We start from the raw sequence: 115,343 nt of genomic DNA, 5'->3' as shown, positions 1-115,343 counted from the left end.
GCGCTCGTCGTCGGCGAGGTACGGACGTTGACGGTCTGCTTGGGCTTGACGTTGACGAGCGCCCTGCTGCAGTCCTTCGGAAGGGTCGCCGCGGCGGCGGTGCCGGCGGCGGCGACGGCGCCGGTGAGGGCGGTGCCGATGAGGGCCGCGGTGGCGAGCGCGGTTCCCAGTGCCTTCAACTTCAAAGCTGTGTCCTCCCGTTGCGTGCGATGGCGCCCGCTGCGTCACGGCGCGCCGGTCACGGAAGACTACTGGGGGCAGGGACCCGTCATGATCTTGGGGGTTCCGAGAGCCTGCACGAAGAGGGTGAAAGCCCCGCTCCGGAAGGTGAGCGTCGCCCTGGCCGGGGCCTTCGAGTCGCGTACGGCGACATGGGTGGACGAGTTCGCGATCTCCACGCAGTCGTTGCCGTCGCCGCCACCTGAGTAGGACGACTTCCGCCAGCTCTCGGGGGTGATCATCGCCAACCTCACAGCTCTTCGGTCAACCTGTGGATGAAGTCACGTGACCGTTCCGGGCCGAGTGACAGGGACTTCACCTTATGGAAGAGCATGCGAAAGGCTCCGAGTTGAGACTCGGAGTCGACGAAGACGGTGCCATGGGGAGCATCGCGCACCACCGTGTCCAGCTTGGGCACGGGGCCACTCACGTACGTCATCGTGCTCGCGGCCAGACCGAAGCCGTCGAGGTCGAAGGGGATCACGCGCACCGTGATGCGATCCGCTTCGGAGAGCTCCAGGATGCGGCCGAGCTGAGCGCGTGACGTCGCCCGGTCGCTGACTCTGATGCGCAGCGCCGCTTCGTGGATCACCGCCTCGTAGGGGAAGGCGGCGACCTGCTGGCGTCTCATCCGGTGACGGACGCGCAAGTCGATCTCGTCCTGGGTGAGTTCGGGGATTCTGTCGGAGAACACGGCACGGGCGTAGTCCTCCGTCTGCAGCAGGCCCGGCACGTACAGGGTGGCCACGTTGCGCAGGGCGCGAGCATGGTGATCCAGCTCGGACAGGTCCAGGAACGATGTGGGCAACAGGCCCCGGTACTCCTCCCACCAGCCGCGCGCCCGGTCGGTGGCCATCGTGGCCAGAGCCTCGGTGAACTCCTCGTCCGTGCAGGCGTAGTGCGATGCCAGGCGTCGCAGCCGTTTCTCGCTCACGCCCGCGATACCGGATTCGATCTGGCTGATGACCGGAGCGGTGACCCCGAGCAGGGCTGCCGCCTCCCGGGCGGTGAGGCCCGCCGCGTCGCGCAGCCTGCGCAGTTCGACCGCCAACCGCAACTGACGTGCCGTCGGCTCGCTCCTCAATGCCATCGGCGGATCCTTCCAACACACCTGTGGGTGCACCTCGTTCGGGCGTCACATTACGCGATCGGCTTGCGGTGTTTAAACAATTAGCCCTACCGTCGGTGACGCGATGCACACGCAGCGGAAGTGCACCGCGCCGTCCTGCCATGACGGCCGCGGCATTGCCACCGCTTGCGAAACCCCCAGTCACCGAACCGGAGCTGACGCATGCCCGAAACCTGGGACTACACCCTCTACATCCCCAACGACCTCAGGGCGGTCACCGTCTGTCGCCGCACCCTGCGCCTGATCCTGACCCTGCACGGCCTGATCGGACTCGTGGACACCGCCGAACTCCTCGCGACGGAGCTGGTCTCCAACGCCGTACGGCACACGAAGGGGCCGGCTGCCCTCAGGGTGCGCCGGACGGCGGCGGGGGTGGTGTGGATCGGGGCGTGGGACACGGACCCCGAGCCACCGGAGCCGCCGCGGCCGTTGGACCGGGCAGGTGAACTGGAGGAGGCGGGGCGGGGGCTGGGGCTGGTGGTGGCCTGCGCGGACTACTGGGGCTGGCAGCCGTCGGCTCGGTTCGGGAACCGGGGCAAGTATGTGTGGTGCGAACTGGGGGCGGCCTAGCTCGTTGATCACCGGGTCCTTTGGCGGATGCGGTGGACGAGGCCTCAGTCGGTCTCCGACGCCGCCAGTACGGTGACGTGGGTGCGGGTGGGGTCCAGGCAGGCGAAGGCCGTGTCCGAGAGGTCCCAGGAGAACCAGTCGTTGCCGGTGGACCGGGGCAGGGCGAAGCGGATCCAGCGGTGGTCGGCGGCGAGCCGTATCGCGTCCTGGTGCGGGGTCCCCGGGTCGAGGTCCATCACGGCGTACAGGCTCTGCCAGGTGTGCAGGCGGGCGTAGGCGCCGTACCGGCGCTCGCGCCGGAGGCCGCCCGCGAAGGCCGCGCAGAACAGATCGGCGGCCAGGTCGTCCGCGGTGGTGTGGGCCGTGGTGAGCAGGTCGGCGGTGGTCGACTCCAGGCACTCGGCGTCGAGTTCGGCGAGGAGGGCGCCGTTGAAGTCGGCCGGTTCCAGGGGTTCGGGGAGGGTGTAGAAGGCGGCCTCGTGGCGGCAGATCCGGGCGAAGCCCGTGGTGGCCGCGTCGGTGCGGGCCTCGTCGTGCACCCGGCGGGCGGCGCGGCCGGCGCGGGTGCCGCCCTCGGTGGACGGTGTCACCGGGTAGGCGGCTTGCAGCCGCTCCGGGTTCTCGCAGTTGAGCAGGCCGCCCTCGGTCCTGCCGTAGCGGTTCATCCGGGACTCGAACGAGAACGAGTTCAGCGGCAGCCAGGCGAGCGGGTGGCCGAGTTCGCGCAGGCGGGCGCCGTAGGCGAGGTAGACGTCATCGTCACGGGGGCGGGCGAAGCCGTGCAGGCGGGCCAGCTCGTGCAGGAGGCACGCCCGGAGCTCCGTCCCGGGATCGTCCAGCGAGACGGGCGTATGGGACTCGAACTGAGGCCTGAGGTCGGCGATGCTCGGTCGCTGCACGAGCTGCCAGGCGATCTGCCGCGCCAGCCACCGCCAGGACTCCGGTTCCCGTAGCGCGCCCAGGTTCTCCAAGAGCCGGACGGCCCAGTCGGTGGCGTCCCGAGTCTCCCAGTCGGCCAGGCGGCGGGAGATCTCGCCGATCCGGGAGATGTCGGGTGTTGCCAGAGCCAGGTCGTGGAGCCGCTCGGCGGCGCTCGCGGCACCGGCCGTGAGGGAGGCGTCGTCAGGGAGGTCGGTCATCCCGTGACTGTATGCAGACGCGGGGTGCAGGAGGCGTCGCATATTCTTTTTGTTTCTTTCTTTGATCTGCTGTGCCGGCCCAGCGCAGCGAAACCGGGTTGCCGAAACCATGATCCGGCCGGTGAGCGTCGGGTCGTCCTCAAGAAGGTATTCACCTCGTGTTCCCCACCGTCTGCGTCATCGGACTCGGCTACGTCGGCCTTCCCACCGCAGCCGCCCTCGCGGCCAACGGAATCGAAGTCGTCGGCGTCGACGTCAACTCCCTTACCGTCGACCTCATCAACGCCGGCCGTGTCCCGTTCGTCGAGCCCGACCTGGCCGCGGCGGTGAGCGAGGCCGTGGCAACGGGACGTTTGCGGGCGACTGCGGTGCCCGAGGCGGCCGATGCCTTCATCATCGCCGTGCCTACGCCGCTCCACGAGGACCGCACCGCGGACCTGTCGTACGTACGTTCCGCCGCAGCCTCGGTGGCGAGAGTGCTCAAGACGGGTGACCTCGTTGTTCTGGAGTCCACCTCGCCGCCCGGCACGACCGTGGAATTGTCCCGGTGGCTGGGGAAGAACCGGCCCGATCTGACGTTCCCGCACGACACGCCCGCCGCGCCGGACGTTCGGATCGCCTACTGTCCCGAGCGTGTTCTGCCGGGTCGTTCGATGATCGAGATCGTGACCAACGACCGGGTGGTGGCGGGTGTCAGCGAAGGCTGTGCCCAGCGGGCGCGAGAGCTCTACGAGGTGTTCACCAGGGGGGAATGCCTGCTCACCGACGCCACGACGGCAGAGATGGCCAAGCTGAGCGAGAACGCCTTCCGGGACGTCAACATCGCCTTCGCCAACGAGCTGTCCGTGGTCTGCGATCAGCTTGGCGTTGATGTGAGGGACGTCATCGACCTGGCCAACCGGCACCCCCGCGTCGACATTCTGCGGCCCGGGCCGGGCGTCGGCGGGCACTGCATAGCCGTGGACCCCTGGTTCATCGTCTCCGCCGCGCCCGAGCAGGCCCGGCTCATCCGCCTCGCCCGCGAGGTGAACGACGGCCGGCCCGACCACGTCCTCGGCGAGATCATGCACACGGCCGGACGGTTCAAGGATCCGGTGATCGCCTGCCTCGGGCTCGCCTTCAAGGCGAACATCGATGACCTGAGGGAGAGCCCCGCCCTGCACATCGTCACGCAGCTGGCCGATCGCCAAACCGGCCGGCTGCTGGTGGCGGAGCCCCACATCCAGGCGCTCCCCGAGTCACTGGCACGTACGGGCAGGGCCGAACTCGTAGACGTCACCACCGCCGTGCGAGACGCGGACGTGATCGTCCTGCTCGTGGACCACGACGCCTTCCGGGGGGTGAAGCGGACCGCGCTGCGCGGGAAGGCCGTGTTCGACACCCGCGGGTTCTGGCGCTGACGCGCCGCCGCCGGCGAACTCCGCGGGCCGCGCGCACAGCCCCAGCCAGTGGCCGATCGCCCGTACCGTACGGTCCGCAGCGAGCCCGTCGCCGTACGGGTTGACGGCCCTCGCCATCGTTGCGTACGCCGACCGGTCGTGCAGGAGCCGCCGCACCTCCTTCACTATCCGTTCGCGATCGGTCCCCACCAGCCGAGAGGTGCCGGCCCTCAGGGCCTCGGGGCGTTCCGTGGTGTCCCGCATGACCAGCACCGGCTTGCCCAGACCCGGGCCCTCCTCCTGGACGCCGCCGCTGTCGGTGAGTATGAGGTGCGCCCGGCCCATCAGATGGGCAAAGGCTCCGTAGCCGAGAGGTTCCGTCAGCCGCACGTTCTCCAGATGCCGCACCCAGGGCCGGATCGTCGTCCGCACCACCGGATTGGGGTGCAGCGGCACCACAATGAGCAGGTCGGGTTCGCTTCGTGCGAGATCGGCAAGAGCGCCACCGATGGACTCCATGCCGTTCCCCCACGCCTCGCGGCGATGGGCCGTCACCAACAGGACGCGGCGCGCCGTGTCGTCGAGGTCGGACAGCGCGGGGTCCCCGTAGCGCACCCTGCGTCCGACCGCCCAGCGCAGGGCGTCGATGACCGTGTTCCCGGTGACGACGACGGACGAAGGGGCGACACCGTCCCGCAGCAGGTTGTCCCGGGCGTGACGGGTGGGCGCCAGATGCAGGGACGCCAGTTGGGTGACGAGCCGGCGGTTGACCTCCTCGGGGAAGGGCGCGTACCGGTCGTGGGTGCGCAGACCGGCTTCCAGATGGACCACGGGGACACGACTGTAGAAAGCGGCGAGAGCCCCCGCGAACGCGGTTGTGGTGTCGCCCTGGACCAGTACGGCGTCCGGAGCCTCCCGCTGCAGCAGCGGACACAGTCCGTCGAGGACGCGCACGGTGATGTCGGCCAGGGACTGACGGTGGGTGAGGATATCCAGGTCGTGTTCGGCACGGATGCCGAACAACGTGTGCACCTGGTCGAGCAACTCGCGGTGCTGGGAGGTCACCGTCACGGTCGGGCGGAACATCGAGGACCGGCGGAGTGCCTCGATGACGGGCGCCATCTTTATGGCCTCCGGTCTGGTCCCGTACACGACCATCAGCCGCTTCAACCCAGTGTCCTCTCCGTTGAATGGAGCACCGCAGGAACAGACTCTGCTCGCCGAAGCTCCCTCGCTGACTGATCGTCGCAGCCGCAGGCTGACCGTAGGCTGCCTTCCATGAGCATCATCGGTGTCGGGATCGACGTGGCCGAGATCGACCGGTTCCGGGTGTCGCTGGACCGGACGCCCGGGCTGGCCGATCGGCTGTTCCTGGAGAGTGAGTTGCTGCTGCCCAGCGGGGAGCGGCGCGGCGTCGCCTCGCTCGCGGTGCGGTTCGCCGCGAAGGAGGCGGTGGCCAAGGCGCTGGGTGCCCCGTCCGGGCTGCACTGGACCGATGCCGAGGTGTACGTCGAGTCCAGTGGGCAGCCCCGGCTGCGGGTGACGGGGACCGTGGCCGCGCGGGCGGCGGAACTCGGCGTGCGGTCCTGGCACGTGTCGCTCAGCCACGACGCCGGAGTGGCGTCGGCCGTGGTGATCGCCGAGGGCTGAGCGGGCCGGGTGCGGGCACCGGCGTTTCCGGGGCAGACTCGGACCCATGCGTACTGCGTACAGCGTGGAGACGGTAAGGGCGGCCGAGCGGGAGTTGATGGCGCGGCTGCCGGACGGGGCGCTGATGCAGCGGGCCGCCGCCGGGCTGGCCGCTGCCTGCGCGGACCTGCTCGGGCGGGTGTACGGCAGCAGGGTGGTGCTGCTCGTGGGGAGCGGGGACAACGGCGGGGACGCGCTGTACGCGGGGGCGCGGCTGGCGCGCCGCGGTGCCGGGGTCACCGCCGTGCTCCTGTCGCCCGAGCGCACCCACCCGGGTGGTCTCGGCGCCCTGCGCCGCGCCGGGGGCTTTGTGGTGGCTCCGGATTCCGCCGGGCCGGTGATCGGGCGGGCCGATCTCGTCGTGGACGGCATCGTCGGGATCGGCGGGCAGGGCGGGCTGCGGCCGGACGCGCAGGCACTGGCCGGTGCAGTCGACCGGTCCCGGGCCGCCGTCGTCGCCGTCGACCTGCCGAGCGGGGTCGAGGCGGACACCGGGGAGGTGCGGGGGGCCGCGGTCCGGGCCGACCTCACCGTCACCTTCGGGACCCACAAGCCGGGGCTGCTGATCGATCCGGCGCGGGAGCACGCCGGGTCCGTGCGGCTGGTGGACATCGGGCTCGAACTGCCGCCCGAGGCCGAGCTGGAGGCGTTGCAGCACGCGGACGTGGCACGGCTGCTGCCGTTGCCCGCGGCGGAGAGCGACAAGTACCGGCGGGGGGTGGTGGGCATCGCCGCCGGGTCCGCACGGTATCCCGGGGCCGCCGTGCTCGCGGTGTCCGGGGCGCTGCGGGGCGGGGCCGGGGCCGTGCGGTACGTCGGGCCCGCGGGCGGCGCCGTCATCGCCCGCTTCCCGGAGACGCTGGTCTCCGGCGAAGGGCCCGCCAAGGCGGGGCGGGTGCAGGCCTGGGTGGTGGGTCCCGGTGCCGGGGACGAGGCGGCCACCGTGGCGGAGGTGCTGGACCTCGACGTGCCGGTGCTGCTGGACGCGGACGGGCTGCGGCTGGCCGACCGCGATGCCGTCCGGGGGCGTACGGCGCCGACGTTGATGACCCCGCACGCCGGGGAGGCGGCCGCGCTGCTCGGGGTGCGGCGCGAGGAGGTCGAGGGGGCCCGGCTGGCCGCGGTGCGGGAGCTGGCGGCGGTGTACCGGGCGACCGTGCTGCTGAAGGGGTCCACGACGTTGGTCGCGGACTTCGCGGGCGGGGCCGTACGGGTGAACGCCACGGGGACGGGATGGCTGGCCACGGCCGGGAGCGGGGACGTGCTGTCCGGGCTCGCCGGGTCGTTGCTGGCGGCGAGGCTGTCCGCGCTGGACGCGGGGAGCGTGGCGGCGTACCTGCACGGGCTGGCCGGCCGGTTCGCGGCGGACGGGGCGCCCGTGGGGGCGCACGATGTCGCCGCGCGGATCCCGGAGGCGTGGAGGGACGTGCGGGGTTGAGGTGGAGGTGCGGGGTCGGGGTGGGCGTGCGGGGTTGAGGTGGAGGCGTGGGGCCGGGGTGGGCGTGCGGGGTTGAGGTGGAGGCGTGGGGCCGGGGTGGGCGTGCGGGGTTGAGGTGGAGGTGCGGGGTCGGGGTGGGCGTGCGGGGTTGAGGTGGAGGTGCGGGGCCGGGGTGGGCGTGCGGGGTTGAGGTGGAGGCGTGGGGCCGGGGTGGGCTTACGGGGCTGAGGCGGTCACCCCTTCAGGTACGCCAGCACCGCCAGCACCCGTCGGTTGTCCTCCGGGGACTGCTCCATCCCCAGCTTCGTGAAGATCGACGCGATGTGCTTGGCCACCGCGCTCTCGCTGATGCGCAGGGCCCGGGCGACGGCCGTGTTGGAGCGGCCCTCGGCCACGAGGGCGAGGACCTCGTGCTCACGGGGGGTCAGGGAGCCGGTGCGGCCACGCTTCTAGCTGCGGGTCAGGAGTTTGACGACGACCTGGGCGTACCCAACTGCACCCCCCGGGTGACCCGTCAGCGCGGCACCCCGGTTCCGACAGGCTCACGCGTTTGGCTGATCGCATGATCAGCAGACGAATCGCGTACCGAGGCGTCGCGGTGCTGCTCGCCACCGTGACCGCTCTCCCGGCGGCCGGAACCGCCGTGGCCGCCCCCCTGCCCGCGGCCAAGCCGGCACCCCCGGCCGCCGCCCCGGACCCCGCCCCCGCGCCCGAACTGGTCCCCGGTGTCCCGCTCGGCCCGGCGCAGCCCTGGCAGATCGACACGCCCGACCAGGCGCTGCCGCCGAAGGTCTACACGCCCACCAGGAGCGAGGACGCCGTGGAGCCCAAGGACGCGGCTCCGGGCACGTACGACCTCATCGAGTACGTACCGCTCGACGACGCCGTCGCCAAGGTGACGTGCAGCAAGCAGGCCGGGCCCTACCAGCGGCAGGTGGAGCGCTGGCTGAAGCTGAAGGCGGACGGCAAGCAGTCCTCCGCCGACTGCAAGGCCGTCCGCGCCTTCCAGACCAAGCACAAGATCAAGCCGGCCATCGGGTTCGCCGGGCCGGTCACCTGGTCGACGATGATGCTGATCTCGGCCAGGAAGAACCCCAACGCGGCCAAGAAGTGCCCGGTGCGGTCGTACCGGGTCGCCTGTGTCGATCTGGACCGGCAGCTGACCTGGGTGCAGAAGGGCGGCAAGGTGGTGTTCGGGCCGGTCCCGATGCGCAGCGGGCGCCCGGCACACGTCACCCGCAAGGGCTGGCACACCATCTACTGGCGGCACAAGAACCATGTGTCGACCCTGTACGACCAGCCCATGCCCTACGCCCAGTTCTTCGACGGCGGCGAGGCCTTCCACGCCGTGTACGGCACCATCTACACGTCCGTCGGCTCCATGGGCTGCGTCAACCTGAAGGTCGGCGACGCGCGCAAGCTGTGGGACGTCCTGAAGAAGGGCGACCACGTCTACGTGTGGGGCCGGCGGCCCGGTAGCTAGGACTGCACCCGGGGCCGCCGCGGCCCTCTGAGAGACTGGGGGCGCCATGAGTGAGACTGCAACTGTGCCGACCGCGCCCCTGCGCGCCCGGGCCGAGATCGATCTGGCCGCCCTGCGCGCCAATGTGCGCACCCTGCGTGCCCGGGCGAAGGGCGCGGCCCTGATGGCCGTCGTCAAGTCCGACGGCTACGGCCACGGGGCGGTGCCGTGCGCCCGCGCGGCCGTCGAGGCCGGGGCCTCATGGCTGGGCACGGCCACGCCCGAGGAAGCCCTCGCGCTGCGCGCCGCCGGTCTGGACACGCCCGTCCTGTGCTGGCTGTGGGTGCCGGGCGGGCCCTGGCGGCAGGCGATCGAGGCGGACATCGACGTCTCGCTCAGCGGGATGTGGGCGCTGCGCGAGGTGACGGAGGCGGCCCGGCAGGCGGGCCGGCCCGCCCGGGTGCACCTGAAGGCCGACACCGGGCTCGGACGCAACGGCTGCCAGCCCGCCGACTGGCCCGAGCTGGTCGGCGAGGCCCTGCGTGCCGAGCGTGCCGGACTGGTCCGGGTCACCGGTCTGTGGTCCCACTTCGCCTGCGCCGACGAGCCCGGGCATCCCTCCATCGCCGCCCAGCTCGCCCGGTTCCGGGAGATGACGGCGTACGCCGAGGAGCAGGGCGTGCGCCCCGAGGTGCGGCATCTCGCCAACTCCCCGGCCACGCTGACCCTTCCGGAGACCCACTTCGACCTGGTCCGTACCGGTATCGCCGTGTACGGCATCTCGCCCAGCCCCGAGCTGGGCACCCCGGCCGACTTCGGCCTGCGCCCCGTGATGAGGCTCAGCGCCTCGCTCGCGCTGGTCAAGCACGTCCCGGGCGGGCACGGCGTCAGTTACGGCCACCACTACGTCACCCCCGGCGAGACCACCCTCGGCCTCGTTCCCGTGGGCTACGCGGACGGCATCCCCCGGCACGCCTCCGGCACCGGGCCGGTGCTGGTCGACGGCAAGTGGCGGACCGTCGCCGGCCGGGTCGCCATGGACCAGTTCGTGGTCGACCTGGGCGGGGACGAACCCGAAGTGGGCGCGCAGGCGGTGCTGTTCGGCCCCGGCGACCGGGGCGAGCCCACCGCCGAGGACTGGGCGCAGGCCTGTGGCACGATCGCGTACGAAATCGTCACGCGGATCGGAACGCGCATTCCTCGCGTCTATGTGAACGGGGAACAGGAGGGGTAACCCCTTCAGGACAGGGTGCTCGCGTACGACGGCACCTGTCAGCACTGGCACACCACGCACCACATCGGCACCACCTGTTTCATTCACCCAGCGAACTGCAGTACGGCGAAGAGGAGCGGTACGTGAGCGAGAGCAGTGCGGAGGCCGTGGCGGACGTCGTCGCCTCGGCGGCCGTCGCCTCCGCCGCGGGATCGGCAGGCTGGCGCAGGGCGACCGGCATCGCCGGTGCCGCGATAGGCGTCCTCGCCGCCGGTGCGGCCGCCGGTGTCGCCATCGAGCGGATGACCGTCGGCCGCGGAATGCGCCGCAGGGCCCGGCTGGCGCTGGACTCGGCGGGCCCCTACGGCACCCTGCGCGGCACGCCCGGCAAGGCGTACGCGGACGACGGCACGGAGCTGTACTACGAGGTCGACGACGTCGAGCCCGACCCGGGTCCGCAGGTCTCCCCGCGCCGCCGGCGGCTCTTCGGCCGCAAGGCGCCCGCCCCGGTCACCGTCGTCTTCTGCCACGGCTACTGCCTCAACCAGGACTCCTGGCACTTCCAGCGGGCGGCCCTGCGCGGGGTCGTACGGACCGTGCACTGGGACCAGCGCAGCCACGGGCGGTCCGGGCGGGGCGTGGCCCAGAGCCAGGACGGTGTGCCCGTCACCATCGAGGAACTCGGCCGCGACCTGAAGACGGTCCTCGACGCGGCCGTGCCGGAGGGGCCGATCGTGCTGGTCGGCCACTCCATGGGCGGTATGACGATCATGGCGCTGGCCGCCCAGTTCCCGGAGCTGATCCGGGACCGGGTCGTCGCCACCGCCCTCGTCGGCACGTCCTCGGGGCGGCTCGGCGAGGTCAGCTTCGGGCTGCCCGTCGCCGGCGTCAACGCGGTGCGCCGGGTGCTGCCCGGTGTGCTGAAGGCGCTCGGACAGCAGGCGGAACTCGTCGAGAAGGGGCGCCGGGCCACCGCCGACCTGTTCGCCGGGATCATCAAGCGGTACTCGTTCGCGTCCCGGGACGTCGACCCGGCGGTCGAGCGGTTCGCCGAGCGGATGATCGAGTCCACGCCGATCGACGTGGTCGCCGAGTTCTACCCGGCCTTCACGGACCACGACAAGACCGAGGCGCTCGCCTGCTTCCGGGACGTCCCGGTGCTGGTGCTGGCCGGGGTGCAGGATCTGATCACGCCCAGCGAGCACAGCGAGGTCATCGCCGACCTGCTGCCCGACGCCGAGCTGGTGCTCGTGGCGGACGCCGGGCACCTGGTGATGCTGGAGCACCCGGAAGTGGTCATAGACCGCCTCGCCGACATGCTCGCCCGCGCCGGGGCAGTGCCGCTAGCGGCTACCGTAAGTGGCTGTGACTCCGCCTCTTCCTGAGGGGCGGCCCCAGCCTTCCGGCTGCGGTTCAGCCCGAACCGATCCCTCACGGGACGTCACCGCTGTACTACCGCCGTAAGTGAGTGATCATGGAACTAACCGCCGTGCCGAACGACCCCGCTGAGACCCGGCTGACCATCACCTCTCCCGAGCAGATGCGGGAGCTGGGCCGGCGGCTGGCCAAGCTGCTGCGTGCGGGCGACCTGGTGATGCTCTCCGGGGAGCTGGGCGCGGGCAAGACGACGCTGACCCGCGGGCTCGGCGAGGGGCTCGGGGTGCGCGGTGCGGTCACCTCGCCCACCTTCGTGATCGCCCGTGTGCACCCCTCCCTCGGCGGCGGCCCGCCGCTCGTCCACGTGGACGCCTACCGGCTCTCCGGCGGCCTCGACGAGATGGAGGACCTCGACCTGGACGTCTCCCTGTCCGACTCGGTGATCGTCGTGGAGTGGGGCGAGGGCAAGGTCGAGGAGCTGACCGAGGAGCGGCTGCAGGTCGTCATCCACCGGGCCGTCGGGGACACCACCGACGAGGTCCGGCACGTGACGCTGACCGGCCTTGGGCAGCGCTGGTCGGACGCGGACCTGGAAACACTCACGGCCTGACGGAACCGGCCGAGCGGCCTGGGCAAGCCGGCCGAACAGCCTGGGCGAGCCGGTCGGGCGGCCTGGGCGAAACGGCCTGGGCGAGCCGGTCGGGCGGCCTGGGTGGAACGCGGCCTGGGTGAACCGGTCGAGCGGCCTGGGTGAGCCGACCGGACCGGTCCGGGCGAATCTGGCCGAGCGGCTCCGACGGGCCGGATCGGCTGTACGGCCGGGTGGCTCTCCGGCCGGCCCGGGCGGCCCTCCAGCGGGCCCGGGCGGCTTCATGGTGGGCCGAGCCGGCTTTCGCGTCGATCCGACCGGCTTTCCCGCCGATCCGAGCGGGTTTCCCGCCGGTCGCAGTGGCCTTCACGCCGACCTGAGCGGTTTTCCGCCCGGCGGGTCCGAGCGGCTTTCGGCGGCCGGGTCTGTTTCCAGCCGCCGGACCGAGCGGTGATGCGACGGTCCCGGGCGGCCCTCCGGCAGGCCCCGGCGGCGTTCCCTCCGGCCCGGGCGGCCTTCCCGCTGGCCCGGGCGGCTTTTCGACACGCCCCACCGGCTTTCCGACAAGCCGTCGGCAAGATATTGCGCAGGACGTCCCGGGCGTGGTCACATGGTATCCAGTCCGTGGTTAGGTCTGCCTAACCACGCCCGCCCCCGCACTTCAGGAGGCGTCCATGTCCGCTTCTCGGCCCACGGAGCCGGCCGCCGAGCCGCCCACGCCCACCGGGGTGTCCATGCGCGAGCTGCTGGCCTCTTGCGCGGCCGCGAACGCGGTCTCCAGGCCGCCGCGCGAGCCGGATGAGGCGCAGCCCCGGGCCCCGCGCCCCGAAGGGGCGCCGGGAACCGCGCGGCCGGCCGCGACGGCGCTGCCGTCGGCCGACGGCGTGTCGCGGCTCCGGCGGAGCGCCTAGCGGATCACCACCACCGGCACGCCGATCGTCGCGAACCTCCACGTCGCGTCGCCGTCCGCCCGCGTCTCGCGGATGCCGCCGGTCTTCACCCCTTCGGCGGCCCAGCCGGAGCCGCTGCCCACGGCCGCGCTGAAGCCGATCGTCACACCGTCGATGCTGGTGAAGCGCACCACGTGCTCGACCGGGATGCCGTCCGTCCCGGTGGCCGCGTTGGAGCGGGAGGTGACCCAGTACCTTCCCGGCGGCGGGTCGACGGTGCCCGGGTGCACCCCGAAGCTGCGCTCCACCCGGCCCCTCTCGTCGATCAGCCAGACGCGGTCGTCGTCCACCGAGTACACGACGCGTTCACCCGCTCCGGTACCGCTCGGCAGGGCGCCGGGGTTGCGCCGGTCGCGCGGCGCCTTGGTGGCCTTCGCCGCGGGTGACGCGCTCGCGCCCGGCCGGCCGGCCAGGCCCGCCGGAGCGGTCGCCTGCGCCTGGTAGGCGAGGAATCCCACGGTGCCGACGGCCACCGCGATGAGGCCGGCCACGATCCCCGAGCTGGTCCTTGCCACGTGCACCACCTCTGCCTCGCGTCATATGTCGTACTTCGTACAGACCGTAGCAGTCGGTCACGGTCTGCCCCGGACGGCCGTGCACGAGCCCCGGGGCCCGTGTCGGAAATACCCGCCCGCCCGCCCCGCGGGGCCCGGCACGCACGGCTCCGCCGCCGGACGAACGCGCGCCTGCGCCTCCGCACCGCCCCGGGGTGCCCACGTGTCCGTACCGCCCTGAGCCGCCCGCGCGTCTCCGTACCGCCCCGGGGCGCCCGCGCGTCTCCGTACCGCCCCGGGGCGCCCGCGCCTCCGTACTGCCCCCGGGGCGCCCCCCGCCTCCGGTACCGCCCCGAAGCTGCCCGCGCGTCCCCGTACCGCCCCCGCCGGCCCCGTATCCGTACCGCCCCGGGACGCCCCCGTATCCGTGCCGCCGGGGCGTGCCCGCGCTCCGCGCGGGCGACGGATTTCCGACACAGGCCCCGCGGCGCCGTAGGCTGTTCGCGTGCTCTTGCTCGCTCTGGATACCGCCACACCCGCCGTCACCGTCGCGCTGCACGACGGCACGGACGTCATCGCCTCGTCGAGTCAGGTGGACGCGCGCCGGCACGGAGAGCTGCTGCTGCCGGCCGTCGACCGCGTGCTCGCCGACTCCGGGCTCAAACTGGACGCGGTCACCGGGATCGTCGTCGGTACCGGCCCCGGCCCCTACACCGGCCTGCGCGTCGGTCTGATGACCGCCGACACCTTCGGCCTCGCGCTCGGCGTCCCCGTGTACGGCCTGTGCACGCTGGACGGCCTCGCGTACGCCGCCGACATCGAGAAGGGCCCCTTCGTCGTGGCGACCGACGCCCGGCGCAAGGAGGTCTACTGGGCGAAGTACGCCGACTCCCGCACCCGCCTGACCGGCCCGGCCGTCGACCGCCCTGCCGACATCGCCGAGCGTGTCGCAGGGCTCCCCGCGGTCGGCGCGGGTGCGCTGCTGTACCCGGACACGTTCCCGAGCGCCCATGAACCCGAGCACGTGTCGGCCGCCGCCCTCGCCTCCCTGGCCGCCGAGAAGCTGGCCTCGGGCGAGGAGCTGCCGGCGCCGCGCCCGCTCTACCTGCGCCGACCCGACGCGCAGGTCCCCAAGAACTACAAGGTGGTCACCCCCAAGTGACGCAACCGGCAACCCTGCGAATGCGCGAGATGCGCTGGTGGGACATCGACCCGGTGCTGGAGCTGGAGAAGGACCTGTTCCCCGAGGACGCCTGGTCCCGGGGCATGTTCTGGTCCGAGCTGGCCCACTCCCGGGGCTCCGAGGCCACCCGCCGCTACCTCGTGGCCGAGGACGACGGCCGTATCGTCGGCTACGCCGGGCTCGCCGCCTCCGGCGAGCTGGCCGACGTCCAGACGATCGCCGTCGCCCGCGAGCTCCAGGGCACCGGCCTCGGCGCCCGCCTGCTGACCGAGCTGCTGAAGGCCGCCACCTCCTTCGAGTGCTCCGAGGTCATGCTCGAATGCCGGGTCGACAACGTCCGTGCCCAGAAGCTCTACGAGCGCTTCGGCTTCGAGCCCATCGGCTTCAGGCGCGGCTACTACCAGCCGGGGAACGTGGACGCCCTGGTGATGCGCCTGACCACGGAATCCAAGAGCGACTCCGCCGCGGGTTCTTCCTCCGTACAAGGAACCGAGACCAATGACTGACGAACCTCTCGTCCTCGGCATCGAGACCTCCTGCGACGAGACCGGCGTCGGCATCGTCCGCGGCACCACCCTGCTGGCGGACGCCGTCGCCTCCAGCGTCGACGAGCACGCCCGCTTCGGCGGCGTCGTACCCGAGGTGGCGTCCCGCGCCCACCTGGAGGCGATGGTCCCGACCATCGACCGCGCGCTCAAGGACGCGGGTGTCTCCGCGAAGGACCTCGACGGCGTCGCGGTCACCGCGGGTCCCGGTCTCGCGGGCGCCCTGCTCGTCGGCGTCTCGGCGGCGAAGGCGTACGCCTACGCGCTCGGCAAGCCCCTGTACGGCGTCAACCACCTCGCCTCGCACATCTGCGTGGACCAGCTGGAGCACGGTCCGCTGCCGGAGCCGACGATGGCCCTGCTGGTGTCCGGCGGCCACTCCTCCCTGCTGCTGTCCGAGGACATCACCTCCGACGTCCGCCCGCTGGGCTCGACCATCGACGACGCGGCAGGCGAGGCCTTCGACAAGATCGCCCGGGTGCTGAACCTCGGCTTCCCCGGCGGCCCGGTCATCGACCGCTACGCGCGCGAGGGCGACCCGGAGGCGATCGCCTTCCCGCGCGGCCTGACCGGCCCGCGCGACGCGGCGTACGACTTCTCCTTCTCCGGCCTGAAGACGGCGGTGGCCCGCTGGATCGAGGCCAAGCGGGCGGCGGGCGAGGAGGTCCCGGTGCGGGACGTGGCCGCGTCCTTCCAGGAGGCGGTGGTGGACGTCCTCACCCGCAAGGCGGTCCGCGCCTGCAAGGACGAGGGCGTCGACCACCTGATGATCGGCGGCGGTGTCGCCGCCAACTCCCGGCTGCGCGCCCTCGCCCAGGAGCGCTGCGAGTCGGCCGGAATCCGGCTGCGCGTCCCGCGCCCCAAGCTGTGCACGGACAACGGCGCGATGGTCGCCGCGCTCGGCGCCGAGATGGTCGCCCGCAACCGGGCCGCCTCCGGCTGGGACCTGTCCGCCGACTCCTCGCTGCCGGTGACCGACCCGCACGTCCCGGCCCACGACCATGTGCACGAGGTCAGCAAGGAGAACCTGTACTCATGACCGTGGCCCTGATGTGGGAGGCCCGGGCCGCCGAAGGGCGGGGCGGGGAACTGCTGGCCTGGGCGCGGGGACAGGACCTCGTCCCCGAGCCGCTGCGCCGGGAGACCTTCCGGGCCCCGCAGGACCGGGTCCTGGTCATCACATGGTGGGACGCCCCGTACGACGCCTCGCTGCCCGAACTCCCCGATCCGGATGGGGAGTTGGCGACGCGGGCGGTGCACCGGTGGCGGTTCGAGCCGGTGGACGGGGACCGGCCGGAGCGCTGACTGGCGGGAACGCCCGTCCGGGCGCTATGATCATCACACGCGAACGGCCGGAAACCCGGTCCGGACGCAGTGCGTTGGTGGTCCAAGGAAAGACGCCCCGCTTCCTGCGGGGAAATGCAGGTGCAAGGCCTGCCCGGCGCTCCATGAAACACCCCGTCCCCTTCCCTGGGGGCGGGGTGTTCGCGTTGCGGGTGCACCGCCCCGCCCGTGGCGGCCTCGGCATGAGAAATTCCCGAGAAAACCGTTTCTCACGGCTTCCGCTAACAGTGCGCTAATAATTCGGACCTACGTTCCTGCCCGTGACGCGACACGAGGAGCAAGGCGACGTCGGCAGACGGGCGGGCCGGCGGTCGAGAGCGCTGAAGGCGGCCGGTCTCGCCCTGGCGGGAGTCCTGGTGCTGGGCGCGGCCACCGCCGGCTATGCGTACTGGCACCTCGACAACAACATCAAGAGCGTCGACATCGACAGCGCACTCGGCGACAACCGCCCCGCCAGGGCGGCGCTCACCCCGGACGGGTCCGCCTCGGCCGTCGCCGCGCCGCTGCCGACCGGATCCCTGAACATCCTGGTCCTCGGCTCCGACTCGCGCAGCGGCAAGGCCAACAAGGCCCTGGGCGGCGGCGACAGTTCCGGCGCCCGCTCGGACACGGCGATGGTGGTGCACATCGACGCCGGCCGCAGGACGGCGACCGTCGTCAGCATCCCGCGCGACACCCTGGTCAACCGCCCGTCCTGTCCGCTGCCCTCCGGCGGCTCGACAGCGGTTGCCGGCCGATCGATGTTCAACAGCGCCTACTCCGTGGGCGGTCCGGTGTGCGCGGTCAAGACCGTCGAGTCGATGACGAACGTCCGCATGGACCACTACGTCGAGATCGACTTCTCCGGCTTCGCCCGGCTGGTGGACGCGCTGGGCGGCGTCACGGTCACCACCGGCCAGGACATCGACGACAGCCTGAGCCATCTGCATCTGAAGGCCGGAACCCACCATCTCGACGGCACCCGGGCCCTCGCCCTCGCCCGCACCAGGCACGGCATAGGCGACGGCAGCGACCTGGGCCGCATAGGCCTGCAGCAGAAGCTGGTCAAGGCCCTCCTGGACCGGATGGCGGCCATCGACCTGCTCACCGACCCCGCCAAGCTCTACCGGGTCGCCGACGCGGTCACCGCCAGCCTCACCACGGACACCGGCCTGGACTCCCTGGGCGAGCTGACGAAGCTCGGCCAGAGCCTCAGGGGTCTCACCTCCGGCCGGGTGAAGACGGTGATGATGCCCGTCGTCGCGGCACCCTCCGACCCCAACCGGGTGGTGGCAGAGGAACCGGCGGCGAGCGACCTTTGGGCCTCCCTGCGCTGAGCGGCCCGGCCGAGCGCACCGGCGTCCCGGCCGCCATCAAGCCCCTCGACGCCGACAAGCTCCAGTACTTCGACATCCGCGGCGGCACCACCGGCGACCTCAACGGCGACGGCCGCGACGACTTCGCCCTGTCCGCGTACTGCGGCGACGGGGTCGACTGCACCAAGGTGCTCCTGAGCACCCCCTCGGGCTTCGTCCCGGGCCCCGCCGTCCCCGGAGACGGCGCGGTGGCCATCGGGGACGTCAACGGCGACGGCCACGCCGACCTCGTCACCGGCCGGGTCGAAGAGGAAGAGATCTGGGTGGCCTACGGCTCGGCCGCCGGCCTGGGGGCGCCCAGCACCTGGAAGAGGTTCACCCAGGACACCCCCGGCGTTCCCGGTGCCACGGAGAGCCTGGACAGGTTCGGCACCTCGGTCGCCGTCGGTGACATCACCGGCGACGGCATCGACGACGTGGCGGTCGGCGTGCCGGGCGAGAACCGCTCCGAGGGTGTGGTCGACGTGCTGCGCGGCAGCCGCTCCGGCGTCACCGGCACCGGTGCGCAGGCCTTCGGCCAGAACACCAAGGGCGTGCCCGGCACCGCCGAGGTGGACGACGACTTCGGGTCCACGGTCGCCCTGGTCGACATCAACCGCAACGGACATGCCGACCTGGCCGCCGCCGCGCCGGACGAGGACGCGGGCAACGGCGCGGTCTGGGTCCTGCGCGGCCGCCCCACGGGCCTGGTCGCGGACGCGGCCCTCGCCTTCGGCGGGAAGGCGGTGGGCGCGCCGTACACGAAGGCGTCGTTCGGGTCCGCGCTCCAGTAGGGATCCGGCGCAGACCGCTTGGGCTCCGGCAGACCGGTCGAGCTGCGGTAGACCGGTCGAGCTTCGGCGGGCCGGTTGGACTCCGGCAGACCGGTCGAGTTCCGGCGGGCCGGTCGAGCTTCGGCGGGCCGGTTGGACTCCGGCAGACCGGTCGAGTTCCGGCGGGCCGGTCGAGCTTCGGCAAGCCGGTCGAGCTCCGGCGGAAAAACCTCGAAGAATCTTCGGCAGGTGTGTCGATCCGGGTCGCTCCCGTTCGACGCACAGGTGAGCGGCGGGGGAAGGCCCCGCCGCCCGACCGAAGGAGTCACCATGCCCCGTTACCTGTCGCTCGTGCGCATCGACGAGTCCACCGCCCCCGCCGAGGGACCCAGCGAGGAGCTGATGCGGCGGATGGGTGAGCTGATCGAGGAGGTCACCAAGGCCGGCGTGATGCTCGACACCGCGGGCCTGACGCCCTCCGCCCAGGGCACCCGGGTGCGCTGGGAGGGCGGGAAGATCTCCGTCACCGACGGGCCCTTCACCGAGTCCAAGGAGGTCATCGGCGGCTACGCGCTCATGCAGTGCAAGGACAAGGCCGAGGCCCTGGAGTGGACCAAGCGGTTCCTGAAGGTCCACGAGGAGTTCTGGACGGTCACCTGCGAGGTCAGGGAGATCGCGGAAGGCTGAGCCCTTCCTTGGCCCCGGGCCGTCCGGGGGTGTTGCATGGTGGGCTGTGGAAGCACAGCCCACCGCGGCACATGCCATCGAGACCGTTTTCCGCCTGGAGTCCCCGCGGGTCGTCGCCGGCGTCGCCCGGATCGTCCGGGACGTCGGCATCGCCGAGGAACTGGCACAGGACGCGCTGGTCGCGGCCCTGGAACGCTGGCCCCGGGACGGCGTGCCCGACAACCCCGGGGCGTGGCTCATGGCCACCGCCCGGCACCGCGCCGTCGACCTGGTCCGGCGCCGCGAGAACTACGCCCGCAAGCTCGCCGAGATCGGCCGGGACCTCACCACCACGGCCCTGCCCGAGGAGCCCGCCGACCCGGACGACATCGACGACGACCTGCTGCGGCTCGTCTTCACCACCTGCCACCCGGTGCTGTCGCCCGAGGCCCGCACCGCGCTCACCCTGCGCCTGCTCGGCGGTCTGACCACGGCCGAGATCGCCCGGGCCCACCTGGTCCCGGAGCCGACGATCGCCCAGCGCATCGTCCGCGCCAAGCGCACCCTGGCCACGAAGAACGTTGCCTTCGAGGTGCCGTACGGCCCCGACCGCGAAGCCCGGCTCGGGTCCGTCCTGGACGTCATCTACCTGGTCTTCAACGAGGGGTACGCGGCCACCGCGGGCGACGACTGGCTGCGCCCCGGGCTGTGCGAGGACGCCCTGCGCCTGGCCCGCCTGCTCTGTGCCCTGATGCCCGAGGAACCCGAGGTGCACGGCCTGACCTCGCTGCTGGAGTTCCAGGCCTCCCGCACCGCCGCCCGCACCGGCCCCGACGGCACACCGGTGCTCCTCCAGGACCAGGACCGCCGCCGCTGGAACCGCATGCTCATCGCCCGCGGCATCCGCGCCCTGGACCGCGCCGGCGCCACCTCCACCGGCGCGCCGGGCCGCTACGCCCTGCAGGCGGCCATCGCCGCGTGCCACGCGCACGCGTACTCCTACGAGGAGACCGACTGGCGGACCATCGCCACCCTGTACGGCCTGCTCGCCGTCCGCTCGCCGTCCCCGGTCGTCGAACTGAACCGCGCCGTCGCCGTGTCGATGGCCGAGGGCCCGGCCGAGGCCCTGGAGCTGGTGGACGCGCTGGCCGCCGAGCCCGCCCTGCGGGACTACCATCTGCTGCCCAGCGTGCGCGGCGACCTGCTGGCGCGGCTGGGCCGTACCGACGAGGCCCGCGAGGAGTTCGTCCGTGCGGCGGCACTGACCCGCAACGACAGCGAGCGCCGGCTGCTGCGGGCGAAGGTGCGTTCCCTGCCCGGCCGGTGAGGGACTACGGCCGCACGGGGGACCCGATCAGCATGGTCGGCGCCCCCGCGACCCGGGTCAGGAACACCGTCGCCGCGCGGGGCCCCTGCGGCTTGACCTTCCTGCGCAGCTCCTCCGGTTCCACCGCCGAGCCGCGCTTCTTCACGGTCAGCGTGCCGACCTCCCGCTCCCGCAGCAGGGCCTTCAGCTTCTTGACGTTGAAGGGGAGCTGATCGGTGATCTCGTAGGCGGAGGCGTACGGGGTGGGGTGCAGCGCGTCGGCGGTGACGTACGCGATGGTCGCGTCGACCAGGCCGCCGCCGACCTCCTCGGCCACCTCGGCGACCAGATGCGCGCGGATGACGGCGCCGTCCGGCTCGTACAGGTACCGTCCCACGGACCTCACCCGGGGATCCGGCAGCCCCCGGGAGCGGAGCGTGCGCGGGCCCGGCAGCAGGGTGGCCCGGACCAGGCCCGGCTCGGTGCCGAACCACAGCACGGCCTCCTTCACGTCCCCGCCGTCCGAGATCCACTCGGCCTCGGCCTCGGCCGGGACCGCCTCGTGCGGGACGCCGGGGGCGATCTTCAGGGCCGCGCGGGGAGCCCCGAGAGCCGTGGCGACCGCCCAGGACAGGGGCGGCGAGTAGGCCTCCGGGTCGAAGATCCGGCCCCGCCCGCCCCGCCGGGCCGGGTCCACGAACACGGCGTCGTAGCCCGCCGTGCTCACCTGGGTGACGTCCGCCTCCCGCACCTCGATCAGCTCGGCGAGCCCCAGTGCCTCGGCGTTCGCGCGGGCCGCGGCCGCCGTCAGCGGATCCCGGTCCACGGCCAGCACCCGGATCCCGGCCCGCGCCAGCGCGATCGCGTCGCCGCCGATCCCGCAGCACAGGTCGGCGACCGAGGTCACCCCCTGCTCCTTCATGCGGGCCGCCCGGTACGCTGCCACGCTCGCCCGCGTCGACTGCTCGACCCCGTTCGGCGTGAAGAACATCCGCCCGGCGTCCGCCGCCCCGAACTTCGCCGCCGCCCGCTGCCGCAGCCGGGCCTGTCCGAGCGCCGCCGACACCAGGCCGGCGGGGTGGTCACGGCGCAGCCGGGTGGCGACGGCCAGCTCCTGGGCGGGATCGGTGTCGCGCACCTCGTCGAGGAGGGCGCGGCCTTCGGGGGTGAGGAGGGGGGCGAGGTCGTTCACCGGCTCATTGTGGGCCAGTCGGTGGATGGTGCGCTTCCGGCGGCCCTGTCGGGCCGGATCCGGGGTCCGGTCCTGGGAAGATCCGGCGCTATGCGACTAGTAGTACAAAATGACAAATCTCGGGCACGGCTTCGCGCGGTCGCCCTTCGCTGCGGAGCGGCCGCGCTGGCCTCCGCCGCCTTCGCCTCCGGCTGCGCCGCCCCCGGCGCGGACTCCGGCGCCCACGCCAGGGGCGGTGAACCCGGGCACGGCGGCCCCGCCCGGGCCCTGGACCCCCGGGCCCGCGCCGCCGCCGAGCACGCCCGACTGGTCGCCGCCGCCCGGCACTGGAAACTGAACCGGGTGCCGCTGGCGCCCCCGGCCCCGCCGGCCAGGAAGCCGGAGATCACCCCCCGCGACGGCTTCGAGGTGGACGGCCAGGAGGAGGAGAACCTGCCCCCGGTCTTCACCACCGTCCCCACCAAGCAGAAGGTCGTCTTCCTCACCATCGACGACGGTGACAACAAGGACCCCGACTTCCTGCGCATGATGAGCGACCTGAAGGTCCCCTACTCGGCGTTTCTCAGCAACTACCTCGTCAAGGACGACTACGGCTTCTTCCGCACGATGCAGTCGCAGGGCCACACCCTCAACAACCACACCCTGACCCACCCGTATCTGCCCGGCCTGTCCTACGAGGAGCAGAAGGCCGAGATCTGCGGCATGCAGGACATCATGAAGAAGCAGTTCGGCAAGGCGCCCACCGTCTTCCGCCCGCCCTACGGCAACTACAACGGCGACACCCTGCGCGCCGCCAAGTCCTGCGGCATCAAGTACGCGCCGATCTGGGACGAGGAGGTCTTCGTCGACCACTGGGAGTACCGCGACTGGGACCGCAGCCTGCACCCCGGCGACATCGTGCTCACCCACTTCCGCGGCCGCAAGGACTGGGACGGCACGATGGTCGACGACATGCGCAGATTCCTGAACAAGGTCACGCGCGAGGGGTACGCCGTGGCACGCCTGGAGGACTACCTGTGAGTTCGCGAGGCGCGCGGAGCGGTCCGGGACGTGTGCACGGCGGCCCGCGAGGTGTGCGGGCCGCCCTGGCCGCCGCCCTCGCCCCGGCCCTCCTCCTCGCCGGCTGCGCCCAGTCCGTCGACCCCATCGAACGCCTCGGCAAGAAGGCCGCGCAGAGGGTACGGCCGTCGCGCCCGGCTGGAGACGAGGCGTACCGCCGCTGGGGCCTGGCCGCCCCGCTCGCCGCCCCGCCCAGCCCCCCGGTCCGCCTCCTGACGGCCCATGGGGCCGATCCCTCCCGCCCCCGGGCCGTGGACCGCGTCAGGACCACCGACAAGGTCGTCTTCCTTACCTACGACGACGGTGCCGAGCGGGACCCCCGGTTCGTCGACATGGTCCGCGAACTGCGGCTGCCGGTCAGCTTCTTCCTCACCGACAGCGTCGTGGGACCCGGGTACGGCCACTTCGCCCGGCTGCGCGCGGTCGGCGCCGGCATCGAGAACCACACCCTCCACCACCCGGCGCTGCCCGGACTGCCCTACGCCGGCCAGCGCGCCGAGATCTGCGGGCAGCAGGACAAACTCAAGTCCCGCTTCGGCATCCGCCCCCGCCTCTTCCGCCCGCCCTACGGCACGTTCGACTCCACCACCCTGCGCGCGGCAGCCGACTGCGGCATCTCCACGCTCGTCCTGTGGCGCGCCGCCATGACCCCCGACGGCATCACCTATGTGCGGGGCGCCGGACACCTGAGCCCGGGCGACATCGTCCTCGTCGGCCCCGACGAGGCCACGGGCCCCACCCTCAAGGAACGCACGCGGCGCCTGCTGCGCCGGATCCAGGCGAAGGGACTGACGGTGGGCCGTCTGGAGGACTACCTGTAGCCGGACGCTCCGGCCCTCCGCGGGCTTGCCGGCGTCCTGGACCTCGGGGCCCTCTCTGGCCCCGAAGAAGCTCCGGGCACCCGGGATCCCCGGCCGACGCGCGGCACGGCATTGGCACTCCGCTTGACCGAGTGCTAATCGCGGTCATAGTCTCGGCTCTGGCACTCCCCACTGGAGAGTGCCAACAAAGCGACGGGCAGGTCCGGCACCCGCGACGACGGATCCACCTGGTCGCCACCTCAGACAGTTAACCCCGTGAGATCTCCGAAGGGGGAGGTCGGATCGTGACGACCACCAGCTCCAAGGTTGCCATCAAGCCGCTCGAGGACCGCATCGTGGTCCAGCCGCTCGACGCCGAGCAGACCACCGCCTCTGGCCTGGTCATTCCGGACACCGCGAAGGAGAAGCCCCAGGAGGGCGCCGTCCTCGCCGTGGGCCCGGGCCGGTTCGAGAACGGCGAGCGCCTGCCGCTCGACGTCAAGGTCGGCGACGTCGTCCTGTACAGCAAGTACGGCGGCACCGAGGTGAAGTACAACGGTGACGAGTACCTCGTCCTCTCGGCTCGCGACGTCCTCGCGATCATCGAGAAGTAATCACCTCAAGCATTCCGCTTGAAGCTGCGCCCCTGGCCCCCGCGACCACATGAGAAGCCGGGCGCCGGGGCGCAGTTCTTTTTTCACCCACAGATTCCGAGAGGGCTCCCGCTGTCATGGCGAAGATCCTGAAGTTCGACGAGGACGCCCGTCGCGCCCTCGAGCGCGGCGTCAACAAGCTGGCCGACACGGTGAAGGTGACGATCGGCCCCAAGGGCCGCAACGTCGTCATCGACAAGAAGTTCGGCGCTCCCACCATCACCAACGACGGTGTCACGATCGCCCGCGAGGTCGAGATCGAGGACCCGTACGAGAACCTCGGCGCCCAGCTGGTGAAGGAGGTGGCGACCAAGACCAACGACATCGCTGGTGACGGCACCACCACCGCCACCGTGCTCGCCCAGGCGCTGGTGCGCGAGGGCCTGAAGAACGTCGCCGCCGGTGCCTCCCCGGCCGCCCTGAAGAAGGGCATCGACGCCGCGGTCAAGGCCGTCTCCGACGAGCTGCTGGCCTCGGCCCGCCCGATCGACGAGAAGTCCGACATCGCCGCCGTCGCCGCGCTGTCCGCCCAGGACCAGCAGGTCGGCGAGCTGATCGCCGAGGCCATGGACAAGGTCGGCAAGGACGGTGTCATCACCGTCGAGGAGTCCAACACCTTCGGTCTGGAGCTGGACTTCACCGAGGGCATGGCCTTCGACAAGGGCTACCTGTCGCCGTACTTCGTGACGGACCAGGAGCGCATGGAGGCCGTCCTGGAGGACCCCTACATCCTCATCAACCAGGGCAAGATCTCCTCCATCCAGGACCTGCTGCCGCTGCTGGAGAAGGTCATCCAGTCGGGTGCCTCCAAGCCGCTGCTGATCATCGCCGAGGACCTTGAGGGCGAGGCCCTCTCCACCCTCGTCGTGAACAAGATCCGCGGCACGTTCAACGCCGTCGCGGTCAAGGCCCCGGGCTTCGGCGACCGCCGCAAGGCGATGCTGGAGGACATGGCCGTCCTCACCGGCGCCACCGTCATCTCCGAGGAGGTCGGCCTCAAGCTCGACCAGGCCGGTCTGGACGTGCTGGGCTCCGCCCGCCGCGTGACGGTCACCAAGGACGACACGACCATCGTCGACGGCGCCGGCAAGTCCGAGGACGTCCACGGCCGCGTCAACCAGATCAAGGCCGAGATCGAGAACACCGACTCCGACTGGGACCGCGAGAAGCTCCAGGAGCGCCTCGCGAAGCTGGCCGGCGGCGTGTGCGTGATCAAGGTCGGCGCCGCCACCGAGGTGGAGCTGAAGGAGAAGAAGCACCGTCTGGAGGACGCCATCTCCGCGACCCGCGCCGCGGTCGAGGAGGGCATCGTCTCCGGTGGTGGCTCCGCCCTGGTCCACGCCGTCAAGGTCCTCGAGGGCAACCTCGGCAAGACCGGCGACGAGGCCACGGGTGTCTCGGTCGTCCGCCGCGCCGCCGTCGAGCCGCTGCGCTGGATCGCCGAGAACGCCGGCCTGGAGGGCTACGTCATCGTCTCCAAGGTGGCCGAGCTGGAGAAGGGCAACGGCTACAACGCCGCCTCCGGCGAGTACGGCGACCTGGTCAAGGCCGGCGTCATCGACCCGGTCAAGGTCACCCGCTCCGCCCTGGAGAACGCCGCCTCCATCGCCTCCCTGCTGCTCACGACCGAGACCCTGGTCGTCGAGAAGAAGGAAGAGGAGCCGGCCGAGGCGGGCCACGGCCACGGCCACGCCCACTGACGCACCTCAGCACCGAGGCCCGGCACCCTGTGGGGTGCCGGGCCTTCGCTGTGCCAAGCCTTCGCTGTGCCGGGCCTTCGCTGTGCCGGCCGCCGTGTCCCGGCCGGCCAGGGCCTGCCGGCAGGTCGTGCCGGAAGCGCACCGACGAGGCACCGTTGCCCGGAGCCGGCCCGGCCCGCCGGACGGCCCCGGGAGCCGGCTAGTTCTCCAGCGCGTCCAGCGCCCCCAACTGCCCGAGCAGCCCGAGCCGGTCGTACTGCCACCAGCCCTCGTGGAGCTTGCCGTCGCCGCCGAGGCGGAAGATGGTCGTCCCGGTCATCGAGACCTGGCGGCCGGTGTTGGGCAGGCCCAGGAACTCACCGGTCTGGATGCCGTTCCAGGTCCAGCGGGTGCACACCCGGTCCCCCTGGGTGATCTGGTCCCCGACCGTGAAGGTGAAGTCGAAGGCGCCCCGCCACATCTCGATCTCACGCCGCATGTTGTCCAGCCCGAGGGTGTCCTGCTCGTTGGCCGGATCGTGGTCGTGGTAGTTCTCCGCGAGCAGGTCGTTCAGCGGCGGCAGCGGGCCCTGCACCGCGATCGTGTCGAAGAACCGGCGGGCCGTGGCCGCCTGCAGCGGCTCGTCGCGCACCACGTCCAGGTCCGTGAAGGTTGGGGTCCCGTCGCACAGGGCGACCATCTCCCGGAAGATCGTGTCGGTCTCCGGCAGGTTCGAGTTCCGCACCGCCTCCTCGTACGACGGGAACTCCACGATCTCGATGACGTGCGTCGCGTCCGAGCGGTCCGTGCCGACCACCGCGTGCGTCGCCGTCCGCTTCCCCTTGGTCTTCTCGACCCACTGGTCCATCAGCCGGTTCATGTCGTCGAGCCGGCTGGTCCTGCAGTCGATGAGCTGTACGAACGTCATGGCGCCGCCTCCCGGCCTCCTGGGTCCGGATCCGTCAGGCCCATTTTCCCACCGGAACGCGGACGCCACCCGTCCTACTGGGGGCCGTACTTGCGGCCCGTCCGGGAGCTGATTCCGCCCATCAGCCCACGCGGGGTGACCTTCACCAGACCCATCAGCGCCTTGTACCGGGGATCCGGGACGGAGAGCGTCTTGCCGCGCGCGAGGTCGGCCAGGGCCGCCGCGACCAGCTTGTCCGCGTCCAGCCACATCCAGCCGGGGATGTTGTCCGTGCCCATCCCGGCCCGCTGGTGGAACTCGGTGCGCACGAAACCCGGGCACAGCGCCATCAGCCGCACCCCGCTGCCGGCCATGTCCTTCGCCGCGCCCTGGGTGAACTGCACGACCCAGGCCTTCGAGGCGCCGTACGTGCCCCGCGGCACGAAGGCCGCCACCGACGCCACGTTCACCACCCCGCCGCGCCCGCGCTCGCGCATCGCCCCGGCCGCCGCCGACGTCAGCCGGAGCACCGCCTCGCAGTGCACCTTGAGCATCTTCAGCTCGTCGTCCATGGACACTTCGAGATAGCGGCCCTTGTTGCCGAAACCGGCGTTGTTGACCAGCAGGTCGACCGGGTTCTTCCGGTCGCCGAGCCGGTCGGCCACCGTCTCGATGCCCTTGTCCTCGGCCAGGTCGGCGGCGAGCACCTCCGCCTCGATGCCGTGCCGGTCGTGCAGCTCGGTCGCCTGCTCGCGCAGCCGGCCGGTGTCCCGCGCCACCAGGACGAGGTCATGCCCGTCAGCCGCCAGCCGCCGCGCGAACGCGGCACCGATTCCCGCGGTCGATCCCGTAATCAGAGCCGTTGTCATGGCCCAAGGGTAGTGACCCGGACCGACAGCGTCCGCTGTCCGTCCGCTGTGCGCCCGCCGCCCGGTGACGGCTTCTCAGCGGGCCTGTCCGGCGACGTACTTGCGGGCCGTGGCCAGCGCCTCGCTGTGCAGCGCCTCGCCCGCCGCGAGCAGCCGCGGCAGCAGCTCGCGTTCGGTGGTGACCGCACGGAACTGCATCGCCGCCGTCACCCCGTGGTCCGGACGGTGCACGATCGCGACCGGATCACCCGCCCGGATCTCACCCGGTTCGATCACCCTCAGATAGGCGCCCGTCGCGCCCTTCCGGGTGAATCTCTTCACCCAGCCCCGCTCGCCCAGATGGCCCTGGAACGTACGGCACGGAATCCGGCCCGAGGTCACCTCCAGGACCACCTCGGAACCGATCCGCCAGCGTTCGCCGATCAGCGCCCCGGACACGTCCAGGCCCTCGGTCGTGAGGTTCTCCCCGAAGGAACCGTTGGCCAACGACCGGCCCAGCTCCCGCTCCCAGTCGTCGAGGTCCTCGCGCGCGAAGGCGTACACCGCCTGCTCGTCGCCGCCGTGATGGCGCAGGTCGCACACCGCGTCCCCGGCGACCCCGCTCGCGCCGGCCCCCTTGGGACCGGGAGCCGCCACCCGGACCGGCCCCTCGGCCGGCCGCTTGTCGATGCCCGTCACACCCTCCGCCTGGTCCGTGTACGGCACCGGCTGGGGACGGCCCACGTTGACCGAGAGAAGCTTCATGACAGCACGGTACGTGACCGTGCCCCAAAGCGCCGGCACGGAATCGAGCGTCACATCCAAGCCTGGCTTATACTCGAAGGGTGATCGAGGCCCGTCATCTCCGCGTCCTGCGCGCCGTCGCCACCACCGGCTCCTTCTCGGCGGCGGGGCGCGAACTGGGCTGCACCCAGCCCGCCGTCAGCCAGCAGATGAAGGCCCTGGAGGCATCGGTCGGCACCCCGCTGCTGGTCCGCACCGGCCGCGAGATGCGCCTGACCCAGGCCGGCGAGGCCCTCGTCCGGCACGCCTCCGGAATCCTCGCGGGACTCACCGCCGCCGAGGAGGAGGTCGCCGCCATCGCGGGCCTCAGGGCCGGACGGGTCCGTCTGGTCTCCTTCCCCAGCGGCAGCTCGACCCTGGTCCCGACCGCCCTGGCCGCCCTGCGCGCCGCCCACCCCGGAACCCGCGTCTCCCTGGAGGAGGCCGAGCCCCCGAAGTCCGTCGAGCTGCTGCGCGACGGCGACTGCGACCTCGCGCTGGCCTTCCGCTACGAGGGCGCGCAGGCCGCCGAGGAGTGGGACGACCTCGTGGTGCGGCCCCTGCTGACGGACCGGCTGGTCGCCCTGGTGCCCGAGCGGCACCGGCTCGCGCGCGCCGGGTCCTCGGGGTCCGTCGCCATCGGGGAGCTGGCCCAGGAGCCCTGGATCGCGGGCTGCCCGCGCTGCCGGGGCCAGCTGGTGGAGGTGTGCGAGGGCGCCGGCTTCACGCCCCGCATCGACTTCGCCACCGACGACTATCCGGCGGTGGTCGGCCTGGTCGGCGCGGGTCTCGGCGTGGCCGTACTGCCCGAGCTCGCGGTGGAGTCGGTACGGCCCAGGGGAGTGCGCACGGTCGCACTGGAACCGCTCGTGCGGCGGCAGATCGTCGCCCTCACCCTGCCCGACCTGGCACAGGTGCCGGCCGTCGCGGCGACGCTGGAGCAGCTGGCCCGGGCGGCCGCACGTGCGCAGGGCCCGTCGGCAGGAGCGCGGGCGCAGGAGCACCGGGCGCAGGGGGCGCGGGCGTAGGAGTCCGGGCCCGGGGGCTTCGGGGCTGTCGAAGCCCGGGAGCCGCTGGGGCCGTCGAAGCCCGGGAGCCGCCGGGGCCGCCGTACGCCGGGGCCGTCCGGGCCGTGGGACGTCGGAGCCGCCCGGGCCCGTGAGGCGTCGGAGCCGTCCGAGCCGTCGACAGGAGTCGGGGCACGCACGCGCGTGCCCGGGAGACTGGTTGCAGAAACGTTACTTCAGGCGTTCGGGGCAGGGCCCCCGCTGGTGGTGGATGCCGACACCAGGCGGTTGCGTGCCCGTCCCATCAGCTCTTCGCGCTCATCCTCGGTCAGGCCGCCCCAGACTCCGTACGGCTCGCGCACCGCCAGTGCGTGCGCCGCGCACTCCGCACGGACCGGGCACCTCATGCAGACCTCCTTGGCCGAGTTCTCGCGAGCGCTCCGAGCCGCCCCGCGCTCGCCCTCAGGGTGGAAGAAGAGCGAGCTGTCGACCCCTCGGCAGGCAGCCAGCAGCTGCCAGTCCCACAGGTCTGCGTTCGGTCCGGGAAGGCGGGAGAAATCTGCCATTACGTGACCCCTTGTAGCCGTTCTGGGCGGATACGGTGCCAACGACCGTACATCTCCGGTCTAAGGAGATGAAAATATGACTCATTGCGAATCTAGCTCCAGACACTGAGAAACGGGAGCAAAAACGGCTAAATGGGGCATAGGTTGTGATGGAAAGTTGAGGGTCCGTCGGGCATGTCTGCACCGTGTTGGCGCCCTCACGTAGAGTGCCGAAGACGGCACGCGGCCCCGTAACTCTTTCGAGTGACCGTCGTTGAGAGTGCGGAGGCGGTTGAAAACACAAGCGCTCGGGCAGGCGTCCGAGACGGTCGACCGCACAGGTGACGATTCCGTACCAGCCTGGAGGCTCAAGGTGACGCGCATCAGCTGGGGAGGGCGGTCATGACATCCGTCCTCGTCTGCGACGACTCCCCGCTTGCCCGAGAGGCGCTCCGCCGCGCGGTCGCGACCGTGCCCGGCGTCGAGCGCGTGACGACGGCGGCCAACGGCGAGGAAGTCCTCCGCCGCTGGGGCGCCGACCGCTCCGACCTCATCCTGATGGACGTACGCATGCCCGGACTGGGCGGCGTCGAGACCGTGCGCCGGCTGCTGTCCGCGGACCCGGGCGCGCGCATCATCATGCTCACCGTCGCCGAGGACCTCGACGGCGTGGCGCTCGCGGTCGCCGCCGGCGCCCGGGGCTACCTGCACAAGGACGCCTCGCGCGCGGAGCTGCGCGCCACCGTGACGCAGGCCCTCGCCGACCCGACCTGGCGGCTCGCCCCGCGCCGTCTCCGCTCGGCCGAGATGGGCGCGGCGCCCACGCTCACCGCGCGTGAGATCCAGGTGCTGGAGGGCATGAGCCACGGCCGCTCCAACGCCGAGATCGGCCGCGAGCTGTTCCTCTCCGAGGACACCGTCAAGACCCACGCCCGCCGCCTCTTCAAGAAGCTCGGCGCCTCGGACCGGGCCCACGCCGTGGCACTCGGTTTCCGCTGGGGACTGGTCCGGTAGCAGGTGCACCGCACCGGGGCCGCGGTCTGTCACCCCGGGATCCCCGCCTGCCCAGGAGCAGGCGGGGGTGCGGGGACCGCGGGCGCTGTGGGCGGTGGGGCCTCTCCGGCTTCCCCCCGTGGCAGCGGCACGTGGCGGATCCGTCCCGGGACCCGTCCCGCTCGGGGTCCCCGGGTTCCGGTACGACCTGCCGACTCACGGTCCACATGACCAGCCGACTCATGGTCCACATGACCTGCCGACTTACGGTCCACCCGTTGGGGCGAATCCGCCGCGTGCCGCACTCCGGGCCCTGCGCGACCCCTGCCGGGGCTCCCTCCGGGCTCTGTGCGGCCGACTGGATTCCGTTCGGGCTCCGCGCGGCGGCCTGGATTCCGTTCGGGCTCTGCGTGGTGGCCCGGGTTCCGCTCCGGCTCTGTGCGGCCGCCTGGGTTCCGTCCGGGCTCTGTGCGGCGGCTTCGCGGGGTTCTCGCGGTGCGGCGGGGGCGGAAATCCCGCGGCGCCGGGGGCGCGGACGGGGGTGTCGGGGATGTGTGCAGCGGATGCGCAAGGCGGCCCGCCGGACGCCCGCTGCTCGTTTCGCGGCGGATGCCGCATCCTTGAGGTGTGGAGTCTCTCGGGGACGAGTCGGTCGAGCGGAAGGGGAGGGCGCAGGGGATGAGTGCCGGCGCACCTGCTCATAACGCTTCGGTGCACAACCACGAACACGATGCAACGGACCGGATGGCCGCAAGGCACCATGGACCGATGCGCGACGACGAGGCGGGCACGGCCCACGGGGCGATCGGTGCGCTCGTGCATCGTGCGGTCGACGGGGACCAGCAGGCCACGCACGATCTTCTCGCCCATGTCCACCCCCTGGCGCTGCGCTACTGCCGCACCCGGCTGTCCCGGCTGCCCGGTGACGCGCGCCACTTCGTCGAGGACCTCGCCCAGGAGGTCTGTGTGGCGGTCCTCCTCGCCCTGCCGCGCTACCGCGACACCGGCCGCCCCTTCGAGGCCTTCGTCTTCGCCATCGCCTCGCACAAGGTCGCCGACCTCCAGCGCGCCGCGATGCGCCACCCGGGCTCCACGGCCGTCCCCTCGGACGAGATGCCGGAACGCCCCGACGACTCCCTCGGCCCCGAGGAGCGCGCCCTGCTCAGCAGCGACGCCGAGTGGGCCAAGAAGCTGCTGGCCAACCTCCCCGAGAACCAGCGCGAACTGCTTCTGCTGCGCATCGCCGTGGGCTTGACCGCGGAGGAGACGGGGCAGATGTTGGGAATGTCACCAGGAGCGGTCCGGGTCGCCCAGCATCGGGCACTGAGCCGTCTCAGGGCACTCGCCGAGCAGTAGGCGCAGCCTTCCCCGCCCCGACGACTGTCGGCCACGACGGCGGATTCCGGCCGTGCCGAGCCTGTTTCGGCCTGCGGCGGCCCTCCCGCTCCGGACCCGAAGTGAACAGGACCGCCGACGGTTCCGTACGAACATACGAAGCCTGAAGTCACTCCCAACCGTGGAATTTGCTAGCGATGCTTCCCGTTAGCATGGACATCCGCACCGATCAAGGCCATTTGGGGAAGGTGTCATGACTGCCAACGTCGACGGAGTGCCCGGTAAATTCGCGACTCTCGGGCTGACCTACGACGACGTGCTGCTGCTGCCGGGCTCGTCGGACATGGCACCCGACGAGATCGACACCGCCTCGTACGTCTCCAAGAATGTGCGGGTCAACATCCCGCTGCTGTCCGCCGCCATGGACAAGGTGACCGAGTCCCGCATGGCGATCGCGATGGCCCGCCAGGGCGGCGTCGGCGTCCTGCACCGCAACCTCTCCATCGAGGACCAGGCCAACCAGGTCGACCTGGTGAAGCGCTCCGAGTCCGGCATGGTCACCGACCCCATCACCATCCACCCGGAGGCCACGCTCGCCGAGGCCGACGCGCTGTGCGCCAAGTTCCGCATCAGCGGCGTCCCGGTGACCGACGGCGACAAGAAGCTCCTCGGCATCGTCACCAACCGCGACATGGCCTTCGAGAGCGACCGCAGCCGCCGCGTGCACGAGGTCATGACCCCGATGCCGCTGGTCACCGCCAAGGTCGGCACCTCCGGCGCCGAGGCCATGGAGCTGCTACGCAAGCACAAGATCGAGAAGCTGCCGCTGGTCGACGACGCGGGCGTCCTCAAGGGCCTGATCACCGTCAAGGACTTCGTCAAGGCGGAGAAGTACCCGAGCGCCGCCAAGGACGCCGAGGGCCGGCTCCTGGTCGGTGCGGCCGTCGGTGTGGCCGGTGACGCCTTCGAGCGCGCCCAGGCGCTGATCGAGGTCGGCGTCGACTTCATCGTCGTGGACACCGCGCACGGCCATTCCCGCCTGGTCGGCGACATGATCGCCAAGATCAAGTCGAACTCCTCCGGCGTCGACGTCATCGGCGGCAACGTGGCCACGCGCGACGGCGCCCAGGCCCTGGTCGACGCGGGTGCCGACGGCATCAAGGTCGGTGTCGGCCCCGGCTCCATCTGCACGACCCGCGTGGTCGCCGGCGTCGGCGTCCCGCAGGTCACCGCCATCTACGAAGCCGCGCTCGCCGCCAAGGAAGCCGGTGTCCCGGTCATCGGCGACGGCGGTCTGCAGTACTCCGGCGACATCGCCAAGGCCCTGGTCGCGGGCGCCGACACGGTGATGCTCGGCTCGCTGCTCGCGGGCTGCGAGGAGTCGCCGGGCGAGCTGCTGTTCATCAACGGCAAGCAGTTCAAGTCGTACCGCGGCATGGGCTCCCTCGCCGCCATGCAGACCCGCGGCGACCGCAGGTCGTTCTCCAAGGACCGCTACTTCCAGGAAGGCGTCGCCTCCGACGAGCAGCTGATCCCCGAGGGCATCGAGGGCCAGGTGCCCTACCGCGGCCCGCTGTCCTCCGTCGTCCACCAGCTGGTCGGCGGCCTGCGTCAGTCGATGTTCTACGTCGGCGGCAGGACCGTTCCGGAGCTTCAGACGAACGGCCGGTTCGTGCGGATCACCTCGGCGGGCCTCAAGGAGAGCCACCCGCACGACATCCAGATGACGGTCGAGGCGCCGAACTACAGCAGCAAGAAGTGACGCACGCGCGCGTGAAGCCGTGAAAGGGCGGTCCCGGAGCATCCGGGGCCGCCCTTCTCGTCCCCGCGGAGGGCCGCTGTCGCACCCGTCGGCGATACTGGAAGACGCTGAACGCATCAGGGAAAGGCCAAGACGTGACTGAGATCGAGATCGGGCGCGGCAAGCGCGGGCGCAGGGCGTACGCCTTCGACGACATCGCCGTCGTCCCCAGCCGCCGTACGCGGGACCCGAAGGAGGTCTCGATCGCCTGGCAGATCGACGCCTACCGCTTCGAGCTGCCGTTCCTGGCCGCTCCCATGGACTCGGTCGTCTCCCCGGCCACCGCGATCCGCATCGGTGAGCTGGGCGGCCTCGGCGTCCTCAACCTCGAAGGCCTGTGGACGCGCCACGAGGACCCGCAGCCGCTGCTCGACGAGATCGCCGGGCTGCCGTCCGAGGCGGCCACCCGGCGCCTGCAGGAGATCTACTCCGCCCCCATCAAGGAGGAGCTGATCGGCGCGCGCATCAAGGAGGTGCGGGACGCCGGCGTGGTCACGGCGGCCGCGCTCTCCCCGCAGCGCACCGCCCAGTTCTCCAAGGCGGTCGTGGACGCGGGCGTGGACATCTTCGTCATCCGCGGTACGACGGTCTCCGCGGAGCACGTCTCGTCCTCGCACGAGCCGCTGAACCTGAAGCAGTTCATCTACGAGCTGGACGTCCCGGTGATCGTCGGCGGCTGCGCCACCTACACCGCCGCCCTGCACCTGATGCGCACCGGCGCGGCGGGCGTCCTGGTGGGCTTCGGCGGCGGCGCCGCCCACACCACGCGCAACGTGCTCGGCATCCAGGTCCCGATGGCCACCGCGGTCGCCGACGTCGCCGCGGCCCGCCGTGACTACATGGACGAGTCCGGCGGCCGGTACGTGCACGTGATCGCGGACGGCGGTGTCGGCTGGTCCGGCGACCTCCCGAAGGCGATCGCCTGCGGCGCCGACTCCGTGATGATGGGCTCCCCGCTGGCCCGTGGCACCGACGCGCCGGGCAAGGGCCACCACTGGGGCATGGAGGCGGTCAACGAGGAGCTGCCCCGCGGCAAGAAGGTCGACCTGGGCACGGTCGGCACCATCGAGGAGATCCTCACCGGCCCGTCCCACACCCCGGACGGCTCCATGAACTTCTTCGGCGCCCTGCGCCGCGCCATGGCCACCACCGGCTACAGCGAGCTGAAGGAGTTCCAGCGGGTCGAGGTGACGGTGGCGGACTCGCAGCACAAGCGGTAGTCGGTACGACAGCGGTAGTCCGTACGACAGCGGTAGTCCGTACGACGTGAGGGGGCCGGTCGCCCGGTGAGGCGACCGGCCCCTTTCGCATGCCCGGACGGTCCGGCAGGGGCGCGTGGGGTGGTGCGGGGGCGTGCGGTTGCCTTCGGGGCGAATACGGGCTGGTGAGCAGGTTCGAGGGCGATAGCGTCCCTATCGGCGCCCCGGTCTTCTGGAGCGCCCCCTTCCAAGGACTTGGTTCCGGACCCCGGCTGCTCGGGGCCCGGCCCGATTTCCAGCGGACCGCCTACCGGGTCAATGAGCGGCGTCGTGGAAGGGGGCGTCCATGGGACGTCACCGCAAGCCCAACCGATGGGACCGCATCCGTCTGTGGACGGTGAAGTGCCGGAGGAGGTGGATCTTGCGGATCTTCGGACGGTGAGCGGCCGCCCCCAAGAAGACTAGGGGCGGACACTCCGTGATCCATCCAGGAGCCTGCCGCAGTGACCGCTGCGGTGGGCTCCACTCTTTTCCGGATGGTGAGCGGCCGCCCCCATAAGGCCTAGGGGCGGACACTCCGTGATCCATCCAGGAGCCTGCCGCAGTACCCCCTGCGGTGGGCTCCACCTGTTTCCGTAAGGTACCCGTGGTGCGCCCCGTGTGCCACCAGCCCCGGGCCTCGGTAAGCCCGCGCGCCCCCCGCTCACAACCGGTGCGCCGCCCCTGTGGGTGTGGCCCCCCGCGTGTCCAGCAGCAGTTGCGCCTTCACCGACAGCCCCTGCAGGTCGTACGTCCGGTGCTGCTGGAGCAGGATCGTCAGGTCTGCGTCGGCGGCCGCGTCGTACAGGGAGTCCGCGCGCGGGACGGGGCGGTCCAGGACGTTCCACGACGCGACGTACGGGTCGTGGTAGCTGACCGAGGCGCCCAGCTCCATCAGCCGGACGGCGATCTCCTGGGCGGGCGTGCTCTGCAGGTCGGCGACGTCGGGCTTGTAGGTGATGCCGAGGAGCAGGATGCGGGCGCCGCGGGCGGACTTGCCGTGCTCGTTCAGGAGGGTGGCGGCGCGCTGGATGACGTAGCGCGGCATGCGGTTGTTGACCTGCTGGGCCAGTTCCACCATGCGCAGACCCCGGCTCGCGTGGCCGGTGAGGTCCTGCGGGACGCCGTGCCCGCCGACGCCCGGGCCCGGCCGGAACGCCTGGAAGCCGAACGGTTTCGTCTCCGCGCAGCGGATCACGTCCCACAGGTCGACCCCCAGCTCGTTGCAGAGGACCGCCATCTCGTTGACGAGCGCGATGTTGACGTGCCGGAAGTTGGTCTCCAGCAGCTGCACGGCCTCCGCCTCGCGCAGCCCGCGCGCGCGGACCACCTTGTCGGTGAGCCGCCCGTAGAACGCGGCGGCCGACTCGGTGCAGGCCGGGGTGAGGCCCCCGATGACCTTGGGCGTGCCGGCCGGGGTGCGGTCGCGGCTGCCGGGGTCGATCCGGCTGGGCGAGTAGGCGAGGTGGAAGTCGCGGCCGGCGCGCAGCCCCGAGCCCCTTTCCAGCAGGGGGCGCAGGAACTCCTCGGTGGTCCCGGGGAGCACGGGGGACTCCAGGATGACCGTGGTGTGCGGGCGGAGCCGTTCGGCCAGGCTGCGGGCGGCCGTCTCCAGCTGGCCGAGGTCGAGCCCGCCGTCGGCGCCGCGCGGGGTCGGCGCGCAGATCACGGCGGTGCGCACCCGGCCGAGCTGGGCCGGGTCGGTGCCCGGCCGGAAGCCCGCGGCATGCATCCGGCGCAGCTCGGAGGGGCTGAGGGAGTTCGCCTCCGGACCGGTGGCGTACCCGATGGTCGAGATGCCTGCGGCGACGGCGGCCTGCGCGAGCGGCAGGCCGAAGGGGCCGAGTCCGATGACGGCGAGGTCTGCGGGCATGGCGTGGGCCGTCCTTCCCAGTAACCGAAGCGGGACCGATGCGCAACCGCTGTGGACAGGTGGAGGGAGCGCACTGTCACACTAGGAGTAAATATGACCGTTATGCGGGATTGTGTTCGTGTGTCTTCCGGTAGTTGTGCGCGAGTTGTCCACAGGTTGAAAGTCCGTGGTGGCTGAAGTCGGGCAACCCGGTCAGAATTTGGGCATGAGGAGGGGATGAACCGGGCTTCGCCCACCGGGTGCGGCCGACGCGAGTCGTTCGAAGCGGGAGGCAGCGGTGAGGACAGCGACACTGGGCCCGGCGCAGCGCGCCGAGGCACTTGCGGCGATGGCGGAGCGCGAGCTGGACGTACTCGTGGTCGGTGGTGGAGTGGTCGGGGCCGGCACCGCGCTGGACGCCGTCACCCGCGGCCTGTCCACCGGACTGGTCGAGGCCCGCGACTGGGCGTCCGGTACCTCCAGCAGATCCAGCAAGCTCATCCACGGCGGTCTGCGCTATCTGGAGATGCTGGACTTCGCTCTGGTCCGCGAGGCCCTGAAGGAGCGTGGTCTGCTCCTGGAGCGGCTCGCCCCGCACCTGGTCAGACCGGTGCCCTTCCTCTACCCGCTCCAGCACAGGGGCTGGGAGCGGGCGTACGCGGGCTCGGGCGTGGCCCTGTACGACGCGATGTCCATGGCCCGCGGCCACGGCCGGGGGCTGCCCATGCACCGCCACCTGACCCGCACTCACGCCCTGCGCGTCGCCCCCTGCCTGAAGAAGGACGCCCTGGTCGGCGCCCTGCAGTACTACGACGCCCAGATGGACGACGCCCGGTACGTGGCGACGCTGGTGCGCACCGCGGCGTCGTACGGCGCCAAGGTGGCCAACCGCGCACGCGTGACCGGGTTCCTGCGCGAGGGCGAGCGGGTCGTCGGTGCCCGGGTGCAGGACGTGGAGGGCGGCGGGGAGTACGAGATCCGCGCGAAGCAGATCGTCAACGCCACCGGCGTGTGGACCGACGACACACAGGCCATGGTGGGGGAGCGCGGCCAGTTCCACGTGCGCGCCTCCAAGGGCATCCACCTGGTCGTGCCCAAGGACCGCATCCATTCCAGCACCGGACTCATCCTGCGCACCGAGAAATCCGTGCTCTTCGTCATCCCCTGGGGCCGGCACTGGATCGTCGGCACCACCGACACCGACTGGGACCTCGACAAGGCCCATCCGGCGGCCTCCAGCGCCGACATCGACTACCTGCTGGAGCACGTCAACTCGGTGCTCGCCGTCCCGCTCGGCCGCGACGACGTGCAGGGGGTGTACGCGGGACTGCGCCCGCTGCTGGCCGGCGAGTCCGACGCGACCAGCAAGCTGTCCCGCGAGCACACCGTGGCGCATCCGGCGCCCGGTCTCGTGGTCGTGGCGGGCGGCAAGTACACGACGTACCGGGTGATGGCGAAGGACGCCGTGGACGAGGCGGTGCACGGCCTCGACATGCGAGTCGCCGACTGCGTCACCGAGGACATCCCGCTGCTCGGCGCCGAGGGCTACCGGGCGATGTGGAACGCCAGGGCACGGATCGCCGCCCGCACCGGACTGCACGTGGTCCGCGTGGAACACCTGCTGAACCGGTACGGTGCGATGGCCGAGGAGATCCTGGACCTCATCGCCGCCGACCCCGCCCTGGGCGAGCCCATGCAGGCCGCCGACGACTATCTGCGCGCCGAGGTGGTGTACGCGGCCTCGCACGAGGGCGCCCGGCATCTGGACGACGTGCTCACCCGCCGCACCCGTATCTCCATCGAGACCTTCGACCGGGGCACCCGCAGCGCCCGCGAGGCGGCCGAGCTGATGGCGCCCGTCCTCGGCTGGGACAAGGACCAGATCGAGCGTGAGGTCGAGCATTACGAGAAGCGGGTCGAGGCCGAGCGCGAGTCCCAGCTCCAGCCGGACGACCAGACGGCGGACGCGGCACGTCTGGGGGCACCGGACATCGTGCCGCTGTAGCCGCGCGGCGGTCGCCCTGCTGCTCCATCCGGACATGCGTGCCGCTGCGCCGTGCGGCCGCTGCGCCGTGCGGCTGGTCCGGGTGGTGTGGCCGACGCAGGTGGTGCGGCCGGGCGGTCGGCGGACATCACTCGAACGAGTGGCCCATGCTGGGATCTCTGCTCGGACCCCGGCCGTTCTACCTATTGCGAGGGCAGAATTCGGCAGCGAGCAGGGCCGGTTCGAGCCGGGGATCTGCAATCGCGTCCGTGTTCACACGGAAGGTGAGGACGCGTCGGCCGTCGGCGGTGGCCGCGGTGCGCACGTAGCTTCCGGATATCCGGCCGTTGTGTCCCCACACCGTGATGCCGCACGGGAGTTTTGCCGGAAAGATCCCCATGCCGTACGAGCCGTGTGCGGCACGGGTGTTGAGCATCTCGCGCAGCCCGCGCGGGGGCAGCAGCCGGCCGCCGAGCAGCGCCGCGTAGAAGCGGTCGAGGTCGGCCAGTGTGGTCACCAGCTCACCCGCCGCGCCGGCCACGCGCGGGTCGAGCCGGGTGACGTCGGAGCCGTCGGCGGCGTAGCCGCGGCCGTGCGGCAGGGGCAGTGATCTGCGGGACCCGGGAAAGGAGGTGCCTGTCAGCGAGAGCGGATCGATGATCCGGCGCCGGGCCTCGTCGGCGTACGAGTGGCCGGTGACCTGCCGGACGACCATGCCGAGCAGGACGTAGTCGGTGCTGGAGTAGGAGTAGTGGCCCGGGCGGGCCGGAGGGAGGGCGAGAGCGATGCGCACGGCCTGAAGCGGGGTCAGGGGGACGGTCCCGTCGGTGGCCCGGGCGAAGTCGGCCAGCCCGCCGGTGTGGGTGAGCAGGGCGCGCAGGGTGATGTGCCGACCGTCGGTGCCGCGTCCGCGGAGCAGCCCCGGCAGATGCTGTTCCACGGTGTCGGAGAGGGACAGCCGGTGTTCCGCAGCCAGTTGCAGCACGACCGTCGCGATGAAGGTCTTGGTGATGCTGCCGGCGCGGAAGTGGTCGGCCCGCGCGATGCCCCGGCCGGCGGACGCGTAGCGGGAGCCGTCCGGGGCGCGGGCAAGGAGGGCCGCGGCGGGCGCCCCGCCCTCGGTGACCAGCAGGGGGAGGGCCGCGTCCGTGGCGTCGGTCGCGGATCCGGCGTCGGAAACAGGGACGAACAGGAGGACCAGGAGTACCCATATGGACAGGACTGTCCGAAGCGTCGGCATCCGGGCTCCCTCCCTGGTCGGAGCCCATCATCCCGTCAAGCGGAACTCCCGCTTCAGCGGGTCCCGCGGTGCACGGGGCCCCCAGGGCGCCCAGAGGCACCCTGGGCGTTGGGCACTTGTCGAGTGAGAGACAATGGAGGCTCTGTCAGGGCGGGTTGCATGAGGGGACGCATGTCGGAGGCGGAGCGGGCGGGGACATCCCGTCAGGAGACTCGTCAGGCCAAGGGCGAGCGTCGTCTCCTCGCCGGGCGGTACCGGCTGGGAGACGTGCTGGGCCGTGGCGGCATGGGCACGGTGTGGCGCGCCGAGGACGAGACCCTCGGCCGGACGGTCGCCGTCAAGGAACTGCGGTTCCCGTCGAACATCGACGAGGAGGAGAAGCGGCGCCTGATCACGCGCACCCTGCGCGAGGCCAAGGCGATCGCCCGGATCCGCAACAACAGCGCGGTGACGGTCTTCGACGTGGTCGACGAGGACGACCGGCCCTGGATCGTCATGGAGTTGGTCGAGGGCAAGTCCCTCGCCGAGGCCATCCGCGAGGACGGCCTGCTGGAGCCCAGGCGCGCGGCCGAGGTCGGGCTCGCCGTCCTCGACGTGCTGCGCTCCGCGCACCGCGAGGGCATCCTGCACCGGGACGTGAAGCCGTCCAACGTACTCATCGCCGAGGACGGCCGGGTCGTCCTCACCGACTTCGGTATCGCGCAGGTCGAGGGCGACCCGTCCATCACCTCCACCGGCATGCTCGTCGGCGCCCCCTCCTACATCTCCCCGGAGCGCGCCCGCGGCCACAAGCCGGGGCCCGCGGCCGACCTGTGGTCGCTCGGCGGTCTGCTGTACGCGGCGGTCGAGGGTGTGCCGCCGTACGACAAGGGTTCGGCGATCGCCACGCTGACCGCGGTGATGACCGAGCCCCTGGAGGAACCCAAGAACGCGGGTCCGCTCAGGGACGTCATCTACGGCCTGCTCACCAAGGACCCGGCCAAGCGGCTCGACGACGCCGGTGCCCGGGCCATGCTCCACGTGGTGATCCACGCCCCCGAGCCGGAGCCGATGGACGCCACGCGGGTGGTTCCGCTGCCGGTGCAGTCCGACGGGCCCGAGGGCAAGCGGAGCGAGGAGGCCGGGGAGAAGCTGCGCGGCGCGCTGCGGTCGGTCCGCAAGGCGGCCGGGGCGGCCGGTGCGGCGGCCGCCGCGCGCGCGAAGAGCGGGGGCGGCGCGGCAGCTGCGTCCACCCCTGCCTCGACCGGGACCTCTGCGGGTACCCCGGCCGGGAGCTCGACCGGGACCCCGGCCAGGACCTCCGGTGGTACGTCCGCCGGTGCCTCCGGCGGGCTCGCCGGGCCGGGTTCGGCGCCCTCCGGTGCCGGTGCCGGGGGTGCCGGAGCGCAGGGAAGGCCGGCCCGTCCGGCCCAGGGCGCTGCCGCCGCACCGAACTCCAGCGCGAACAAGCCGCGTTCCGGCTGGCCCGTGGTGCCGCCGCCGGACCTGGACCTGCCGCCGCGGCCGGTACCGAGGGCGCCGCTCACCGACGTGGTGCCCAGGCGGACCCTGGTGATCATCGCGGTGGTGGTCGTCCTCGCGGTGATCGGCACCGTCCTGGCCCTCGTGCTCGGCGGGGACGACGGCAAGGGCAGCAAGAACGACAACGGTGCCAGGGCCGCCGCGAGCGCCGGCGCCTCCACCAAGCGGGACAAGGGCACCGGAAGCAAGGGAAGCAAGGGCGGCGACGGCGCGCGGACGGACGGCGACACCTCGGCGTCCGCGGCGACCGGTTCCACGACGGGCAGCACGGCGAGCGCGAGCGGGTCCGGCGCCGACGGCTCCGGCTCGTCCGGCGCGAAGAGCGGCGCAAGCGCGCCGGCCGAGTCGACCCGCAAGGGCGGGCAGGGGTACTCGATCGGCCTGCCCAAGGGGTGGAAGTACCAGTCGACCGGCAACGCCGGGGACCGCTACACCGGGCCCGACGGGCAGAAGCTGCTCGTCGGGTGGACCAGCACCCCCAAGGACGATCCGGTGGCGGACTGGGAGAACCAGGAGCACTACATCAGGCACGACCAGTACCGGAAGATCCACATAAGAGCGGTGGACTACCGCCACTGGAACACGGCCGACTGGGAGTTCACCTACGTCGAGGACGGCACCAAGTACCGCACGGTCGACCGGGGGTTCGTCGTGAACGGTCATCTCGGTTACGGACTGATGTACACCGCGAAGGCGGACAACTGGGACAGCGCACTGTGCCAGGACACATGGAAGACGCTGACGACGTCCTTCGAGCCCAAGTCGTGATGTGAACGAGCCCGGTTTGGGGCCGTGCGAATCCGGTATCCCCTCAATGCGGTTTGCCTTCGGCACGTATCGTGAATGGTCGCGGACCGTACGCAGCGGGATGTGGATACAGAACGGGCCGTAAGGGAACGGATGTGAACGGCAGTCGGCCGGGGGAGGCAATGTGGACGACTATGCGGGCCGGGTGCTCGCCGACCGCTACCGCCTGCCGCTGCCGCCCTCCGACGAGTACGAACTGACCGAGACCCCGGCCTTCGACACCTACAGCGGCCAGGAAGTGCTGGTCCGTCAGGTGCCGTTGCCGGAGGTCGTCGAGGCCGAGGTGCTCGACGCGGAGGGGCTGCCCGAGGGGTTCACCGCCCGTGAGCGCGAGGGCCGCCGCGGCCCGGCGGCCCGGGCCGCCACCCGCCGGCCCTCGGACCCAGCGGTGCGGCGCGCCGTCGAGGCCGCGCAGGCCGCGGCCCGGATCCCCGATCATCCGCGCCTGGACCAGGTCTTCGACGTGTTCGCCGAGGGCGGCTCGCTGTGGATCGTCAGCGAGTGGGTGGCGGCGCGCCCGTTGTCGGCACTCCTGGCCGAGCAGCCGCTGTCGCCGTACCGGGCGGCCGAGGTCGCCTCCGACGTCCTCATGGCACTGCGCGTGCTGCACGCCCACGGCTGGGTGCATCGCAACATCACCGCCCGTACGGTCCTCGTCTGCGACGACGGCCGCGTGATGCTGACCGGCCTCGCGGTCGGCGCTGCGGAGGAGGCACTGTCCGGGTACGACCCGGTGCCCGCCGTGGACCTTCCGGAGGGCCAGGACGGCCCGGCGGGGGCCCTCGGGCCCGGCGGCGGGGCCGCCGGTGACGGCGTCGGCCGCAGACAGGGGTCCGACGGTCTCGACGGGCGTGGCGCTCAGGACGCCGGGGGTCCGGCCGGTGCGATGGGCGCTCCGGGCGTCGCCACGGAATCCGTTCCGTCGCCCGATGCGGATCCCGAGGCCGCGCGGCGGGCAGCGATCAGGGCACGCACGGCCGGCGGGTTGCCGGCGCCGGGAGCGAACGGGGCCTCCGGCCAGGCCGCCGCCCCCGGACCGGCGGAGCACCGGGCCCTGGAGAGCGGGGAGGACATCCGTGCCGCGCGGGCCGGGGCCATCGCCGCGTACCGGGCGGGAGCCAGGGCCGCCGCCCGGGTGCAGGAAGCCGGGCAGAGCGGCCGTGCGGCCCTGCCCGCAGCCGGCCCGCCCGCCCACGGCGCCCCCGACGCCCACCGCGTGGACGGTACGGCCGAGGCGCCGTACTCCACCGGACAGGCCGGTACCCCGCCCGGCCGGATAGCGGACCCGTACGGGGTGCGCGGCACCCCCTGGCACGGAGCCGCACCGCGCACCGACCCCGGTGCTCCGCCGGCCGCGGCCGCTGCCCCGGGCCAGGGGCCGCACCTCCCCGCAGGCGCGGCCCCCGCGCCCCGGTCCGCCCAGAGCGGCCCGGACTCCCGCTGGGACGGCCCGGGCGACAGGGGTGCCGTGCGCCGGGGGCCGGGTACCGCGCTCGCCGCCGAGCGGGCGCGCCAGGTGCGGATGACCGTGGTGGGCCCGGTGACAGAACGCTGGGCGCCGGAGCAGGCCGGTCCCGTGCACGAGAACTGGCAGCTGGCGGCGCCGATCGGGCCCGCCACCGACCTGTGGGCCCTCGGCGCCCTGCTCTTCCGGGCCGTGCAGGGACACGCGCCCTACCCCGAGGAGTCCACGGCCGAGCTGGTCCAGCTGGTGTGCGCGGAGCCGCCCGCCTTCGCCGAGGAGTGCGGACCGCTGCGCCCGGTCGTGGAGTCGCTGCTGCGTCAGGACCCGACCGACCGGCTGGACTTCGAGGAGCTGGGCGGATGGCTGCGCTCGCTGGTGCGTTCCGCGCCCGAGCCGGACGCCGGCGTCCATGTCGTCCCCGTCCCGCCCGCCGATCCGAACCGGCTGCCGATCGTCCGGCGCCGCGGCGAGCTGGTGCGGCGGCGGCGCGCCGGGCTGCCCGCGGCCCATCCGCACGGCCGGCACAAGCGGGCCCGGGAGGAGGCGGGTTCCCCGCGCCGGCTCGGCCGGACGCTGCTTCTGCTGATCCTGCTCCTGCTGGCCGGCGCGGTGGCGTACGCGATGCTGTTCATGCCGAAGCAGGGGGAGAGCGGCGCGGCGGGCAGCGACCGTACCGGCAGCGCCGGGCAGGCGAGCTCCGCTCCCTCCCCCACCCGGCAGCCGTCGGCCGGGCAGTCCGCGGACGGCGGTCCCTCGGCGTCGGCGCCCGCCACCGAGACACAGACCGGAGGCGGTCCCTCCGTCGCCGACGGGTTCACCCTGCGCACCGACCCGGAGGGCTTCCAGGTCGCCGTCGCCAAGGGCTGGGACCGCACGCCCAAGAACGGCAGCGGCCAGGTGGTCTACTCGCACGGGAACTTCGAACTGCTCGTCGTCCCGGGCAGGGACAGCGCCTCGGCCAACGGCAGCGACCCGATGGCCTACCAGAGGGACAAGGAGCGTGAGCTCCAGCCGTACCGGAACTCCAGCTGGGCCACGGCGACCGGTCTGCGCACCATAGAGGTGGGCGGACAAACCATGGCGGAAGGGCAGTTCACCTGGACCGACGGCCAGGGACGCGATCTTTACGTGCGCAACATGGCGATCCTGCTGAACGGCCGCTACCACATCGTCCAGGTCCGCGGTCCGGAAGCCGAGCGCGACGAGGTGACACAGTTGTACGAGCAGGCTACTGCCACGTACCGCTACACCGGTTGAGCGCCGTGTACATCGGTCGGGCTATCAGGGATTCGGTTCCCATTCGCGTGCAGAAGCGAAAACCGTCACAGTGCGGTTTCCTTGGCACCCCGCTTGTTCCCTGTGGGCAGGCCGGTCCTTAGTCTGACCCTGTCAAGAGCATTGCGGGGCAACGTGAATCAGATGCAGGGCCTGCTCATAGCGGGCCGCTACCGGCTTGCCGATTCCATCGGCAGCGGCGGCATGGGCCGGGTGTGGCGCGCCCACGACGAGGTGCTGCACCGGACGGTCGCCGTCAAGGAGCTGACCGCCGCGCTCTACGTCTCCGAGAGCGACCGGGCCGTGCTGCTCGCCCGTACCCGGGCCGAGGCGCGTGCCGCCGCGCGTATCAACCACTCCGCCGTCGTCACGGTCCACGACGTGCTGGAACACGACGGCCGTCCGTGGATCGTGATGGAGCTGGTCGAGGGCCACTCGCTGGCCGACGCGGTCAAGGAGCGCGGCCGCATCGAGCAGCGGGAGGCCGCGCGGATCGGCCTGTGGGTGCTGCGGGCGCTGCGCGCCGCGCACTCCGCCGGCGTGCTGCACCGGGACATCAAGCCGGGCAACGTACTGCTCGGCCGGGACGGCCGGGTGCTGCTCACCGACTTCGGCATCGCCCAGATCGAGGGCGACACCACCATCACCCGTACCGGAGAGGTCGTCGGCTCGGTCGACTACCTCGCGCCCGAGCGGGTGCGCGGCCACGATCCCGGGCCGTCCTCGGACCTGTGGGCGCTCGGCGCCACGCTGTACACGGCGGTCGAGGGCCGCTCGCCGTTCCGCCGCACCTCGCCGCTGAGCACCATGCAGGCGGTCGTCGAGGAGGAGGCGGAGGAGCCCCACCACGCCGGTCCGCTCGGACCGGTCATCGCCGCCCTGCTGCGCAAGGAGCCGACCCAGCGGCCGGGCGCGGACGAGGCGGAGCAGATGCTCGCCGAGGCGGCGGAGGGCCGCCGGCCGAGCGCCGCACAGGCGTTCGTCCCGACGCAGAGCTCCGGCCTGGGCTCCGGCCTGCCGTACACCTCCGGACCGGGCACCTCGGGACAGTCCACCGGCCCTTTGGCCACCGGCCGTTCCGCGGGCGGCCGTTCCGTCACCGGACCGACGGAGGTGGCGCCGACCGCGGTGGGCACCACCGCGGTCGGGCCGCGCTCGGCACCGGCCCGCTCCCGCCCCCGGCGCCGCCTGCGCACGCTCGCGCTCGTCATCGCCGTCGCGGCCGTCCTCGGCGGCGGGGCGGCGGTGGGCTTCCGGCAGTGGGACGCGCTCCAGCACGACAGCAGCGCGGGCGGGGCGACCCCGGCGCCGGACACCTCGGCCTCCGCCGGCCCGGGCGCCGACGGCGGGGTCCCCGACAGCTGGCAGCGCCACGACGACCCGCTGGGCTTCAGCCTCTCCCTGCCCAAGGGCTGGAAGCGCAAGGTCTACGACCTCGACGGAGACCTCAAGCAGATCGACTACTCGCCCGACGACGGCAAGCACTTCGTCCGCATCGCCATCGACACCAACCCCGACTTCGCCGACGCCAACCAGCACCAGAGGGACCTGGAACAGCAGCTCCAGCGGCTGGTCGGCTACCAGCGCGTGACCTTGGAGGAGAACACCTACCGCGACTGCAAGGGCTCGCTGTGGGAGTACACCTGGACCGCGCTGAAGAAGGACCCTCCCCACGTGGCCGGCCCGCGCCACGCCATCGAGGAGACGTACTACTCGCGCAAGGGCACCGAGTACGCCCTCTACATGTCGACGCCCTCCGCCGACTGGGCCAGGACGAGCAAGCAGTTCAAATGGGTGCTGCAGAGCTGGCAGCCGAACGACGGCTGAACCGGACCGACTCACGCGCGGCGGCGAGCGGGTAGAGGCTGCCCGGACCGGCTCACGCGCGGCGGCGAGCGGGTAGAGGCTGCCCGGACCGGCTCACGCGCGGCGGCGAGCGGGTAGAGGCTGCCCGGACCGGCCGACCTACCGACAGCTGAGGGTGGTGGAGGCGCGCGCCCGAGCGGCAGGCGCGCGCCCCCGGAACCGTCGGTGGCGTTCCGGGCGCCCGAACGCCGCCCGGACGCGCGAGGCTTGGCCGATCACCGCCCGGGAGGGCGTGCTCCGGTGCGGCATGATGGGGCTCATGGGATCCGAGGGGGACGACTTCCGTGTGATCGCGGGCCGTTACCGCCTACTGGCGCGGATCGGGCGCGGCGGAATGGGCGTCGTGTGGCGGGCGAGCGACCAGGTGCTGGGCCGTCTCGTGGCGGTCAAGGAGCTGGCCCCGGACGACTCCCTCCCGGACGACGACGCCCGGCGCCGCCGTGACCGCACCTTCCGCGAGGCGCGTGCGGTCGCGCAGTTGCGGGACCCGCACATCATCGTCGTGCACGACGTGATCGAGCAGGACGAACGGCCGTACATCGTCATGGAGTTGATCGACGGCGGCTCGCTCGCCGACCGCATCGCCACCAGCGGCCCCCTCGACGCGGCCCAGGCGGCCCGGATCGGCATCGACCTGCTCAGCGCGCTGCGCACCGCGCACGCGGCCGGGGTGCTGCACCGCGACATCAAACCCGCGAACGTGCTGATCGAGTCCGGCACCGACCGGGTCGTGCTCACCGACTTCGGCATCGCACAGGTCTCGGGGGCCACCACGCTCACCGAGACCGGCTCGTTCGTCGGCTCGCCCGAGTACACCGCCCCGGAGCGGATGTCCGGTGTGCGCACCGGTCCGGAGTCCGACCTGTGGTCCGTCGGCGCGCTGCTGTGCACGGTGCTCAGCGGCGAGTCGCCGTTCCGGCGCGACTCGCTCGGCGGCATCCTGCACGCCGTCGTCGCCGCCGATATCCGGCCACCCGCGCAGGCCGAGCCGCTGCTGCCCGTCGTGCACGGTCTGCTGGAGCGCGACCCCGACCGCCGGCTGGGCGCGGCGGACGCCGAAGTCATGCTGCGGACGTTCCTGGAGACGGGCCGTACCCCGGACGCGCCGGGCGCACCGGGCACCGGCCGCACCCCCAGGGCCGGTGACTCCGCGGGCCGTACCGCGGGCGCCGCCTCCTACACGCCGACCGAGCACGATGTGCCGCACCGGTCCCTCGTCCCGTCGGCGTCCGCCCCCGAACAGCCCTTGCCCGCACGTCAGTCCACGCGCGGTGTGCTGGTGGCCGCGCTGCTCGTGGCCGCGGTGGCCGGGGCGGGCGTGTCCGCGGCGGCCCTGCTGCTGAACCAGGGCGGGGACGGTGGCGGCGGCACCCCGGGCGGTACGGCGACCGGCCCGCCGGCCCGGACGAGCACCTCGCCGCCCCCGTCGGCGGGGAGCACCTCGCCGTCGGCCGGGAGCACCCCGCTCTCCCCGTCGGCCACCGAGAGCAGCGCACCGGCGGCCTCCGCCACCCATGCCGCCCCCTCCGGCTACCGCACGGCCCGCGATCCGGCCGGCTTCTCCCTCGCCGTACCGCAGGACTTCACCCGCGAGCGGCAGGGCGAGCGCGTCTTCTATCTGTCCGCCGGGCAGACCTTCCGGCTCGGCATCAAGTCCGTGCAGCCCGAACCCGGCGGTCCCGCGGCGGTGATGCGCCGGGCGGCGGCCGACGGGCCCGGCACCAACCCCGGTTACCACGACGGACGGGTCACCGAGACCGTGCACGCCGGACATCCCGCCGCGTTCTGGGAGTTCACCTGGGACGGCTTCAGCGCCGTGGAGGGCCCGCGCCACACCTACGACCTGTGCTGGGAGGAGGGCGGACGGATGTACGACGTGTGGGTGTCCGCACCGGTCGGGCAGGTTCGGGAGGCCCGGGAGTACTTCGACGTGGCCGTGGACACCTTCTCGGTCACGGCTCGGTGACCGGTTCGCCTTCCCTGTGGATCCGGACGCGCATGGCGCGATATGGATGAACCATGAGCAGTGACGGGGGAGTCGGCCCCACGGCGGACCACATGGCCGACCGTGCCACGGACGACGCGGCGGACCACATCGCAGACCACATCGCGGACCACGGGGCGGACCACGGGGCCGGTCGCACGGCCGGCCGTGCCGCCGGCGGTACGCTCGACGACACGACAAGTTTTGTTCTGCAACCGCCGGACCCCGGCCGGCGGCAGAGCCCGCAGCCCGGCCCCTCGCAGCCCGCCCCGCCGCAGCCCGGTCTGCCCCAGCCCGGTCTGCCCCAGCCCGGTCTGCCCCAGCAGGGCCCGCCGCAGCCGAGCCTGCCGTACCCGAGCCCGCACCCCGCCCCGCCGCACGCCGGCCCGCCGCACCCCGCCCCGCCGCACGCCGGCCCGGAGCCCGCCGCAGTGTCCGCGCAGGCGGTCCACGACCCGGGGGCCGGGCGGCTGATCGCCGGGCGGTACCGGCTGCTGGCCAAGCTCGGCCACGGCGGGATGGGCACGGTGTGGCGGGCCAAGGACGAGATGGTGGACCGCGAGGTCGCCGTCAAGGAACCCCGGGTACCGGACCACCTTCCCGAGCGTGAACGGGCCAACGCCTTCGAGCGGATGCGCCGCGAGGCACGCGCGGCGGCCCGGCTCGACCACCCCGCGGTCGTCGACGTGTACGACGTCGCGGTGGTCGACGGCCGGCCGTGGATCGTGATGGAGCTGGTGCGCGGACGCTCGCTGGGCGGCGCGCTGCAGGAGGGCACGCTGGACGCGCGCGAGGCGGCCCGGATCGGACTGCAGGTGCTCGGTGCGCTGGAGGCGGCGCACGCGGCGGGTGTCCTGCACCGGGACGTGAAACCGGACAACGTGCTGCTGGGCCGGTACGACCGGGTCGTCCTCACGGACTTCGGCATCGCGCAGATCGAGGGCGAGACGAACCTCACCGACACCGGCGGCTTCGTCGGCTCGCCCGAGTACATCGCGCCGGAACGGGTGCTGGGCCGGCGGCCCGGCCCGGCGAGCGACCTGTGGTCCCTGGGCGTGGTCCTCTACACCGCCACCGAGGGCGTCTCCCCGTTCCGCCGCAGCAACACCCCGGCCACCCTCCAGTCCGTCCTCAACGCCGCACCGGCCGCGCCCGCCGCGCGGGGTCCGCTGGCCGAGGCGATCAACGGCCTGCTCCAGAAGGACCCGGCCCACCGTCCGACGGCGGCGCGGGTCCGCGCCCTGCTGGAGGCGGCCGCGGCCCCTCCGGCGCCGGAACCCACCCGGCGTGTGGAGGCCGCCGCGCCCGCGACCCGCTCCCCGCGCCGCCCGGGCCGCAAGACCTGGCTGGGGGTGGGCGCGGCCGTGCTGGTGGCCGCGACGGCCGGGTACCTGGTCGTCGCCGACCCGTTCGCGGGACCGCTGCCCGACGGCTGGGCGAAACGGGGGGTACCCGGGCTGGGTGCCACCCTCGCCGTCCCCGCGGCCTACCGGCCCGGCCACCCGGAGAAGGACGCCTCCGACAAGAACTGGGTGTCGTACACGGACTGGAGCGGCAGCGTCTCGATCGTCCTGCACCTCGCCAGGAAGTCGGACGACGCCCATCACGAGATCCAGAGCAACGCGGCGGCCCAGATGCACGCCGACGACGAGAAGTTCAAGAACGAGGGCGAGTACACCCTCGAGATGCCGAAGGGCGCGAAGACGGATCCGGACGACGGCGCCACGTACCGCGGCAGGAAGGCCGCCAGGAACACCGTCGTCTACACGACCGACGACTCGGAGAACCCGCGCCCCCGTGAGCTCCAGATCCTCTACTACCGCACCGACGCCGGCGACCTGTACGAACTCACCGTCGGCTATCCGGGCAAGGGCGACTTCACCGAGCGCGGCCGGGAGGTGGCGAAGACGGCCATCGCGAACCTCGACGTCACCAAGCCCTGACCGCCGCCGTCACAGGAACCGCGACGTCACCAAGCCCTGACCGCCGCCGTCACAGGAACCGCGACGTCACCGAGCCCTGACCGCCGCCCGCCGTCACGCGAACCCCGGTGTCGCCGAGCCCCGGCCGCCGCCGTCCCGGCGGCCTCGACGTCACCGAGCCCCGGCCGCCGCCGTCCCGGCGGCCTCGACGTCACCGGGCCCCGGCCGCCGCCGTCACTTGATCCGTCCGACGACCGCCTTCACCAGCTGGGTCCGCGCGACCTGGAGGACGAAGCCTGCCTCGCCGGGGACCGGCTTGGCGTACCAGGGCAGCGCAAGTCGGCGCCACTTGGCCGCGGGCAGGTTCTTGGGCAGCGGGGGCAGGGGCGAGGCCCAGTTCGCCAGCCGCAGTTCGCCCGTCCACTGTCCCGACGCGAGTGTGCCGACCGGTATGCGTACGACGAACCCTCCGTCGTCGCCGGTACGGCGGGCCGGGAACGTGGCGACCGCGCCCTTCCCGGCCTTCAGGACGGCCTTCAGTTCGCCGTCCGGGTGGGCGGCCAGGGTGCACCGGCCGGTGACCTCCAGCTCGGCCGGGGCGTCGGCGGCCCAGCGGGCGGTGACGTCGACGCCCAGGTGGGACCGCACCTTGTGCTTGGCCTCGCCGAGGTCGAGGGTGAAGTTGCCGTGCGGCTTGGTGGTGTAGAGGGTGACGGCCCGCAGCGCGGCGCCGTCGCTGACGACCCGGGTGCTCGCCTTCCCGGACACGCCGTCCGCCCGCTTGCTGCCGATCCGGACCTCCTTGGACAGGCCCTGGGCGCCGATCGCGAGCGAGATGTCCCAGAGTCCGTCGGCCAGGGGACCGCCGTCGGCGGCGGTGGTGAAGTCCACGGCCGCCTCGAATCCGGCCAGCTCGTACGAGAACCGTCCCTGGTCCTCGTCCGCGCCGAGTCCGGGGGTCGCGGTGCGGGTGACGGGCAGGCGGTACTCGACACCGCTGTCGCGCTCGCGCAGGACCAGGCCGGTGCTGACGTCCAGGGTCTCCACGCGGTGCAGGTAGCCGTGGCCCGCGAGGTGCAGCACGGTGCCCTGCATCTCCGCGCGGCCGACGTGGTGCCGGGTGCCGATCTGCGTGGTGACGTCGTAGCAGGTGTCGGGGACGGCGCGGGCGGGATCCCGGAGGAAGGGATAGCGGGCGTAGGCGCGGCCGTCCTCGATGAGCAGGGGAGTGGCCGGAGCGCCGGCCCCCAGGCTCCGCTCGAACCGGACCAGCTCGACGAGTTCGTCGAGCATCTGGTGCCGCACCAGGTGCAGCCGCAGCCGTGCCATGGCGGAGAAGCGCTCGTTCAGGCCCTCGTGCCACAGCGGTTCGATCGTCTGTGCGAGCTGGGCGAGGGCCTTCTCCTGCTCGGGGCGCGGCTCGCGGACCAGATGGCCCAGCAGCTGGGACACGTCCACGGTCAGGTGCCGGTGCGCCAGGTGGTCGCGGCCGGGGCCGGCCGGGACGTGCTCCAGCAGCATGTCCACCACTCGGGGCAGGAACTTCAGCCGGGGCTCCGTCCCCCCGGTCCGCAGGGTGATGTTGCCGCTGTCCTCGCGCTCGACCCAGTAGAGGCAGTCGTAGTCGGCCACCACCGAGATGCCGGAGGCGTGGATGTAGGCCTGCCCCACGAAGAGCTGGTCCTCGCCGATCTTCAGGTCGACCGGGAACCGCAGCCGGTGCCGTTCGAGCAGCTCCCGGCGGAAGAGCTTCATGGGGTTGAGCGTCCAGTAGACGCGGGAGGAGTAGAGGTCGGCCTTCGGCTGGTTGCGCTGGAACATCGACTTGGGCGCCCCGCGCCCGCCGACGCCGACCATCTTGCCTAGGACCACGTCGGTGCCGTTCTCCTCGGCCGCGGCCACCACTCGTTCCAGGGCCTCCGGGCCCAGGTGGTCGTCGGCGTCCAGGAAGAACACGTACCGGCCCCGGGCGTGGTCGAGGCCCAGGTTGCGGGGGGCCGACGGGCCGCCGGAGTTCTCCTGGTGGATCACCTGGAGCAGGCTCGGGTACACCTGGGCGAGGCGGTCGAGTTCCTCGCCGGTGCCGTCGGTCGAGCCGTCGTCGACGGCGATGATCTCCAGGGCGTCACGCCCGATGGTCTGTTCGGCGACGGAATTGATGCACCCGGTCAGATAGGGCATCGCATTGTACGCAGCAATAATCACCGAAACGGTTGGCCCGGCCATCGTAAACGCTCTCCATGAAAACTGGTATGCGCAATCGCCTCGATGGCATCGAGGGTGATGTCGATATCCAACCGAGATTTAATTTGCGTAAGAGGAAGCCAAGAGAAGCTTCAAGACACATGAAGGTAGCACGATGTTCGCGTACCCGTCATGTGAAGATCCAGTGAATCGGTGGTGACCTGGCTTGATGTCATAGCGAGGCGGTGGCCGATTTGTCCCTGTTAGATGAGGAACGCTTACCTCCGGTTCGTTGCGGCGCATAAGGCGATGATGGTCACGGTCTGTGTACCCGCCGTGTGCGGCCAGTCGGCCCGTCCGGCCTTGACGATCTTTATTTGGCTCGTATTTAGTCTCCCTTTACGTCATTCATGGGCCCGTCTTACTTCGGCGTGCCCGAAGGTAAGAACGAGGGGTGGGGTGTGCGTACGCGTACACGTCTGACGGGAATGCTGGCGGGAATAGCCGGCGTATTCCTGGCCGCAACAGGGGTTGTGGCGCTGGGGTCGCCGCCGGCGGCGGCGGCCACATGCACGGGGGGCACGTCGAGCGATTTCAACGGCGACGGAGTGACCGACACGGTCATCGCCGACCCGGACGCCACGGTGAACGGAGTCAAGAACGCCGGACTCGTCCGGGTCGTGCTCGGCGGCGGCAAGGGCGTCTCGGAGATCTCCCAGGCGACCCCCGGCATGAACGCGGCGCCCGAGGCCAGTGATCACTTCGGCTTCTCGCGCACGTCGTACGACGCCGACGGGGACGGCTGCACGGACCTGGTGGTCGGCACCCCCTTCGAGGACATCGCCAAGGACGGCAAGCAGCTCGTCGACGCCGGGGCGGTCTACGTCGTCCACGGCACGCCGACCGGCATCGGCGCCGGCTCGAAGATCGAGGGATACACCCAGACACAGCTCGACCCGACCACCGCCACCGAGGCGTACGACTGGTTCGGCTACACGGTGCGGGCGGGCTCGACGTCGAGCGACAAGCCGTATCTGGTGGTCGGCGTGCCCGGTGAGGACGTCACCGTGGACGGCCACACCTATGTGGACGCCGGCTGCATCGAGTACGTGCAGGGCACGACGGTCGTGCCGGTGAGCGAGAACGACCCCGGCGTGCCCGGCACCGTCGAGGCGAACGACCGGTTCGGCTACTCGGCGGGCGGGACGAACCGGTACTTCGCGGTCGGCTCGCCCGGCGAGGCGATCGGCGACCAGGAGTTCGCCGGCGGCGTCGCGATCTTCAGCCACACCCTCTCCGGCGGGCTGCCCACCCCGCTCGTGGGCATCGACCAGGACAGCACCGGCATCGGGGGCGTCCCCGAGACGGGCGACGGCTTCGGCACCTCGATCTCCCTGACGAACTACCGGCCGAGCGACCAGACGTACAACTCCGACGCCCTCCTCGCCATCGGCATCCCGGGCGAGGACATCGGGACCACGGCGGACGCGGGCGGCGTCGAGGTGGTGCGGGTGCAGCCGTCCGGCGCGTTCTCGCAGGTCGCGACGTTCGACGCCAGCACCACGGATGTCGAGGGCGACCCGGTCGCCGGGGACTTCATGGGACAGCGGGTGACGATCGCCAACACCGACACAAGCGTCGTCACCACGACCGCCGACATCCGCCTCGCCGTCGGCGTCCCCGGCAAGGACACCGCCACCGTCAAGGACGCGGGCGCGATCCAGGTCTTCCGTCCGCTGGACACCGCGATCGGCGCGAACGACAAGCTCCTCACCCGGGGCTCCGGCCTGCCGGGCACCGCCACCGCACGCGACTACCTCGGCATGGCCCTGGCCTCCGGGACCACGAACCTCTACGTCGGCGTGCCCTACAGCAAGGCCGCCGACTCCGCGAAGGGCGCGCTGTACGTCCTGCCGTGGACGGACGCCGACGGGACGACCGGCACCGGGACCACCACGTATCTGCCCGGCTCGGGCGGGCTGCCCGACGCGGGCGAGGCGTTCGGAACGGTCGGATGAGCGACGGCCACCAGACTTCGGGGAGAAGGAACCACCGCACGATGAAGCTCCGTACGGGCGGCAGACGCCGTAGCGTCGCCGCCGCCACCGCACTCGCCGCGCTACTGGCGACCGGCCTCGGTGCCGTACCGGCCGCGGGACAGACCGCGGCGAAGGCCGGCGCCCGCGGCGCAGGCCAGGCCAAGGGCGCTCCGGCGCTGACCGAGGCCGCCGCCCGGGCCGCGGCCCGCAGGTCCGGCGACCGGGTGGAGATCCTCAGCCTGCGCGACGAGCGCAGCACCACCTACGCCAACCCCGACGGCACGTTCACGACCACCGAGTACGTCCAGCCGGTCCGCACCCGTGTCGACGGCCGGTGGAAGGCCATCGACACCACGCTGGTCAGGCAGAGGAACGGCTCGTACGCGCCGAAGGCCGCGCTGTCCGCGATGGCGTTCTCCGGCGGCGGCGACACGACGTTCGCCGAGATCCAGCAGGACGGGCGCTCGCTCTCCCTCGACTGGCCCGACAAGCTGCCCGAGCCGAAGGTCGACGGTCCGACCGCCACCTACGGCAATGTCCTGCCCGGCGTCGACCTCAAGGTCACCGCGAGCGCCGAGGGCTTCTCGCACGTGCTGGTCGTCAAGAACGCCGAGGCGGCCGCCAACCCCGAGCTGGACAGGCTGCGGCTGCCGGTCGACACCTCCTCGGTGAAGCTGAAGGAGACCGGTGACGGCGGTCTCGCCGCCACCGACGCCGGCTCCGGCGGCACCGTCTTCGAGGCGCCGCACCCGGTGATGTGGGACTCCAGCCACGCGACCGTGGACGAACCCGCCACCGACGGCGTGAGCACCCAGACGCCCCCCGAGGGCGCCCAGGTCGCCGACGTCGACGTGGACGTCACCTCGGACACGATGACACTCACCCCCGACAGCGGCCTGCTCACCGACGCGGACACGGTCTACCCGGTCTACATCGACCCCGTGGTCAAGACCGCCAACCGCAGCTCCTGGACCATGGTGTCCTCGCACTACTCCGGCACCTCGTTCTGGAAGTTCGACGACGACGAGGGCGTCGGCCTGTGCCCGTCCGACGTGTCGTACCGCTGCTCCAGCTCCTCGGACGTCAAGCGGCAGTTCTTCGGGATCCCGACCAGCACCTTCGAGGGCAAGCACATCGTCAGCGCGGAGTTCGCGGTGACCCAGGTGTTCACCTACAGCTCCAGCGCCCGCGAGGTGCAGCTGGCCCGGGTCAACAGCACCGGCGCGAGCGCGATCAACTCGTCCACCACCTGGTCGAACCAGCCCTCCTCCAAGGAGACGATCGCCACCAAGTCGCCCACCGAGACGGCGGGTTCGTGCACGTCCACCAACCAGAACGTGCGCTTCGGGGTGACCGGCACCATCCAGAAGGCGGCCGACAGCGGCTGGGGCACCACCACCTTCCGCCTCAAGGCGGGCAGTGAGTCCGACACGTCGTACTGGAAGCGGTTCTGCGGCAACGCGCACCTGGAGGTGACGTACAACCGGCCGCCGCTGGAGCCGGCCCAGAGCGATCTGAGCATGGTCCCCGGCGACACCTGCGAGTACGGCCACGCCACGGATCACTACGTGACCGAGTCGCCGACCCTGTACGCCGTCATCAAGGACTACGACCACAACGACACGGGCTCCAACAGCGAGAGCCTGCAGGCCCACTTCAAGGTCTGGTGGACCAGCGGATCCACCGAGGTCGTCCACTACGCGACGACACCGAAGAAGACCACCACGGGCACCGGCCAGACCGGTCAGGCCACCTTCAGGTACACCGTGGGTGACGACATCTCGGGCGACGGCGAACCGGGCTTCACCGTCCCGCAGAACACCACCATCGCCTGGTCGGTGCAGGGGTACGACCAGAGTGCCTACGGCGCCTGGTCGTCCGACGGCGACCAGACCCGCTGCGAGTTCATCTACGACAACACCAAGCCCAAGTCCGCCGCCATCACATCGACGGCCTACCCGGCCGACGACGCCTGGCACACGGGCGTCGGGGACTACGGCTCCTTCACCATGGACTCGCCGTCCGCCGACGTGACGGCGTATTCGTACTACTTCACCGGCCCGCAGGCCGACACCACGAAGAAGAAGATCACCCCCGCCACGGCCGGCGGCCCGGCGACCGTGCGCTGGATGCCGCCGAGCGAGGGCTCCTACACCCTGCACGTCACCGCCATCGACGGCGCGGGCAACCCGCAGAAGACACCGACCGCCTACGTCTTCCTGGTCAGCGACGGCCGGGCGCCCGTCGCCGGCTGGACCCTCGGCGACGCCAAGGGCGCCACGAAGGCGGCCGGCAGCAGCGGCACGCCCGACGCCACCGCCGGCTCCGGGGTGACCTTCGGCGCCGGGGGCCCGCTCGGCTCGACCGACACCGCGGCCTCCTTCGACGGCACCGAGAACGCCTACCTGGACGCGGGCGCGCCCGCCGTGGACACCGGGAAGACCTTCTCGGTGAGCGCCTGGGTGATGCTGCCCGCGCTGCCCGCCCAGAACATGACCGTCGTCAGCCAGGACGGCACGGCACAGCCGGGCTTCGAGCTGGGATACGACGTCGACTCCGCCTCCTGGACCTTCCGCATCCCGCTCAGCGACATGGAGTCGCTGGGCAGCTGGAAGGTCTCGGGCGCGGTGGCCGTCCCCGGCGTCTGGACCCACCTCATCGGCGTGTACGACGCCGAACTCGGCAAGATGATGCTGTACGTCAACGGCGCCCTCGTCGCCGACGACGTCCAGGCCCGCCACACCACCTGGAGCGCGAAGGGCGCCGTGCAGATCGGCCGCAAGCTCTCCCCGGGCGGCTACATCAACCAGCTCAAGGGCAGCGTCGCCGACGTCAAGCTCCACGACCGGGTCATCCCGCCCACCGAGGGCCAGGAGCTCGGCGGTATCAAGCCCCACCAGCTCGGCTACTGGCAGCTGGACCAGGCGGCCGGCACTCTCTCGCCCGAGACGAACGGCGGCACCGGGCTCACCCTGGGCGGCGGCGCCTCCGTCTACGTACCGGACGAGTCCTGCGACCCGGAGGCCGACCCGGACTGCGTGCCCCCGGCGCCACCCCTGTGGGGCGACGGGAACCTGGTCCTCAACGGCAGCGGCGCCTACGCCACCCGCGCCGGGACCGGACCGCTCACCGCACAGGACAGCTTCACCCTGACCGCCCGTGCCCGGCTCGCCTCGGCGAACCCGGCCGCGGACGAGACGGTGCTGTCCCTGGCGGGCGCCAACGGCAGCGCGATCAAGGTCAGGTACCAGGCCTCCAGCGACCGCTGGCAGCTGGTGGTGACCAGCGCCGACGCGGCGGCCCCGGTGACCACCACACTGCTCGACAACGCCGACCCGCCCAGCTCGGAGGGCGACGGCGACCACCTCGCGCTGGTCTACAACGCGGTCTTCGGTGACGTCCTGCTGTACGTCAACGGCACCGCGGTGGCCGACGCGTCCTGGGACAACACCTGGGACTTCAGCACGACGAGCCTCCAGGTCGGCCGTGCGCTGACCGGGAAGACGGCGGGCGAGTACTTCTCCGGCGCCGTCGACGAGGTGCGCATGTACCAGGGGCCGCTGGACGCCTCGCTGGTGACGACCGTCGCGGTCCTGCCGGCCGGCGCCAGCATCGACGAGAGCCCCGCGTAACCATCCCGGCGCACGGGCGGGCGGCCACGGTGCCGCCCGCCCGTCTCGGCATGCGCACTTCCCTTTCCAACCCCCCCGATCCAACGGAGAGTTCATGTCCTCGCCTCCCTGGTTCCGGTCCATCGGACCGGCCTGGCGAAGCGGCCGAAGGCGGACGGCGCTGGTCCTCGGACTGGCCCTGTCCATAGGGCTGCTTCCGACGTACGCCCCCGAGGCCGTGGCCCACGACGGCCTCACCAAGCCCAAGACCCAGACCAGCCTCGACAAGCCGGTCCACGGCAGGAACGCCACTGCCGAGACCTTCAAGAAGACCGACCAGGCCAGGAAGGCCGCGGTCAGGAAGACCCACAAGGCGCACTGGCCCAAGGCCGGCAGCGCCCGGCTCGACCTCTCCGGCAAGGCGGCCAGGGCCAAGGGGCTGCCGCTGTCGGCCAAGGCGGCCGGCGGGAAGAAGGGCGCCGGTTCCGTCCGCGTCGAGGTCCTCGGCCGCAAGGCCGCCCGGGCCGCCGGCGTGGACGGTGTCCTGTTCACCGTCGCCCGCGCCGACGGGGCCACCGCCAGGGGCGCGGCCCAGGTCACCCTGGACTACTCGGACTTCGCCGACGCCTACGGCGGCGGCTACGCCTCCCGGATCCGGCTCGCCCAGTACCCGGCGTGCGTGCTGACCACCCCGCAGAAGAAGTCCTGCTCCACGCCGACGTACCTGAAGAGCAGCAACGACGAGGCGAAGCGGACGGTCACGGCGACCGTGCAGGCGGCCGGTGACACCTCCGGCCCCTCCACCCAGCTGCTCGAAGCCGGCTCCACCGGCTCGGCCGGCTCCGGGGCCACCGTCCTGGCGGCCACCGCGGGCAGCAGCGGTGACGGCGGCGACTACAGGGCGACCAGCCTCGCGGCCTCCTCGCAGTGGGGCGTCGACACCAGCTCGGGCGCGTTCACCTGGTCGTACCCGATGACCACCCCGCCGGTCCCCGGCGGCCTGCAGCCGACGGTCGGCCTCAGCTACAACTCGCAGTCCATCGACGGCCAGACCGCGACCACCAACAACCAGGGCTCGTGGATCGGCCAGGGCTTCTCCTACGACCCCGGCTACATCGAACGCAGCTACAAGCCGTGCGCCGACGACGGCCACGACGACACCAACGGCGACGAGTGCTGGGCGTTCGACAACGCCACGCTCTCCCTCACCGGCGGTACCTCCGGGCAGCTCGTCAAGGACGACAAGACCGGCGAGTGGCGGATCGGCTCGGACGACAACTCCAAGGTCGAGCACCTGACCTCCGCCACCAACGGTGACAACAACGGCGAGTACTGGAAGGTCACGACCTCCGACGGCACCCAGTACTACTTCGGCCTCAACCGGCTGCCGGGCTACGCGAGCGGCAACGAGGAGACCAACTCCACCTGGACCACCCCGGTCTACGGCGACGACTCCGGCGAGCCCTGCTACAACGCCACCTTCGCCAGCGCCTACTGCACCCAGGCCTGGCGGTGGAACCTCGACTACGTCGTCGACCCGCACGGCAACGCCATGTCGTACTTCTACGGCACCGAGACGAACTACTACACGCAGGGCCTGAAGACCACGGAGAACGGCAAGTCCTACATCCGCGGCGGCTACCTCAAGCGCATCGACTACGGTCAGCGCGACGGCAAGGCGTACTCCGCCAAGCCGGCCGCCCAGGTGGTCTTCAGCACCGCCGAACGCTGCGTCGGCTCCCTGACGGACTGCTCGGCCGGCGCGCTGAAGGACTCCACGGCCGCCGACTGGCCGGACGTCCCGTGGGACCAGAACTGCGCCTCCGGCACCAAGTGCCCGGGCCAGAACTCACCGACCTTCTGGACCCGCAAGAAGCTCACGAAGATCACCACACAGATCCGCACCGGTGACACGACGTACTCGCCGGTCGACGAGTGGAGCCTCACCCACGTCTTCACCGACAACGGCGACGGCTCCAGGTCGCTGTGGCTGAGCAGGATCGACCACACCGGCAGGACCGGCACCGCCGTCTCGGTACCGTCCGTCGAGCTGTACGGCACCCAGCTGCCCAACCGCGTGGATCAGACCGGCGACAACCTCCAGCCGTTCTACCGCTTCCGCCTGTCGGGCGTGAAGAACGAGTCGGGCGGCGCGCTCAGCGTCAACTACGCCGACCAGCAGTGCACGCCGAGCAACGTCCCGGCGGAGGACTCCTCCACCAAGCGCTGCTTCCCGGTGAAGTGGAACCCGCCGGGCCACACCGACCCGATCCTGGACTGGTTCCACAAGTACGTGGTCGCCTCGGTCGTCCAGACCGACCTGACCGGCCGGAACCCCGACCAGATCACCTCCTACACCTACCTCGGCGACGCCGGCTGGCGGAAGACGCCGGCCGACGGCATCACCAAGACCGAGGACCGCACCTGGAGCGACTGGCGCGGCTACGGCAAGGTGCAGGTCGTCACCTCCGACGGCACCAACGACCCCTCCAACACCAAGACCGAGCACGTCTTCTTCCGCGGTCTCGACGGTGACGTCGACAAGGACGGCCACACCCGCTCCGCGACGGTCACCGACTCCAACGGCGTCTCCTACGACGACTCCGACTGGAAGGCCGGCCAGGAGCTGGAGACGGTCACCTACAACGGCTCCGCCGTCACCGAGCGCTCGGTGACCGTGCCGTGGACCGCGGTGACCGCGACCGAGACCCATGACTGGGGGACGCACAAGGCCCGCTACGTCGCCACCGGTTCGGCGGACACCTACACCGCGCTCGCGGCCGGCGGCTGGCGGCACACCGCGTCGACGACGACGTACGACGACGCGACCGGCCGCGAGGTCAGGGCCGACGACGCGGGCGAGGTCGGGGTCGCGGACAACCAGTGCACCCGCACCGAGTACGCGGACAGCGCGAGCGCGCACATCTACTCGCTCGTCTCGCGCGTGGAGAAGGTCGGCGTCGACTGCGCCACCACCCCCGACCGCGCGAAGGACGTCATCTCCGACGACCTGACCTACTACGACGGTTCGACGACGCTCGGTGCGGCCCCCACCAAGGGCGACGTCACCACGACCAAGCGGCTGTCGGCGCACGACGGCACCACGGCCACGTACCAGACGACCGCCGTGACCACGTACGACGACTTCGGTCGTCCGCTCGTGGTGAAGGACGCCGACACCGCCTCGTCCCCGACGAAGTACACCTCCTCGACCGCCTACACGGACACCTACGGTCTGGCGACCAGGTCGACGGTCACCAACGTCGACGGCTGGACGACCTCGACGGAGTACGCGCCCCAGTGGGGCCAGCCGACGTCGAAGACCGACGCGAACGGCAAGCGGGCCGACCTCGCCTACGACGGCCTCGGCCGTCTGGTCTCGGTCTGGCTGCCGGACCGTTCCAAGGCGTCCGGCCTCAGTGCCTCCCTCAAGTACGAGTACCTGATCCGCGGGGACGCCGGCCCGACCGCCGTCCACACCCAGAAGATCCAGGCCGACGGGACGACGTACGGCAGCGAATGGGCCCTGTACGACGGCTTCCTGAGGCCCCGCCAGGACCAGACGGAGGGGCCCGGCGGCGGCCGCATGGTCGCCGACACCCTGTACGACGGCTCCGGCCGGGTGGTGAAGGTCAACGACACCTACTACGCCTCCGGTGCCCCGTCCGCGACGCTCTTCCAGCCGGTCAACGCCGACCTCGACGCGCAGACGGTCACCGAGTACGACGGCGCGGGCCGCACCACGGCGACCGTCATGAAGGTCCAGGGCACGGAGAAGTACCGGACGACGTACGCGTACGGCGGCGACCGCGTCACGACGACCCCGCCGAAGGGCGGCGTCAGGACGACCGCGGTGTCCGACGCCCGCGACCGCACGACGACCCGGATCCAGTCCCCGTCCGACGGTGACGCGGTCACCACGTCCTACGGCTACAACGCGGCCGGCCGGCTGACGAACGTCACGGACACCAAGGGGAACACCTGGTCGTACACCTACGACCAGCTGGGCCGCAAGAAGACGGCGACCGACCCCGACACCGGGGCGGCCTCGTACACGTACGACGCCATGAACCGGCAGACCTCGGTCACCGTCAACGGCGACAAGACGTCCACGGTCTACGACGAACTGGGCCGCGCGGTCTCGACCTGGCAGGGCGAGGCCAACACCGGCACCAAGCTCTCGGTGACCAAGTACGACACGGCCGCCAAGGGCGAGCTGTACGGCGTCTACACGTACAAGGACGGCGCGGTCTACTCGTCGGTGACCTACCCGGTCCTCGACCCGGACAACGACTACAAGCCCACCTCGACCAAGTACTTCCTGTCCAAGACGGCCGAGCCGCAGCTGGGCGGCACGTACGAGTTCACCACCCAGTACAACCGGGACGGCTCGCTCCAGGGCCAGGGCCTGCCGGCGGCGGGCGACCTGTCCGCCGAGGGACTGTCGTACGTCTACGACGGCCTGCAGCGCCCGACCGGCCTGAACACCTCCCTCGCGGGAGGCAGTTACGTCACCGGCGCGTCGTACTCGCCCACGTCGAACCTGGAGCAGCTGGAGCTGTCCACGGGTGCGTCGGGCGCACCGAAGACGTGGATCACCAACTCCTTCGAGGCGGGCACCGACCGGCTGACCAACTCGCGGGTGGACGTCGAGGGCGCGTCGAGCGTCGCGTACGACTCGAACTACACCTACGACGACGCCGGCGACATCCTCTCCATCGCCGACACACCGACCGGCGGCACGAGCGACGTGCAGTGCTTCGCCTACGACGGCCTCGGGCGGCTGTCGTCGTCCTGGACGTCCTCGGTGACGTCCAACGACGCCAAGGGCACCGGCGGCACGGACGCGTCCTGCGCGTCGGGCGCCTCGTCCTCGACGGTGGGCGGGGTCTCCCCGTACTGGAACGAGTACGGCTACGACGCGATCGGCAACCGCACCAGCGAGGTCCGGCACGGGCTGAACGGCGCGGCGACCTCCAGCCGGACGTACGCGTACGGCAAGGGTTCGGGCCCGGACGGCAAGGACTCCGGCCCGCACACGGTGTCGTCGATCGTCCAGAAGACGGACGCGACGAGCACCACCCCTGAGGTCGCCTCCCGGAACACCTACACCTACGACGTCTCCGGCAACACCACCAAGCGCGTCCTGGACGGCGACACTCAGTCGCTGGCCTGGGACAAGCAGGGTGAGCTGAACACCGTCACGAACGCCGACAACTCGGTGACGACGTACCGGTACGACGCCTCGGGCGCCCGGATCCTCCGGGACACCCCGAGCGAGAAGACGTTCTACCTGCCCGGCACGGAACTGCACCTGGACAAGTCCACCTCCAAGGTGACGGCGACGCGCTACTACACCTTCGGCGACACCACGGTCGCGATGCGGGAGGCGGACGGCGTCCACTTCCTGGCCTCGGACCACCAGGGCACGGCGGAGCTGGCGGTCGACGGGAAGACGGGTGCGACGACCCGTCGCCGCTCGGACCCGTTCGGCAACACGCGGGACGAGTCCTCGTCCTCGGGCTCGGGCTGGGTCAACGACAAGGGCTTCGTGGGCGGCACCGTCCAGGCGTCCACGGGTCTGATCACACTCGGCGCCCGCGAGTACGACGCCGACACGGGCCGCTTCCTCTCGGCCGACCCGATCGTCGACTACACCGACCCGCAGCAGATCAACGGCTACGCGTACGCCGACAACAGCCCCGTCTCGAACAACGACGCGTCGGGCCTGCGGCTGGCGAACTGCGTGGGCGGCTGGAACGAGTGCGGGCCCGGGCCGTCCAAGCACCGGGGCGCCTATACGGACGACCCCAACGGCCACCCGATGAGCCGCTCCGGCGGCAACACGACGTACACGCCGGCGCAGGCCAAGGCGGACGCCGCCAAGGTCCAGGAGGACTCGGCCAAGCAGAAGGCGATCGCGATCGCCAAGGAGCTCGGCAAGATCGCCGCGGACGAGCTGGGCATCACGGACGCGCTGGACTGCTTCACCACGGGTGCGCTGGGCGCCTGCGGCAACACCGCGGTCAACGTCGTCTCCTCCTTCATGGGAGGCGGCCCGCTCGCCAAGCTGGCCAAGAAGTACTTGCTCCACTGGGGCAAGGCGGAGGCCCTGGCGAAGCGCATCTGGGGCCTGGGCAACAAGCTGCTCGACACGTTCAACGACTGGCGCAAGAGCCGCAAGGAAGCGCGCCGGCTGGCAGCGGCGGCCAAGGAGTGCAACAGCTTCACACCAGACACCTTGGTGCTGATGGCCGACGGCTCGACGAAGAGGATCGCGGACGTCAGGATCGGCGACAAGGTCCTGTCCACCGACCCGAGGACGGGGAAGACCAAGGCGGAGACCGTCTCCGCCGAGATCAAGGGCACCGGTCTCAAGCACCTGGTCAAGGTCACCGTCGACGTCGACGGGAAGAAGGGCTCCAGGACGGCGTCGGTCACCGCGACCGACGGACACCCGTTCTGGGTCCCCGAACTCCACGCATGGCTGCGCGCGACCGACCTCAGGCCGGCCGAGTGGCTGCGCACCAGCGCGGGCACGCGGGTACAGATCACCGCGGTCGAGCGGTGGACGACCCTGACGGCCACGGTGCACAACCTCACGGTCGGTGAGGTGCACACGTACTATGTGGTGGCCGGCGCCGCTCCTGTCCTTGTCCACAATTGCAACGGGGCGAAGCTCGAACTCACCTACATGGACGAGTGGGGCCCGGATGAAATCGCCGCTGCGGACGCGAAGGTAAAGGCACTCAATGACGCGGGTCCGCTGACAGTCACCTCCGTCAAGCGATCAGGAAGTGCGGCGTCCAAATGGCGCAAGGCCGGAAATCAGACCGTTCCCGGATCTGACATCGACCATACGGTCGACCTGCAACTCGGTGGAGCGGACGAGGTGTCAAACATGAACCCGCTCAATAGATCGGTCAACCGAAGTCTGGGATCCCAGATTTATTGGCAGATGAAGTCCAAGGGGTTGCAGCCGGGCGATACAGTATGTAGCGTTACGATTTCGAAACGCTGTTAGGAGAGTTATGGGATCGCAGCTGCGAGAGGCTGTGGGGGCACTCAGGACGGACGCCGGCATGTTCGGTGCCTGGCCGCCGGAGAGTTTCGAGGCCGTGAAAAGCCTTGACGACTGGCATGAGTCGGTCTCGTCGGACGCTGCGATCCTGACTCATATCCGGGCTGGGAACTTTGTGCCGATCAATATCGGTGCAGATGGGGCATTTCAGTTCGTCGTGCGCGTACTGGATAATGCCGGACCCTCTCTCACCGAGAGGGAAAGGCGATATCTCGCGGTGTCGTCGGACCCCTACTCGCTGGTTTCCCAGGGATCGGTCGCGGTGGGGCCGCTCGAGGCCGTCGGCGCTCAAGCCGGTGCGGAGATTCTCCGTGTTCCGGTCGATGCAGGGCGTCACCTCGTCGTGGTGCACCTCATCGACTGGAACGCCGAACCGGGTTCCGCCACATCGGACGGCGAGCCCGGTCCGGATGCACTCCCCGACTTCATTGTCGAGATTTTTCCGGACGACGGTGTCACCGCAACGCGATCGGAACTCGACACATTCGATCCGCCGCAGGACTGAATTGCCGGACATCGGCACAGGCCCCACCGGAGATATTCTCCGGCGGGGCCTGTTCTGTTTCGGCTAGGGAGCCCGCCGCTTTCCGGCTCCCTGTTCCCGGTACCTCCCCGGCGTCACCCCGAACTCCCGGCTGAAGGCGTGGGAGAGGGCGTACGGGCTGCCGTAGCCCGTCTCCCGGGCCACCGTCGCCAGCGGTGCGTCGGTGTCACGCAGGCGGATCGCCGCCAGGGTCAGCCGCCACCAGGTGAGATACGTCATCGGCGGGCGGCCGACCAGGGACGTGAAGCGGCGGGACAGGGTGGCGCGGGAGACCCCCGTCTCCGCGGCCAGGCGGTCGTTCGTCCAGGGCGCGGCCGGATCCGCATGCAGGGCGCGCAAGGCGTCCATGGTGACCGCGTCGCCCAGCACCGTCGGCCAGGCACCCGTCGCCGCATCCGTCTGCGTCGTCCACGCCCGGACCAGATAGATCAGCAGCAGGTCCAGCAGACTCGGCAGCGCCAGGCCGGCGCCCGGGCGGCGATCGTCCAGTTCACGGGCGAGCAGCTCCACCGCGGAACGCAGTTCGGGGTGCGCGCCGACACGGTTCGGCAGATGGACGACCTGCGGCAGCTCCGCCATCAGCGGGTGCGCGCGGTTGCGGTCGAGCCGGTACTTGCCGCACAGCAGCTCGACTTCGGGACCGGGCCCGGGAAGCCGTACCTCCGAGTCCGGCACCTCCTCGAACGGCACCGCCCGCCGCACCGCGGCCGCCGTCGCCGCACCGTCCGCCAGCACATGACCGGCACCGTGCGGCAACAGCACCACGTCCCCCGGGCCGAGATCCACCGGCTCGCCGCTCCCGTCCGGCAGCAGTCGGCACGCGCCGCCCAGAACGACGTGGAAGCCCGCGCCCTCGTACGGGGCGAGCCGGACGCACCAGCTGCCGCTCACCCGGAGGCGTTGCGACGAGGGCTCGCCCACCCGGATCGCGGAGATCGCATCACTCAGCACATCCATGAGACGCAAGCGTATCTGCTGGAGCAGTATGAGCATTGGAGTGCTCACTCCCGGTCCGTAGGTTTGTGGACATGGCTGAAGACAACGTGCAGAGCTTCGTGATCGGGGACGTCGAGGTCCTCCGCATCGTGGAATGGCAGGGGCCGTTCGCACCGGCCCGGCAGCTCGTCCCGGACTGCGGTCCCCAGGTGTGGAAGGAGTACGAGGACCAGCTCGTACCCGGCCACTGGGAGCCCGGCGGCGACATGGCCGTGATGGCGCTGCAGACCTGGGTGGTGCGCAGTGCCGGGCGCACCGTCCTCGTCGACACCGGCGTGGGCAGGGAACGGGAACGGCCCGGGAACCCGCCGTTCCACCGGCGGCAGGGCGATCTCCCGGCGCTGCTGCGGGCGGCCGGCGTGGATCCCGGCGAGGTCGATGTCGTGGTGAACACCCACATCCACGCCGACCACGTCGGCTGGAACACCTACGACGCCGACGGTGCGTGGGCACCCACCTTCCCGGCCGCCCGCTACCTCCTGCCGGCCGCCGACGACCACCACTTCGGGCCCGAGGGCGGCTACGGGGGCGGTGTGAGCGGGGACGACCGGCTGGTCTACGAGGACAGCATCGCGCCCGTGCACCGGGCCGGGCGGGCCGTGACGTGGGACGGCGAGCACCGCATCGACGAGCATCTCGTGCTGGAGTCCGCCCCCGGCCACACCCCGGGATCCTCCGTGCTGCGCCTCGCGTCGCGCGGCGAGCGGGCCGTGTTCGTCGGGGACCTGCTGCACAGCCCGCTGCAGATCCTGCACCCCGAGTGCAGCAGCTGCTTCTGTCTCGACCCGGGGCAGGCGGCCCGGACCCGGCGGCGCGTTCTCGAACGGGCCGCGGACGAACGGGCCCTGGTCGTCCCCGCCCATTTCGCCGGTACCGGCGCCGCCGAAGTGCGGCGGGAGGGAGGGGAGTTCACCTTGCACCGGTGGGCCGCCTGACCGCCCGCTTCGACAAGGGCATGGTGCGCACGGTACTCATGTGACATGAGTGCAGACGGCGAACTCCCGTCCGGCGGACGTCTGATCGGTGGCCGCTACCGGCTGGTCGAGCGCATCGGGTCCGGCCCGGCCGGGACCGTCTGGCGCGCCCGGGACGAGCGGGAGCGGAGGCCGGTCGCCGTCAAGGAGCCCGCCCTGCCCGCCGATCCGGCCGACGACGAGGAGAGCCGGCGCGTCGCGCACCGGCTCTACCACGAGGCCCGGGCCGCCGCGCAGGTGCGGCACCCCTGCGCCGTCACGATCCACGACGTCGTCAGCGAGGCCACAGTCCCCTGGATCGTCATGGAGTTGGTCGAGGGCGAGTCGCTGCGGGAGGTCCTCCGGCGTGGATCCCTGCCGCCCGCCGAGGCCGCCCGGGTCGGGCTGGCGGTCCTCGGCGCGCTGCGGGCCGCGCACGCCGTCGGGATCGTGCACCGGGGCATCAAGCCCGCCAACGTACTGATCGAGTCCGGCACCGGCAGGGCCGTCCTCACCGGCCTCGGGACGGGGGACGGCCATGCCGAGGAGGCCACCGCCGTGTTCGTCGCCCCGGAGCGGGCCTCGGGCCCCGGCGCCGGGCCGGCCTCCGACCTGTGGTCGCTGGGTGCGCTCCTCGCAGCCGCCGCCGAGGACGCACGGTCGGGCCCCCTCGGGCCGCTGCTGGCGCGGCTGCTCGCGCGGGAGCCCGAGGCGCGGCCGGACGCGGAGTACGTCGCGCAGGTGCTGGCGACAGTGGCCGGGGAGGGGACCGAGCAAGCGGCGATGACGGAAGGGGGCGCGGACAGGGCCGTTCCCGCTCCCGCGTCCGTTCCCGCGTCCGCTTCCGTTCCCCTTGCCGCTTCCGCTCCTCCTGTTCCTGTTCCTGTTCCTGTTCCTGTTCCCGGGGCTGACCCCGTTCCCGCTCCTCCCGTTCCTGTTCCCGCCCCTGATCCCGTTCCCGCTCCTCCCGTTCCTGTTCCCGCCCCTGATCCCGTTCCCGCTCCTCCTCTCCCTGTTCCCGCCGCCGATCCCGTTCCCGCCTCCCGGCCCCGCCGCCGTACCCCCCTCGCCGCGCTCGGTCTCCTGCTGGCGAAAAAACCCCAAGCCGAGTGATCGTCACCCGGCCAACCTCCTGATCAGCACATTCGCTGCCAGTGATCACTGGCGCTGTGTGAGCACTCGGTGAATCCCCGTTACCGACGGGTACCCAAAGCCTGCGCCGCGGCATACCCTGCGCGTCATGACGGACTCGCAGGCCCCGGACCTCACCGGTACCAACCCGCTCGCCCCCGCTCCCGAAGGCGCCCGTACCGCCGCCGACGTGGTCACCCCGGAGCTGGTGGCCCAGCTGACCAAGGGCGTCGCCGGCTCCGGCCGTACCGCCAGCCACACCCCCTTCACCGGCGAGAAGCTGGCCGACCTGCCCGAGTCCACGCCCGAGGACGTCCTGAAGGCATTCCAGGCCGCCCGCGCCGCGCAGGCCGTGTGGGAGAGGACGCCGGTGCGGCAGCGCGCCGCCGTGCTGCTGCGCTTCCACGACCTGGTGCTGGCACGGCAGGCCGAGGTGCTCGACCTGATCCAGCTGGAGACCGGCAAGGCCCGTCTGCACGCGCACGAGGAGGTGCAGGCCGTGGCCGTCGCGGCCCGCCACTACGGCCACAAGGCCCCCTCCTACCTGCGGCCCAAGCGGCACACCGGTGCCATCCCCACGCTGACGAAGGTCACCGAACTGCGCCACCCGCGCGGGGTCGTCGGCCAGATCGCCCCCTGGAACTACCCGCTGGAGCTGTCCGTCGGCGACGCGCTGCCCGCCTTCGTCGCCGGCAACGCGGTCGTGATGAAGCCGGACACCGAGACCTGCCTGACCGCCCTGTGGGCGCGTGACCTGCTGATCGAGGCCGGACTGCCCGCCGACGTCTTCCAGGTCGTGCTCGGCGAGGGCCCGGTCGTCGGACCGGAGGTCGTCAAGCACGCGGACTACGTCTCCTTCACCGGCTCCACCCGCACCGGCCGCGAGGTCGCCCAGGGCGCCGCGGCCCGCCTGGTCGGCGTCTCCCTCGAACTCGGCGGCAAGAACGCCATGCTGGTGCTGGACGACGCCGACGTGGAGAAGGCGGCCGCCGGCGCCGTCCGCGCCTGCTTCTCCTCGGCCGGCCAGCTCTGCATCTCCATCGAGCGGCTGTACGTCCACGAGTCCGTCGCCGACGCCTTCCTGGAGCGCTTCGCCGCCCGCACCAGGGCCATGCGGCTCGGCAACTCCCTCGCCTACGGGGCCGACATGGGCTCGCTGGTCGGGGAACGGCAGCTCAAGACCGTCGAACGGCATGTGGAGGAGGCCGTCGCCAAGGGCGCGAAGGTGGTCGCGGGCGGCCAGGCCCGCCCGGACATCGGCCCCTACTTCTTCGAGCCCACCGTCCTCGACGGCGTCGAGGACTCCATGTCCGTGTGCGAGGAGGAGACCTTCGGCCCGGTCGTCTCCGTCTACCGCTTCACGACGGACGACGAGGCGGTCGAGCGCGCCAACTCCACGCCCTACGGCCTGAACGCGTCCGTGTGGACCCGCAGCGCCCGCCGCGGCCAGGACGTCGCCGCCCGGCTGCGCACCGGCACGGTCAACGTCAACGAGGGCTACGCGCCCGCCTACGGCAGCGTCCAGTCCCCGATGGGCGGCATGAAGGACTCCGGACTCGGCCGGCGGCACGGCTCCGAGGGCATCCTCAAGTACACCGAGGCCCAGACCGTGGCCCAGCAGCGGCTGCTGCCGATGGCGCCGTCGCTGGGGATGGACGACGAGAAGTACGCCGCCTTCATGAGCCGCAGCCTCCGGCTGATGAAGGCATTCCGGTTCAGGTGACCCACCCGGGGTGCGGGGCCGCACCGATGTGCGGCCCCGCCGCGTGAGCGCGCGAAACCCCCGACGACCCGCACGCGAAACTCAGCGAGGAGACCCACGTGCCCCAGGACGCTTACGACTACGACGTCCTCGTCATCGGCTCGGGCTTCGGCGGCTCGGTGTCCGCCCTGCGCCTCACCGAAAAGGGCTACAAGGTAGGCGTCCTGGAGGCCGGCCGCCGCTTCACCCGCGACACGCTGCCCAAGAACTCCTGGGACCTGAGGAACTACCTCTGGGCCCCGAAGCTCGGCATGTACGGCATCCAGCGCATCCACCTGCTCGGCAATGTGATGGTGCTGGCGGGCGCAGGCGTCGGCGGCGGCTCGCTCAACTACGCCAACACCCTCTACGTCCCGCCGAAGGCCTTCTTCGACGACCCCCAGTGGCGGGACATCACCGACTGGCAGGAGGAGCTGAAGCCGTACTACGACCAGGCGCAGCGCATGCTCGGTGTGCGGCTCAACCCCACCATGACCCCCTCCGACGTGCACCTGAAGGCGGCGGCGCAGCGGATGGGCGTCGGCGACACCTTCCACCTCGCCCCCGTCGGCGTGTTCTTCGGGGACGGCAAGGACGCCAGGGGCGCGGCGAAGGCGAAGCCGGGCGGGCAGGTGGCCGACCCGTACTTCGGCGGGGCCGGCCCGTCCCGCAAGGCCTGCACCGAGTGCGGCGAGTGCATGACCGGCTGCCGGCACGGCGCGAAGAACACCCTCAACGAGAACTACCTGTACCTCGCCGAGAAGGCGGGCGCGGTGGTGCACCCCATGACGACGGTCGTGTCCGTCACGGACGACTCGCAGGGCGGGTACGCGGTGGCGACGCTGCCCACGGACGAGAAGAAGAAGGGCAAGGGGCGGATCTTCACCGCGCGGAAGGTCGTGATCGCGGCCGGCACGTACGGTACGCAGACCCTGCTGCACCGCATGAAGACCGGCCGCCAGCTGCCGTACCTCTCCGCCCGGCTGGGCGATCTGACCCGGACCAACTCCGAGGCGCTGGTGGGCGCGCAGACCGACAACCGCCGCTACCGCAGGGCGACCGGGGAGCCGCGGGCCGACTTCACGCGCGGGGTCGCCATCACGTCCTCGATCCACCCCGACGAGAACACCCACATCGAGCCCGTCCGCTACGGCAAGGGCTCCAACTCGATGGGCGGCCTGTCGATCCTCCAGGTCCCCTATGCCGAGGGCTCCTCGCGCGCTCTGGCCTGGCTGGCGAACGCCGTCCGTCACCCCCTGCTGGTCGCCCGCTCGCTGTCCAACCGGCGCTGGTCGGAGCGGACCATCATCGGCCTGGTGATGCAGTCGCTGGACAACTCGCTGACGACGTACCTCAAGCCGGGAGGGATGGGCAAGGGGCTGCTCACGGCCCGGCAGGGGCACGGAGCGCCCAATCCCAAGCAGATCAAGGCCGCCTCCGAGGCCGCGTCCGCCCTCGCCGTCGAGATCAACGGCTTCGCCGGCAGCAATGTCGGTGAGCTGATGGGCACCCCGCTGACCGCGCACTTCCTCGGCGGCTGTCCCATCGGCGACTCCCCGGAGACCGGTGTGATCGACCCGTACCACCGGCTCTACGGCCACCCCGGCGTCTCGGTGGTGGACGGTGCCGCTGTCTCGGCGAACCTGGGCGTCAACCCCTCCTTGACGATCACCGCGCAGGCCGAGCGGGCCATGTCGTACTGGCCGAACAAGGGGGAGGAGGATCCCCGTCCGGCGCCGGGAGCGGCGTACGAGCGGCTGAAGCCGGTGGAGCCGCAGAACCCGGCGGTCCCCGCGGACGCGTTCGGCGCGCTGAAACTCCCGTTCCTGGGGATCCCGGCGGTACCGCCGAAGCAGTAGCAGCCGGGTCGGGCCGGATCGGACTGGGCCGGACCGGATCGGGCCGGATCGGACTGGCCCGGGCGCGGAACGGCCCAGGTGCCTGTGCGTGTGCCTGTGCCTGTGCGTGTGCGGACGGATTCCGGAAAAAAAAGGGAACGGCCGACCTGCATCCCCCTCCGAACGCAGGTCAGCCGCCTTTTACCGTCTTCTTGATCCGGCAGCACGTTTGATCAGCGAGGGACTCAAACGGTTGCCTTGCTTCACGGGATTTTTGTGTGATGTGAGTCACGCGCACCGGACATGACGAAGGGCCCCGCGGGACTTGAGCCGCGGGGCCCTTCTTTCGTCAGCACCGACGTCAGGGCAGCGTCGGTGCCTGGGAAGCGGCGCCGGGGGGTGCGCCGCTGGCTCTGTGGTCTGGACCGCCGGCGGACGGGCGATGGGGCAATGCCGCTGTCTGCGCGGGGACTTGGGGGCTTCTACGCATCGTGCTGGATGGGGGAGGCATCCGCAACCGTTTGACCCGGCACTGGTGCATTTTTGCAATTTTCCGCCGGTCGGCCCCGGGCGTCCCCGGAGCCGGCCGTTCTCTTGGGTGACCGGGCTGCTGTCCCCTGCCGTCCGGTCACTTCTCTGGAGCGAGGTCCCACGACGTACGGCACGACCCGTACGTCTCACCGCTCCAGCGAGCCACGCGTGGTTCTGTCGGGCCCGCCCCTGGCTGGCACGGACAACCGGCTCAACGAAGCGCCGCGCGGACCGGTCACGCGCCGTACGGGTGAGAACGGGACCGAACTCAGATGCGACCCCGGCACAGCTCCAGCAGGGTCATCGCGAGGGCGGTACCCGGCTTGCCGAGCGCCTCGCGGTAGCGGCCGAGGATCTCCATCTCGCGGGAGAGGTGCACACGCCGGCCGCCCGAGGCGATACGGGTCTCCTGGACGACGGTGGACACGGCCATCCGCTCCTGGATGAGGCCGATGATCCGGTCGTCGAGCGAGTCGATGCGCTCGCGGGCGTCCGCGATGGTCTGTTCCGCGCCGGTGGTCGTCACGGTGGTCATGTCGGGGCTCCTCGGGAGGTGGTCGGCGGATGCCCCGGAACGACACGACCCGGAAAACGACAGGCGCCCCGGGCCTTGTCGGCCCGGGGCGCCTGGGAAGTCGCTTGGCGTTCGCTCAAGCAGCACGACCATGGCAGCCGGCGGGCCGGGTGCCATAGGTAAAGACGAAGGTCGAGTGCTGAAGCATGCGTCCAGTATGCCACGACGGCCCCCACCCCACCGAGCCGAACGGCCCCACCTCGCTCCCACCGAGGCGCTCCCACCGAGCCGAACGGACCTGCTCTGCGCTTGCCGAGCCGAACGGACTGCTCTGCGCTTGCCGAGCCGGGCGGGCCTGCTCTGCGCTTGCCGAGCCGGGCGTTGCTGCCTTGCTCCCGCCGGGCCGGGCGTTCCTGCCTTGCTCCCGCCGGGCCGAGCGTTGCTGCCTCGCTCCCGCCGGGCCGGGCGTTCCTGCCTTGCTCCCGCCGAGCCGGGCGTTGCTGCCTTGCTCCCGCCGGGCCGAGCGTTCCTGCCTTGCTCCCGCCGGGCCGAGCGTTGCCGCCCTGCCCCCGCCGAGCCGAGCGCACCCGGCCCTGCCCCCGCCGGGCCGGGCGTTGCTGCCTCGCTCCCGCCGGGCCGAGCGTTGCTGCCTCGCTCCCGCCGGGCCGGGCGTTCCTGCCCTGCCCCCGCCGGGCCGGGCGTTCCTGCTTTGCGTCCCGGTGGGGCGGGCGGGTTCGTCTTTCATCCCCGCGAGTCGGGTGGTGGGTGGGCAGAGGTTGTGGGGGTCCGGGGGCGGAGCCCCCGGGAGGACGGCGAGGCCACTCACGCCCACCCCGTTAGAATCGGAAGCACAGACCCCCGCCCGACCACCAGAAGGCACCCCGTGTCATCAGCGACTCAGTCTGCCGCCACCCCCGACACCGTCCTGGTCGTCGACTTCGGCGCGCAGTACGCCCAGCTCATCGCCCGTCGCGTCCGCGAGGCGCGGGTCTACAGCGAGATCGTGCCCAGCACCATGCCGGTGGCCGAGATGCTCGCCAAGAACCCCGCGGCGATCATCCTCTCCGGCGGCCCCTCGTCCGTGTACGAGGCGGGCGCCCCCCGCCTCGACCGCGCGATCTTCGAGGCCGGCGTCCCCGTCTTCGGCATGTGCTACGGCTTCCAGCTGATGGCCACGGCCCTCGGCGGAACCGTCGACAACACCGGCGCCCGCGAGTACGGCCGTACCGACCTGCACGTCTCCCGCACGTCCTCCACCCTCTTCGAGGGCACCCCGGCCGAGCAGCACGTGTGGATGTCGCACGGCGACGCCTGCTCCGCCGCCCCCGAGGGCTTCACGGTCACCGCGTCCACGGACGTCGTACCGGTCGCCGCCTTCGAGAACGACGAGACGAAGCTCTACGGCGTCCAGTACCACCCCGAGGTCATGCACTCCACGCACGGCCAGCAGGTGCTGGAGCACTTCCTGTACCGCGGTGCCGGCCTGACCCCGTCCTGGACCACGGGCAACGTGATCGAGGAGCAGGTCGCCGCGATCCGCGAGCAGGTCGGCGACAAGCGCGCGATCTGCGGCCTGTCCGGCGGCGTGGACTCCGCCGTCGCCGCCGCCCTCGTCGCCCGCGCCATCGGCGACCAGCTGACCTGCGTGTACGTCGACCACGGTCTGATGCGCAAGGGCGAGACCGAGCAGGTCGAGAAGGACTTCGTGGCCGCGACCGGCGTCAAGCTGGTCGTCGTGGACGCCGAGGAGCGCTTCCTGACCGCGCTCAAGGGCGTCTCCGACCCCGAGGAGAAGCGCAAGATCATCGGCCGTGAGTTCATCCGCGTCTTCGAGCAGGCGCAGGCCGAGATCATCGCCGACGAGGGTCCCGCCGTGGAATTCCTCGTCCAGGGCACGCTGTACCCGGACGTGGTCGAGTCCGGCGGCGGCACCGGCACCGCCAACATCAAGTCGCACCACAACGTCGGCGGCCTCCCCGAGGACCTGGAGTTCCAGCTCATCGAGCCGCTCCGCAAGCTCTTCAAGGACGAGGTCCGCATGGTCGGCCAGGAGCTGGGCCTGCCGGAGGAGATCGTCCAGCGCCAGCCCTTCCCGGGCCCCGGCCTCGGCATCCGCATCGTCGGCGAGGTCACCAAGGAGCGCCTGGACCTGCTCCGGGACGCCGACGCCATCGCCCGCGAGGAGCTGACCGCGGCCGGCCTCGACCGGGACATCTGGCAGTGCCCGGTGGTCCTGCTCGCGGACGTCCGCTCGGTCGGCGTCCAGGGCGACGGCCGCACCTACGGCCACCCGATCGTCCTGCGCCCGGTCTCCTCCGAGGACGCCATGACCGCCGACTGGTCGCGGCTGCCGTACGAGGTCCTCGCGAAGATCTCCACCCGCATCACCAACGAGGTCCGGGACGTCAACCGCGTCGTCCTCGACGTGACCTCGAAGCCGCCGGGCACCATCGAGTGGGAGTAGTCCCCCCGCTTGTGACGGTCACGTCCGCTTGAGAGTGCGCACCGGCTCTCCGGGCTTCCAGACCTGGACGACGAGGTACCTGTCGTCCTCGACGCAGGTCCGTACGACCTCCGTCAGCTCGGTGCGGAAGAGGTGGAACGGCTGCGGCGGTTCCACCTCTTTCACGTACGCCCCCTTCACCGCCGTATCGACGACCTCCAGGGCCCGTCCCGCGACCCGGACGTCCCCGCTGCCCAGGCCGGCGCCCGGATTCGCCTGGAGCGCGAAGCGCGGGTCGCGGAGCAGGTCGAGGGCCTTGAGGGAGTCCGGCATCATGCCGAGCCACAGTTCTCCGCCCAGGAAGCGGACCTCCAGGCCGGTGGTGCGCGGGGAGCCGTCCCTGCGCAGGGTCGCGAGGACGTGATGCCGGTGGGCGCCGAAGCGCTCCTCGGCGATCTTCGCCAGTCCAGGTGCGGCGGTGGTGAAGGCTGCCCAGTTCATACGCGTCAGTCTCACCGGCAAACCGGACAACCCCTGTCGTGTATTCGCTGCGTACGTCATCTTTACAAAACAGCTCTGCCCTTTTGCGCTGACCGGCGGTAACTTCCGGCCCGTACAGCAATCCCCCCGCTGGAGGACCTATGCCCGGGCCCGTCCCGCCGCTGCCGCTGCCCACCGACCAACTGCAGTTCGCCATGCCGCCGATGCACGACTCGGTCGAGGACGAACGCCGGCACCGCAAGGAACGGCTCGCGGGCGCCCTGCGGATCTTCGGGCGCGCCGGGTTCGAGGACGGGGTGTCGGGGCACATCACCGCGCGCGACCCCGAGTTCACCGACTGCTTCTGGGTCAACCCGTTCGGGATGCCCTTCAAGCACGTCACCGTGAGCGACCTCGTCCTCGCCAACCAGGACGGACAGGTGATCGAGGGCCGCTACCACGTCAACCAGGCCGCCTTCACCGTCCACGTCCAGGTCCATGCCGCCCGCCCCGACGTCGTCGCGGTCGCCCACTGCCACTCCGTGCACGGCAGGGCCGTCGCCGCACTCGGCGACCTCATCGACCCCATCACCCAGGAGAGCTGCGCCTTCTACGAGGACGTGGCGCTCTACGACTCCTACACCGGCGTCACCGTCGACGCCGAGGAAGGCCGCCGTATCGCCGCCGCCCTCGGCTCCCGCAAGGCGCTCGTGCTGCGCAACCACGGGCCGCTGACCGTCGGGGACTCGGTGGACGCGGCGGCCTGGTGGTTCCTCTCCCTGGAACGGTCCTGTCAGGTGCAGCTGATGGCCAAGGCGGCCGGCCGGCCGGTCCTCATCGACCACAGACTGGCCGTGGCCACCCGCGAACAGCTCGGCGGCGACCTGGTCGCCTGGATCAACTACCAGCCGCTGTGGCAGGACATCAGCCGCAGCGAACCGGACCTGCTCAGCTGAACCCCCTGAGCACCGCCGCCTTGGTCAGCGCGAACTCCTCGTCCGTGAGCACCCCGTCCCGGTGCAACTCGCCCAACTCCCGCAGCCGGCGCAGCAGAGCGTCGTGGTGGTCCGCCCGGCAGTGGCCCGCCGGCTGACGGCCCGCCGAGTGACCGTCCACCGAGCGGGGGGCCGGTGGACGGGGGACCGGTGAGCGGGGGTCCGGCGAACGGTCGGCCGGTGAACGGTCGGCTGGTGCATGGTGGGCCGGCGAACGGTCGGCTGGTGCATGGTCGGCCGGCGAACGGAGGGCCGGCGCGTAGTGGTCCGCCTGTGCCGGTACGGCGGCCGGCAGCCCGTCCCGGAGCGCGGGTGCGACGCCGGTGCGGGTGGAGGGATGCGGAAGCCGGGCGGTGACGGCCGTCGCGACCAGCGCGGTCAGCAGATCGCGCCGCACACTGCCCCACAGGTCGAGGGTGTAGGGATCCCGCTCCGGCGGCAGCTTGGAGAACACGGTCCCCCCGGTCACGAACCGCAGGAAGCCGTCCTCGTGGCCGGAGTTGGGCAGCCACTCGACCTGGACCAGATCGGCGAGGCCGATGATCCGCGGGCCGGTGGCGCGCTTGACCCGGTCGGAGGTGTCCGCCCAGTCGATGCGCACCTGGGTGCCGTCGAAGGAGACCGTGCCGTCGGAGGACCGTACCGAGACCGGCACCGGCGGCCCCGGCAGCAGATAGGCCGTCGTGGGCTCCTTGGGAACCTCGTCGAGCAGCAGCGCGCGGCGGATCTCCTCGGCGACGTATGCGGCGACCCCGGAGCGGTCAGCGTCCACGGTCAGCCGGTAGGGATCGGCCGCATCCGGCAGCCGCCCGCCGGTGGCCTGCAGCAACGGGTCCGCGCCCTCGCGCAGCCGCAGGCGCAGCCGGCCGCGCCTGCGGTCGGGCTCGTGGACGACACCCGAGACCGCTTCGAGGGGAACCGCGATCTCCCCGTACGTCTGCCGGAACAGCGGTACCGAGCGGTGGAGTCCGGGGCTGATCCGGATCGTGCTGCCGTCGAACGCCCAGGTGCCGTCCCGCTGGATGATCTCGGCCATGGGGAGATTCTCGCAGCCAGGTCAACACGCAGGCCCGAACTTCACCCGCCGTGACCCGGTCCGGCGGACCCGGACGGCTCTCCGTAGGGCACAATTCGCTGTCGTCGCAGGGGAGTTGCACGGCAGCGGGACGGCTCGACGAGCGAGCCGCCGGCCGTGTCTCGGGTCGTGGGGAAGGCGGGCGTCGGGCGTGGCGGTGCAGGAGGCGAGGCAGGGCACGGCAACGGGTGCCACCGGGGCACACGGAGGCGGCTGCACCTGCGGGGACTGTCCGCACGGGGCCCGCGAGGGGCACCGGCGGGCCGTTGCGGCGTTCCTGCGCGCACGCGACGAGTTCGCGGCCGGGCAGGGGCTGCCGGCGGCCGTGGCGCACTCCGCCTCCGCCTCCCGCCAGTGGGTCTCCGAGGAGCTGACCCAACAGGCGGAGGAGGTCGCCGAACGCGGTCGCGCCGAGGGCGAGGCGTGGCTCGCCCGTCTGTGGCGGCGCACCGTGTGCGCGGTGTGGGGCGCGGTCGTCGCCCTGCTGCTCGCCGAGTCGCTCACCGCGATCGGCCCGGGCTGGACCAGCGCACGCACCGCCGCACTGCTCGCCGCGCTCGTCGTCGCGGGCGCGCTGAGCGCCGCTTCCTGGTTCCACCGGGCGCGCGGCGGGGTGCTGGCGCCGGTGATCGGTGAGGACAACCGGATGTCCACCTCCCGGACGGTGGCGGCCGGCTGGGTGCTGGTCGTCGCCTACGCGGTCCTGCTGCTGGCGGGCCGTCTGGCCGCCGCCTCCGAGCACGCCGAACGCGACGCGCTGATCTCCGGACTCGACCTCGCGCGCGGGGCGGGTGTGGTGACCGTGCTGGCCGTGGTGTGCGGTATCGCCGTGCTGGTCCGCAGGGTGGTCGGCCTGCGCATCCTGGCCCAGCGGCTGCAGAAGGTGCCCGCCCACCGTCCACGCGCCGCCGACCTGCTGACCGACGACGCCGGCCGGGGCGCCTTCGCCGACATCCAGTACGCCGTCATCAGCGCCGTCGCCCTGCTGTTCGTCGTCGTACGGCTGGCCCGCCGTCCCGACCAGCTGCCCGACCTGCCCTGGGGGCTCGCGGTCGTGGTGCTCATCTCGGCCGCCACGTACCTGGCCGGCAAGTATGCCGACGGCGGACGTCCGGTGATCCTCTCCGTGGTCCGCGCCCGGGAACCCGGCGACCTGGACGGCCCGATCCGCACCGGCGACGACATCGAGATCCGCGGCACCGGCTTCGTGCCGCCCGGGGCCCAGAGCGCCGACCGCCTCGCCCGCCTGGTCGTCCGCATCGGCGCGGTCGACGTCCAGGTCCCGCTGGTTCCCGTCACCGGCGGCTTCCGCAACCCGACGAACACCGTCCTGACCGTTCCGGTACCGGTCGAGGTGGAGCCCGGTGCGGTGGAGGTACAGGTGGTCACCGCGGCCGGGGTGGCGACCAACCGCTGCATCGTCGCGGTGACGGAGTGACCGGAGCACTCGAAGCGGCCGGAGTGCTCGGGTGCTCGAAGTGGTCGTAGTGCTCGGGCTGGCCGGAGTGCTCGGGTGCTCGAAGTGGTCGGAGTGCTCGAGCGGTCGGGGTGGTCGGGGTGGTCGGGTGCTCGGGGCCCGTCCGGTAGATCCGCGTGCCCCGTCCGCCCCCTCGCTCGTACAGAGACCGGAGATCCGGAAAAACTTCCGGAAGGGATTGAACGGGCTGTGTCCGCCGTACGTATCGTCGAGTGAGAGGTCTGGCACGGCGGGCGAGAGGCGGGCTTGAGCGATGACTCACGGCATGCGGACGGACCCGCACACCTCCTATCTGAACAGCGGCAACGACTGGCGGGACAACGCAACCCGCTTCGCTCTCCTTCCGCTCCGCATCTTCCTCGGCGTCACCTTCATCTACGCCGGCCTGGACAAGCTCACCGACAGTGCCTTCATGAAGTCCGGCGGCGCCGGTTCGATCGGCGACACGATGCGCGCGACCCGTGACTCCGCCGCCATCCCGGCCCTGGTCGACCTGGCCCTGAAGAGTCCGGTCGGCTTCGGCTACGCCATCGCCCTCGGCGAACTGGCCGTCGGCATCGGCATCCTGATCGGTCTGCTGGGCCGCCTGGCCGCCCTCGGCGGCGCACTGATCTCGCTCAGCCTGTGGCTGACCGTCAGCTGGGCCTCCACGCCCTACTACTACGGCAACGATCTCGCCTACCTGATGGCCTGGCTGCCCCTCGTCCTCGCCGGAACCCCGTACCTCTCCCTGGACGCCGTCCTGCGCGAGCGACGGCGACAGCGCAGCGGCGGCTACCGGTAGCGGACCGGGGCGCCGCGCCTCAGCCGCTTCCGGCGCCGCCACGTCTGCGGATGCCCCGGGTCACGACCGCGGCGGCACCGGCCAGGCAGAGCCCGCCCACCACCAGCGGGACGATCACGAACCACGGGGTGTCCCACCGTCCGGCCGCGTCTCCGGCGTAGACGGCACCGGCTGCGGTGAAGACGAGACCGGCGATCAGCTTCCCGGGCTGGAACTCATGACGCAGCACGGCTGACCTCCACCTGTCCGACGCCCACCCGGAGACCGATCTCCAGCGTGCCCGGGTTCTTGCCGCCCTTGACCGGCGACAGCGTCACGCTCTTGTGCCTGCCCGGTTTCACGTCCACGTCCTCCCTGTTCTCGCCGGGCAACTGGATGTCGCCCACCCCCACGTCGATGTTCATCCGGACCGTCGTGTCGGCCGGCACGATCACTTTCAGCTGTCCCGCACCCACCTCGGCGTCCGTGGCCACCGTCTGCCCACGGGCGGGGTGCACACGGGTCAGGTCCAGAGTGCCGACGCCGGTACCGAGGTCGTAGGAGGACCGCAGGTCCGCCGTCGCGGCCGGCGTCCAGGACGTCCGCTTCCAGTGGGTCGTGATGTCCTTGGGCAGGGCCGTCGCCCCCGCGAGCAGTGCCGCCGTGATGATCGCCAGGAACACCATCCCGGCGCCCGTCCGCCCCAGGAACGCGCTGAGCGCGATGCCCAGGCCGAAGACCGCGAGCGCGCAGGCCAGACCTGTCTGCAGGCTGATGCCCAGCGGGTGGGTGTCCCAGGTGAGCCCGGTGCCCAGCCCGCCGGCCACCAGGGCGAGCAGGAAGATCCAGCCACCGATCCTGCGCGGGCCGCGCGGTATGGGGGGCTCGGTGCGCTCGGGGAGCTGCGTGCCGCGGTGCGTCCAGGGGTTGGCGACACCGACGTCGACGGCCGAGACGAGGTCCCGGTTGCGGGCGTCACCGGGGCCCCACAGATAGCCGGTGCCCCCGACATGGGTGCCGTCCTTGACGATCGGGTCCCGCCACCACGAGGGGTAGTAGGTGGCGACCGGCGGCGCCTTGGCCTCCGGCGGGGCGTCGGCGGCGGCCTGCGCGGCGAGCGGGTCGGGGTCGGAGGCGCCACGACGCCGTGACCAGTACCCGGCGCCGGCCAGCAGCAGGGAGAGCACCACGGCGAAGGCCAGCACTCCGCCGTTCCTCAGCATGGTCAGGAAGATCCCGCAGCCGACCAGGGCGAACAGCACGGCCGCCAGGGCCTGGCCGTCCACTCTTCCCGTCAGCAGCTTGCGGACCTCGTTCTCCTCCTCGTCCTCGTACGGCACGAGTAGCCAGGCGAACCCGTAGAAGAGGAGGCCCATGCCGCCGGTCGCGGCCAGCACGGCGAGGGTGATCCGGAAGATCACCGGGTCCATGTCGGTCTGCCGCCCGAGCCCGGCACACACACCGGCGATCATCTTGTGCCGTCGGTCGCGCCGGAAGCGGAGGGGGGCCTCGGCGGCGTCCCCTTTCCCTGGCTTCTCTGCTTTTGCTGTCTTCTCTGTCTTCGCAGTACCGGCCGCGCCGGCACCGATACGGGCGCCGGCGCCGGCGGCTCCCGCAGTTCCCGTGGCCTGCGTCGTCTCCCTCTCTTCCGTCTTTCCCGTCGCGGCGGGTTCGGCATCCGTCGGTCCGGTGCCCGGGGCCGGGCGCGGGCCGGAGCCGGGTCCCGGACCCGTCGCGGCGTGCTCGTGATCCGTCATGTGTCCATGGTGACGGCCCGGGCGCCGCGACGGCAGTCGGGATGACCCTGGACGAACCCTGAGATCTTCCCCGAGGCGGGCAGGGGAGGCGTTCGATGCCTGGTCGGCGGGTTGCGAGGGACGGCTGAGGGAAGATCAGGGGAGTCTAGGGGGCCGACCCTGATGCCCCGCACCCGCGGCCGTGTGACCATCGATGACATGCCGGAAGCCGCATCACTGCCACTCGACGACCCGCAGCCGCCGCGCAAGCTCTACCGCAGCAGCGACGGCCGCTGGCTCGGCGGAGTGGCGCGGGGCCTCGCCGGGCACCTCGGGCTGCCCGTGATCTGGGTGCGGCTCGCCTTCGTCGGCCTGTTCATGGCCAACGGCCTCGGAGCGTTGCTGTACGCCGCGTTCTGGTTCTTCGTCCCGCTCGGCGTCGGCGGCGTGGGCGGCCCCAAGCCGCCGACGCTGGTCGGTACCGAGACCTCGCCCGACGGCCGGCGCAGACTGGTGACCCGCAAGCCGGACAAGGGCCAGATCGTCGCCCTGCTCCTCATGGTCATCGTGTCCATGGTCTTCGTGGGCAGTGTCAACCTGACCAGCGCGGCGAAGGCGTATCTGCTGCCCGTCGTCCTGGTCGCGGCCGGTGTCGCCCTCGTCTGGCGTCAGGCGGACAACGCCCGCCGGGCCCGCTGGGTGGAGGTCGGCAGCCGCAGACGCACGCTCAGCCTGCTGCGGGCGGCCGTCGGCGTCCTGCTGGTCACGGCCGGTGTGTCGGCCGTCTTCGTCATGCAGGGCTCGGCCGCTCACCTCGGCGCGGTCCTCCAGGCCGCCCTCGTGGTCATCGTCGGCATCACGCTGCTCGCCGGCCCCTACCTGGTCCGTATGACCCAGGACCTGTCCGAGGAGCGCCTGATGCGCATCCGCGCCCAGGAGCGTGCCGAGGTCGCCGCCCACGTCCACGACTCCGTGCTGCACACCCTCACCCTGATCCAGCGCAACGCCGACCAGGCGAACGAGGTGCGCCGCCTGGCCCGGGCCCAGGAGCGCGACCTGCGCACCTGGCTGTACAAGCCCGAGGGCACCGGCAAGGAAGAGGCCGACGAGCCGGACACGGTCGCCGAAGCGGTACGGCGCAACGCGGCCGAGGTCGAGGACAAGCACGGGGTGCCGATCGAGGTGGTCGTGGTCGGTGACTGCCCGCTCGACGAGCGGACCGCAGCGCAGATGCAGGCCGCGCGCGAAGCGATGGTGAACGCCGCCAAGTACGGTGGCGACGGCGGTGCCGTACAGGTCTATGCCGAAGTCGAGGGAAGGACGGTCTTCGTGTCCGTCCGTGACCGCGGCCCGGGCTTCGACCTCGACTCGATACCCGACGACCGCATGGGCGTCAGAGAATCGATCATCGGCCGCATGGAGCGCAACGGCGGTACGGCCCGGCTGCGGACCGTGCCGGGCGGCGGCACGGAGGTCGAGTTGGACATGGAGAGGGTGGAGAAGACGTCATGAGCGACGCGACCGAGGCGAGCGGTACGGCGGGAGCGGCGGGGGCGGCCGGGTCCGGACCCGCGGCCGGCGGCGGCCCGGGCGGGCGCCATGTGCGCGTGGTGCTCGTCGACGACCACCGGATGTTCCGCACCGGAGTCCAGGCCGAGATCGGGCAGACCGCCCAGACCGGCGTCGAGGTGGTCGGCGAGGCCGCGGACGTCGACCAGGCGGTCACGGTCATCACCGCGACCCGGCCGGAGGTGGTCCTCCTCGACGTGCACCTGCCGGGCGGCGGAGGGGGTGAAGTGCTGCGCCGGTGCGCGGCGTTGATGGCGGATGCCGAGCGGCCGGTCCGCTTTCTCGCGCTGTCCGTGTCGGACGCGGCGGAGGACGTGATCGGCGTGATCCGCGGCGGCGCCCGCGGCTATGTCACCAAGACCATCACCGGCACCGACCTGGTCGACTCGATCTTCCGCGTTCAGGAGGGCGACGCCGTCTTCTCCCCACGCCTGGCCGGGTTCGTCCTGGACGCCTTCGCGTCCACCGACGCCCCGCCGGTCGACGAGGACCTGGACCGTCTGACCCAGCGGGAGCGCGAGGTGCTGCGGCTGATCGCCCGCGGGTACGCCTACAAGGAGATCGCCAAGCAGCTGTTCATCTCGGTGAAGACGGTCGAGTCCCATGTCTCGGCGGTCCTGCGCAAGCTCCAGCTCTCCAACCGCCATGAGCTGACGCGCTGGGCGACGGCCCGCCGCCTGGTCTGACCGGTCTTCGGCGGCCGCTCTCAGGCCACCCGGGTGGCTCCGGCGAACGGCATCAGGTCGACGGGGGCGAGCCGGACCGGCGCGGACGGGTTCGGAGCGTGGATCATCTGGCCGTTGCCGACATAGATGCCGACGTGGCTGATGCCGGAGTAGAAGAACACCAGGTCGCCGGGTTGGAGTTGCGACCGGGAGACGCGTTGGCCCGCGTTGATCTGGGCGTAGGTGGTGCGCGGCAGGGAGATGCCGGCGGAGTGGTAGGCCGCCTGTGCCAGGCCCGAGCAGTCGAAGGCGTTCGGGCCGGTGGCGCCCCATACGTAGGGGCTGCCGAGCTTCTGGTACGCGTAGGCGACGGCGGCCGCCGCCCGGGCGTTGGGGGCGGCGACGGACCCGGCCCGTTCCAGGGCCGCCCGGGGGTCCGGGGCCGACCGCGAGGCACGGCCCGCCGCCGGGCCGCCGCCGGTGACCTGCGCCCGCTCCGGGGGAGTGAGCCGTGCCAGCAGCCTGCGCGCTTCCGTCAGCTTTCCGGTGATGGTCTGCTTCTGCCGCTTCAGCTCGGCCTGCCGCGACCGCAGCGACGCCACCTCGACGCGGGCGGCGCCGCGCAACTGCTCGATCTCCCGCAGCTGTTCGCGTACCCGCGCCACCGCCCCGGCCTGCCGCTCACCGGCCCGCTCCGCGAACGCGGCCCCGTCCAGGTAGCGGTCCGGGTCGCTGGAGAGTGCGAGCTGCCAGACGGGGTCGATCCCGCCCTGGCGGTACTGCGCCGTGGCGAACGAACCCAGAGCGTTCCGGGCCGCGTTGAACTTGTCCTGCCTGCGGGCGGTCTCGTCCCGCAGCGAGTTCAGCCGCCGCTGGGCCGTGTCCGCCTTCTCCTTTGCGCCGTTGTACTTCTCGGTGGCGGCCTCCGCCTCCTGGTACAGCTTGTCCACCTTGGTCTTCACCTGGGCCGGCGTCAGCTCCGGATCGGCGTGTCCCGTCCCGTCGAAGGCCGTCGCGCCGGCCGCGCCCGCCAGGGCGATGGTGGCCGCCGCACGGACGGTGTTGCCGCCGAGCGAGCGCTGTCGGGGCTTTCGGTGCGCTGCCACCTGGACCGTCACGTCCTTCCGTAGGACTTCTGCGACCGAGCGGTCGGAGAAGTCCGGCGCCGGCCCGCACAGGGGGAACGGGCCGCCGCCGGACCTTTCTCGGGGGTGGTGACCGAGTGCCGCCCCTGACCCGGACGGCGGTGGGGAGCCGGTCACCTGGGGGAGGACGCTAAACCGGACGGTGACGGGTGGGTGACGCACTGTACGGAACTGGCTGCGACGGATCGCGTCGTGACGGTATGTGACAGCATCGCCCGCCTGGAGTCGTCGTCTTCACGCAGCGTGGTGACCGATGTGCGGAATGCGGGTCACGCGGGAGCCGGGGAGTGCTATGGGGCGCATATATGCATGATCGACGAGTGCTGTGGGCGGGCCCGGTGACAGGAGCCTCCGGAGCCCCTGATTAGGCTCCGGGCTCATGGACGTACTCATCCATCTCTTCGTCGGCCTGCACATCATCGGTATCGCGGCGCTGCTCGGCGGTTTCCTCACCCAGATGAAGGCGATGGGCCAGGGCACGGCCCGCTTCGTCCCCGGGATGCTGCACGGCGCGCTCACCATGCTGGTCACCGGTGTGGCGCTGGTCGGCCTCAACCAGGCCGACGACCACCACGTCAACGCCGTCAAGATCGGCGTGAAGCTGGCTCTGCTGATCGTGATCCTCGGGCTGGTCTACGTGCAGCGCGACGAGGAGAAGGTCGACAAGCGCCTCTTCGGTCTGGTCGGCCTGCTGACCATGGCGAACATCTTCATCGCCGTGCTGTGGACGTGACGTTCAGCGTGCCCGGCTGATCCCGGCCCGGGCCGTCACCGCCGCACCGGCCGCGACCACGAGCCACGCCGCCACCGCGATCCACACCAGTACCCGCCCCGGCCCCTTCAGCCATTCGCCCCCGACGGCGGCCACGACAGACAGCGTGGCCGCCGCCGTCATTCCCATCGGGAACACCGTCGCCCAGCGCCGCACGTCGTAGCCCGGCCGCGGCCGGGCCACCTCGGCGGCCAGCAGCACCACGTACGAGGCCAGGCCCAGCGCGAGCAGCACGACCGTCACCTCACGCAGCACGTCGTGGTCGTCGTCGTTCCACAGGTACAGACGCGGGCTGTCGGCGGCCAGCAGCTTCGCCCCGGCCAGCGCCGAGATGGCGAGCGCCCCGCCCGCGATCCACTGGTCCCCGGCCCCCTCGAGGACCTGCCGTGCGTCGAAGTGCGTCAGGGCGAGCCCGTAGAGCACCAGGCCCAGCCAGAACAGCACCATCGCGGCGCGTGCGAGCCATGCCGTCGTCGTGGCCGCGGCCAGCGTGGCCGCCAGCACCGCGAGCCCCTGGGCGGACACGCAACACAGGAACACCGCACCCGGCATGCGCGGCTGCCAGTGCCGTACGACGGGAAGCAGCAGCGCCGGCCAGAGCAGCGCCGCCAGGGCCAGCAGCGCCTGTGCGAGCTGCTGCCGGCCGAGCTCCGAGATCCGGGTGCCGAGCACCGCCGTGGCGGCGACGGCGGTGAGCGCGCCGGGGCTCCGGGCCCCGGCGACCCACAGCTCCCACTGCCCGACCAGCCGGACGGCGAAGCTCGCGGCGAGCGCCACCCAGGCGACGCAGGTCAGCCACAGGAAGGCGCGGGACAGCGTCTCGGCACCCGTCAGGTGCAGGCTCACCGACACGATGCCGGTCGCCATGACGGCGGCCCCCGCCGCCGGCGGACGCCCCGCCCACCACGCACGCAGAGCCGAGATGCCGGACATGCGCCCGATGCTAGGGAGCGGGGCGGCCCGCACGGTGGGGGCACGCGCGCGTGGGGCTCGAAAAGAGCACGGGTCAGGCGGGCCGCACCACGCAGTGGATGATCGATTCGCCGCCGTGGTGGACGGACTCCTCGCAGACGTGCGCGCCCGGCTTCGGGGCGTGGATCATCATGCCGTCGCCGGTGCAGAGACCGACGTGGCTGCTGTCCCCGTGGAAGAAGACCAGGTCACCGGGGAGAGCCTCGGCGAGGGGCACGCGGGTGCCCGCGTGGGCCTGGGCGTGGCCGACGCGCGGGAGGCTGACGCCGGCGGCCCTCCAGGCGGCCTGGACGAGGCCGGAGCAGTCGTAGGAGCCGGGGCCGCTGGCACCGGACACGTACGGCTTGCCGACCTGGGCCCGGGCGAAGGCGACCGCCGTGTCGGCCCGGGTGGCGTACGAGCCGGCGGATCCGCCGGCCGACGGGGCGGTCTCCTGCCGTGCCGGTGCCTGCAGCGGCGCCGGCCCGGCCGTCTGCCGCGCGGGCTCCGTGCGGTTCTGCTGCCCGGGCGCGGCCGGCCCGGTGTTCTCCTGGGCCGTCAGCCGTGACAGCAGCTCGCGCGCGGTGACGAGCTTCGCCTGAACGGTGGCCTTGGCCGTCTTCACGTCGTACGGCGACGCGGCCGGCGTCCCGGGGGCCGCGGTGGTCCTGCCCCGCTCGGCAGCGCCCTTCACCCGCGAGGCCAGCCGGTTCATCACCCGGTGCGGGGCGAAGTGGTCCTGCGGATACTCCGCGAGGAGGGCGGCCGTGTCCGGTTCGGCGGCGAACGGCCCCAGCCCGTCACGGGCCTTGGCGAGCGGGCCGGGGCGCCGGGCACTCTCCTCGCCGAGGACGTCCACCCGCTTCTGCGGCCGGCCGGCCGGCTCCTCCGCCGCCGCCGTGTCGGCCCGGCGGTAGAACTCGTCGACCTTCCTCTCGATCTCCGCCGGGCTGGGCCGGCCGTCGAGGGCGGGGGCGGCCTCGGCCGTCTGGGACAGGACGGCCACGGAGGTGAAGGCGGCGGTGGCGAGGGCGGGCGTGCGGACGCCCGGCCCGAGGGTTCCGCCGGGGCGCGGCTTGCGGTGCGACGCCAAGAGAGGCGACTCCTTCCAATGTGCCGCCTACCGGGTTAGCTGTCGGGTTCGGGCGGATGGCTCGGAAGGGTTGCCCTACGGCGTCGTCCCGGGCGGGAGTCAGCCGATTCACCCCAGGATCGGTGGGTCCCCGGCTCCGGTGGCCGCGCGGGGCGCACCGAACTCGGCGGAGGCCGCTGCGCTCGGCGACGTTCGCCGGAAGGGGGTCGTGCGGCCTGACGGCAACCTAGCCAACTCGTGTGACTCCTGTGAAGGTTGGTGTGCCATATGTCCGATACATTTCCGTGACCTGAGGCCGTTTTCATACCCGGGTGACAAGGCACTTCCGCAGCGTGAGGGCCGATCGGCACGGAGCGGCGCGATGATCAACTCTCCGTAGTCGTGTCCGATAGCGGACTGTGCGGGGGCCGAGTTTCCGGGGTGGCGACCGGTTGTCGGTGCGGCGCCCTAAACTCGGAGAGCGATGAGCAGCCTCTTTGACGACAGCTTCCTGGCGGACCTCCAGGCCCCTCGCGGGCGCGAGGAGGAGCCCCCGCCACCGCCCGAGGACGATCACGCTCCGGAGCCGCTTCCGGACGATCTGTTCGGCGGGAAGTTCGACGCACCGCCGGAGCGCGACGCCCACTACCGCGACGGCGCCCCGCGCCCGGCGCTCGACGCGGCAGCGCTCCTGCAGGGGCTGAACGAGAACCAGCGCGCCGCGGTCGTGCACGCCGGCTCCCCACTGCTCATCGTCGCCGGCGCCGGCTCCGGCAAGACCCGCGTGCTCACCCACCGCATCGCGCATCTGCTCGCCGAGCGCCAGGTGCACCCGGGCCAGATCCTCGCGATCACCTTCACCAACAAGGCCGCGGGCGAGATGAAGGAGCGCGTCGAGCAGCTCGTCGGCCCGCGCGCGAACGCGATGTGGGTCATGACGTTCCACAGCGCCTGCGTACGGATCCTGCGGCGCGAGTCGAAGAAGCTCGGCTTCACGTCGAGCTTCTCCATCTACGACGCCGCCGACAGCAAGCGGCTGATGGCCCTGGTCTGCCGCGACCTGGACCTCGACCCCAAGCGTTTCCCGCCCAAGTCCTTCAGCGCCAAGATCAGCAACCTCAAGAACGAGCTGATCGACGAGGAGGACTTCGCCGCCCGCGCGGGCGACGGCTTCGAGAAGACCCTCGCCCAGGCCTACGCGCTCTACCAGTCGCGGCTGCGCGAGGCCAACGCGCTCGACTTCGACGACCTGATCATGACGACGGTCAATCTGCTGCGCGCCTTCCCGGACGTCGCCGAGCACTACCGCCGCCGCTTCCGGCACGTCCTGGTCGACGAGTACCAGGACACCAACCACGCCCAGTACGCCCTGGTGCGCGAGCTGGTCGGCACCGGCGAGCGGGCCGCCGGGGACATCGACGTACCGCCCGGCGAAGGCGACCTGCCGCCCGCCGAGCTGTGCGTCGTGGGTGACGCGGACCAGTCGATCTACGCCTTCCGGGGTGCGACCATCCGCAACATCCTCCAGTTCGAGGAGGACTACCCGAACGCCACGACGATCCTGCTGGAGCAGAACTACCGCTCCACGCAGACCATCCTGTCCGCCGCCAACGCGGTCATCGAGCGCAACGAGTCCCGCCGCCCGAAGAACCTGTGGACCAACGCCGGCCAGGGTGCGGGGATCACCGGCTACGTCGCCGACACCGAGCACGACGAGGCCCAGTTCGTCGCCGACGAGATAGACCGCCTCACGGACGCGGGCGAGGCGAAGGCCGGGGACGTCGCCGTCTTCTACCGCACCAACGCCCAGTCCCGTGTCTTCGAAGAGGTCTTCATCCGCGTCGGCCTGCCCTACAAGGTCGTCGGCGGCGTGCGCTTCTACGAGCGCAAGGAGGTCCGGGACGTCCTGGCCTACCTGCGCGTCCTTGCCAACCCCGAGGACTCGGTGCCGCTGCGCCGCATCCTCAACGTCCCCAAGCGGGGCATCGGCGAGCGCGCGGAAGCGATGATCGACGCCCTGTCCCAGCGGGAGAAGATCAGCTTCCCGCAGGCCCTCAGGCGCGTGGACGAGGCCTACGGCATGGCCGCGCGCTCCACCAACGCGGTCAAGCGGTTCAACGTACTGATGGAGGACCTGCGCACGATCGTGGAGTCCGGGGCCGGACCGGCGACCGTCCTGGAAGCGATCCTCGAACGCACGGGCTACCTGGCCGAGTTGCAGGCCTCCACCGACCCGCAGGACGAGACCCGCATCGAGAACCTCCAGGAACTCGCGGCCGTGGCACTGGAGTTCGAGCAGGAGCGCGGCGAGGGCGAGCAGGGCACCCTGGCCGACTTCCTGGAGCGGGTGGCGCTGGTCGCCGACTCCGACCAGATCCCCGACGAGGACGACGAAGGCTCCGGCGTCATCACCCTGATGACCCTGCACACCGCCAAGGGCCTGGAGTTCCCGGTCGTCTTCCTGACCGGCATGGAGGACGGCGTCTTCCCCCACATGCGCGCCCTCGGCCAGACCAAGGAGCTGGAGGAGGAACGGCGTCTGGCGTACGTCGGCATCACGCGCGCGCGGGAGCGGCTGTACCTCACGCGGTCGGCGATGCGCAGCGCCTGGGGCCAGCCGTCGTACAACCCGCCCTCCCGCTTCCTGGAGGAGATCCCGGCGGCCCATGTGCAGTGGAAGCGGACGGGAGCGGCCGCACCGGTCTCCTCCGGACCGGCGTCCGGGATCGCGTCCTCGCTCTCCTCGTCCCGCTCGCGCTCGTCGGCGTCGGGTGCGTCGGGCTTCGCCACCCGGCGGGCCTCCGAGAAGCCGGTGGTGTCCCTGGCGGTCGGCGACCGGGTCACCCACGACCAGTTCGGGCTCGGGACGGTCGTCGCGGTGTCGGGCGCGGACGACAAGGCCCAGGCGACGATCGACTTCGGGGACGGCAAGTCGAAGCGGCTGCTGCTGCGGTACGCGCCGGTCGAGAAGCTGTAGCCGGACCGCCCCGGGAAGCCGTGGACGAACTGAGCCCCGCCGGACCGGCGGGGCTCACTTCATACGGGGCTCAGGTCGGGTCCAGGCCGTGGCTGCGCAGCCACGGCAGCGGGTCTATGGCCGCACCGCCCGCGGGCCGTACCTCGAAGTGCAGGTGCGGGCCGGTGGAGTTGCCCGAGTTGCCGGAGTAGGCGACCGGCTGGCCGGCCTTCACGGAGGTACCGGAGGCGACGCGGTAGCTGGAGAGGTGGCAGTACCAGGTCTCCGTGCCGTCCTTCGCCGTCACGATCAGCATGTTGCCGTAGGCGCTGTTCCACTTGGTGGAGACGACGCCGTCGGTGGCGGCCATCACCGTGGTGCCGTACGAGACCGGGAAGTCGATGCCCGTGTGCACGGACATCCAGTTCACACCGGCCTGGCCGAAGTAGGCGCTGAGGCCCTTCTGCGTGACCGGCAGCACGAACTTGGGCCGCAGCCGCTCCTTGAGCGCGGCCGCCGCGGCCGCCTTCTTCTTCTCCAGCGCCTGCTGCGTCTTGAGGTCGATGCGGTCCTGCGTACGGCTCGCCCGGTCGGCGAAGTTGTCGGCGCTCGCGGAGAGGGTCTTGAGCTGGCTGTCCAGCTCGCTGTTGGCGATGGACGGCTTCACCGCATGCGCGTCCGAGGCCGAGGCGGTGGTGTCCTTGCCGCCGTCGGTCAGGCTCCCCACGGAGGCGGCCGCGATCCCGGCGACCCCCATCACACAGGCCGAGGGCACGGCGACGGTCAGCAGCGCGGAGCGCTTGGGGGGCGTACGACGCCGGGAACGCGCCCCGCCGCGGGAGCCCGCACGGGACGCCGGGGCCGGGGCGATCTCTTCCTGGTCCTCGAGCAGGGACGGTACGGCAGGCATCTCGCCGGTGGCGCCCAACGCGCCGTCCCCGCCGGACGGTTCATCGAAGCCGCCGTACTCCCCGTACCCGCCGGGGGCGGCGTTCTCGTACGTCACCTGCGCGAAGGCGGCGGTCGCCTGCGCGTCGCCGACCTGCTCGAACGTCGCCGTGGCCTGCTGGTCGAACGGTTCGGCAAGCTGCTCGTGCGCCACGGCCGAGCCGTCGGAGTTCCACTGCGTGGCGTCGTAGGCGCCCGTGTCGAAGGTCTGGGTGCCCCACTCCCACTGCTGGGTGGGGGCGGCGCCGGCGGACTGGTCGGGCTGCAGCCAGGCGCCCGCGTCCCACTGGCCGGTGACGTCGTTGCCCGTGGCCTGTGCGGGGACCGTCCAGGCCGTGGTGTCGTACACGCCCGAGTCGTAGGCGGCGTGGTGCTGGGCCGCGTACGGGTCGTAGTTCAGGGTCTGGCCGGTACCGGCCTGCCACTGCGTGGTGTCGTAGGCGCCCGTGTGCTGCTGCTGCCCGGGGAGGCTGCCGAAGAGCGGATCCGTGCCGAAGCCGCCGGCACCGTCGGCGCCGGCCGCAAAACCGCCGGCGTCGTAGCTGCCGTACGTGGTGAGGTCGTCGTAGGGGGCTTCCTGTGCGCCGTACGGCGCGTAGTGCGCAGCGGAGGCGGCGGAAGCCGGAGCCGGGGGAGTCACGGTCCCCGACGGGTGACGGTCGTTCACCAACTTCTCTTTCGCCTCGACAACAGGGGCTGCCAGAGCAGTGCGGCGACTGTACCCGTCGGTACGCGGGCGGGACAATCTTCGGCTGGTTTCGCGTTGGACCGAAACGGGCATTCGGCCGTGATTCGGGGGACCACGGACGCGAGTTTGGCCTTGCGTTCGACGAATGTTCGATGTCCGGTGGCGGTGCGCCGCCTGTGCGCCGGCCGTGTCCCCGATGTGAGGGCGCCCTCGGGCGCCTGTCACGCCGTGCCTCTCAGGCCACCGTCAGACCGTCGGAGCGCCGGTCCTCGGGGCACGCGGTGTCCAGTGCCTCGCGTATCCCCGCCGCGACGGCGGGGTGCACCGGCAGGGCGAGATGGCCGATCCCGGAGACCCGGACGTTCTGCGCATCCAGGTCGGGATGATCGATGCAGGCCGTCTCCAGCGGATCCATCACGGCGTCGAGGTCGCTCCAGAAGCCGACGAACCGCGTACGGCAGCCGGGCGCGGGCCGGCTGAGCTCCTCGATCACCTCCGAGCCCGGCCGCATCTGCCGCACGATCGGATGCGCGCTGGCCAGCGGCACGGCGCGGGTGCCGGAGTGCGGGGTGCCGAGGGTGACGAGCGTGCGCACCCGCAGGTCGCCGCCGAGGCACTGCGCGTAGTAGCGCGCGATCAGCCCGCCCAGGCTGTGCCCCACGATGTCGACCTGCCCGCTTCCGGTGCGCTCGCAGATCTCCTCGATGTGCCGTCCCAGCAGCTCCGCCGCCGTGCGTATGTCACAGGTCAGCGGAGAGTAGTTGAGCGAGGTGACACGCTGCCTGCCGTGCTGCGCGAGGTTGCGGCGCAGCAGGACGAAGACCGAGCGGTTGTCGATGAACCCGTGCAGCAGGACCACCGGCGGGGCGGCCCGGCCGGGCAGCCGGGCGGCGCCCTCCTGCTCGGGGAGTACGGGAACCCTGCGCTCCTGGGTGAGGCCGGTCGGATACAGCACCAGGTGGCCGGCCAGGATCGCGGCTTCCAGCGCGGTCGCCTTGAGCAGGGCCATCGACAGGTCGGCCAGTCTGCCCGGCCACAGGCGCCGGTAGAACGGGAGGAAGAGCGGCAGTACCCCGGTGACCTTCATGGGCCGACCTCCTGTCGGCACACAGGGGGACGGCTCGATCCCCCGTGTGCCCTCATGTCCCACCGTGTGATTTCCCCCTCGCTCCGCACCGTAAAACCGCCGGTTGCGGGATGCTGGAGATAACGTTCGTTCACTTCCCGACGGGTGGCGGAACGCGCCGGTTGTGCGGTACTTGTCGGTACGGACGGAAGCGGTGGCTTCCGTGGTCGCTTGATGGAGGCAGTGATGGGTGTGGCAGCCGGTCCGATCCGTGTGGTGGTGGCCAAGCCGGGGCTCGACGGCCACGATCGCGGGGCCAAGGTCATCGCACGGGCGCTGCGCGACGCCGGCATGGAGGTCATCTACACCGGGCTTCACCAGACGCCGGAGCAGATCGTCGACACCGCCATCCAGGAGGACGCCGACGCGATCGGTCTGTCCATCCTCTCGGGCGCCCACAACACGCTCTTCGCCGCGGTCATCGACCTCCTCAAGGAGCGTGACGCCGAGGACATCCTCGTCTTCGGCGGCGGCATCATCCCCGAGGAGGACATCCCGCCGCTGAAGGAGAAGGGCGTCGCGGAGATCTTCACGCCGGGGGCGACGACCGGGTCGATCGTGGAATGGGTGCGGGCGAACGTCCAGCAGCCGGCCGCTTCCGGGGGCTGAGCCTGCAGTGACATGAGCGGGGGCCGCCGGACACCGAGGGCGGTCTCCCGGCTTCCCGTCCCGGCCTGCACGGTCCGTCCTCACCCGCCGGACGGGGGGGCTGGTGTCTTCGCCCGCTCGCCCCCTCGCGCAGGACTGCGGGAGCTTGCGCGGCCTGTTCTCGGCCGCCGGAGTGCTTGAGTCCGCATCTGCTCCACCTCATACGCCGGCCTGTGCGAGCCGGTGGCGGCATGACCTCGCACCCCGTAGTGCTTAGTCCTTGAGCTTGCGCCCGCTCCACCTCGCGCCCCGTAGTGCTTGAGCTTGCGTCCGCTCCACCTCGCGCCCCGTAGTGCTTGAGCTTGCGTCCGCTTCGCTTAGCGCGGTGGACCACGGGAGCTTGCGCCTGCTCCCCTTCGCGCGCTGGACCACTGGAGGTTGCGCCTGTTCCACCTCGCGCGCTGGATCGCTGGAGCTTGCGGCGGCTCGTTTCGTTCTCACGCGCCGGACCGCCGCCGCGTGCGCCTGTCCGTCCTCATGCCCCGGACGGACCGGCATCGCTCAACTCCGCAGCCATCGCCGCCCGCAACCGCAGCGTGCTCACCAGGCGCTGGAACGCCTCCGCCCAGTACCCGCCGGCCCCCGGCGACGCATCCTCCCGCTCGTCCGGTATCGCCAGCAGGCCGTCCAGGCGTGCGGTTTCCGCCGGGTCCAGGCAGCGCTCCGCCAGCCCCATCACCCCGCTGAAGCTCCAGGGGTAACTGCCCGCGTCCCGGGCGATGTTGAGGGCATCCACCACCGCCCGGCCGAGCGGTGCGGCCCAGGGCACCGCGCACACTCCGAGCAGCTGGAACGCCTCCGACAGGCCGTGCGTCGCGATGAAACCCGCCACCCACTCCGCCCGTTCCCCGGCTTCCAGCGCGGCCAGCAGCTTCGCGCGCTCCGCCAGGGAGACCGCCCCCGGCCCGCCCGCCTCCGGCGCCGACGGCGCCCCGAGCAGCGCTCTCGACCACTCGGCGTCCCGCTGCCGCACCGCCGCCCGGCACCAGGCCGCGTGCAGCTCGCCCTGCCAGCCGTCGGCCACCGGCAGCGCCACGATCTCTTCCGGGCTGCGGCCGCCGAACCTCGCCGGCCAGGCCCCGAGCGGCGCCGCTTCCACCAACTGGCCGAGCCACCAGGACCGTTCCCCCCGGCCCGTGGGAGGCTGGGCCGCCACGCCGTCCCGCTCCATGCCCGGATCGCACTCGTGCGGCGCCTCCACGACGATCGCCGGCGAGCTCTCCGTGCGGTCGACGGCCACACAAGCCGTGGCCCGAGCCGCCATGCGCCCGGCGAGCGCCGAGCCCGGCAGCGCGGACAGCAGCTCCGCAGCCGTCGCCCGGACGTTGCGGCTGCGATCGCCCAGCGCCCGCTCCAGGAACGGCTCGTCCTCGGGCGAGTGGCCCGTGCGCAGCGAGTCGAGGAACATCAGCCGGTCCTCGGCCCGCTCTCTCGCCCAGGTCCCCGCCAGCAGCTCCCGTGCGAAGGCGGGTGTGCGGGCCCGCAGCGCGGCCAGCAGGGCGACCCGCTCGGCGAACAGGCCCTCCTGCCACAGCCGCTGCACCGCCTCCTCGTCCTCGGCGTCCGGCAGCCCCGTGCCGCCGCCCGGGGCCGAGCGCAGGGCGAAACGCCAGTCCGGATTCAGCCGGGCCAGCCACAACGCCCGTGGCCCGGCGAACGCCAGCGCCGCCGGCCGCAGGTCCGTACGGCCACGGGCGGCGTCCAGCAGCGCCGGCACGGTCTGCGGGGGCGCCGCGTACCCATGGGCGTTGGCCGCCGCGAGCCACTGCGGGAGCAGCTCCATGAGGTCCGGTGCGCTGCCCCGCCGGCCGCCTCCGCCGCCGGAACGGTCGGCCAGCAGCATCGTGAGCCTGCGGGCCGCGGCGGTGGGCAGCGCCGGACGCGGATCCTCGGGGGCGCGCTCCGGCCGCCGCGCCGCCCGCGCGGGCCGCAGCCCCGCCCGTCGCCGTACGGTCGCCAGGGCGGCGGCATCCAGCAACGCCACCGGCGCCTCCCGGCCGAAGACGGCAGCCGTCGGCGGCCGGCGGTCGGTGCCGAGGAGGGCGGTGGTGACGAGGTCCTCCCAGGAGGACGGGAACGGGCCGCCGCCGGACTGCCCGGCGGCCGCCGGCACGGGTCCGTGGGCGGCGTTCCCGGCAGCCGGGGCAGCCGGGGTAGTCGGGGCAGGCCAGGCAGTCGGGGCGGCCGGGGCGGCCGGGGTCCGACTGGACGTCGTGGGCGCGGCGCTCGTCGCGGTCGTCCCGGCGGCCGGTGCGGTCGAGGTTCCGTTCATCACGTTCCCTTTCCTCGGGGTCCCTGAGTCGCCGGCCTGCTCAGCACAGCGTCACCGGCCCGCCCGGGCCCTGGGGCCATGCCGTCAGCGGGGTGAAGCCGCGGTGGCCGCACTCGCCGAAAACCGTGACGGGGGAGCCTCCGGAGAGGGCGACCAGGCGCCACAGCCCCGGGCGGAGGCGGGCGGCCGGGGTGAGCGGCAGCGCCGAGTCCTCCTCCGCGTCGGCCAGCTGCCACCCGCCCGGCTCCCCGTCCGGCGCCGGGACGACGCCCGCCAGCGTCACCGGCACCGAGTCCAGCCAGGGGTCCTCACGCAGCGCCTCGCCGTAGCGGACCGCGGCCTGGGCCGTGGTCAGGCCCCGCGGGCGGATCGCGGCGGGAACGGGCGGGGCGTACTGCTCGCCCAGGGCCGCCCGCACCTGGCCGGCGCCGGGGAACGCGGACAGTTCGGCCTCCAGCACCAGACCGGCCGGCAGTGACAGCTCCGGGGCCCGGCCGGCGGCGCCGTAGGAGAGGAGCAGCCGGGTGTGGCCCGACTCGGCGCCGTGGAGCCATATACGACGTGTCGTCAGCTTCGGGTCCACCGTGTCGTACTGGGCGAGGGCCAGCCAGCGGTCGCGTACGGGCGGACCGTCCGCCGGTGCGGGCAGGCCGAGCCGGGAGCGGACCGTGGCCGCGAGGGGTTCCGGCAGCAGGTCGCGACGCAGCCAGCCCTGGTCGAGGAGGTGCACCAGGGCGCACTCCTCCAGCAGGCGGGCCGGCCAGCCCGGCCCGGAGGCGGGAATCGCCCCCAATTCCCTCACCCGGGCGGCCAGTCCGGGCGCCTGTGCGTCGACCATGCGGGCCGCCGTCTCGTCCCACGGGCCGTACCCCGCCTGCTCCGCGGACGCCAGGCCGCCGCGCAGCAGGTCGGCCAGGCGCTGCTCCAGCTCCGTCGCCCCCGCCGTGACCCGTGCGGCCCGGCGCTCCGCCCGCTGTCGCGCCGCCTCCGGATCAGCGGACCCGGACGCGGAACTCCCGCCGCTCTCCGTCCGCTTGCTCTCCGCGCGTCCGCGGCGGCCCGCCAGCCACTGCCCGGCCCAGTCCGGCGGCTCGGCAGCCGCCGGCACCGCGCCCTCGTCGCCCGCCCACAGCAGGAGCAGTCCGAGCGCGTGCTTGCACGGGAACTTCCGGCTCGGACAACTGCACTTGTATCCGGGGGAGGCGGCGTCCGTGAGGTCCACCACCGTCTGGTACGGCCTGCTGCCGCTGCCCTTGCACAGCCCCCACACCGTCCCCTCTCTGCTCCCCGCCTCCGACCACGGCCCGGCCGTGCCCAGCCTGCTTCCCGCCTTGCGTGACGCGGCGTCAGGCGCCAGTGCCAGCACCTGCTCCGCGGTCCGGCGCACCCCCTGCTCAGTCATGCCACCGACGGTAGGCGCCACCACTGACAATCGGCTTGGCGGACGCGTTTGTGCAGGTCAGGGCAATTGTCAGTGGCGTGGTGCACGGTGGATGCCAGATCCGAACCGGCCGAGCTGGAGGGGGCCTCAGCCATGACTGTGTCCGTGGAACCGACGTCCGTCGAAGCGAACGGGAACCAGGGCTCGCAGGCGTTGCGACCGCACGCCGAGCACGCCTTCGCCGCCGAACTCGCCGCGCTGGCCGCCCAGGACGACCGCCCGCGCCCCGCCCGCTGGAGGCTGTCCCCGTGGGCGGTGGCGACGTACCTGCTCGGCGGCACCCTGCCGGACGGCACGGTGATCACCCCGAAGTACGTGGGCCCGCGCCGCATCGTCGAGGTCGCCGTCACCACCCTCGCCACCGACCGCGCCCTGCTCCTGCTCGGCGTGCCCGGCACGGCCAAGACCTGGGTGTCGGAGCATCTGGCGGCCGCCGTCAGCGGCGACTCGACGCTGCTGGTGCAGGGCACGGCCGGCACGCCGGAGGAGGCGATCCGCTACGGCTGGAACTACGCGCAGCTGCTCGCGCACGGTCCCAGCCGCGACGCCCTGGTGCCCAGCCCCGTCATGCGGGCCATGGCCGAAGGCATGACGGCCCGCGTGGAGGAGCTGACCCGCATCCCGGCCGACGTCCAGGACACGCTGATCACGATCCTGTCCGAGAAGACCCTGCCGATCCCGGAGCTGGGCCAGGAGGTGCAGGCGGTCCGCGGCTTCAGCCTCATCGCCACCGCCAACGACCGCGACCGCGGTGTCAACGAGCTCTCCAGCGCGCTGCGCCGCCGCTTCAACACCGTGGTGCTGCCGCTGCCGGAGAGCGCCGACGCCGAGGTCGACATCGTCACGCGCCGCGTCGAGCAGATCGGCCGCTCCCTCGACCTGCCGGCCGCGCCCGACGGCATCGAGGAGATCCGCCGGGTCGTGACCGTCTTCCGGGAGCTGCGCGACGGCATGACCGCCGACGGACGGACGAAGCTGAAGTCGCCGAGCGGCACGCTCTCCACCGCGGAGGCGATCTCCGTCGTCACGGGCGGCCTGGCCCTGGCGGCTCACTTCGGCGACGGCGTCCTGCGCCCGGGTGACGTCGCCGCCGGCATCCTCGGCTCCGTCGTCCGCGATCCGGCGGCCGACCGCGTGATCTGGCAGGAGTACCTGGAGACCGTCGTCCGTGAGCGTGACGGCTGGAAGGACTTCTACCGGGCCTGCCGGGAGGTGAGCGTATGAGCGACGAATCCGCCCGGGCGGACGGGAGGCATGAGGCGGACGAGCCGGTCGAGGCGGACGGCGCGGGCGACTCCACCTGGGGACGGCGGTACGCCTTCGAATCCGGACCGCTGCTGCTCGGTGTCCGGCACCACGGGCCCGGCTCGGCGCGCGCGGTGCGGGCGGCCCTGGAAGCCGCCCGGCCCGGCGTCGTCCTGGTCGAGGGGCCGCCCGAGGCCGACGCGCTGATCCCGCTGGCCGCCGACCCGGACCTGCGGCCGCCGGTCGCCCTGCTCGCCCATGCCGTCGACGAGCCCGGCCGCTCGGCGTTCTGGCCGCTGGCCGAGTTCAGCCCCGAGTGGGTGGCGCTCCGCTGGGCCCTGGAGCAGGGCGTCCCGGCCCGCTTCATCGACCTGCCGGCCACACACACCCTGGCCTGGGACACCGAGGCGGAAGCCGACGCCGAATCCGACGCCGGCACCCATGCCGAATCCGACGCCGGCACCGCCACCCACGCCGGCACCGCCACCCACGCCGGCACCGGCACCCATGCCGGCACCGAAGGCGACCCGGGCGCGGTGCGGGACCTGCGCGTCGACCCCCTCGCCGCGCTCGCCGAGGCCGCCGGGTACGACGATCCCGAGCGGTGGTGGGAGGACGCCGTCGAGCACCGCGGCCCGGGCCGCCGGGACCCCTTCGCCCCGTTCACCGCGCTGGAGGAGGCCATGACGGCGCTGCGGGAGCGGTACGGGGCCGGCGGGCGGCCCCGGGACCTGGTGCGGGAGGCGCACATGCGACTCCAGGTGCGGGCGGCCCGGCGGGAGTTCGGTGCTGCGGTGGCCGTGGTGTGCGGGGCGTGGCACGTGCCCGCGCTGCGGGAGAAGGCCGCCGTCACCGCCGACCGGGCCCTGCTGAGGGGGCTGCCCAAGGTCAAGGCCGACCTGACCTGGGTGCCGTGGACGCACCGGCGGCTGGCCCGGTCGAGCGGGTACGGCGCCGGGATCGACTCCCCGGGCTGGTACGGGCATCTGTTCCGGACCCCGGACCGGCCGGTCGAGCGGTGGCTGACCAAGGTGGCGGGGCTGCTGCGCGAGGAGGACCGGGTCGTCTCCTCCGCACACGTCATCGAGGCGGTACGGCTCGCCGAGACCCTCGCCGCCATGCGCGGCCGTCCGCTGCCGGGCCTGAGCGAGACCACGGACGCCGTGCGCGCGGTGATGTGCGACGGCTCGGACGTACCACTGGCCCTGGTCCACGACCGGCTGGTGGTCGGGGATGCGCTGGGGGAGGTTCCGGAGACGGCGCCGGCGGTGCCGTTGCAGCGGGACCTGGCCCGGGAGCAGCGCCGGCTGCGGCTCAAGCCGGAGGCGCTGGAGCGCGAGCGGGAACTGGACCTGCGCAAGGAGACCGACGCCGGCCGCAGCAGACTGCTGCACCGGCTGCGACTGCTCGGCGTCGGCTGGGGCGAGCCGGTCCGGTCGCGGGGGAGTACGGGCACCTTTCGGGAGACCTGGCGGCTGCGCTGGGAGCCGGAGCTGTCGGTGCGGGTCGCCGAGGCGGGGGTGTGGGGGACGACCGTACTCGCCGCGGCGACGGCCAGGGCGGAGGCGGACGCGGTGGCCGCGGTGGCCCTCGCCGATGTCACCGCGCTCGCCGAGCTCTGTCTGGCGGCCGGGCTGCCGGACGCGCTGCCCGTGGTGATGCGCGTGCTCGCCGACCGGGCGGCCCTGGACGCGGACGTCGGCCACCTCGCCCAGGCCCTGCCCGCCCTCGTCCGCACCCTGCGCTACGGCGATGTGCGCGGCACCGACACCGGCGCCCTGGCCGGCGTCGCGGCGGGCCTCGCCGAGCGGATCTTCGTGGGCCTTCCGCCGGCCTGTGCCGCCCTGGACGCGGACGCGGCGCAGGAGATGCGGGACCATGTGGAGGCCGTCCACACGGCGGTGGGGCTGCTGGCGGACACCCTCCCCGGGACCTCGGCCGCCGGACACGGAGACCTGCGCGGCCGCTGGCGCTCCGTGCTGCGGACCCTGGCCCTGCGGGGCACCGTGCCCGGCATCGTCCGGGGGTGGGCCGTCCGGCTGCTGCTGGACGACGGCGAGCTGGGGCCCCAAGAGGCGGCCCGGCTGATGGGGCTGGTGCTTTCGCCGGGCACGCCGCCCGCGGACGCCGCCGCCTGGATCGAGGGCTTCGCCGGGGGAGGGGGCGGCATGCTGCTGGTCCACGACGAGCGGCTGCTCGGCCTGGTGGACGCCTGGCTGACCGGGGTGCCGGCGGAGGCGTTCACGGACGTACTGCCGTTGCTGCGGCGCACGTTCTCGGCATACGAGCCGGGAGTGCGCAGAACCCTCGGCGAACTGGTGCGGCGCGGGCCGGGGGAGACGGCAGGCGCCACCGCCCGGGGCAGCCGCACACCCGGCTTCGCCGCGGAACCGGACACCGAGCGCGCCGACGCCGTACTCCCGGTGCTGCGGCTGCTGCTCGGCCTGGACGCCGAGCAGCAGGAGACGACCGACGCCGACAGCTACGCAGGGGTGGGCACATGACGACCGAGCCGATGGTGAACGGCATCCCGGCCGACGCCGGCGATCCGGCCCGGGAGCGGCTGCGGCGCTGGCGGCTGGTGCTCGGCGGCGACCAGTCCGACGGCACCGGATGCGCCCTGTCGGGCCGCGACGCGGCGATGGACGGCACGCTCGCCGCGCTGTACGGCAAGGGGGGCAGACCGCAGGCGGGACGGGAGCGGTCGGCGGGCCTGGGCGCCTCGGCGCCGTCCGTGGCCCGCTGGCTGGGGGACATCCGTACCTACTTCCCCTCCTCCGTCGTCCAGGTCATGCAACGCGACGCCATCGACCGGCTGGGGCTGGCGGCCCTGCTGCTGGAGCCGGAGATGCTGGAGGCGGTGGAGGCCGACGTCCACCTGGTCGGCACGCTGCTCTCGCTCAACAAGGCGATGCCGGAGACGACGAAGGAGACGGCACGGGCGGTCGTGCGCAGGGTGGTCGAGGACCTGGAGCGGCGGCTGGCCACGCGCACCCGGGCCACCCTCACCGGTGCCCTGGACCGCAGCGCGCGCATCAACCGGCCGCGCCACCACGACATCGACTGGAACCGCACCATCGCGGCCAACCTCAAGCACTACCTGCCCGAGTACCGCACCGTCGTGCCGGAGCGGCTCATCGGCTACGGGCGGGCCGCGCAGTCCGTGAAGAAGGAGGTCGTCCTCTGCATCGACCAGTCGGGCTCGATGGCGGCGTCCGTGGTCTACGCGTCGGTGTTCGGGGCGGTGCTCGCCTCCATGCGGTCGATCAGCACCCGGCTGGTCGTCTTCGACACGGCGGTGGTGGACCTCACCGACCAGCTGGACGACCCGGTCGACGTCCTCTTCGGGACCCAGCTCGGCGGCGGCACGGACATCAACCGGGCGCTCGCCTACTGCCAGGAGCACATCACCCGGCCCGCCGAGACGGTGGTCGTACTGATCAGTGACCTGTACGAGGGCGGCATACGCGAGGAGATGCTCAAGCGGGTGGTGGCGATGAAGGCGTCCGGGGTGCAGTTCATGGCCCTGCTCGCGCTGTCGGACGAGGGGGCGCCCGCGTACGACCGGGAGCATGCGGCGGCGCTCGCGGCACTCGGCGCACCGGCCTTCGCCTGTACGCCCGATCTGTTCCCGGAGGTGATGGCCGCGGCGCTCGAGAAGCGGCCACTGCCGATACCGGACACCGTGTGACACCGGGCCGCACAGGGGACATGCGTATCCATCGGTAGCAGGGGGCTTGCACTGCCTCGGGCCGGCAGTGCAAAAATCAACGCCCCACCTGCCTCCCCTGTGCCGCCGGCTCCACCGACGCGCACCCCCTCACCCCCGACGGCCGGGCCCCCTCGGGTCTCCCGCCCTGCCGCCCCGCGCACGCCGGCGCGCCCGGACCTCTGGAACGGCACCGGGCCGTCCCGGTCAGCCCCGGCCGGTCGGCAGGCCCCATCCCCTCCGTCCCCTCCATCCCTGATCCCTCCGTCCTTCCCGTCCCTCCGTCCCCCTCGTCCCGACCCCCTGCACCGCCCCGTGGGTGATGTGCGCACCGCCCCGTGGGTGATGTGCCCGAAGGCGTCGTCCGGCCCGTGCGCTCCGGCCATGTTCAGGGGCCGGCGTACCCGGACGGCGTACAGGACGTGCAGCGGGGCATTGAGCAGCAGGGCTGTGTGCCCCGGACGGACTCCGCGGGGTGGCCGACCCGGACGGCCGAATGCCGTCGGCCCGTCCGGCCGGACCCCGCGGGACAGAGCGGCCGGTCCCCATTGGGGTGGGGATCAACCGCTCCGGGCTCTCTGGGCCCCGGCAAGAGGCCTCACCGGGTCAACCCCAGCCCGGTGAGGCCTCGACTTCGCGGCACGCCGTGTCAGGAAAACCGGCATCATGTGACAGGTATCACCGCTCAGGTGTGACCCGCGATTTAGAGGCCCCCCGCAAGCAGAGATAACCTGCGAGACGGACATGCCGCGCGCTCGGACACCGTGTGCGCCCCCCTAGTGACAAGCGGACGTCACGTTGCCCTTCGCGGCACGCCCACGCATCCAACGAACCGCGAGATCACTGATAGGGACGGAAGCGCGTGGACCTGTTCGAGTACCAGGCGAGGGACCTCTTCGCCAAGCACGATGTACCGGTGCTGGCCGGTGAAGTCATCGACACGCCTGAGGCGGCGCGCGAGATCACCGAGCGGCTGGGCGGCAAGTCTGTCGTCAAGGCGCAGGTGAAGGTCGGTGGTCGCGGCAAGGCCGGTGGCGTCAAGCTGGCCGCCTCCGCGGACGAGGCCGTCGCCCGTGCGACGGACATCCTCGGCATGGACATCAAGGGCCACACGGTCCACAAGGTCATGATCGCCGAGACCGCTCCGGAGATCGTCGAGGAGTACTACGTCTCCTTCCTCCTCGACCGTGCCAACCGCACCTTCCTCTCCATCGCCTCCGTAGAGGGCGGCGTGGAGATCGAGGAGGTGGCGGCCACCCGCCCGGAGGCCGTCGCCAAGACCCCGATCGACGCCATCGACGGTGTGGACGAGGCCAAGGCCCGCGAGATCGTCGCGGCCGCCAAGTTCCCGGCCGAGGTCGCCGACAAGGTCGCGAACGTCCTCGTCAAGCTGTGGGACACCTTCATCAAGTCGGACGCCCTCCTCGTCGAGGTCAACCCGCTCGCGAAGGTCGCCTCCGGCGAGGTCATCGCCCTCGACGGCAAGGTGTCGCTGGACGAGAACGCCGAGTTCCGTCACCCCGAGTACGAGGAGCTCCACGACAGGGCCGCCGCCAACCCGCTCGAGGCGGCCGCCAAGGAGAAGGGCCTCAACTACGTCAAGCTCGACGGCGAGGTCGGCATCATCGGCAACGGCGCGGGCCTGGTCATGTCGACCCTGGACGTCGTCGCCTACGCGGGTGAGAACCACAAGGGCGTCAAGCCGGCCAACTTCCTCGACATCGGTGGCGGTGCCTCCGCCGAGGTGATGGCGAACGGCCTGGAGATCATCCTCGGCGACCCGGACGTCAAGTCCGTCTTCGTCAACGTCTTCGGCGGCATCACCGCGTGCGACGCGGTCGCCAACGGCATCGTGCAGGCCCTGGAGCTCCTGGAGTCCAAGGGCGAAGAGGTCACCAAGCCGCTGGTCGTGCGTCTGGACGGCAACAACGCCGAGCTCGGTCGCAAGATCCTTGACGACCGCAACCACCCGCTCGTGCAGCGCGTGGACACCATGGACGGCGCGGCCGACAAGGCCGCCGAGCTGGCTGCTGCCGCGAAGTAAGGGACGAGGGCAAAGACAACCATGGCTATCTTCCTCACCAAGGAATCCAAGGTCATCGTCCAGGGCATGACCGGCTCCGAGGGCCAGAAGCACACCAAGCGCATGCTGGCTTCCGGCACGAACATCGTCGGTGGCGTGAACCCGCGCAAGGCGGGCCAGAGCGTCGACTTCGACGGCACGGAGATCCCCGTGTTCGGCTCGGTGGCCGAGGCCGTCGAGAAGACCGGCGCCGACGTCACGGTCATCTTCGTCCCGGAGAAGTTCACCAAGGACGCGGTCGTCGAGGCCATCGACGCCGAGATCCCGCTCGCGGTCGTCATCACCGAGGGCATCGCGGTGCACGACACGGCGGCCTTCTGGGCGTACGCGGGCAAGAAGGGCAACAAGACCCGGATCATCGGCCCGAACTGCCCCGGCCTGATCACCCCGGGTCAGTCGAACGCCGGCATCATCCCGGCCGACATCACCAAGCCGGGCCGCATCGGCCTGGTCTCGAAGTCGGGCACGCTGACGTACCAGATGATGTACGAGCTGCGGGACATCGGCTTCTCGACCTGCGTCGGCATCGGTGGTGACCCGATCATCGGCACCACCCACATCGACGCGCTGAAGGCGTTCCAGGACGACCCCGACACCGACATCATCGTCATGATCGGTGAGATCGGCGGCGACGCCGAGGAGCGGGCCGCGGCCTTCATCAAGGAGAACGTGACCAAGCCGGTCGTCGGCTACGTCGCGGGCTTCACCGCGCCCGAGGGCAAGACGATGGGCCACGCCGGCGCCATCGTGTCCGGCTCGTCCGGCACCGCCCAGGCGAAGAAGGAGGCCCTGGAGGCCGCCGGCGTCAAGGTCGGCAAGACGCCGACCGAGACGGCGAAGCTCGCCCGGGAGATCCTGAGCGCCTGAGCTTCCTGACAACACGTCGGTGGGCCCGTTCCCTTGACTGGGACGGGCCCACCGGCGTTTCACCCGCCCGCGGGCGGCACCGCCGGCGTCTCGCCCGCCCGTGCCACGGGCGCGCCCGCTCGTGCCACGGGCGCGATCGTCCGCGTCAGCGCGCGACCGGGGCAATCCGGTCCGGACCGTTGGCCTCCGCCTGGTGCAGCTTGGTGCGCAGGGCCGCTTCCTCCCGGGACAGGGGGCCCAGGGCCGGCGGCGGGGGAACGCCCTGCACCGCCTGGGCCGGGGCGATGGGGGGCTCGTAACGGGTGGGGGCCGTGCGGAGCGTCAGGGTCGTCGCTCCGACGATCGTGACCGTGAAGGCGATGGCCGCCCGGGTCCAGAACACGCTCCGGCGCTCGCCCGAGGTCCGCACCGCCGGCGGCCTGGCCGCGCGCAGGTGCTCCGCCGCGGCCAGTTCCGCGAGCCGGCGGTGCAACGCGGCCGGGTCGGCCACCTCCGGCACCTGGGCGGCCACGGCGGCGCGCGCGTGGGTCACGCGTTTCGCCGCCGCCGGGGTGCTCGCCTCCGTCTCCGCCGCCGTCTCCGGCAGATCGAGCCCGACGCCGTCGTACAGCACGAGCGTGCGCCGGTACGACGGCGGGAGCTGCAGCAGGGCGTGCAGCAGCGCACGGTCGGCGGGATCGGTGGGCGGGGGCTCCGGGGAGCGGTGGCGCGGCCGGAACCGGTGCCAGGGGGAGAGGGCGCACTCGTACGCCGTCGACCGTACCCACCCGGCCGGGTCCCGGTCCCGGGCCACCTCGGGCCAGCGTTGCCAGGCCTGCTGGAAGGCGCGCTCCACGGCCTCCCGGGCCAGTTCCCGGCGCCCGGTGAGCAGGTAGGTCTGCCGTACGAGAGCGGGGGCGCAGAACGCGTACAGCGCGTCGAAGGACTGAGCGGGTGTCAGGTCACACGCCTCCTGAGTCTGCGTCAGCGCCCCGGATGCGCAGGGGCGTCGGTGTTCCTCCGGCGATGGCGGCGGTCCCGCAGGGCTCTCCGTCACAAGACACCCCTTCGTACGAAAAAGAACATAAACATATATTGAGCGACACATCGGGGGTTCGCCTGTTACGACGGGAAAGCGCGTGTCGTTGGGAGCATGGCGGGCGTGACCCTGATGACCGCTCGCCGAGCGCTGCTGCCGTTCCTGCTGCACCGGATGCGCAACCGTTCGCCCGGGCTGGGCGAGAGCCTCGTGGCCGGCGCGGTCGCCGCCGGGCTCGGACTCGGCTCGCTCGCCGTGCTCGTCCTGGGGCTGTGGGTCAGCTCGCCGTACCCGGACAGCGGGCCGGGCGGCGCGCTGCACATCGCCGCCGCGCTGTGGCTGCTGGCGCACGGGGTCGAACTGGCCCGCACCGACACGCTCTCCGGCGTGCCCCAGCCGGTGGGCGTGACCCCGCTGCTGCTCCTCGCGCTGCCGGTGTGGCTGCTGTACCGGGCGGCGCGGGACGCGACGGACGTGTCCGCCGAGCCCGACGGGCCGCCGCCCGTTCCGGCCCGCACCGCGTGGACCGGGGTGGTCCTCGGCTATCTGACGGTCGGCGGCGCGGCCGCGCTGTACTGCTCCGGCAGCGAACTGCGGCCGGAATGGGGATGGGTGACGGTGTGTCTGCCGCTCGTCACCGCGGGCGCGGCGGCGGTCGGGGTCTGGTCGGCGCACGGCCGCCCCGCCGAGCCCGTCCTCGAACTGCTGTCGGCGCTGCCGGGGCCGGTGCGGCGGCTGGTGTCCGGGGCGGACGCGGGGCCGCGGCTGGGCGCGGCCGTACGGGCCGCGGGCGCCGGGACGACGGTGCTCTTCGGGGGCGGGGCGCTGCTGCTCGGCGCGTCGCTGGTGCTGCACGGCGAGGCGGCGCGGGCGTCCTTCGTGCAGCTGACCGAGGGCTGGACCGGACGGTTCGCGGTGCTGCTGCTCGGGGCCGCGCTGATCCCCAACGGAGCGGTGTGGTCGGCGTCCTACGCCCTCGGCCCCGGCTTCACCCTCGGCGCCGGACACCTGGTGCATCCCCTCGCCTCCGACCCCGCCCCGCTGCTGCCGCCGTTCCCGCTGCTCGCCGCGGTACCGGACGCGGGCGTCGGGACGCCGCTGAACTGGGCGGCGGGAGTGGTGCCGGTGGCGGCCGGAGCGACGGTCGCGTGGTTCGTGGCGCGGGCGGCCGTGGCACGCGGAGGGCGGGCGGAAGGGACGGGGGAGCCGTTGCGGCGCTGGTCGGCCTGGCGGACCTGCGGGGTGTTCGCGCTGGCGGCGCTGGTGTGCGCGGTGGGCTTCGCCCTCCTCGCCGCGCTGTCCGGCGGCCCGCTGGGCGTGGCCGCACTGGCCCGGTTCGGGCCGGTGTGGTGGCAGAGCGGGGGAGCCGTCTGGCTCTGGATCACGGTGATCGGGCTGCCGGTGGTGCTCGTGGTGCGGGCGTGGCGCCTGTGGGGTCCGCGGGCGCGGGTCGCGGTTCCGGCACAGGGGACGGGGAGCGGGACGACGGCGGCGACGGAGGCCGCGAAGGAGCCGGTGGAGGCCGGGAACGGGCAGGAGGCCGGGAGCGGGTCGCCGACGGCCACCGCGAAGGAGTCGGCGAACGACACCCAGGGCAAGTCGGGCAAGGCGGCGAAGGACACGCAGGGAAGGTCGGGCAAGGCGGCGAAGGGCCAGGCCCACCCGGAGTCGGCGGGCGGCGCCGCCGAGCCGGACGAGGCCGAGCTGTACGACTTCCTGCCCGCCGACGACCCGTTCGCCTCGTCCTGGCACGACGACCTCGCCCGAGCCCCCCGCTGGGCGGCCCTGCGAGACGCCACACCCCCGGACGCACCCGCCGCGCCCACCTCCGCCAACGGTCCGTCACCGCAGGAGCCGTCACCGCAGGAACCGTCAGCCGCCCCGGCACCGCCCAGGGACGCACGGCCGCCCACGGACGCACGGCCGCCCAGGAACGCACCGTCGCCCAGAGACGCACAGTCGCCCTCGGACGCACAACCGTCCGCCGATGCCGAACCACCCGCCTCCGTCGACCGCCTGCCCCTGCCGCAGCCGTCATCCCCCGTGGACGAAACTCCGCCACCCGCCGACCCGGCCGACCCATCCGACCCACCGGGTACCCCTTAGGCACACACCCCCGTGGCCGGGCGTGCCCCAGGTCCCCGTATCCGGGCGTGCCGGGCGCCCACGGGCCGGCTGCCGGAGATCCCCGCGGGCGGGCGCGCCAGGACGCCCGGCCGGCGGTCCGGCGGCAGGACAACCCCCGTAGGCCCGCGCGTCGGAGGGCGGACCAACCCCCGTAGGCCGGTGCGTCGGACCCAGTGAGTCCGGGCGGCCGGTCCGCCGGACAGACCTTGGCTGTGGCCTGGTGCCCTCGGTCGTCGCCCGGCGCCTCGGCTGTCGCCCGGCGCTTCGGCTGCTGCCCGGCGCTTCGGCTGCTGCCCGGTGCCTCGGCTGCTGTCCAGGCGCCTCCGTTGTTCCCCGGCGCCTCGGCTGTCGCCCTAGCTGTTGCCGACCCCCAGCACGCCCCGCAGCTCCTTCGGCAGGAGCTGGTCGCAGGACTGTTTGGCCTCGTGGGTCAGCGCGTCGTTGACGCAGGTGTAGTAGTCGCGGTAGACGAACTGCACGGCGAAGGTCGTGCCCACCAGGGCGAGCGCCAGGGCGGCCGTCACCAGACCGCCGATCGCCGCCGTGGTCTGCGGGCGCCCGCCCGCAGGGGCGGCGGGGGCGGCAGGCGCGTCCGGGGTCTCCGGACCGGGGGTGCGGGGCTTGGCGCGCAGGGCGCTGATGCCCCAGTACAGGGCCAGCGCGCCCAGCAGCAGGGACACGTACGGCCAGCTGAACAGCGCGAAGAAGACCGCCCACATACCGGAGAGAAGCGCATAGCGGGCACGGCGCTGGACCGGGTCCGTCGGGTCCCAGCGCATACCGGGCCCGGTCGGACCGCCCGGGCCCTCCGGACCGCCGCCGGGGCGCTCGCCGAAGCCGCCGGGGGAGCGGCCGGGCTGGCGGTCGCTCCACTGGCTGCCCCAGGAGCCGTCCCCGGAGCCGGAGCCCGAGGACCCCTCGGGATGGCGGGGCTGCCACGGCTGGTCGGGGGTGCCCTCCGGCGGCGGCGCGAACGGGTTGTCGTCCTGCTGCTCACCGCCCTGCCGGCCGCCGTCCCGCCCGCCCTTGGGCGCCTCGGGAGGCGATGCCGGCCGCTCCCGCAGCAGCACGGAGCCGCGCTCGCCCCCCTGGTCCGGACGCGGGGGGAACGTGAGGAGTCGCAGGCTGCGATCGGGCATCAAAAGAGCGTCTTCCCCTAGGCGGATACGGCAGTCGACGAGAGCTTCCACCCAGTGAACGTGCCGCACGACGACCGCGTTCCCGAGGCTGCTCGTTCTCGATTCCTCCCGAACGCTACCTTCCGGCCACGCACCCGTCCCGTGGGGGCCTTCGCGAGTGCCGGTATCGTTGCTGACGGTCGGCCGCTTCGTAGACTTCCCCGTATCCAGGGGGGCGAAGCATTCGTACGACTGTACAAACCGCCGGCCGGATACACCGCCTCCCCGAGAAAGGGCCCCACCGTGGCCGCCACCCCCGCTGGCCCAGCGGACAAGCGCCTCGTCGTGCTGGTCTCCGGATCCGGCACCAATCTGCAGGCGCTGCTGGACGAGATCGAGCGCACCGGAGCCGAGTCGTACGGCGCGCGGATCGTCGCCGTCGGGGCGGACCGCACCGGCATCGAGGGGCTCGCCCGTGCCGAGCGGGCCGGGCTGCCGACCTTCGTGTGCCGGGTGAAGGACCACGGCACGCGCGAGGAGTGGGACGCCGCCCTCGCCGAGGCCGTGGCCGCGTACGAGCCCGACCTCGTGGTCTCCGCCGGGTTCATGAAGATCGTCGGGAAGGAATTCCTCGCGCGCTTCGGCGGGCGGTTCGTCAACACGCACCCCGCCCTGCTGCCCAGTTTTCCCGGGGCCCACGGCGTGCGCGACGCGCTCGCGTACGGCGCCAGGGTCACCGGCTGCACCGTCCACTTCGTCGACGACGGCGTCGACACCGGGCCGATCATCGCCCAGGGCGTGGTCGAGGTCCGGGACGAGGACGACGAGAGCGCGCTGCACGAGCGCATCAAGGAAGTCGAGCGAAGGCTGCTCGTCGAGGTCGTGGGGCGGCTCGCCCGCAACGGCTATCGCATTGAGGGACGAAAGGTAGTTATCCAGTGACCGCCACCGCCGAGAGCACCAAGCGGCCCATTCGCCGGGCGCTCGTCAGCGTCTATGACAAGACCGGGCTGGAAGACCTCGCGCGCGGGCTGCACGAGGCCGGTGTCGAGCTCGTCTCCACCGGGTCCACGGCCGGCCGCATCGCCGCCGCCGGTGTCCCCGTCACCAAGGTGGAGGAGCTGACCGGCTTCCCCGAGTGCCTGGACGGCCGGGTCAAGACGCTGCACCCGAAGGTGCACGCCGGCATCCTGGCCGACCTGCGTCTGGACAGCCACCGCGAGCAGCTCGCCGAGCTGGGTGTCGAGCCGTTCGACCTGGTCGTCGTCAACCTCTACCCGTTCCGCGAGACGGTCGCCTCCGGCGCCTCGGACGACGAGTGCGTGGAGCAGATCGACATCGGCGGCCCCTCGATGGTGCGCGCCGCCGCCAAGAACCACCCGTCCGTCGCGGTGGTGACCAGCCCGGAGCGCTACGCCGACGTGCTCGCGGCCGTCAAGGAGGGCGGCTTCGACCTCGCCACCCGCAAGCGGCTGGCCGCCGAGGCCTTCCAGCACACGGCCGCCTACGACGTGGCCGTCGCCTCCTGGTTCGCGTCCTCCTACGCCCCCGTCGACGAGTCGCCGTTCCCGGACTTCACGGGCGTCACCTACGAGCGCAGGCACACCCTGCGCTACGGCGAGAACCCGCACCAGCCCGCCGCGCTCTACGCCGGCGGCCCGGCCGGCGGTCTCGCGGACGCCGAGCAGCTGCACGGCAAGGAGATGTCGTACAACAACTACACGGACACGGACGCCGCCCGCCGTGCCGCGTACGACCACGACGAGCCCTGTGTCGCGATCATCAAGCACGCCAACCCGTGCGGCATCGCGACCGGAGCGGACGTCGCCGAGGCGCACCGCAAGGCGCACGCCTGCGACCCGCTGTCCGCGTTCGGCGGTGTCATCGCCGTGAACCGCCCGGTCAGCAAGGAGATGGCGGAGCAGGTTGCGGAGATCTTCACCGAGGTCATCGTCGCGCCGGACTACGAGGAGGGGGCCCTGGAGGCCCTCGCCACCAAGAAGAACATCCGTGTGCTGAAGGCCCCGAACGGCCCGTGCAACCGGCTGGAGGCCAAGCAGATCGACGGCGGCGTGCTGCTCCAGGCCACCGACCGGCTCCAGGCCGACGGCGACGACCCGGCCAACTGGACGCTGGCCAGCGGTGAGGCGCTGAGCGAGGAGGAGCTGAAGGACCTGGCCTTCGCCTGGAAGGCGTGCCGCGCGGTGAAGTCCAACGCGATCCTGCTCGCCAAGGACGGCGCCTCCGTCGGCGTCGGCATGGGCCAGGTCAACCGCGTCGACTCCTGCAAGCTGGCCGTCGAGCGGGCCGGGGAGGAGCGTGCCCGCGGCTCCTACGCGGCCTCCGACGCGTTCTTCCCGTTCCCCGACGGCCCCGAGATCCTGATCGGTGCCGGGGTCCGGGCGATCGTCCAGCCGGGCGGCTCGATCCGTGACGAACTCGTGGTGGAGGCCGCCAAGAAGGCGGGCGTGACCATGTACTTCACGGGCACGCGCCACTTCTTCCACTGACCCCACCGCACCGACCCCACCGGTGCGCCGGTCCCGTCGGCACCGGCGGCGAGCCGCCTCCACCGGTCCGCCGGCACCGTCACGGCCCGGCGGGACCGCCGGCGGTGCCGGAGAAACACGACGCCGGCGCTGCCGGAGCGGTGAGCACGCCGTGACCGACGGCCTCCGACCCTCCCCCGAGGGAGCCGGAGGCCGTCTGCTCCGTCAGGTCAGCACGGGCGCAGGGACCAGATCGGGTCCCAGGTCGCGGTGCCGGCCTGGTAGGCCGTCGAGGTCCAGCGGACGCTGCCGTCCCGGTTGAAGAACCTGGCGACCGTGCCCGGCGTCTGGTTGTTGGTGAACGGACCGTCCCCGGTCCAGTTGTTCACGGTCCAGGTCTGGCACTTGTAGAAGTCGAACTTGGTGCCGTTGACGATCATGCACAGGTGGCCGTAGGCGCAGTCCAGGTCCTTCGCCGCGGCCCTCCCCTTCGGGGCGGCGGTGAGGGTCAGGCCGTCGTACCGGACCGTGCCGGCGGAGACCTGCAGGGGCTTCGGGTGCCCCGCGAGGACCCGGTCGGCCGTCTGCTGGAGGCCGGTGACCCGGGTTCCGTCCGGGACGGCGGCGGTCGCCGCGACCGTGGACCCGGCGAGCAGGGCGGTGGCCGCGACGAGCAGCGCGGCGGGCTTGGCGATGTTCACGTGTTCCCCCATGTGAACGGGCGGTGTGGTTGCTCCACCGTGGCGG

The 115,343-nt window shown here is 72.1% G+C and carries 86 protein-coding genes, 2 pseudogenes and 1 riboswitch (1 of these 89 cut by a window edge); of the genes and pseudogenes, 57 read left to right on the top strand and 31 right to left on the bottom strand.

All coding sequences use genetic code 11. The annotated features are described in order from the left end of the window. The 3 genes from ACZ7P3_RS19815 to ACZ7P3_RS19805 form a co-directional block, all read right to left on the bottom strand. A protein-coding gene (locus tag ACZ7P3_RS19815) for a hypothetical protein (RefSeq protein WP_472083358.1) crosses the window boundary here: on the bottom strand, window positions 1–185 show its 5' portion. It extends 166 nt beyond the left edge of the window; the window shows 185 of its 351 coding nt (coding positions 1–185); the start codon lies at window positions 183–185; its stop codon lies beyond the left edge, outside the window. A gap of 63 nt (window positions 186–248) precedes the next feature. After that, on the bottom strand, window positions 249–461 hold the full coding sequence (locus tag ACZ7P3_RS19810) for a DUF397 domain-containing protein (RefSeq protein ID WP_472083356.1): 213 nt from the start codon (window positions 459–461) through the stop codon (window positions 249–251). Between the two features lie 8 nt (window positions 462–469). Continuing rightward, on the bottom strand, window positions 470–1,309 hold the full coding sequence (locus ACZ7P3_RS19805) for a helix-turn-helix domain-containing protein (RefSeq protein ID WP_472083354.1): 840 nt from the start codon (window positions 1,307–1,309) through the stop codon (window positions 470–472). A gap of 201 nt (window positions 1,310–1,510) precedes the next feature. On the opposite strand from ACZ7P3_RS19805, the gene ACZ7P3_RS19800 reads away from it, so the two are divergent. Continuing rightward, window positions 1,511–1,918, top strand: a complete 408-nt coding sequence (locus ACZ7P3_RS19800) for an ATP-binding protein (RefSeq protein WP_472083352.1) — start codon at window positions 1,511–1,513, stop codon at window positions 1,916–1,918. Between the two features lie 44 nt (window positions 1,919–1,962). On the opposite strand, the gene ACZ7P3_RS19795 is transcribed toward ACZ7P3_RS19800, so the two are convergent. After that, window positions 1,963–3,057, bottom strand: a complete 1,095-nt coding sequence (locus ACZ7P3_RS19795) for a DUF6183 family protein (protein WP_472083350.1) — start codon at window positions 3,055–3,057, stop codon at window positions 1,963–1,965. 158 nt (window positions 3,058–3,215) lie between these two features. Between ACZ7P3_RS19795 and wecC the strand changes: the two are divergent. Continuing rightward, window positions 3,216–4,394, top strand: a pseudogene (gene wecC, locus ACZ7P3_RS19790) (UDP-N-acetyl-D-mannosamine dehydrogenase); the annotation flags it as partial. Here the strand turns inward: wecC and wecB are convergent. Continuing rightward, window positions 4,296–5,606 carry a non-hydrolyzing UDP-N-acetylglucosamine 2-epimerase gene (gene wecB, locus ACZ7P3_RS19785; protein ID WP_472083348.1) on the bottom strand — a complete coding sequence of 437 codons (1,311 nt, stop codon included), beginning with the start codon at window positions 5,604–5,606 and terminating at the stop codon, window positions 4,296–4,298. The pseudogene wecC and the gene wecB overlap by 99 nt on opposite strands. Before the next feature lie 108 nt (window positions 5,607–5,714). Here wecB and ACZ7P3_RS19780 point away from each other — a divergent pair, with 108 nt between their 5' ends. After that, on the top strand, window positions 5,715–6,086 hold the full coding sequence (locus ACZ7P3_RS19780; RefSeq protein WP_472083346.1) for a holo-ACP synthase: 372 nt from the start codon (window positions 5,715–5,717) through the stop codon (window positions 6,084–6,086). Between the two features lie 46 nt (window positions 6,087–6,132). Continuing rightward, window positions 6,133–7,563 (top strand): NAD(P)H-hydrate dehydratase, encoded by a 1,431-nt coding sequence (locus ACZ7P3_RS19775; RefSeq protein ID WP_472083344.1) that lies wholly within the window; start codon window positions 6,133–6,135, stop codon window positions 7,561–7,563. 233 nt (window positions 7,564–7,796) lie between these two features. On the opposite strand, the pseudogene ACZ7P3_RS19770 reads toward ACZ7P3_RS19775, so the two are convergent. Next, window positions 7,797–7,991, bottom strand: a pseudogene (locus tag ACZ7P3_RS19770) (response regulator transcription factor); the annotation flags it as partial. A gap of 134 nt (window positions 7,992–8,125) precedes the next feature. Here ACZ7P3_RS19770 and ACZ7P3_RS19765 point away from each other — a divergent pair. The 5 genes from ACZ7P3_RS19765 (at window position 8,126) to ACZ7P3_RS19745 (ending at window position 13,115) form a co-directional block, all read left to right on the top strand. Then, entirely contained in the window at window positions 8,126–9,046 is a 921-nt protein-coding gene (locus tag ACZ7P3_RS19765) for a L,D-transpeptidase family protein (RefSeq protein ID WP_472083342.1), read from the top strand. Window positions 9,047–9,092: 46 nt separating this feature from the next. Next, window positions 9,093–10,259 (top strand): alanine racemase, encoded by a 1,167-nt coding sequence (alr, locus tag ACZ7P3_RS19760; RefSeq protein WP_472083340.1) that lies wholly within the window; start codon window positions 9,093–9,095, stop codon window positions 10,257–10,259. Between the two features lie 122 nt (window positions 10,260–10,381). After that, window positions 10,382–11,623, top strand: coding sequence for an alpha/beta fold hydrolase (locus ACZ7P3_RS19755; RefSeq protein ID WP_472083338.1), 1,242 nt, complete (start codon window positions 10,382–10,384; stop codon window positions 11,621–11,623). An 89-nt stretch (window positions 11,624–11,712) separates the two neighbouring features. Then, on the top strand, window positions 11,713–12,225 hold the full coding sequence (tsaE, locus tag ACZ7P3_RS19750) for a tRNA (adenosine(37)-N6)-threonylcarbamoyltransferase complex ATPase subunit type 1 TsaE (protein WP_472083336.1): 513 nt from the start codon (window positions 11,713–11,715) through the stop codon (window positions 12,223–12,225). Between the two features lie 653 nt (window positions 12,226–12,878). Continuing rightward, window positions 12,879–13,115 carry a hypothetical protein gene (locus tag ACZ7P3_RS19745; RefSeq protein WP_472083334.1) on the top strand — a complete coding sequence of 79 codons (237 nt, stop codon included), beginning with the start codon at window positions 12,879–12,881 and terminating at the stop codon, window positions 13,113–13,115. On the opposite strand, the gene ACZ7P3_RS19740 is transcribed toward ACZ7P3_RS19745, so the two are convergent. Further along, entirely contained in the window at window positions 13,112–13,669 is a 558-nt protein-coding gene (locus tag ACZ7P3_RS19740; RefSeq protein WP_472083332.1) for a hypothetical protein, read from the bottom strand. The two genes, ACZ7P3_RS19745 and ACZ7P3_RS19740, sit on opposite strands and share 4 nt — an antisense overlap. A 484-nt stretch (window positions 13,670–14,153) precedes the next feature. Between ACZ7P3_RS19740 and tsaB the strand changes: the two genes are divergently transcribed. From tsaB to ACZ7P3_RS19700, 8 genes are all read left to right on the top strand, one after another. Continuing rightward, window positions 14,154–14,810 carry a tRNA (adenosine(37)-N6)-threonylcarbamoyltransferase complex dimerization subunit type 1 TsaB gene (gene tsaB, locus ACZ7P3_RS19735; RefSeq protein ID WP_472083330.1) on the top strand — a complete coding sequence of 219 codons (657 nt, stop codon included), beginning with the start codon at window positions 14,154–14,156 and terminating at the stop codon, window positions 14,808–14,810. Window positions 14,811–14,839: 29 nt separating this feature from the next. Beyond that, window positions 14,840–15,337: a ribosomal protein S18-alanine N-acetyltransferase gene (gene rimI, locus ACZ7P3_RS19730; protein WP_472083876.1), complete on the top strand. Its 498-nt coding sequence runs from the start codon at window positions 14,840–14,842 to the stop codon at window positions 15,335–15,337. Beyond that, complete coding sequence (gene tsaD / locus ACZ7P3_RS19725; RefSeq protein ID WP_472083328.1) at window positions 15,330–16,415, top strand: tRNA (adenosine(37)-N6)-threonylcarbamoyltransferase complex transferase subunit TsaD; 1,086 nt, start codon at window positions 15,330–15,332, stop codon at window positions 16,413–16,415. The genes rimI and tsaD overlap by 8 nt, the downstream gene beginning before the upstream one ends. Continuing rightward, entirely contained in the window at window positions 16,412–16,681 is a 270-nt protein-coding gene (locus tag ACZ7P3_RS19720; protein ID WP_472083326.1) for a hypothetical protein, read from the top strand. Before tsaD ends, ACZ7P3_RS19720 begins: the two co-directional genes overlap by 4 nt. A gap of 299 nt (window positions 16,682–16,980) precedes the next feature. Further along, window positions 16,981–18,036 (top strand): LCP family protein, encoded by a 1,056-nt coding sequence (locus ACZ7P3_RS19715; RefSeq protein WP_472083324.1) that lies wholly within the window; start codon window positions 16,981–16,983, stop codon window positions 18,034–18,036. Beyond that, window positions 18,018–18,848, top strand: a complete 831-nt coding sequence (locus ACZ7P3_RS19710; RefSeq protein WP_472083322.1) for an FG-GAP and VCBS repeat-containing protein — start codon at window positions 18,018–18,020, stop codon at window positions 18,846–18,848. Before ACZ7P3_RS19715 ends, ACZ7P3_RS19710 begins: the two co-directional genes overlap by 19 nt. A gap of 309 nt (window positions 18,849–19,157) precedes the next feature. Then, window positions 19,158–19,514, top strand: coding sequence for a YciI family protein (locus tag ACZ7P3_RS19705; protein ID WP_472083320.1), 357 nt, complete (start codon window positions 19,158–19,160; stop codon window positions 19,512–19,514). Between the two features lie 46 nt (window positions 19,515–19,560). Beyond that, complete coding sequence (locus tag ACZ7P3_RS19700) at window positions 19,561–20,820, top strand: RNA polymerase sigma factor (protein WP_472083318.1); 1,260 nt, start codon at window positions 19,561–19,563, stop codon at window positions 20,818–20,820. Between the two features lie 4 nt (window positions 20,821–20,824). On the opposite strand, the gene ACZ7P3_RS19695 is transcribed toward ACZ7P3_RS19700, so the two are convergent. Beyond that, the gene (locus ACZ7P3_RS19695; protein ID WP_472083316.1) at window positions 20,825–21,991 is read right to left on the bottom strand and encodes a THUMP-like domain-containing protein; all 1,167 of its coding nucleotides are present in this window, start codon (window positions 21,989–21,991) and stop codon (window positions 20,825–20,827) included. A gap of 90 nt (window positions 21,992–22,081) precedes the next feature. Between ACZ7P3_RS19695 and ACZ7P3_RS19690 the strand changes: the two genes are divergently transcribed. The 4 genes from ACZ7P3_RS19690 (at window position 22,082) to groL (ending at window position 26,203) form a co-directional block, all read left to right on the top strand. After that, window positions 22,082–23,011, top strand: coding sequence for a polysaccharide deacetylase family protein (locus ACZ7P3_RS19690; protein WP_472083314.1), 930 nt, complete (start codon window positions 22,082–22,084; stop codon window positions 23,009–23,011). Between the two features lie 32 nt (window positions 23,012–23,043). After that, window positions 23,044–23,871: a polysaccharide deacetylase family protein gene (locus ACZ7P3_RS19685; RefSeq protein ID WP_472083874.1), complete on the top strand. Its 828-nt coding sequence runs from the start codon at window positions 23,044–23,046 to the stop codon at window positions 23,869–23,871. 284 nt (window positions 23,872–24,155) lie between these two features. Continuing rightward, window positions 24,156–24,464, top strand: a complete 309-nt coding sequence (gene groES, locus ACZ7P3_RS19680) for a co-chaperone GroES (protein WP_066995800.1) — start codon at window positions 24,156–24,158, stop codon at window positions 24,462–24,464. Between the two features lie 116 nt (window positions 24,465–24,580). Next, entirely contained in the window at window positions 24,581–26,203 is a 1,623-nt protein-coding gene (gene groL / locus ACZ7P3_RS19675; protein WP_472083312.1) for a chaperonin GroEL, read from the top strand. A 199-nt stretch (window positions 26,204–26,402) separates the two neighbouring features. Here the strand turns inward: groL and ACZ7P3_RS19670 are convergent, their stop codons facing one another. From ACZ7P3_RS19670 to ACZ7P3_RS19660, 3 genes are all read right to left on the bottom strand, one after another. After that, entirely contained in the window at window positions 26,403–27,110 is a 708-nt protein-coding gene (locus ACZ7P3_RS19670; RefSeq protein WP_472083310.1) for an ester cyclase, read from the bottom strand. 74 nt (window positions 27,111–27,184) lie between these two features. Further along, on the bottom strand, window positions 27,185–27,958 hold the full coding sequence (locus ACZ7P3_RS19665; protein WP_472083308.1) for an SDR family NAD(P)-dependent oxidoreductase: 774 nt from the start codon (window positions 27,956–27,958) through the stop codon (window positions 27,185–27,187). Between the two features lie 75 nt (window positions 27,959–28,033). Next, window positions 28,034–28,702 carry an MOSC domain-containing protein gene (locus tag ACZ7P3_RS19660; protein ID WP_472083306.1) on the bottom strand — a complete coding sequence of 223 codons (669 nt, stop codon included), beginning with the start codon at window positions 28,700–28,702 and terminating at the stop codon, window positions 28,034–28,036. Window positions 28,703–28,782: 80 nt separating this feature from the next. Between ACZ7P3_RS19660 and ACZ7P3_RS19655 the strand changes: the two genes are divergently transcribed. Further along, window positions 28,783–29,748, top strand: a complete 966-nt coding sequence (locus ACZ7P3_RS19655; protein WP_472083304.1) for a LysR family transcriptional regulator — start codon at window positions 28,783–28,785, stop codon at window positions 29,746–29,748. A 215-nt stretch (window positions 29,749–29,963) separates the two neighbouring features. Here ACZ7P3_RS19655 and ACZ7P3_RS19650 read toward each other — a convergent pair whose 3' ends face one another. Continuing rightward, the gene (locus ACZ7P3_RS19650) at window positions 29,964–30,293 is read right to left on the bottom strand and encodes a WhiB family transcriptional regulator (protein WP_472083302.1); all 330 of its coding nucleotides are present in this window, start codon (window positions 30,291–30,293) and stop codon (window positions 29,964–29,966) included. 381 nt (window positions 30,294–30,674) lie between these two features. Between ACZ7P3_RS19650 and ACZ7P3_RS19645 the strand changes: the two genes are divergently transcribed. From ACZ7P3_RS19645 to ACZ7P3_RS19630, 4 genes are all read left to right on the top strand, one after another. Next, window positions 30,675–31,286, top strand: coding sequence for a response regulator transcription factor (locus ACZ7P3_RS19645; RefSeq protein ID WP_003948568.1), 612 nt, complete (start codon window positions 30,675–30,677; stop codon window positions 31,284–31,286). Window positions 31,287–32,033: 747 nt separating this feature from the next. Next, complete coding sequence (locus ACZ7P3_RS19640) at window positions 32,034–32,621, top strand: sigma-70 family RNA polymerase sigma factor (protein WP_228621181.1); 588 nt, start codon at window positions 32,034–32,036, stop codon at window positions 32,619–32,621. Between the two features lie 232 nt (window positions 32,622–32,853). Beyond that, entirely contained in the window at window positions 32,854–34,362 is a 1,509-nt protein-coding gene (gene guaB, locus ACZ7P3_RS19635; protein WP_472083300.1) for an IMP dehydrogenase, read from the top strand. Window positions 34,363–34,496: 134 nt separating this feature from the next. After that, complete coding sequence (locus tag ACZ7P3_RS19630) at window positions 34,497–35,621, top strand: GuaB3 family IMP dehydrogenase-related protein (protein WP_472083298.1); 1,125 nt, start codon at window positions 34,497–34,499, stop codon at window positions 35,619–35,621. 682 nt (window positions 35,622–36,303) lie between these two features. Here the strand turns inward: ACZ7P3_RS19630 and ACZ7P3_RS19625 are convergent. Next, window positions 36,304–37,512, bottom strand: a complete 1,209-nt coding sequence (locus ACZ7P3_RS19625; RefSeq protein WP_472083296.1) for a nucleotide sugar dehydrogenase — start codon at window positions 37,510–37,512, stop codon at window positions 36,304–36,306. Between the two features lie 277 nt (window positions 37,513–37,789). Between ACZ7P3_RS19625 and ACZ7P3_RS19620 the strand changes: the two genes are divergently transcribed. Continuing rightward, the gene (locus ACZ7P3_RS19620) at window positions 37,790–39,496 is read left to right on the top strand and encodes a glycerol-3-phosphate dehydrogenase/oxidase (RefSeq protein WP_472083294.1); all 1,707 of its coding nucleotides are present in this window, start codon (window positions 37,790–37,792) and stop codon (window positions 39,494–39,496) included. Between the two features lie 178 nt (window positions 39,497–39,674). Here the strand turns inward: ACZ7P3_RS19620 and ACZ7P3_RS19615 are convergent, their stop codons facing one another. Further along, window positions 39,675–40,715 (bottom strand): serine hydrolase domain-containing protein, encoded by a 1,041-nt coding sequence (locus ACZ7P3_RS19615; protein ID WP_472083292.1) that lies wholly within the window; start codon window positions 40,713–40,715, stop codon window positions 39,675–39,677. 171 nt (window positions 40,716–40,886) lie between these two features. Between ACZ7P3_RS19615 and ACZ7P3_RS19610 the strand changes: the two genes are divergently transcribed. The 5 genes from ACZ7P3_RS19610 (at window position 40,887) to ACZ7P3_RS19590 (ending at window position 51,576) form a co-directional block, all read left to right on the top strand. After that, window positions 40,887–43,004, top strand: a complete 2,118-nt coding sequence (locus ACZ7P3_RS19610; protein WP_472083290.1) for a serine/threonine-protein kinase — start codon at window positions 40,887–40,889, stop codon at window positions 43,002–43,004. Window positions 43,005–43,167: 163 nt separating this feature from the next. After that, the gene (locus ACZ7P3_RS19605) at window positions 43,168–45,765 is read left to right on the top strand and encodes a protein kinase (RefSeq protein ID WP_472083288.1); all 2,598 of its coding nucleotides are present in this window, start codon (window positions 43,168–43,170) and stop codon (window positions 45,763–45,765) included. Between the two features lie 162 nt (window positions 45,766–45,927). After that, entirely contained in the window at window positions 45,928–47,610 is a 1,683-nt protein-coding gene (locus ACZ7P3_RS19600; protein WP_472083286.1) for a serine/threonine-protein kinase, read from the top strand. 298 nt (window positions 47,611–47,908) lie between these two features. Next, window positions 47,909–49,615 carry a serine/threonine-protein kinase gene (locus ACZ7P3_RS19595; RefSeq protein WP_472083284.1) on the top strand — a complete coding sequence of 569 codons (1,707 nt, stop codon included), beginning with the start codon at window positions 47,909–47,911 and terminating at the stop codon, window positions 49,613–49,615. Window positions 49,616–49,668: 53 nt separating this feature from the next. After that, window positions 49,669–51,576 carry a serine/threonine-protein kinase gene (locus tag ACZ7P3_RS19590; RefSeq protein ID WP_472083282.1) on the top strand — a complete coding sequence of 636 codons (1,908 nt, stop codon included), beginning with the start codon at window positions 49,669–49,671 and terminating at the stop codon, window positions 51,574–51,576. Between the two features lie 213 nt (window positions 51,577–51,789). Here the strand turns inward: ACZ7P3_RS19590 and ACZ7P3_RS19585 are convergent, their stop codons facing one another. After that, window positions 51,790–53,736 carry a glycosyltransferase family 2 protein gene (locus tag ACZ7P3_RS19585; RefSeq protein WP_472083280.1) on the bottom strand — a complete coding sequence of 649 codons (1,947 nt, stop codon included), beginning with the start codon at window positions 53,734–53,736 and terminating at the stop codon, window positions 51,790–51,792. Window positions 53,737–54,347: 611 nt separating this feature from the next. Between ACZ7P3_RS19585 and ACZ7P3_RS19580 the strand changes: the two genes are divergently transcribed. From ACZ7P3_RS19580 to ACZ7P3_RS19565, 4 genes are all read left to right on the top strand, one after another. Then, window positions 54,348–55,757, top strand: coding sequence for an integrin alpha (locus ACZ7P3_RS19580; RefSeq protein ID WP_472083278.1), 1,410 nt, complete (start codon window positions 54,348–54,350; stop codon window positions 55,755–55,757). 41 nt (window positions 55,758–55,798) lie between these two features. Then, entirely contained in the window at window positions 55,799–59,410 is a 3,612-nt protein-coding gene (locus ACZ7P3_RS19575; protein WP_472083276.1) for a LamG-like jellyroll fold domain-containing protein, read from the top strand. A gap of 94 nt (window positions 59,411–59,504) precedes the next feature. Beyond that, a complete protein-coding gene (locus ACZ7P3_RS19570) occupies window positions 59,505–66,413 on the top strand; it encodes an RHS repeat-associated core domain-containing protein (RefSeq protein WP_472083274.1) in 6,909 nt (2,302 codons plus the stop codon). 7 nt (window positions 66,414–66,420) lie between these two features. Next, window positions 66,421–66,975 carry a hypothetical protein gene (locus ACZ7P3_RS19565; RefSeq protein WP_472083272.1) on the top strand — a complete coding sequence of 185 codons (555 nt, stop codon included), beginning with the start codon at window positions 66,421–66,423 and terminating at the stop codon, window positions 66,973–66,975. Between the two features lie 63 nt (window positions 66,976–67,038). Here ACZ7P3_RS19565 and ACZ7P3_RS19560 read toward each other — a convergent pair whose 3' ends face one another. After that, window positions 67,039–67,971, bottom strand: coding sequence for an AraC family transcriptional regulator (locus tag ACZ7P3_RS19560; RefSeq protein WP_472083270.1), 933 nt, complete (start codon window positions 67,969–67,971; stop codon window positions 67,039–67,041). A gap of 71 nt (window positions 67,972–68,042) precedes the next feature. Here ACZ7P3_RS19560 and ACZ7P3_RS19555 point away from each other — a divergent pair, with 71 nt between their 5' ends. The 4 genes from ACZ7P3_RS19555 (at window position 68,043) to ACZ7P3_RS19540 (ending at window position 73,694) form a co-directional block, all read left to right on the top strand. Next, window positions 68,043–68,945, top strand: a complete 903-nt coding sequence (locus ACZ7P3_RS19555; protein ID WP_472083268.1) for an MBL fold metallo-hydrolase — start codon at window positions 68,043–68,045, stop codon at window positions 68,943–68,945. A gap of 45 nt (window positions 68,946–68,990) precedes the next feature. Further along, complete coding sequence (locus tag ACZ7P3_RS19550) at window positions 68,991–70,076, top strand: serine/threonine-protein kinase (protein ID WP_472083266.1); 1,086 nt, start codon at window positions 68,991–68,993, stop codon at window positions 70,074–70,076. Between the two features lie 127 nt (window positions 70,077–70,203). After that, window positions 70,204–71,817 (top strand): succinic semialdehyde dehydrogenase, encoded by a 1,614-nt coding sequence (locus ACZ7P3_RS19545; protein WP_472083264.1) that lies wholly within the window; start codon window positions 70,204–70,206, stop codon window positions 71,815–71,817. A 98-nt stretch (window positions 71,818–71,915) separates the two neighbouring features. Beyond that, complete coding sequence (locus tag ACZ7P3_RS19540) at window positions 71,916–73,694, top strand: GMC family oxidoreductase N-terminal domain-containing protein (protein WP_472083262.1); 1,779 nt, start codon at window positions 71,916–71,918, stop codon at window positions 73,692–73,694. A gap of 778 nt (window positions 73,695–74,472) precedes the next feature. On the opposite strand, the gene ACZ7P3_RS19535 is transcribed toward ACZ7P3_RS19540, so the two are convergent. Beyond that, window positions 74,473–74,739, bottom strand: coding sequence for a chorismate mutase (locus ACZ7P3_RS19535; RefSeq protein ID WP_472083260.1), 267 nt, complete (start codon window positions 74,737–74,739; stop codon window positions 74,473–74,475). 862 nt (window positions 74,740–75,601) lie between these two features. Here ACZ7P3_RS19535 and guaA point away from each other — a divergent pair. Further along, window positions 75,602–77,182, top strand: a complete 1,581-nt coding sequence (guaA, locus tag ACZ7P3_RS19530) for a glutamine-hydrolyzing GMP synthase (protein ID WP_472083258.1) — start codon at window positions 75,602–75,604, stop codon at window positions 77,180–77,182. A gap of 18 nt (window positions 77,183–77,200) precedes the next feature. Here the strand turns inward: guaA and ACZ7P3_RS19525 are convergent, their stop codons facing one another. After that, a complete protein-coding gene (locus ACZ7P3_RS19525; protein WP_472083256.1) occupies window positions 77,201–77,662 on the bottom strand; it encodes a pyridoxamine 5'-phosphate oxidase family protein in 462 nt (153 codons plus the stop codon). Window positions 77,663–77,802: 140 nt separating this feature from the next. Between ACZ7P3_RS19525 and ACZ7P3_RS19520 the strand changes: the two genes are divergently transcribed. Then, complete coding sequence (locus ACZ7P3_RS19520) at window positions 77,803–78,597, top strand: class II aldolase/adducin family protein (protein WP_472083254.1); 795 nt, start codon at window positions 77,803–77,805, stop codon at window positions 78,595–78,597. Here ACZ7P3_RS19520 and ACZ7P3_RS19515 read toward each other — a convergent pair. Then, window positions 78,590–79,672, bottom strand: a complete 1,083-nt coding sequence (locus tag ACZ7P3_RS19515; RefSeq protein ID WP_472083253.1) for a DUF4429 domain-containing protein — start codon at window positions 79,670–79,672, stop codon at window positions 78,590–78,592. The genes ACZ7P3_RS19520 and ACZ7P3_RS19515 overlap by 8 nt on opposite strands. A gap of 190 nt (window positions 79,673–79,862) precedes the next feature. Between ACZ7P3_RS19515 and ACZ7P3_RS19510 the strand changes: the two genes are divergently transcribed. Together ACZ7P3_RS19510 and ACZ7P3_RS19505 are read left to right on the top strand one after the other, a co-directional pair. Beyond that, on the top strand, window positions 79,863–81,149 hold the full coding sequence (locus tag ACZ7P3_RS19510) for a hypothetical protein (RefSeq protein ID WP_472083251.1): 1,287 nt from the start codon (window positions 79,863–79,865) through the stop codon (window positions 81,147–81,149). A gap of 292 nt (window positions 81,150–81,441) precedes the next feature. Next, window positions 81,442–81,972: a DoxX family protein gene (locus ACZ7P3_RS19505; RefSeq protein WP_472083249.1), complete on the top strand. Its 531-nt coding sequence runs from the start codon at window positions 81,442–81,444 to the stop codon at window positions 81,970–81,972. A gap of 19 nt (window positions 81,973–81,991) precedes the next feature. On the opposite strand, the gene ACZ7P3_RS19500 is transcribed toward ACZ7P3_RS19505, so the two are convergent. Then, window positions 81,992–82,201 (bottom strand): hypothetical protein, encoded by a 210-nt coding sequence (locus ACZ7P3_RS19500; RefSeq protein WP_472083247.1) that lies wholly within the window; start codon window positions 82,199–82,201, stop codon window positions 81,992–81,994. Beyond that, window positions 82,188–83,708, bottom strand: coding sequence for a PspC domain-containing protein (locus tag ACZ7P3_RS19495; RefSeq protein ID WP_472083245.1), 1,521 nt, complete (start codon window positions 83,706–83,708; stop codon window positions 82,188–82,190). The genes ACZ7P3_RS19500 and ACZ7P3_RS19495 overlap by 14 nt, the downstream gene beginning before the upstream one ends. Window positions 83,709–83,906: 198 nt before the next feature. Between ACZ7P3_RS19495 and ACZ7P3_RS19490 the strand changes: the two genes are divergently transcribed. Then, window positions 83,907–85,199: an ATP-binding protein gene (locus ACZ7P3_RS19490; RefSeq protein WP_472083243.1), complete on the top strand. Its 1,293-nt coding sequence runs from the start codon at window positions 83,907–83,909 to the stop codon at window positions 85,197–85,199. Beyond that, complete coding sequence (locus ACZ7P3_RS19485; protein ID WP_472083241.1) at window positions 85,196–85,942, top strand: LuxR C-terminal-related transcriptional regulator; 747 nt, start codon at window positions 85,196–85,198, stop codon at window positions 85,940–85,942. The genes ACZ7P3_RS19490 and ACZ7P3_RS19485 overlap by 4 nt, the downstream gene beginning before the upstream one ends. A gap of 20 nt (window positions 85,943–85,962) precedes the next feature. Here ACZ7P3_RS19485 and ACZ7P3_RS19480 read toward each other — a convergent pair whose 3' ends face one another. After that, window positions 85,963–87,027, bottom strand: coding sequence for a C40 family peptidase (locus ACZ7P3_RS19480; RefSeq protein WP_472083239.1), 1,065 nt, complete (start codon window positions 87,025–87,027; stop codon window positions 85,963–85,965). A 418-nt stretch (window positions 87,028–87,445) separates the two neighbouring features. On the opposite strand from ACZ7P3_RS19480, the gene ACZ7P3_RS19475 reads away from it, so the two are divergent. After that, complete coding sequence (locus tag ACZ7P3_RS19475) at window positions 87,446–87,799, top strand: hypothetical protein (RefSeq protein ID WP_472083237.1); 354 nt, start codon at window positions 87,446–87,448, stop codon at window positions 87,797–87,799. A 3-nt stretch (window positions 87,800–87,802) separates the two neighbouring features. Here ACZ7P3_RS19475 and ACZ7P3_RS19470 read toward each other — a convergent pair whose 3' ends face one another. Further along, window positions 87,803–88,771 carry an SLAC1 family transporter gene (locus ACZ7P3_RS19470; protein WP_472083235.1) on the bottom strand — a complete coding sequence of 323 codons (969 nt, stop codon included), beginning with the start codon at window positions 88,769–88,771 and terminating at the stop codon, window positions 87,803–87,805. 73 nt (window positions 88,772–88,844) lie between these two features. Beyond that, window positions 88,845–89,882, bottom strand: a complete 1,038-nt coding sequence (locus tag ACZ7P3_RS19465) for a C40 family peptidase (RefSeq protein ID WP_472083233.1) — start codon at window positions 89,880–89,882, stop codon at window positions 88,845–88,847. A gap of 8 nt (window positions 89,883–89,890) precedes the next feature. Further along, a riboswitch (cyclic di-AMP (ydaO/yuaA leader) is annotated at window positions 89,891–90,047 on the bottom strand. Between the two features lie 298 nt (window positions 90,048–90,345). Between ACZ7P3_RS19465 and pcrA the strand changes: the two genes are divergently transcribed. Continuing rightward, window positions 90,346–92,838: a DNA helicase PcrA gene (gene pcrA / locus ACZ7P3_RS19460; protein ID WP_472083231.1), complete on the top strand. Its 2,493-nt coding sequence runs from the start codon at window positions 90,346–90,348 to the stop codon at window positions 92,836–92,838. Between the two features lie 70 nt (window positions 92,839–92,908). Here pcrA and ACZ7P3_RS19455 read toward each other — a convergent pair whose 3' ends face one another. Next, window positions 92,909–94,432: a M23 family metallopeptidase gene (locus tag ACZ7P3_RS19455; protein WP_472083229.1), complete on the bottom strand. Its 1,524-nt coding sequence runs from the start codon at window positions 94,430–94,432 to the stop codon at window positions 92,909–92,911. A gap of 256 nt (window positions 94,433–94,688) precedes the next feature. Beyond that, the gene (locus ACZ7P3_RS19450; RefSeq protein ID WP_472083227.1) at window positions 94,689–95,540 is read right to left on the bottom strand and encodes an esterase/lipase family protein; all 852 of its coding nucleotides are present in this window, start codon (window positions 95,538–95,540) and stop codon (window positions 94,689–94,691) included. A gap of 225 nt (window positions 95,541–95,765) precedes the next feature. On the opposite strand from ACZ7P3_RS19450, the gene ACZ7P3_RS19445 reads away from it, so the two are divergent. Beyond that, a complete protein-coding gene (locus ACZ7P3_RS19445; protein ID WP_472083225.1) occupies window positions 95,766–96,188 on the top strand; it encodes a cobalamin B12-binding domain-containing protein in 423 nt (140 codons plus the stop codon). 514 nt (window positions 96,189–96,702) lie between these two features. On the opposite strand, the gene ACZ7P3_RS19440 is transcribed toward ACZ7P3_RS19445, so the two are convergent. Further along, window positions 96,703–98,499 carry a DUF5691 domain-containing protein gene (locus ACZ7P3_RS19440; protein ID WP_472083223.1) on the bottom strand — a complete coding sequence of 599 codons (1,797 nt, stop codon included), beginning with the start codon at window positions 98,497–98,499 and terminating at the stop codon, window positions 96,703–96,705. Between the two features lie 40 nt (window positions 98,500–98,539). Next, window positions 98,540–99,901, bottom strand: coding sequence for an SWIM zinc finger family protein (locus tag ACZ7P3_RS19435; RefSeq protein ID WP_472083221.1), 1,362 nt, complete (start codon window positions 99,899–99,901; stop codon window positions 98,540–98,542). A gap of 132 nt (window positions 99,902–100,033) precedes the next feature. Between ACZ7P3_RS19435 and ACZ7P3_RS19430 the strand changes: the two genes are divergently transcribed. From ACZ7P3_RS19430 to sucD, 5 genes are all read left to right on the top strand, one after another. Next, on the top strand, window positions 100,034–101,164 hold the full coding sequence (locus ACZ7P3_RS19430; RefSeq protein WP_472083219.1) for an ATP-binding protein: 1,131 nt from the start codon (window positions 100,034–100,036) through the stop codon (window positions 101,162–101,164). Beyond that, window positions 101,161–103,689 (top strand): DUF5682 family protein, encoded by a 2,529-nt coding sequence (locus ACZ7P3_RS19425; RefSeq protein WP_472083217.1) that lies wholly within the window; start codon window positions 101,161–101,163, stop codon window positions 103,687–103,689. The genes ACZ7P3_RS19430 and ACZ7P3_RS19425 overlap by 4 nt, the downstream gene beginning before the upstream one ends. Next, window positions 103,686–104,876 carry a VWA domain-containing protein gene (locus ACZ7P3_RS19420; RefSeq protein ID WP_472083215.1) on the top strand — a complete coding sequence of 397 codons (1,191 nt, stop codon included), beginning with the start codon at window positions 103,686–103,688 and terminating at the stop codon, window positions 104,874–104,876. The genes ACZ7P3_RS19425 and ACZ7P3_RS19420 overlap by 4 nt, the downstream gene beginning before the upstream one ends. An 880-nt stretch (window positions 104,877–105,756) precedes the next feature. Beyond that, window positions 105,757–106,938 (top strand): ADP-forming succinate--CoA ligase subunit beta, encoded by a 1,182-nt coding sequence (sucC, locus tag ACZ7P3_RS19415; RefSeq protein WP_472083213.1) that lies wholly within the window; start codon window positions 105,757–105,759, stop codon window positions 106,936–106,938. Between the two features lie 21 nt (window positions 106,939–106,959). Beyond that, window positions 106,960–107,844 carry a succinate--CoA ligase subunit alpha gene (gene sucD / locus ACZ7P3_RS19410; protein ID WP_472083211.1) on the top strand — a complete coding sequence of 295 codons (885 nt, stop codon included), beginning with the start codon at window positions 106,960–106,962 and terminating at the stop codon, window positions 107,842–107,844. A gap of 145 nt (window positions 107,845–107,989) precedes the next feature. Here sucD and ACZ7P3_RS19405 read toward each other — a convergent pair whose 3' ends face one another. Continuing rightward, complete coding sequence (locus ACZ7P3_RS19405) at window positions 107,990–108,931, bottom strand: RNA polymerase sigma factor (RefSeq protein ID WP_472083209.1); 942 nt, start codon at window positions 108,929–108,931, stop codon at window positions 107,990–107,992. Window positions 108,932–108,976: 45 nt separating this feature from the next. Between ACZ7P3_RS19405 and ACZ7P3_RS19400 the strand changes: the two genes are divergently transcribed. Beyond that, window positions 108,977–110,968, top strand: coding sequence for a cell division protein PerM (locus tag ACZ7P3_RS19400; protein ID WP_472083207.1), 1,992 nt, complete (start codon window positions 108,977–108,979; stop codon window positions 110,966–110,968). A gap of 374 nt (window positions 110,969–111,342) precedes the next feature. Here the strand turns inward: ACZ7P3_RS19400 and ACZ7P3_RS19395 are convergent, their stop codons facing one another. Beyond that, on the bottom strand, window positions 111,343–112,128 hold the full coding sequence (locus ACZ7P3_RS19395; RefSeq protein WP_472083205.1) for a hypothetical protein: 786 nt from the start codon (window positions 112,126–112,128) through the stop codon (window positions 111,343–111,345). A gap of 282 nt (window positions 112,129–112,410) precedes the next feature. Here ACZ7P3_RS19395 and purN point away from each other — a divergent pair, with 282 nt between their 5' ends. Further along, a complete protein-coding gene (gene purN / locus ACZ7P3_RS19390) occupies window positions 112,411–113,049 on the top strand; it encodes a phosphoribosylglycinamide formyltransferase (protein WP_472083203.1) in 639 nt (212 codons plus the stop codon). Then, window positions 113,046–114,617, top strand: coding sequence for a bifunctional phosphoribosylaminoimidazolecarboxamide formyltransferase/IMP cyclohydrolase (gene purH / locus ACZ7P3_RS19385; protein ID WP_472083201.1), 1,572 nt, complete (start codon window positions 113,046–113,048; stop codon window positions 114,615–114,617). The genes purN and purH overlap by 4 nt, the downstream gene beginning before the upstream one ends. A gap of 209 nt (window positions 114,618–114,826) precedes the next feature. On the opposite strand, the gene ACZ7P3_RS19380 is transcribed toward purH, so the two are convergent. Continuing rightward, window positions 114,827–115,309, bottom strand: coding sequence for a hypothetical protein (locus ACZ7P3_RS19380; protein WP_472083199.1), 483 nt, complete (start codon window positions 115,307–115,309; stop codon window positions 114,827–114,829). Between the last annotated feature and the right edge of the window lie 34 nt (window positions 115,310–115,343).

The organism is Streptomyces sp. NPDC107581 (assembly GCF_055657175.1).
The sequence above is the reverse complement of the archived record's forward strand: the minus strand, read 5'-3'. Positions and strand labels throughout refer to the sequence as shown.

Bases quoted from the DNA above. Each gene is read 5' to 3' on its own strand.
- ACZ7P3_RS19810 (WP_472083356.1), bottom strand. From the start codon at position 461: ATGATCACCCCCGAGAGCTGGCGGAAGTCGTCCTACTCAGGTGGCGGC.
- ACZ7P3_RS19805 (WP_472083354.1), bottom strand. From the start codon at position 1,309: ATGGCATTGAGGAGCGAGCCGACGGCACGTCAGTTGCGGTTGGCGGTC.
- ACZ7P3_RS19800 (WP_472083352.1), top strand. From the start codon at position 1,511: ATGCCCGAAACCTGGGACTACACCCTCTACATCCCCAACGACCTCAGG.
- ACZ7P3_RS19795 (WP_472083350.1), bottom strand. From the start codon at position 3,057: ATGACCGACCTCCCTGACGACGCCTCCCTCACGGCCGGTGCCGCGAGC.
- ACZ7P3_RS19780 (WP_472083346.1), top strand. From the start codon at position 5,715: ATGAGCATCATCGGTGTCGGGATCGACGTGGCCGAGATCGACCGGTTC.
- ACZ7P3_RS19775 (WP_472083344.1), top strand. From the start codon at position 6,133: ATGCGTACTGCGTACAGCGTGGAGACGGTAAGGGCGGCCGAGCGGGAG.
- ACZ7P3_RS19765 (WP_472083342.1), top strand. From the start codon at position 8,126: ATGATCAGCAGACGAATCGCGTACCGAGGCGTCGCGGTGCTGCTCGCC.
- alr (WP_472083340.1), top strand. From the start codon at position 9,093: ATGAGTGAGACTGCAACTGTGCCGACCGCGCCCCTGCGCGCCCGGGCC.
- tsaE (WP_472083336.1), top strand. From the start codon at position 11,713: ATGGAACTAACCGCCGTGCCGAACGACCCCGCTGAGACCCGGCTGACC.
- ACZ7P3_RS19745 (WP_472083334.1), top strand. From the start codon at position 12,879: ATGTCCGCTTCTCGGCCCACGGAGCCGGCCGCCGAGCCGCCCACGCCC.
- rimI (WP_472083876.1), top strand. From the start codon at position 14,840: ATGCGCTGGTGGGACATCGACCCGGTGCTGGAGCTGGAGAAGGACCTG.
- tsaD (WP_472083328.1), top strand. From the start codon at position 15,330: ATGACTGACGAACCTCTCGTCCTCGGCATCGAGACCTCCTGCGACGAG.
- ACZ7P3_RS19720 (WP_472083326.1), top strand. From the start codon at position 16,412: ATGACCGTGGCCCTGATGTGGGAGGCCCGGGCCGCCGAAGGGCGGGGC.
- ACZ7P3_RS19705 (WP_472083320.1), top strand. From the start codon at position 19,158: ATGCCCCGTTACCTGTCGCTCGTGCGCATCGACGAGTCCACCGCCCCC.
- ACZ7P3_RS19690 (WP_472083314.1), top strand. From the start codon at position 22,082: ATGCGACTAGTAGTACAAAATGACAAATCTCGGGCACGGCTTCGCGCG.
- groL (WP_472083312.1), top strand. From the start codon at position 24,581: ATGGCGAAGATCCTGAAGTTCGACGAGGACGCCCGTCGCGCCCTCGAG.
- ACZ7P3_RS19670 (WP_472083310.1), bottom strand. From the start codon at position 27,110: ATGACGTTCGTACAGCTCATCGACTGCAGGACCAGCCGGCTCGACGAC.
- ACZ7P3_RS19665 (WP_472083308.1), bottom strand. From the start codon at position 27,958: ATGACAACGGCTCTGATTACGGGATCGACCGCGGGAATCGGTGCCGCG.
- ACZ7P3_RS19660 (WP_472083306.1), bottom strand. From the start codon at position 28,702: ATGAAGCTTCTCTCGGTCAACGTGGGCCGTCCCCAGCCGGTGCCGTAC.
- ACZ7P3_RS19650 (WP_472083302.1), bottom strand. From the start codon at position 30,293: ATGGCAGATTTCTCCCGCCTTCCCGGACCGAACGCAGACCTGTGGGAC.
- ACZ7P3_RS19645 (WP_003948568.1), top strand. From the start codon at position 30,675: ATGACATCCGTCCTCGTCTGCGACGACTCCCCGCTTGCCCGAGAGGCG.
- ACZ7P3_RS19640 (WP_228621181.1), top strand. From the start codon at position 32,034: ATGCGCGACGACGAGGCGGGCACGGCCCACGGGGCGATCGGTGCGCTC.
- guaB (WP_472083300.1), top strand. From the start codon at position 32,854: ATGACTGCCAACGTCGACGGAGTGCCCGGTAAATTCGCGACTCTCGGG.
- ACZ7P3_RS19625 (WP_472083296.1), bottom strand. From the start codon at position 37,512: ATGCCCGCAGACCTCGCCGTCATCGGACTCGGCCCCTTCGGCCTGCCG.
- ACZ7P3_RS19615 (WP_472083292.1), bottom strand. From the start codon at position 40,715: ATGCCGACGCTTCGGACAGTCCTGTCCATATGGGTACTCCTGGTCCTC.
- ACZ7P3_RS19610 (WP_472083290.1), top strand. From the start codon at position 40,887: ATGTCGGAGGCGGAGCGGGCGGGGACATCCCGTCAGGAGACTCGTCAG.
- ACZ7P3_RS19600 (WP_472083286.1), top strand. From the start codon at position 45,928: ATGCAGGGCCTGCTCATAGCGGGCCGCTACCGGCTTGCCGATTCCATC.
- ACZ7P3_RS19595 (WP_472083284.1), top strand. From the start codon at position 47,909: ATGGGATCCGAGGGGGACGACTTCCGTGTGATCGCGGGCCGTTACCGC.
- ACZ7P3_RS19590 (WP_472083282.1), top strand. From the start codon at position 49,669: ATGAGCAGTGACGGGGGAGTCGGCCCCACGGCGGACCACATGGCCGAC.
- ACZ7P3_RS19585 (WP_472083280.1), bottom strand. From the start codon at position 53,736: ATGCCCTATCTGACCGGGTGCATCAATTCCGTCGCCGAACAGACCATC.
- ACZ7P3_RS19575 (WP_472083276.1), top strand. From the start codon at position 55,799: ATGAAGCTCCGTACGGGCGGCAGACGCCGTAGCGTCGCCGCCGCCACC.
- ACZ7P3_RS19570 (WP_472083274.1), top strand. From the start codon at position 59,505: ATGTCCTCGCCTCCCTGGTTCCGGTCCATCGGACCGGCCTGGCGAAGC.
- ACZ7P3_RS19565 (WP_472083272.1), top strand. From the start codon at position 66,421: ATGGGATCGCAGCTGCGAGAGGCTGTGGGGGCACTCAGGACGGACGCC.
- ACZ7P3_RS19560 (WP_472083270.1), bottom strand. From the start codon at position 67,971: ATGGATGTGCTGAGTGATGCGATCTCCGCGATCCGGGTGGGCGAGCCC.
- ACZ7P3_RS19555 (WP_472083268.1), top strand. From the start codon at position 68,043: ATGGCTGAAGACAACGTGCAGAGCTTCGTGATCGGGGACGTCGAGGTC.
- ACZ7P3_RS19550 (WP_472083266.1), top strand. From the start codon at position 68,991: ATGAGTGCAGACGGCGAACTCCCGTCCGGCGGACGTCTGATCGGTGGC.
- ACZ7P3_RS19545 (WP_472083264.1), top strand. From the start codon at position 70,204: ATGACGGACTCGCAGGCCCCGGACCTCACCGGTACCAACCCGCTCGCC.
- ACZ7P3_RS19535 (WP_472083260.1), bottom strand. From the start codon at position 74,739: ATGACCACCGTGACGACCACCGGCGCGGAACAGACCATCGCGGACGCC.
- ACZ7P3_RS19525 (WP_472083256.1), bottom strand. From the start codon at position 77,662: ATGAACTGGGCAGCCTTCACCACCGCCGCACCTGGACTGGCGAAGATC.
- ACZ7P3_RS19520 (WP_472083254.1), top strand. From the start codon at position 77,803: ATGCCCGGGCCCGTCCCGCCGCTGCCGCTGCCCACCGACCAACTGCAG.
- ACZ7P3_RS19515 (WP_472083253.1), bottom strand. From the start codon at position 79,672: ATGGCCGAGATCATCCAGCGGGACGGCACCTGGGCGTTCGACGGCAGC.
- ACZ7P3_RS19505 (WP_472083249.1), top strand. From the start codon at position 81,442: ATGACTCACGGCATGCGGACGGACCCGCACACCTCCTATCTGAACAGC.
- ACZ7P3_RS19495 (WP_472083245.1), bottom strand. From the start codon at position 83,708: ATGACGGATCACGAGCACGCCGCGACGGGTCCGGGACCCGGCTCCGGC.
- ACZ7P3_RS19490 (WP_472083243.1), top strand. From the start codon at position 83,907: ATGCCGGAAGCCGCATCACTGCCACTCGACGACCCGCAGCCGCCGCGC.
- ACZ7P3_RS19485 (WP_472083241.1), top strand. From the start codon at position 85,196: ATGAGCGACGCGACCGAGGCGAGCGGTACGGCGGGAGCGGCGGGGGCG.
- ACZ7P3_RS19475 (WP_472083237.1), top strand. From the start codon at position 87,446: ATGGACGTACTCATCCATCTCTTCGTCGGCCTGCACATCATCGGTATC.
- ACZ7P3_RS19470 (WP_472083235.1), bottom strand. From the start codon at position 88,771: ATGTCCGGCATCTCGGCTCTGCGTGCGTGGTGGGCGGGGCGTCCGCCG.
- pcrA (WP_472083231.1), top strand. From the start codon at position 90,346: ATGAGCAGCCTCTTTGACGACAGCTTCCTGGCGGACCTCCAGGCCCCT.
- ACZ7P3_RS19450 (WP_472083227.1), bottom strand. From the start codon at position 95,540: ATGAAGGTCACCGGGGTACTGCCGCTCTTCCTCCCGTTCTACCGGCGC.
- ACZ7P3_RS19445 (WP_472083225.1), top strand. From the start codon at position 95,766: ATGGGTGTGGCAGCCGGTCCGATCCGTGTGGTGGTGGCCAAGCCGGGG.
- ACZ7P3_RS19440 (WP_472083223.1), bottom strand. From the start codon at position 98,499: ATGAACGGAACCTCGACCGCACCGGCCGCCGGGACGACCGCGACGAGC.
- ACZ7P3_RS19435 (WP_472083221.1), bottom strand. From the start codon at position 99,901: ATGACTGAGCAGGGGGTGCGCCGGACCGCGGAGCAGGTGCTGGCACTG.
- ACZ7P3_RS19430 (WP_472083219.1), top strand. From the start codon at position 100,034: ATGACTGTGTCCGTGGAACCGACGTCCGTCGAAGCGAACGGGAACCAG.
- ACZ7P3_RS19425 (WP_472083217.1), top strand. From the start codon at position 101,161: ATGAGCGACGAATCCGCCCGGGCGGACGGGAGGCATGAGGCGGACGAG.
- ACZ7P3_RS19420 (WP_472083215.1), top strand. From the start codon at position 103,686: ATGACGACCGAGCCGATGGTGAACGGCATCCCGGCCGACGCCGGCGAT.
- sucD (WP_472083211.1), top strand. From the start codon at position 106,960: ATGGCTATCTTCCTCACCAAGGAATCCAAGGTCATCGTCCAGGGCATG.
- ACZ7P3_RS19405 (WP_472083209.1), bottom strand. From the start codon at position 108,931: ATGTGTCGCTCAATATATGTTTATGTTCTTTTTCGTACGAAGGGGTGT.
- ACZ7P3_RS19400 (WP_472083207.1), top strand. From the start codon at position 108,977: ATGGCGGGCGTGACCCTGATGACCGCTCGCCGAGCGCTGCTGCCGTTC.
- ACZ7P3_RS19395 (WP_472083205.1), bottom strand. From the start codon at position 112,128: ATGCCCGATCGCAGCCTGCGACTCCTCACGTTCCCCCCGCGTCCGGAC.
- ACZ7P3_RS19380 (WP_472083199.1), bottom strand. From the start codon at position 115,309: ATGGGGGAACACGTGAACATCGCCAAGCCCGCCGCGCTGCTCGTCGCG.